126 protein-coding genes, 5 tRNA genes and 2 pseudogenes (2 of these 133 only partly in view) are annotated in these 115343 nt (G+C 35.7%); 75 read left to right on the forward strand and 58 right to left on the reverse strand.

Annotated features, from left to right (window positions below):
• The 4 genes in view from LPC15_RS05685 to LPC15_RS05700 are tightly spaced (at most 56 nt apart) and all read right to left on the reverse strand, a layout consistent with a single transcriptional unit that may run on beyond the window.
• A protein-coding gene (locus LPC15_RS05685; RefSeq protein WP_229234404.1) for an AMP-binding protein crosses the window boundary here: on the reverse strand, positions 1 to 742 show its 5' end (the start). The gene continues 1178 nt to the left of window position 1, outside the view; only the first 742 of its 1920 coding nucleotides appear in the window; the start codon lies at positions 740 to 742; its stop codon lies beyond the left edge, outside the window.
• A 56-nt stretch (positions 743 to 798) separates the two neighbouring features.
• Positions 799 to 2058: a Glu-tRNA(Gln) amidotransferase subunit GatD gene (gene gatD / locus LPC15_RS05690; protein WP_229234405.1), complete on the reverse strand. Its 1260-nt coding sequence runs from the start codon at positions 2056 to 2058 to the stop codon at positions 799 to 801.
• Position 2059: 1 nt separating this feature from the next.
• Complete coding sequence (gene argH, locus LPC15_RS05695; RefSeq protein ID WP_229234406.1) at positions 2060 to 3538, reverse strand: argininosuccinate lyase; 1479 nt, start codon at positions 3536 to 3538, stop codon at positions 2060 to 2062.
• 32 nt (positions 3539 to 3570) lie between these two features.
• The gene (locus tag LPC15_RS05700) at positions 3571 to 5061 is read right to left on the reverse strand and encodes a dihydropteroate synthase-like protein (protein ID WP_229234407.1); all 1491 of its coding nucleotides are present in this window, start codon (positions 5059 to 5061) and stop codon (positions 3571 to 3573) included.
• Positions 5062 to 5167: 106 nt separating this feature from the next.
• Between LPC15_RS05700 and LPC15_RS05705 the strand changes: the two genes are divergently transcribed.
• From LPC15_RS05705 to argB, 6 genes are all read left to right on the forward strand, one after another.
• Complete coding sequence (locus tag LPC15_RS05705; protein ID WP_229234408.1) at positions 5168 to 6112, forward strand: DHH family phosphoesterase; 945 nt, start codon at positions 5168 to 5170, stop codon at positions 6110 to 6112.
• A 47-nt stretch (positions 6113 to 6159) separates the two neighbouring features.
• Entirely contained in the window at positions 6160 to 6915 is a 756-nt protein-coding gene (locus LPC15_RS05710) for a TatD family hydrolase (RefSeq protein WP_229235334.1), read from the forward strand.
• Between the two features lie 22 nt (positions 6916 to 6937).
• The gene (locus LPC15_RS05715; RefSeq protein WP_229234409.1) at positions 6938 to 7312 is read left to right on the forward strand and encodes a hypothetical protein; all 375 of its coding nucleotides are present in this window, start codon (positions 6938 to 6940) and stop codon (positions 7310 to 7312) included.
• Positions 7313 to 7327: 15 nt separating this feature from the next.
• A complete protein-coding gene (locus tag LPC15_RS05720) occupies positions 7328 to 9082 on the forward strand; it encodes a ribosome biogenesis/translation initiation ATPase RLI (protein WP_229234410.1) in 1755 nt (584 codons plus the stop codon).
• 135 nt (positions 9083 to 9217) lie between these two features.
• Complete coding sequence (gene argJ / locus LPC15_RS05725) at positions 9218 to 10390, forward strand: bifunctional ornithine acetyltransferase/N-acetylglutamate synthase (protein ID WP_229234411.1); 1173 nt, start codon at positions 9218 to 9220, stop codon at positions 10388 to 10390.
• A gap of 59 nt (positions 10391 to 10449) precedes the next feature.
• A complete protein-coding gene (gene argB / locus LPC15_RS05730; protein ID WP_420709510.1) occupies positions 10450 to 11262 on the forward strand; it encodes an acetylglutamate kinase in 813 nt (270 codons plus the stop codon).
• A gap of 59 nt (positions 11263 to 11321) precedes the next feature.
• Here the strand turns inward: argB and LPC15_RS05735 are convergent, their stop codons facing one another.
• The 9 genes and pseudogenes from LPC15_RS05735 to LPC15_RS05770 form a co-directional block, all read right to left on the reverse strand.
• Positions 11322 to 12449, reverse strand: a complete 1128-nt coding sequence (locus LPC15_RS05735) for an amidohydrolase family protein (RefSeq protein WP_229234413.1) — start codon at positions 12447 to 12449, stop codon at positions 11322 to 11324.
• 67 nt (positions 12450 to 12516) lie between these two features.
• Positions 12517 to 12687: pseudogene (locus LPC15_RS07080) on the reverse strand (DUF1646 family protein); the annotation flags it as partial.
• The gene (locus LPC15_RS07085; RefSeq protein ID WP_420709472.1) at positions 12681 to 12911 is read right to left on the reverse strand and encodes a DUF1646 family protein; all 231 of its coding nucleotides are present in this window, start codon (positions 12909 to 12911) and stop codon (positions 12681 to 12683) included. The gene LPC15_RS07085 and the pseudogene LPC15_RS07080, both read right to left, overlap by 7 nt.
• A 129-nt stretch (positions 12912 to 13040) precedes the next feature.
• A tRNA-Arg gene (locus LPC15_RS05745) sits at positions 13041 to 13113 on the reverse strand.
• 84 nt (positions 13114 to 13197) lie between these two features.
• Positions 13198 to 14805 (reverse strand): tRNA uridine(34) 5-carboxymethylaminomethyl modification radical SAM/GNAT enzyme Elp3, encoded by a 1608-nt coding sequence (locus LPC15_RS05750; protein ID WP_229234415.1) that lies wholly within the window; start codon positions 14803 to 14805, stop codon positions 13198 to 13200.
• Positions 14806 to 14811: 6 nt separating this feature from the next.
• A complete protein-coding gene (locus tag LPC15_RS05755; RefSeq protein WP_229234416.1) occupies positions 14812 to 15312 on the reverse strand; it encodes a hypothetical protein in 501 nt (166 codons plus the stop codon).
• 1 nt (position 15313) lies between these two features.
• A complete protein-coding gene (locus tag LPC15_RS05760; protein WP_229234417.1) occupies positions 15314 to 16561 on the reverse strand; it encodes a 3-isopropylmalate dehydratase large subunit in 1248 nt (415 codons plus the stop codon).
• A 183-nt stretch (positions 16562 to 16744) separates the two neighbouring features.
• Positions 16745 to 17185, reverse strand: coding sequence for an LEA type 2 family protein (locus LPC15_RS05765; RefSeq protein WP_229234418.1), 441 nt, complete (start codon positions 17183 to 17185; stop codon positions 16745 to 16747).
• A 302-nt stretch (positions 17186 to 17487) separates the two neighbouring features.
• Positions 17488 to 17694, reverse strand: a complete 207-nt coding sequence (locus tag LPC15_RS05770) for a cold-shock protein (protein ID WP_229234419.1) — start codon at positions 17692 to 17694, stop codon at positions 17488 to 17490.
• Between the two features lie 426 nt (positions 17695 to 18120).
• Here LPC15_RS05770 and LPC15_RS05775 point away from each other — a divergent pair.
• From LPC15_RS05775 to LPC15_RS05800, 6 genes are all read left to right on the forward strand, one after another.
• Positions 18121 to 18195, forward strand: a tRNA-Pro gene (locus LPC15_RS05775).
• Between the two features lie 111 nt (positions 18196 to 18306).
• Positions 18307 to 19563, forward strand: a complete 1257-nt coding sequence (gene larA / locus LPC15_RS05780) for a nickel-dependent lactate racemase (RefSeq protein WP_229234420.1) — start codon at positions 18307 to 18309, stop codon at positions 19561 to 19563.
• Positions 19564 to 19569: 6 nt separating this feature from the next.
• Complete coding sequence (locus LPC15_RS05785) at positions 19570 to 20793, forward strand: TIGR00300 family protein (RefSeq protein ID WP_229234421.1); 1224 nt, start codon at positions 19570 to 19572, stop codon at positions 20791 to 20793.
• Between the two features lie 199 nt (positions 20794 to 20992).
• Entirely contained in the window at positions 20993 to 22933 is a 1941-nt protein-coding gene (lonB, locus tag LPC15_RS05790; protein WP_229234422.1) for an ATP-dependent protease LonB, read from the forward strand.
• Positions 22923 to 24239 carry a TldD/PmbA family protein gene (locus tag LPC15_RS05795; RefSeq protein WP_229234423.1) on the forward strand — a complete coding sequence of 439 codons (1317 nt, stop codon included), beginning with the start codon at positions 22923 to 22925 and terminating at the stop codon, positions 24237 to 24239. The genes lonB and LPC15_RS05795 overlap by 11 nt, the downstream gene beginning before the upstream one ends.
• Positions 24226 to 25572 (forward strand): TldD/PmbA family protein, encoded by a 1347-nt coding sequence (locus LPC15_RS05800; protein ID WP_229234424.1) that lies wholly within the window; start codon positions 24226 to 24228, stop codon positions 25570 to 25572. Before LPC15_RS05795 ends, LPC15_RS05800 begins: the two co-directional genes overlap by 14 nt.
• 84 nt (positions 25573 to 25656) lie before the next feature.
• On the opposite strand, the gene LPC15_RS05805 is transcribed toward LPC15_RS05800, so the two are convergent.
• Entirely contained in the window at positions 25657 to 26754 is a 1098-nt protein-coding gene (locus LPC15_RS05805) for a 4Fe-4S binding protein (RefSeq protein WP_229234425.1), read from the reverse strand.
• A gap of 165 nt (positions 26755 to 26919) precedes the next feature.
• Here LPC15_RS05805 and priS point away from each other — a divergent pair, with 165 nt between their 5' ends.
• The 29 genes from priS to LPC15_RS05950 all read left to right on the forward strand — a co-directional run bounded on the left by priS (position 26920) and on the right by LPC15_RS05950 (position 46436).
• On the forward strand, positions 26920 to 28113 hold the full coding sequence (gene priS, locus LPC15_RS05810; protein WP_229234426.1) for a DNA primase catalytic subunit PriS: 1194 nt from the start codon (positions 26920 to 26922) through the stop codon (positions 28111 to 28113).
• A 22-nt stretch (positions 28114 to 28135) separates the two neighbouring features.
• Entirely contained in the window at positions 28136 to 28774 is a 639-nt protein-coding gene (locus tag LPC15_RS05815; RefSeq protein ID WP_229234427.1) for a hypothetical protein, read from the forward strand.
• A 1-nt stretch (position 28775) separates the two neighbouring features.
• The gene (locus LPC15_RS05820) at positions 28776 to 29054 is read left to right on the forward strand and encodes a 50S ribosomal protein L44e (protein WP_420709473.1); all 279 of its coding nucleotides are present in this window, start codon (positions 28776 to 28778) and stop codon (positions 29052 to 29054) included.
• Between the two features lie 17 nt (positions 29055 to 29071).
• On the forward strand, positions 29072 to 29239 hold the full coding sequence (locus tag LPC15_RS05825) for a 30S ribosomal protein S27e (protein ID WP_229234429.1): 168 nt from the start codon (positions 29072 to 29074) through the stop codon (positions 29237 to 29239).
• On the forward strand, positions 29236 to 30024 hold the full coding sequence (locus LPC15_RS05830; RefSeq protein ID WP_229234430.1) for a translation initiation factor IF-2 subunit alpha: 789 nt from the start codon (positions 29236 to 29238) through the stop codon (positions 30022 to 30024). Before LPC15_RS05825 ends, LPC15_RS05830 begins: the two co-directional genes overlap by 4 nt.
• 52 nt (positions 30025 to 30076) lie before the next feature.
• Complete coding sequence (locus tag LPC15_RS05835; protein WP_229234431.1) at positions 30077 to 30262, forward strand: nucleolar RNA-binding Nop10p family protein; 186 nt, start codon at positions 30077 to 30079, stop codon at positions 30260 to 30262.
• A complete protein-coding gene (locus LPC15_RS05840; protein WP_229234432.1) occupies positions 30249 to 31013 on the forward strand; it encodes a proteasome assembly chaperone family protein in 765 nt (254 codons plus the stop codon). The genes LPC15_RS05835 and LPC15_RS05840 overlap by 14 nt, the downstream gene beginning before the upstream one ends.
• Before the next feature lie 79 nt (positions 31014 to 31092).
• A complete protein-coding gene (locus tag LPC15_RS05845; RefSeq protein WP_229234433.1) occupies positions 31093 to 31236 on the forward strand; it encodes a hypothetical protein in 144 nt (47 codons plus the stop codon).
• A gap of 18 nt (positions 31237 to 31254) precedes the next feature.
• Positions 31255 to 31875: a ThaI family type II restriction endonuclease gene (locus tag LPC15_RS05850; protein WP_229234434.1), complete on the forward strand. Its 621-nt coding sequence runs from the start codon at positions 31255 to 31257 to the stop codon at positions 31873 to 31875.
• Entirely contained in the window at positions 31876 to 32799 is a 924-nt protein-coding gene (locus LPC15_RS05855; RefSeq protein ID WP_229234435.1) for a DNA-methyltransferase, read from the forward strand.
• Positions 32792 to 33535: an isopentenyl phosphate kinase gene (locus LPC15_RS05860; RefSeq protein ID WP_229234436.1), complete on the forward strand. Its 744-nt coding sequence runs from the start codon at positions 32792 to 32794 to the stop codon at positions 33533 to 33535. Before LPC15_RS05855 ends, LPC15_RS05860 begins: the two co-directional genes overlap by 8 nt.
• A gap of 18 nt (positions 33536 to 33553) precedes the next feature.
• A complete protein-coding gene (gene hxlB / locus LPC15_RS05865) occupies positions 33554 to 34099 on the forward strand; it encodes a 6-phospho-3-hexuloisomerase (RefSeq protein WP_229234437.1) in 546 nt (181 codons plus the stop codon).
• Positions 34100 to 34300: 201 nt separating this feature from the next.
• Positions 34301 to 35359 (forward strand): M42 family metallopeptidase, encoded by a 1059-nt coding sequence (locus LPC15_RS05870; RefSeq protein ID WP_229234438.1) that lies wholly within the window; start codon positions 34301 to 34303, stop codon positions 35357 to 35359.
• Complete coding sequence (locus tag LPC15_RS05875; RefSeq protein ID WP_229234439.1) at positions 35359 to 36828, forward strand: 2-isopropylmalate synthase; 1470 nt, start codon at positions 35359 to 35361, stop codon at positions 36826 to 36828. Before LPC15_RS05870 ends, LPC15_RS05875 begins: the two co-directional genes overlap by 1 nt.
• An 8-nt stretch (positions 36829 to 36836) precedes the next feature.
• Positions 36837 to 38546 carry a biosynthetic-type acetolactate synthase large subunit gene (gene ilvB / locus LPC15_RS05880; RefSeq protein WP_229234440.1) on the forward strand — a complete coding sequence of 570 codons (1710 nt, stop codon included), beginning with the start codon at positions 36837 to 36839 and terminating at the stop codon, positions 38544 to 38546.
• The gene (gene ilvN, locus LPC15_RS05885; RefSeq protein ID WP_229234441.1) at positions 38543 to 39046 is read left to right on the forward strand and encodes an acetolactate synthase small subunit; all 504 of its coding nucleotides are present in this window, start codon (positions 38543 to 38545) and stop codon (positions 39044 to 39046) included. Before ilvB ends, ilvN begins: the two co-directional genes overlap by 4 nt.
• Positions 39047 to 39049: 3 nt before the next feature.
• Entirely contained in the window at positions 39050 to 40027 is a 978-nt protein-coding gene (ilvC, locus tag LPC15_RS05890; RefSeq protein ID WP_229234442.1) for a ketol-acid reductoisomerase, read from the forward strand.
• A gap of 19 nt (positions 40028 to 40046) precedes the next feature.
• On the forward strand, positions 40047 to 40637 hold the full coding sequence (locus tag LPC15_RS05895) for a 50S ribosomal protein L15e (RefSeq protein ID WP_420709511.1): 591 nt from the start codon (positions 40047 to 40049) through the stop codon (positions 40635 to 40637).
• Positions 40618 to 41334, forward strand: coding sequence for an RNase P subunit p30 family protein (locus LPC15_RS05900; protein WP_229234444.1), 717 nt, complete (start codon positions 40618 to 40620; stop codon positions 41332 to 41334). Before LPC15_RS05895 ends, LPC15_RS05900 begins: the two co-directional genes overlap by 20 nt.
• Complete coding sequence (locus LPC15_RS05905; RefSeq protein WP_229234445.1) at positions 41331 to 41663, forward strand: Rpp14/Pop5 family protein; 333 nt, start codon at positions 41331 to 41333, stop codon at positions 41661 to 41663. Before LPC15_RS05900 ends, LPC15_RS05905 begins: the two co-directional genes overlap by 4 nt.
• Positions 41664 to 41706: 43 nt before the next feature.
• Positions 41707 to 42465, forward strand: coding sequence for an archaeal proteasome endopeptidase complex subunit alpha (gene psmA, locus LPC15_RS05910; RefSeq protein WP_420709512.1), 759 nt, complete (start codon positions 41707 to 41709; stop codon positions 42463 to 42465).
• 8 nt (positions 42466 to 42473) lie between these two features.
• Entirely contained in the window at positions 42474 to 43193 is a 720-nt protein-coding gene (locus tag LPC15_RS05915; RefSeq protein ID WP_229234447.1) for a ribosome assembly factor SBDS, read from the forward strand.
• On the forward strand, positions 43190 to 43849 hold the full coding sequence (rrp4, locus tag LPC15_RS05920) for an exosome complex RNA-binding protein Rrp4 (protein WP_229234448.1): 660 nt from the start codon (positions 43190 to 43192) through the stop codon (positions 43847 to 43849). Before LPC15_RS05915 ends, rrp4 begins: the two co-directional genes overlap by 4 nt.
• Positions 43836 to 44567, forward strand: coding sequence for an exosome complex exonuclease Rrp41 (rrp41, locus tag LPC15_RS05925; protein ID WP_229234449.1), 732 nt, complete (start codon positions 43836 to 43838; stop codon positions 44565 to 44567). Before rrp4 ends, rrp41 begins: the two co-directional genes overlap by 14 nt.
• On the forward strand, positions 44568 to 45374 hold the full coding sequence (gene rrp42, locus LPC15_RS05930; protein WP_229234450.1) for an exosome complex protein Rrp42: 807 nt from the start codon (positions 44568 to 44570) through the stop codon (positions 45372 to 45374).
• Positions 45375 to 45404: 30 nt separating this feature from the next.
• Entirely contained in the window at positions 45405 to 45659 is a 255-nt protein-coding gene (locus tag LPC15_RS05935) for a 50S ribosomal protein L37ae (RefSeq protein ID WP_229234451.1), read from the forward strand.
• 14 nt (positions 45660 to 45673) lie between these two features.
• A complete protein-coding gene (rpoP, locus tag LPC15_RS05940) occupies positions 45674 to 45808 on the forward strand; it encodes a hypothetical protein (RefSeq protein ID WP_229234452.1) in 135 nt (44 codons plus the stop codon).
• 6 nt (positions 45809 to 45814) lie between these two features.
• Positions 45815 to 46081, forward strand: a complete 267-nt coding sequence (locus LPC15_RS05945) for a KEOPS complex subunit Pcc1 (RefSeq protein WP_229234453.1) — start codon at positions 45815 to 45817, stop codon at positions 46079 to 46081.
• 7 nt (positions 46082 to 46088) lie between these two features.
• Entirely contained in the window at positions 46089 to 46436 is a 348-nt protein-coding gene (locus tag LPC15_RS05950; protein WP_267496979.1) for a prefoldin subunit beta, read from the forward strand.
• Positions 46437 to 46451: 15 nt separating this feature from the next.
• On the opposite strand, the gene pdxT is transcribed toward LPC15_RS05950, so the two are convergent.
• Both pdxT and pdxS read right to left on the reverse strand, forming a co-directional pair.
• Complete coding sequence (pdxT, locus tag LPC15_RS05955) at positions 46452 to 47084, reverse strand: pyridoxal 5'-phosphate synthase glutaminase subunit PdxT (RefSeq protein WP_324255076.1); 633 nt, start codon at positions 47082 to 47084, stop codon at positions 46452 to 46454.
• Positions 47053 to 47952: a pyridoxal 5'-phosphate synthase lyase subunit PdxS gene (gene pdxS, locus LPC15_RS05960; protein WP_229234455.1), complete on the reverse strand. Its 900-nt coding sequence runs from the start codon at positions 47950 to 47952 to the stop codon at positions 47053 to 47055. Before pdxS ends, pdxT begins: the two co-directional genes overlap by 32 nt.
• A gap of 154 nt (positions 47953 to 48106) precedes the next feature.
• Here pdxS and polX point away from each other — a divergent pair, with 154 nt between their 5' ends.
• Both polX and gatC read left to right on the forward strand, forming a co-directional pair.
• Positions 48107 to 49804: a DNA polymerase/3'-5' exonuclease PolX gene (gene polX / locus LPC15_RS05965; protein ID WP_229234456.1), complete on the forward strand. Its 1698-nt coding sequence runs from the start codon at positions 48107 to 48109 to the stop codon at positions 49802 to 49804.
• A 56-nt stretch (positions 49805 to 49860) separates the two neighbouring features.
• Positions 49861 to 50142, forward strand: coding sequence for an Asp-tRNA(Asn)/Glu-tRNA(Gln) amidotransferase subunit GatC (gene gatC / locus LPC15_RS05970; RefSeq protein WP_229234457.1), 282 nt, complete (start codon positions 49861 to 49863; stop codon positions 50140 to 50142).
• Positions 50143 to 50165: 23 nt separating this feature from the next.
• On the opposite strand, the gene LPC15_RS05975 is transcribed toward gatC, so the two are convergent.
• The 10 genes from LPC15_RS05975 to rsxC all read right to left on the reverse strand — a co-directional run bounded on the left by LPC15_RS05975 (position 50166) and on the right by rsxC (position 58171).
• Positions 50166 to 50960 carry an Mrp/NBP35 family ATP-binding protein gene (locus tag LPC15_RS05975; RefSeq protein WP_267496936.1) on the reverse strand — a complete coding sequence of 265 codons (795 nt, stop codon included), beginning with the start codon at positions 50958 to 50960 and terminating at the stop codon, positions 50166 to 50168.
• 226 nt (positions 50961 to 51186) lie between these two features.
• Positions 51187 to 51462 (reverse strand): DNA-binding protein Alba, encoded by a 276-nt coding sequence (albA, locus tag LPC15_RS05980; RefSeq protein WP_229234458.1) that lies wholly within the window; start codon positions 51460 to 51462, stop codon positions 51187 to 51189.
• Between the two features lie 165 nt (positions 51463 to 51627).
• Positions 51628 to 51702, reverse strand: a tRNA-Glu gene (locus LPC15_RS05985).
• 103 nt (positions 51703 to 51805) lie between these two features.
• Entirely contained in the window at positions 51806 to 52816 is a 1011-nt protein-coding gene (locus LPC15_RS05990) for a methionine synthase (protein ID WP_229234459.1), read from the reverse strand.
• A gap of 33 nt (positions 52817 to 52849) precedes the next feature.
• The gene (locus tag LPC15_RS05995; protein ID WP_229234460.1) at positions 52850 to 54196 is read right to left on the reverse strand and encodes an RnfABCDGE type electron transport complex subunit B; all 1347 of its coding nucleotides are present in this window, start codon (positions 54194 to 54196) and stop codon (positions 52850 to 52852) included.
• Entirely contained in the window at positions 54193 to 54771 is a 579-nt protein-coding gene (locus LPC15_RS06000; protein WP_229234461.1) for an electron transport complex protein RnfA, read from the reverse strand. Before LPC15_RS06000 ends, LPC15_RS05995 begins: the two co-directional genes overlap by 4 nt.
• A 1-nt stretch (position 54772) precedes the next feature.
• Entirely contained in the window at positions 54773 to 55384 is a 612-nt protein-coding gene (rsxE, locus tag LPC15_RS06005) for an electron transport complex subunit RsxE (RefSeq protein WP_229234462.1), read from the reverse strand.
• A 2-nt stretch (positions 55385 to 55386) separates the two neighbouring features.
• The gene (locus tag LPC15_RS06010) at positions 55387 to 55902 is read right to left on the reverse strand and encodes an RnfABCDGE type electron transport complex subunit G (RefSeq protein ID WP_229234463.1); all 516 of its coding nucleotides are present in this window, start codon (positions 55900 to 55902) and stop codon (positions 55387 to 55389) included.
• The gene (locus LPC15_RS06015; protein ID WP_229234464.1) at positions 55899 to 56840 is read right to left on the reverse strand and encodes an RnfABCDGE type electron transport complex subunit D; all 942 of its coding nucleotides are present in this window, start codon (positions 56838 to 56840) and stop codon (positions 55899 to 55901) included. Before LPC15_RS06015 ends, LPC15_RS06010 begins: the two co-directional genes overlap by 4 nt.
• Positions 56837 to 58171 carry an electron transport complex subunit RsxC gene (rsxC, locus tag LPC15_RS06020; protein WP_229234465.1) on the reverse strand — a complete coding sequence of 445 codons (1335 nt, stop codon included), beginning with the start codon at positions 58169 to 58171 and terminating at the stop codon, positions 56837 to 56839. Before rsxC ends, LPC15_RS06015 begins: the two co-directional genes overlap by 4 nt.
• A 196-nt stretch (positions 58172 to 58367) precedes the next feature.
• Here rsxC and LPC15_RS06025 point away from each other — a divergent pair, with 196 nt between their 5' ends.
• On the forward strand, positions 58368 to 59528 hold the full coding sequence (locus LPC15_RS06025) for an MFS transporter (protein ID WP_229234466.1): 1161 nt from the start codon (positions 58368 to 58370) through the stop codon (positions 59526 to 59528).
• A gap of 4 nt (positions 59529 to 59532) precedes the next feature.
• Here the strand turns inward: LPC15_RS06025 and LPC15_RS06030 are convergent, their stop codons facing one another.
• From LPC15_RS06030 to LPC15_RS06050, 5 genes are all read right to left on the reverse strand, one after another.
• Positions 59533 to 59736 carry a helix-turn-helix transcriptional regulator gene (locus LPC15_RS06030; RefSeq protein WP_229234467.1) on the reverse strand — a complete coding sequence of 68 codons (204 nt, stop codon included), beginning with the start codon at positions 59734 to 59736 and terminating at the stop codon, positions 59533 to 59535.
• Between the two features lie 266 nt (positions 59737 to 60002).
• Positions 60003 to 61037 (reverse strand): transglutaminase-like domain-containing protein, encoded by a 1035-nt coding sequence (locus LPC15_RS06035; protein WP_229234468.1) that lies wholly within the window; start codon positions 61035 to 61037, stop codon positions 60003 to 60005.
• Between the two features lie 53 nt (positions 61038 to 61090).
• On the reverse strand, positions 61091 to 61324 hold the full coding sequence (locus tag LPC15_RS06040; protein ID WP_229234469.1) for a hypothetical protein: 234 nt from the start codon (positions 61322 to 61324) through the stop codon (positions 61091 to 61093).
• Positions 61325 to 61326: 2 nt separating this feature from the next.
• Positions 61327 to 61578, reverse strand: a complete 252-nt coding sequence (locus tag LPC15_RS06045) for a hypothetical protein (protein WP_229234470.1) — start codon at positions 61576 to 61578, stop codon at positions 61327 to 61329.
• Positions 61579 to 61657: 79 nt separating this feature from the next.
• Complete coding sequence (locus tag LPC15_RS06050; RefSeq protein WP_229234471.1) at positions 61658 to 62095, reverse strand: hypothetical protein; 438 nt, start codon at positions 62093 to 62095, stop codon at positions 61658 to 61660.
• Between the two features lie 400 nt (positions 62096 to 62495).
• Here LPC15_RS06050 and LPC15_RS06055 point away from each other — a divergent pair, with 400 nt between their 5' ends.
• Positions 62496 to 62960, forward strand: coding sequence for a hypothetical protein (locus tag LPC15_RS06055; protein WP_229234472.1), 465 nt, complete (start codon positions 62496 to 62498; stop codon positions 62958 to 62960).
• A complete protein-coding gene (locus LPC15_RS06060) occupies positions 62938 to 63528 on the forward strand; it encodes a hypothetical protein (RefSeq protein WP_229234473.1) in 591 nt (196 codons plus the stop codon). Before LPC15_RS06055 ends, LPC15_RS06060 begins: the two co-directional genes overlap by 23 nt.
• A 52-nt stretch (positions 63529 to 63580) precedes the next feature.
• Here LPC15_RS06060 and LPC15_RS06065 read toward each other — a convergent pair whose 3' ends face one another.
• From LPC15_RS06065 to LPC15_RS06090, 6 genes are all read right to left on the reverse strand, one after another.
• Entirely contained in the window at positions 63581 to 63739 is a 159-nt protein-coding gene (locus LPC15_RS06065; protein ID WP_229234474.1) for a hypothetical protein, read from the reverse strand.
• 5 nt (positions 63740 to 63744) lie between these two features.
• A complete protein-coding gene (locus LPC15_RS06070) occupies positions 63745 to 64068 on the reverse strand; it encodes a hypothetical protein (RefSeq protein ID WP_229234475.1) in 324 nt (107 codons plus the stop codon).
• Positions 64069 to 64405: 337 nt separating this feature from the next.
• Positions 64406 to 64690, reverse strand: a complete 285-nt coding sequence (locus tag LPC15_RS06075; RefSeq protein ID WP_229234476.1) for an FxLYD domain-containing protein — start codon at positions 64688 to 64690, stop codon at positions 64406 to 64408.
• 312 nt (positions 64691 to 65002) lie between these two features.
• The gene (locus LPC15_RS06080) at positions 65003 to 65170 is read right to left on the reverse strand and encodes a hypothetical protein (RefSeq protein ID WP_229234477.1); all 168 of its coding nucleotides are present in this window, start codon (positions 65168 to 65170) and stop codon (positions 65003 to 65005) included.
• The gene (locus tag LPC15_RS06085) at positions 65167 to 65781 is read right to left on the reverse strand and encodes a PH domain-containing protein (protein WP_229234478.1); all 615 of its coding nucleotides are present in this window, start codon (positions 65779 to 65781) and stop codon (positions 65167 to 65169) included. The genes LPC15_RS06080 and LPC15_RS06085 overlap by 4 nt, the downstream gene beginning before the upstream one ends.
• 143 nt (positions 65782 to 65924) lie before the next feature.
• Positions 65925 to 65998: transfer RNA gene (locus LPC15_RS06090), tRNA-Gln, on the reverse strand.
• Positions 65999 to 66106: 108 nt separating this feature from the next.
• Here LPC15_RS06090 and alaS point away from each other — a divergent pair.
• The 4 genes from alaS (at position 66107) to LPC15_RS06110 (ending at position 72077) form a co-directional block, all read left to right on the forward strand.
• Positions 66107 to 68710 (forward strand): alanine--tRNA ligase, encoded by a 2604-nt coding sequence (alaS, locus tag LPC15_RS06095; RefSeq protein WP_229235337.1) that lies wholly within the window; start codon positions 66107 to 66109, stop codon positions 68708 to 68710.
• Positions 68710 to 69957 (forward strand): threonine synthase, encoded by a 1248-nt coding sequence (gene thrC / locus LPC15_RS06100; protein WP_420709513.1) that lies wholly within the window; start codon positions 68710 to 68712, stop codon positions 69955 to 69957. Before alaS ends, thrC begins: the two co-directional genes overlap by 1 nt.
• Before the next feature lie 64 nt (positions 69958 to 70021).
• Positions 70022 to 70645 carry a hypothetical protein gene (locus LPC15_RS06105; protein WP_229234480.1) on the forward strand — a complete coding sequence of 208 codons (624 nt, stop codon included), beginning with the start codon at positions 70022 to 70024 and terminating at the stop codon, positions 70643 to 70645.
• 37 nt (positions 70646 to 70682) lie between these two features.
• Complete coding sequence (locus tag LPC15_RS06110) at positions 70683 to 72077, forward strand: FAD-dependent oxidoreductase (RefSeq protein WP_229234481.1); 1395 nt, start codon at positions 70683 to 70685, stop codon at positions 72075 to 72077.
• On the opposite strand, the gene LPC15_RS06115 is transcribed toward LPC15_RS06110, so the two are convergent.
• Both LPC15_RS06115 and LPC15_RS06120 read right to left on the reverse strand, forming a co-directional pair.
• On the reverse strand, positions 72074 to 72478 hold the full coding sequence (locus tag LPC15_RS06115; protein ID WP_229234482.1) for a hypothetical protein: 405 nt from the start codon (positions 72476 to 72478) through the stop codon (positions 72074 to 72076). The two genes, LPC15_RS06110 and LPC15_RS06115, sit on opposite strands and share 4 nt — an antisense overlap.
• A 34-nt stretch (positions 72479 to 72512) precedes the next feature.
• Positions 72513 to 73859 carry an FAD-dependent oxidoreductase gene (locus LPC15_RS06120; RefSeq protein WP_229234483.1) on the reverse strand — a complete coding sequence of 449 codons (1347 nt, stop codon included), beginning with the start codon at positions 73857 to 73859 and terminating at the stop codon, positions 72513 to 72515.
• A gap of 141 nt (positions 73860 to 74000) precedes the next feature.
• Between LPC15_RS06120 and LPC15_RS06125 the strand changes: the two genes are divergently transcribed.
• Positions 74001 to 75092 carry a (Fe-S)-binding protein gene (locus LPC15_RS06125; protein ID WP_229234484.1) on the forward strand — a complete coding sequence of 364 codons (1092 nt, stop codon included), beginning with the start codon at positions 74001 to 74003 and terminating at the stop codon, positions 75090 to 75092.
• A 308-nt stretch (positions 75093 to 75400) separates the two neighbouring features.
• Here LPC15_RS06125 and cobQ read toward each other — a convergent pair whose 3' ends face one another.
• Entirely contained in the window at positions 75401 to 76855 is a 1455-nt protein-coding gene (gene cobQ / locus LPC15_RS06130) for a cobyric acid synthase CobQ (RefSeq protein WP_229234485.1), read from the reverse strand.
• Between the two features lie 65 nt (positions 76856 to 76920).
• On the opposite strand from cobQ, the gene LPC15_RS06135 reads away from it, so the two are divergent.
• Together LPC15_RS06135 and LPC15_RS06140 are read left to right on the forward strand one after the other, a co-directional pair.
• The gene (locus LPC15_RS06135) at positions 76921 to 77988 is read left to right on the forward strand and encodes a pyridoxal phosphate-dependent aminotransferase (RefSeq protein ID WP_229234486.1); all 1068 of its coding nucleotides are present in this window, start codon (positions 76921 to 76923) and stop codon (positions 77986 to 77988) included.
• On the forward strand, positions 77989 to 78945 hold the full coding sequence (locus LPC15_RS06140) for a cobalamin biosynthesis protein (RefSeq protein ID WP_229234487.1): 957 nt from the start codon (positions 77989 to 77991) through the stop codon (positions 78943 to 78945).
• 6 nt (positions 78946 to 78951) lie between these two features.
• Here LPC15_RS06140 and LPC15_RS06145 read toward each other — a convergent pair whose 3' ends face one another.
• From LPC15_RS06145 to LPC15_RS06170, 6 genes are read right to left on the reverse strand one after another with little or no spacing between them, the layout of a single operon-like run.
• Entirely contained in the window at positions 78952 to 79722 is a 771-nt protein-coding gene (locus LPC15_RS06145; RefSeq protein ID WP_229234488.1) for a formylmethanofuran dehydrogenase subunit C, read from the reverse strand.
• Entirely contained in the window at positions 79719 to 81434 is a 1716-nt protein-coding gene (locus LPC15_RS06150; RefSeq protein WP_229234489.1) for a formylmethanofuran dehydrogenase subunit A, read from the reverse strand. The genes LPC15_RS06145 and LPC15_RS06150 overlap by 4 nt, the downstream gene beginning before the upstream one ends.
• On the reverse strand, positions 81427 to 82716 hold the full coding sequence (locus LPC15_RS06155; protein ID WP_229234490.1) for a formylmethanofuran dehydrogenase subunit B: 1290 nt from the start codon (positions 82714 to 82716) through the stop codon (positions 81427 to 81429). Before LPC15_RS06155 ends, LPC15_RS06150 begins: the two co-directional genes overlap by 8 nt.
• Positions 82717 to 82719: 3 nt before the next feature.
• Positions 82720 to 83097, reverse strand: a complete 378-nt coding sequence (locus LPC15_RS06160; protein WP_229234491.1) for a molybdopterin dinucleotide binding domain-containing protein — start codon at positions 83095 to 83097, stop codon at positions 82720 to 82722.
• A gap of 26 nt (positions 83098 to 83123) precedes the next feature.
• The gene (locus tag LPC15_RS06165) at positions 83124 to 83792 is read right to left on the reverse strand and encodes a 2,5-diamino-6-(ribosylamino)-4(3H)-pyrimidinone 5'-phosphate reductase (RefSeq protein ID WP_229234492.1); all 669 of its coding nucleotides are present in this window, start codon (positions 83790 to 83792) and stop codon (positions 83124 to 83126) included.
• Positions 83793 to 83799: 7 nt separating this feature from the next.
• A complete protein-coding gene (locus LPC15_RS06170) occupies positions 83800 to 85098 on the reverse strand; it encodes a LeuA family protein (RefSeq protein ID WP_229234493.1) in 1299 nt (432 codons plus the stop codon).
• 295 nt (positions 85099 to 85393) lie between these two features.
• On the opposite strand from LPC15_RS06170, the gene LPC15_RS06175 reads away from it, so the two are divergent.
• Complete coding sequence (locus LPC15_RS06175) at positions 85394 to 85918, forward strand: hypothetical protein (RefSeq protein WP_229234494.1); 525 nt, start codon at positions 85394 to 85396, stop codon at positions 85916 to 85918.
• A gap of 45 nt (positions 85919 to 85963) precedes the next feature.
• Here LPC15_RS06175 and LPC15_RS06180 read toward each other — a convergent pair.
• The 3 genes from LPC15_RS06180 to LPC15_RS06190 form a co-directional block, all read right to left on the reverse strand.
• Positions 85964 to 86036 (reverse strand) — tRNA-Thr (locus LPC15_RS06180).
• A 16-nt stretch (positions 86037 to 86052) separates the two neighbouring features.
• Positions 86053 to 87294, reverse strand: a complete 1242-nt coding sequence (locus LPC15_RS06185; RefSeq protein WP_229234495.1) for a phosphoglycerate kinase — start codon at positions 87292 to 87294, stop codon at positions 86053 to 86055.
• Between the two features lie 7 nt (positions 87295 to 87301).
• Positions 87302 to 88417, reverse strand: coding sequence for an AAA family ATPase (locus LPC15_RS06190; RefSeq protein WP_229234496.1), 1116 nt, complete (start codon positions 88415 to 88417; stop codon positions 87302 to 87304).
• 197 nt (positions 88418 to 88614) lie between these two features.
• On the opposite strand from LPC15_RS06190, the gene thpR reads away from it, so the two are divergent.
• Positions 88615 to 89160: an RNA 2',3'-cyclic phosphodiesterase gene (thpR, locus tag LPC15_RS06195; RefSeq protein ID WP_229234497.1), complete on the forward strand. Its 546-nt coding sequence runs from the start codon at positions 88615 to 88617 to the stop codon at positions 89158 to 89160.
• Positions 89129 to 90532, forward strand: coding sequence for a CCA tRNA nucleotidyltransferase (gene cca / locus LPC15_RS06200; RefSeq protein ID WP_229234498.1), 1404 nt, complete (start codon positions 89129 to 89131; stop codon positions 90530 to 90532). Before thpR ends, cca begins: the two co-directional genes overlap by 32 nt.
• A gap of 79 nt (positions 90533 to 90611) precedes the next feature.
• Here the strand turns inward: cca and LPC15_RS06205 are convergent, their stop codons facing one another.
• Both LPC15_RS06205 and LPC15_RS06210 read right to left on the reverse strand, forming a co-directional pair.
• Complete coding sequence (locus LPC15_RS06205) at positions 90612 to 90872, reverse strand: CheR family methyltransferase (protein ID WP_324255065.1); 261 nt, start codon at positions 90870 to 90872, stop codon at positions 90612 to 90614.
• Between the two features lie 36 nt (positions 90873 to 90908).
• Positions 90909 to 91604 carry a TraB family protein gene (locus LPC15_RS06210; protein WP_229234500.1) on the reverse strand — a complete coding sequence of 232 codons (696 nt, stop codon included), beginning with the start codon at positions 91602 to 91604 and terminating at the stop codon, positions 90909 to 90911.
• A 58-nt stretch (positions 91605 to 91662) separates the two neighbouring features.
• On the opposite strand from LPC15_RS06210, the gene LPC15_RS06215 reads away from it, so the two are divergent.
• The 3 genes from LPC15_RS06215 to LPC15_RS06225 all read left to right on the forward strand — a co-directional run bounded on the left by LPC15_RS06215 (position 91663) and on the right by LPC15_RS06225 (position 94451).
• Positions 91663 to 92232 (forward strand): hypothetical protein, encoded by a 570-nt coding sequence (locus tag LPC15_RS06215; RefSeq protein ID WP_229234501.1) that lies wholly within the window; start codon positions 91663 to 91665, stop codon positions 92230 to 92232.
• A gap of 204 nt (positions 92233 to 92436) precedes the next feature.
• Positions 92437 to 93723, forward strand: a complete 1287-nt coding sequence (gene hxlA / locus LPC15_RS06220) for a 3-hexulose-6-phosphate synthase (RefSeq protein WP_229234502.1) — start codon at positions 92437 to 92439, stop codon at positions 93721 to 93723.
• Positions 93724 to 93830: 107 nt separating this feature from the next.
• The gene (locus LPC15_RS06225; RefSeq protein ID WP_229234503.1) at positions 93831 to 94451 is read left to right on the forward strand and encodes a hypothetical protein; all 621 of its coding nucleotides are present in this window, start codon (positions 93831 to 93833) and stop codon (positions 94449 to 94451) included.
• Positions 94452 to 94465: 14 nt separating this feature from the next.
• Here LPC15_RS06225 and LPC15_RS06230 read toward each other — a convergent pair whose 3' ends face one another.
• The 3 genes from LPC15_RS06230 to LPC15_RS07090 all read right to left on the reverse strand — a co-directional run bounded on the left by LPC15_RS06230 (position 94466) and on the right by LPC15_RS07090 (position 95614).
• Positions 94466 to 94801, reverse strand: a complete 336-nt coding sequence (locus tag LPC15_RS06230) for an iron-sulfur cluster biosynthesis family protein (protein ID WP_229234504.1) — start codon at positions 94799 to 94801, stop codon at positions 94466 to 94468.
• 434 nt (positions 94802 to 95235) lie between these two features.
• On the reverse strand, positions 95236 to 95559 hold the full coding sequence (locus LPC15_RS06235) for an ABC transporter permease (RefSeq protein ID WP_420709514.1): 324 nt from the start codon (positions 95557 to 95559) through the stop codon (positions 95236 to 95238).
• A complete protein-coding gene (locus LPC15_RS07090) occupies positions 95519 to 95614 on the reverse strand; it encodes a MerR family transcriptional regulator (protein WP_420709476.1) in 96 nt (31 codons plus the stop codon). The genes LPC15_RS06235 and LPC15_RS07090 overlap by 41 nt, the downstream gene beginning before the upstream one ends.
• 244 nt (positions 95615 to 95858) lie before the next feature.
• Here LPC15_RS07090 and LPC15_RS07095 point away from each other — a divergent pair.
• From LPC15_RS07095 to LPC15_RS06245, 3 genes and pseudogenes are all read left to right on the forward strand, one after another.
• Positions 95859 to 96035: pseudogene (locus tag LPC15_RS07095) on the forward strand (zinc ribbon domain-containing protein); the annotation flags it as partial.
• 1303 nt (positions 96036 to 97338) lie between these two features.
• Positions 97339 to 98475, forward strand: a complete 1137-nt coding sequence (locus tag LPC15_RS06240; RefSeq protein WP_420709515.1) for an RNA-guided endonuclease InsQ/TnpB family protein — start codon at positions 97339 to 97341, stop codon at positions 98473 to 98475.
• 110 nt (positions 98476 to 98585) lie between these two features.
• Positions 98586 to 101330: a cation-translocating P-type ATPase gene (locus LPC15_RS06245; protein ID WP_229234507.1), complete on the forward strand. Its 2745-nt coding sequence runs from the start codon at positions 98586 to 98588 to the stop codon at positions 101328 to 101330.
• A 103-nt stretch (positions 101331 to 101433) separates the two neighbouring features.
• Here the strand turns inward: LPC15_RS06245 and LPC15_RS06250 are convergent, their stop codons facing one another.
• Positions 101434 to 102198 carry a hypothetical protein gene (locus LPC15_RS06250; RefSeq protein WP_229234508.1) on the reverse strand — a complete coding sequence of 255 codons (765 nt, stop codon included), beginning with the start codon at positions 102196 to 102198 and terminating at the stop codon, positions 101434 to 101436.
• A gap of 799 nt (positions 102199 to 102997) precedes the next feature.
• Between LPC15_RS06250 and LPC15_RS06255 the strand changes: the two genes are divergently transcribed.
• Entirely contained in the window at positions 102998 to 103441 is a 444-nt protein-coding gene (locus tag LPC15_RS06255; protein ID WP_229234509.1) for a hypothetical protein, read from the forward strand.
• A gap of 77 nt (positions 103442 to 103518) precedes the next feature.
• Positions 103519 to 103701: a hypothetical protein gene (locus LPC15_RS06260; protein WP_229234510.1), complete on the forward strand. Its 183-nt coding sequence runs from the start codon at positions 103519 to 103521 to the stop codon at positions 103699 to 103701.
• Positions 103702 to 103771: 70 nt separating this feature from the next.
• Here LPC15_RS06260 and LPC15_RS06265 read toward each other — a convergent pair whose 3' ends face one another.
• Positions 103772 to 104338 carry a hypothetical protein gene (locus tag LPC15_RS06265; RefSeq protein WP_229234511.1) on the reverse strand — a complete coding sequence of 189 codons (567 nt, stop codon included), beginning with the start codon at positions 104336 to 104338 and terminating at the stop codon, positions 103772 to 103774.
• Positions 104339 to 104432: 94 nt separating this feature from the next.
• Positions 104433 to 105863 carry a catalase gene (locus LPC15_RS06270; protein WP_229234512.1) on the reverse strand — a complete coding sequence of 477 codons (1431 nt, stop codon included), beginning with the start codon at positions 105861 to 105863 and terminating at the stop codon, positions 104433 to 104435.
• Positions 105864 to 106686: 823 nt separating this feature from the next.
• Between LPC15_RS06270 and LPC15_RS06275 the strand changes: the two genes are divergently transcribed.
• From LPC15_RS06275 to LPC15_RS06325, 11 genes are all read left to right on the forward strand, one after another.
• Positions 106687 to 106899: a TSUP family transporter gene (locus LPC15_RS06275; protein WP_229234513.1), complete on the forward strand. Its 213-nt coding sequence runs from the start codon at positions 106687 to 106689 to the stop codon at positions 106897 to 106899.
• A 194-nt stretch (positions 106900 to 107093) separates the two neighbouring features.
• Positions 107094 to 107471 carry a sulfite exporter TauE/SafE family protein gene (locus tag LPC15_RS06280; protein WP_267496981.1) on the forward strand — a complete coding sequence of 126 codons (378 nt, stop codon included), beginning with the start codon at positions 107094 to 107096 and terminating at the stop codon, positions 107469 to 107471.
• A 377-nt stretch (positions 107472 to 107848) separates the two neighbouring features.
• Positions 107849 to 109252 carry a coproporphyrinogen-III oxidase family protein gene (locus LPC15_RS06285; RefSeq protein ID WP_229234515.1) on the forward strand — a complete coding sequence of 468 codons (1404 nt, stop codon included), beginning with the start codon at positions 107849 to 107851 and terminating at the stop codon, positions 109250 to 109252.
• 118 nt (positions 109253 to 109370) lie between these two features.
• Positions 109371 to 109538, forward strand: a complete 168-nt coding sequence (locus tag LPC15_RS06290) for a hypothetical protein (RefSeq protein ID WP_229234516.1) — start codon at positions 109371 to 109373, stop codon at positions 109536 to 109538.
• Between the two features lie 57 nt (positions 109539 to 109595).
• Positions 109596 to 110006, forward strand: a complete 411-nt coding sequence (locus LPC15_RS06295) for a cobaltochelatase subunit CobN (RefSeq protein WP_229234517.1) — start codon at positions 109596 to 109598, stop codon at positions 110004 to 110006.
• A gap of 101 nt (positions 110007 to 110107) precedes the next feature.
• Entirely contained in the window at positions 110108 to 111361 is a 1254-nt protein-coding gene (locus LPC15_RS06300) for an ABC transporter substrate-binding protein (RefSeq protein ID WP_229234518.1), read from the forward strand.
• Positions 111358 to 112377 (forward strand): FecCD family ABC transporter permease, encoded by a 1020-nt coding sequence (locus LPC15_RS06305; protein WP_229234519.1) that lies wholly within the window; start codon positions 111358 to 111360, stop codon positions 112375 to 112377. Before LPC15_RS06300 ends, LPC15_RS06305 begins: the two co-directional genes overlap by 4 nt.
• Complete coding sequence (locus LPC15_RS06310; RefSeq protein WP_229234520.1) at positions 112374 to 113138, forward strand: ABC transporter ATP-binding protein; 765 nt, start codon at positions 112374 to 112376, stop codon at positions 113136 to 113138. Before LPC15_RS06305 ends, LPC15_RS06310 begins: the two co-directional genes overlap by 4 nt.
• A gap of 18 nt (positions 113139 to 113156) precedes the next feature.
• A complete protein-coding gene (locus tag LPC15_RS06315) occupies positions 113157 to 113318 on the forward strand; it encodes a hypothetical protein (protein ID WP_229234521.1) in 162 nt (53 codons plus the stop codon).
• 616 nt (positions 113319 to 113934) lie between these two features.
• On the forward strand, positions 113935 to 114129 hold the full coding sequence (locus tag LPC15_RS06320; RefSeq protein ID WP_229234522.1) for a hypothetical protein: 195 nt from the start codon (positions 113935 to 113937) through the stop codon (positions 114127 to 114129).
• Positions 114087 to 114416: a Holliday junction resolvase-like protein gene (locus LPC15_RS06325; RefSeq protein ID WP_229234523.1), complete on the forward strand. Its 330-nt coding sequence runs from the start codon at positions 114087 to 114089 to the stop codon at positions 114414 to 114416. Before LPC15_RS06320 ends, LPC15_RS06325 begins: the two co-directional genes overlap by 43 nt.
• A 113-nt stretch (positions 114417 to 114529) precedes the next feature.
• On the opposite strand, the gene bchH is transcribed toward LPC15_RS06325, so the two are convergent.
• Positions 114530 to 115343 carry the end of a magnesium chelatase subunit H gene (gene bchH / locus LPC15_RS06330; RefSeq protein WP_229234524.1) on the reverse strand. It continues 3014 nt past the right edge of the window, so 814 of the gene's 3828 nt are visible here — the last part of the coding sequence; its start codon lies off the right edge, out of view; it ends in the stop codon at positions 114530 to 114532.

Here is a 115343-nt window from a genome sequence, read left to right on the forward strand (position 1 = left end):
ATTTTACAAGGGACCTTGGAAAGGCTGTATTCATAACCGCCTCCGATTGTGCTACTAATCCCTTATGTGACAACATAACACCCTTTGGTATCCCTGTAGTACCACCAGTAAAGAAGAGTACAGCCGCATCGTTTTTAGGATCGATATCGACTTTGGGCGGGTTGGGAGGATACTTCTTGATCAGGTCGGTAAGCCAGATTATACCCTCCTCTTCCTCGTGTATAGGCGGGCTCATAGAATAATCTTCAGTCTTCGTCACGATTATGTTCTCTACCCCTACCTTCCCGCTTGCTTCTTTGACCTTATCCAACACGTCCCTATCTTTTACATTTGTATGACAGCATATCACCGTCTTTACTCCAGCTCTCGTCCATTTATCGACAAGACCATCTACAGAATCGATAACACTCTGTAAAGTACATATACCGCCTATTTCAGGGATAGCAAGGTCTGCTAATACCCCTTGGATAGAAGTAGGAAGAACAGTAGCTACTACGTCTCCTTTTTTAATACCTAAATCTGCTAATGCCGTGGCAAGCCTATCAACGTGGTCTTTCAACTCTTTATATTTCATCTCGTAATCGAATTGAACCAATGCTAACTGATTGGGATATCTTCTTGCTGGTCTATCTAGATGATACTCTGTATATCTCATATCTGGATAAGGCTCTAGAGTCTCTGGTGCTCCTAATAATTCATGCTCCTTTAACCAAGGTCGTTCTAAATATTTATTTTCTTCCATTTTAAACACCTTTATATTGTTATGATTTATTTATATAAAAATATTTCTATATAAAATTAAAATATATAACCTGTTGATTTAGATATCTCTCCTCTCATATTTGTTCTCATTAATCTTTTAACCTCTTCTAAGTCTTTTGTCTGTCCTAAAACCCACATGAGCTTTGTTAAAGCTGTTTCAGGAAGAATATCCTCACAATCTATAACTCCTGCCTTTATCATCATTCTACCTGTATCATACACTCTATTAGAGACCCGTCCGTTTAAACACTGGGATGTTATTACTATGGGAATATCCTGCTTTAGATGTGGTATCCATGCTGAAGAGACATGCCCTAGACCAGTGCCTTCAATCACCACTCCTTTGTATCCTTCTTCTACAAAAAAATCGATGATGCCTGGATCACAGCCAGGATAAAATTTTATGAGAGCACACTTCTCTTCTATTTTATCGTATAATCTTAAATCTTCTTCATCTCTCTTTTTATACCTATCCGAAAACAGATTTATCTCTAAATCAGGGTAGTTTATCTTTCCAATTGGTACAGAGTTAATTGATCTAAACGCATCCCTTCTAGAGGTATGCATCTTCCTTACATTCGTTCCTTTATGTATCAAACAAAAATCGTCCGAAATTGTACCGTGCATCACAACAGAAACCTCTGCTATATCTGATGTTGCCGTTTTTGTGGCACAAATCATGTTTACATAACTATCGCTGCTTGGTCTATCCGAACTTCGTTGGCTACCAACTAAAACAACAGGGATTGGTGTTCTAAGCATAAAAGATAATGCAGATGCGGTATAATTCATCGTGTCCGTTCCATGCGCAATAACCACACCATAAGATCCTTTTTTTATCTTATCATAGACAGCTCTTGCTATATCAACCCAATTTTTTGGAGAGATGTTCTCGCTCAATATGTTGAACAGCTGATCTGTATCGATAGTAGCAATATCAGAAAGTTCTGGTATTATCTTTATAATCTCGTCCGCTTTAAATTGGCTCGTAACGGCACCTGTTTTATAATCTATTCGGCTTGCTATTGTTCCACCTGTAAAAATCACTGAAACGTTGGGTAAACCCTTTTCTTTAGCGGTAAGATCCTGATTTTTATTATCAAGTATAGAAGAATCAATCTCTTTTTTACTCTTTATAATCTCTATAAACGTCTTTTCATCGATGTTAATTCCTATATTATAACCATTCTCAAGTTTTAAGACTATTGTATCGTCTATAGAAGGCATTACAGTTCCTTTATACTCTACACCATCTTTTTTTATCTTTATTAAATCTCCCTCTTCTATATCGATCATATCAAACATCCTTACATATACTTAAAAGTTCATTTATTCTTCCTTTTATTTTCTGAGCCAGATCATTTATTTCAGACTCATCCTTTTTTAAAATACTCTCTCTCTCTTCTATCATCCTTTTAACTTCAAAATGAGATGTTCCTCCGATACTCGTTCGTCTCTCTATATTCTTAGTAGAATTTAAAGCATTTTCTACGTCAATACTCTTCAATCCAAGATCACTCAATTTTTTTCCTATCTTTTTCAAAGAAATATCATTCAATCCGTCTGTTACCTTTTTTATGTCATAAAAATTTTTATGACCATTATAATTCTTGGTAAACTCTCCTACGATCGAATGTGCAACTCTGAATGGGATCTTTGTTTTAATGGTAATGATATCTGCCAACTCTGTTGCAGTCGTGAAACCTTTGTCAGATTCTTCCAACATAACACCCTTATTTATCTTCAACGTATCTATTATTCTGCTTAAAATCTTCAAAGTGATCTTTACAATATTAATGGATTGTAATAGATGTACTGAGACCTCTTGATTATCTAAATTATAGGAAAACGGAATAGCTTTGCATATAGATAAAGTAGCCGTCAAGTATCCTATCAAACTCCCAGATTTTGCTCGCATGAGTTCAAGAGAATCTGGATTTTTCTTTTGAGGCATAATGGAACTTGTAGATGCAAAAGAATCGTTTATTTCTATGAAATTAAATTCCGATGTAGACCAAAGGATGAGTTCTTCTGCCAATCTGCTTACGTCGATCATTATCAATGTAACATCAAAGATCATCTCTAAAATAAAATCTCTTGTGCTTACAGCGTCCATTGAGTGCTCTACTATATCATCGAATCCCAGCAGGTATGCCGTTCTTTCTCTATCTATTTTAAAGCCTGTACCTGCAAAAGCGGCTGATCCTAACGGTGAAAGATTTAACCTTTTATAAAAATCTTTTAACCTGTCAAGATCTCTTTTGAAAACGTCATAATGAGCTAAATAATGATGAGACAGGAGTATCGGTTGTGCATGTTGCATATGAGTATAGCCTGGCATGATAACATCTAAATTATCCTTTGAAAATTTTAGTATGGTATTGAGGAGGTCTATTATTAATTTCATAATATTTATCGTCTCTTCTCTCGATTTAAATCTTAAACAAGTGGCTACCTCATCGTTCCTTGATTTGGCGGTGTGTATTTTTCCCCCGATACTGCCCAATTTCTCAATAATCTTGCTTTCAATGGCAACATGAACATCTTCGTAGTTTTCTATCTCAATATCTTCATTTTTTACCTCTAAAAGAGCTTTTATTATCTTATCTCTCTCTTCTTTATCTATAATGCCACGTTCTCCAAGCATTATCACATGAGCAAGATCTACATAAATATCTGCATCGAATATCCATCTATCTACATCGAGGGATAACGTATATTCTTTAAAAAGCTCATCTTCCTTCTCATTCAGCCTATTTCTTAATATGTCTCTCATTGTATCCTCTTGTATACTAAATTTAATTTATTTTAAACCTCATTCAAAAACGGATAAACATATCTAAACTCTTCGTCTTGGATATAACTCCTGCACATCTTGAGGCAGATTTCTGCTTTCATCAGTTCTCTACCCAAGTATGCAACATGTTCTTTTAAACTCACCATCTTTTCTGAGATTATGGTATCAAGCACAGATTTTGCAGTCTTTCCTACTATGGTAGCATCTTTATGCGTTGCATATATTTTACCATCCTTCAATCTTATAGAAAATCCACCTAATGGATCTATATGCCAGGTTTTGTTCTCTTTCGCGATTATTATATTATCACTAATATCAGCGATAAATTCTCTTATTCTCTTCTCTTTAAATAAGATTAGATCGATTCCTAAATCTTTAGGTGGCATCTTTCTATTCTTCGCAAGAAACATCATCTCAGAGATTTTTTTAAGCTCATATATGCTTCCAAAACATTTTCTGCTGTATTCTGGTGTAAATAAAATACTTACACCTAATTCTGCGCCTATTCCAGCTAAAATTGCATTTGCACCTGTTGAATCTGTATCTATCAACTCAGATACGTTTCCTATGCCAAAAAACAATGGTATCTCTTTATATCTTAAATTTATCTCTCTGTATCTAATCAAAGATTTGAATAAACCCATGTTTATCGGATCTAATACAGGGTCTGCAATAATTTTTTTTATTCCAATACTCTTTGCAAGATCTATGTTATCATCTAATTTGTCATCATCTGGTATTATTACAACCGCTGAGTCCGTATCTGCCAATTTTTTTCCAATCCTGTCAAGAACGTCTTTATTTGCGCTGAGCAACATATCTGCTTTATTAGATCCAAGAACCAAAAATTCTGGTATGCTGGTATCTATCGAAAAAGGAACTTTAAAACCTGAGATTGTATCTAAAATTTTTTCAACATCGTCTATATCAGCGTCGAGCGATATGCCGAGATCGATCATATCTGTACCTTCTGAGAGGTAATATTTTATCTTTTGTACAAGATCGTCTGTATCGTATTTATCTGCATCTACTATCTCGGACAATACTTTCATTCTAGAAGATTTTCCCAGTTTCAACCCTTTAAGTTTAAACAAATAATCTGCATCTTTTTCTAATCTTATAACATCTTTTTTTGCATTTTCTACTTTTAGGTGAGATAACAATTCACATGCAGGTATCTTGCTGGAAAATTTTATTTTATTTGCCTCTGGAAGAATATATCTCAAATCATACGCATTTTTTGGTCCAAGCCTTATAGGTACTTTAATCTCGTCTTCTAACTTAGTAAAATCGGCTGTTATTAATCCAGGGATTAAAATTAGCCCGTATAATTTTAAATCAATATCTTGTTCTTTCAATGTCTTTTTTAAGATTGTTGGAGTTATAAATGCTGCTATATTTCTATTACAAACCAAAACATCTGCATAATCCTTTGCACACTCTTCAACAATCTCTTTTACTATCCTCTCGGATTTTTTTCCTGTTATTATGAGTATTCTCATACATCTTAAGACATGCAATTTATATATAATAAAGATATTAGGTAAAATGTAACAGTCAAAAACCATAGTAAAATATTTTATTAATTTAATTGTATAGAGTAGATAAATGAAAAAAACAACAGTTATAACACATATGGATGCCGATGGTATATTATCTCTAGCTACTTTTTTAAGATATACTCGTAGCGTTGAGGAGGTTAAAAAAGATGCTTTAAGCGTCTATTTCACATCCCCGGTTAATCTGTTAAATACTATCTTAATATCCATATTAAATAAAAGAAGGGTGAATAACTTAGAAATGCTCTATATCTTTGACCTTTCTGGTTATAGAGAGAGCATTATATCTGCATCCATATATAAAAAAGCCGTATGGATAGATCACCATCATTGGGAGATAGTAAAAAAACCTGAAAATATCGAGTTTTATATCGATCCTACCTCTAATAGTGCATGTCGACTTGTATCCGAATATCTCTCAACTCACTATTTTGAAGATGTGGCAGATGAGATAGATACTAACAATATAAAAACAGATTATGGTGAGAAGATCAGAACGATCGTATCTTATTTACGAGATGAGAACAGAGGTAAGATATTATTTGAAAAATTATATAAATTTGCAGAAGATCTTGCATGTACCGGCTTTGACATACTTTATAATGCGTATTACGAATCTATGATAGATCTTTACAAGAAAACATTAGAAGAGATCGACGAGATCATCGTCAATTACTTAAATATATATAGAGTGGATGATTTAAAGGTTGCAGTGGTCACATCAGATAAATCGTTACCCGTCTATCATGTATACAATAAATTGATGGATCATAAAGATGCTCCATTCGATCTTATTTTAACGGTATTTTATTTTGACAATATAACAAAGATTGAATTTAGAACACAGACAAATTTTAATACCCGCGATCTTGCTAAGATGTTTGGCGGTGGCGGGCATATTTATGCAAGCGGTGCAACTGTAGACGGCCATATTACCATAGATGAGATCGTACATAATATCAAGATTAGATTGATGAACGAAGAGAATATATGAGTTTATAGCAAGATAAAAGATAGGTTGGTGTTATAAAATTGAAGAATATGATAGATATTCATTCGCATTTAACTTTTGAAGATTATGATAAAGATAGGGATCTCGTTATAATTGATGCAAAGAAGGTATTAAAGGCGGTAATCACAAGTGGGGTCAATCCAGAAGATTCCAAAAAAGCTTTGGATTTGTATGAGAAAAATAAAGGATTTTTGTATCTTATGTTAGGTTTTCATCCGATATATGCTAATAAATATAGCGATAAAGATTTAGAACAATATATAGAGTTTATTAAGAAAAATAGAGATAAAATTATAGGTATTGGAGAGATCGGTCTGGATTACTATTGGATAAAGGATAAATCTGAGATTAAAAGATCGAAAGAAATATTTGTATCATTTTTAGAGCTTGCAAAAGAGATCGATATGCCCGTGCTTCTCCATACAAGAAAAGCAATCTCTGATGGACTGAACATTATAGAGAATGAGGACATACGGAGAGCAGTATTTCATTGTTTTTCTGGTGGAACAAAATTAGCAAGAGAGATATGGGAAGAGGGTTATTATATATCTCTTGCAACATCCATCGAGAGGAATAAAAATATGAAGAAGGCAGCAAAGTCTGTTCCGTTGAAATTATTATTAACAGAGACAGATTCTCCTTTCTTATCACGCATAGATGGAGAAAGAAACGTTCCACAAAATGTAAATATAGTATACCGTGAAATTTCAAAATTAAAAGGTATAGATATAGGTGAAGTAGAAAGACAGGTGTCTGAGAATATTCATACGCTATTCAATATATAAACAGAGATGGGGTGAATAATGTTTGGCGAAAAAAGGTAGAGTTAAAGGAAAAAGGGATTATAAAAGGGATGGCGAGTTAAAAAAGACCCAGAGAGAGAGAAAAAAAGGTGAAGAAGAGATTGTTGTCACAGGACGTAGAGCGTATCTTGAGAACGTATATAAAACCATGGTACCTACCGCTTTTGGAGTGATCGGCGGTGCTATTTCGATTGTATCTATCTTTAAAAATTTTGCTTTTAATGCCGTCTTGTTAGTTATATTTTTAATATTAGTAGAACGATATATCGCTCTACCTCGTCTTGTAGTCAGCAAATTTATGGTAAAAGATTGGTTTTATATCTCCGTAATGACTTTTTTAGCATGGTACATATCATTTACGATATTTTTAAACGTATAATTGGTGTTTATCATAATGAGGATTGCAGTATTAGATAGAAATCTTTGTCAGCCTAGAAAATGTTCTAAGGAGTGTTTTAAATACTGTCCTAAAGTTAGAACAGGAGATGAGACGATAATATTCGATGAAGATGACCGACCTATAATCTCAGAAATATTATGCGTCGGTTGTGGCATCTGTATTAAAAAATGTCCTGCCGAAGCGATAAAGATTGTCAATCTGCCTGAAAAATTAAAGACGCAGGAAGTTCATCGATTTGGAGAGAACGGATTCGCCCTTTTTGGTCTTCCTATCCCTCATAAAGGTAGTGTTGTAGGGATACTCGGATCGAACGGTATCGGTAAAAGTACCTCTATCAAAATTCTAACAGGTAATTTAAGACCAAACTTGGGAAAAAAGGAGGGTGTAAATAAAAAAGAATTATTAAAGTATTTTGCAGGATCGGAGCTTCAAAATTATTTTAAAAATCTGATCGAGGGCAAGATCAGATGTTCTCATAAAATACAGAATATAGATTTATTTCAAAAATTCTACGGTAAAGTATCATCCTTTTTGAAAAAAGAGAGCGAAAGAAGCGATGAAGATATTGAAAAAATAGTTGAATTACTCGATTTAAAGAGTGCTTATAATAGAAACGTTTCTGACCTAAGTGGAGGTGAACTACAGAGAGTTGCAATCGCAGTATCACTTCTCAAGGATGTTGATTTCTACTTTTTTGATGAGGTGACTCCTTTTTTGGATATATTTCAACGAATAAAGATTGCAAATATAATACAGATGCTCTCACAGAGTAATAATGTCTTGATTGTAGAGCATGATCTAGCCATACTCGATCTCTTGACGGATACCATCCAGATAATCTATGGAGAGCCAGGAGTATACGGTATAACGACAAAACCCATTGGTAGCAGATCGGCAATAAACCAGTATATAGATGGGTATCTCAAAAATGAGAATATAAGGATAAGAGATAAGAGTATAAGATTTGAGGTTCGAGCTCCAAGATCCAACGTAGAGTTAGAAATTTTGAAAAAATTTGATCAAATTTATAAAAGATACGAAGGATTTTCTCTTGAAGTAACCCCGGGTGAGTTCAGAAAAGGAGAGATAATCGGAGGAGTAGGGCCTAATGCTATAGGAAAGAGTACTTTTGCTAAATTATTTGCAGGAGTTATAAAACCTACTGAAGGAGAGCTAGATTTCGGGTTAAAGGTATCTTATAAGCCACAATACGTAAAAGGAGATTCTGATACCCTTGTATCGGATGTATTAAGCACGTATACGCTGGATAACCAATTTTATGAGATGTATCTAAAACCGCTGAGGTTAGATCTATTGATGAATAAAAAGTTGTCTGTACTCAGTGGAGGAGAGCTTCAAAGGGTTGCTATAGTCTTATGCCTAATCAGAGATGCTGATATGTATATACTCGACGAACCAAGCGCGCATTTAGATGTAGAGGAGAGAATACAGATAAGCAAGATTATAAGACGGTCTATAGAGGATAGAAAGGCAACAGCCCTGGTCATAGATCATGATATATATCTGATCGATCTTGTAAGCGATAGACTCTTAGTATTTTTGGGAAATCCTGGGATTAAAGGTAAGACATCTGGTCCATTAGAGATGAAAGATGGTATGAATTTGTTCTTAAAGATGCTGGGTATAACTTTCAGGCGAGATGAAGAGACTAAAAGACCACGGATAAACAAGTTAAACTCGAGGTTGGATAGAGAACAGAAAGAGAGAGGAGAGTATTATTATGCATGAAAACCTTCGGTTCTTCACTCTTCAAAGAAGTGCTACGAATCAAACATTCGTAACTCACAAATCTTTGATTTGTGATGCAGGAACCTTGGTTCTGCAGAGTTGAAAAACAGGTATTAGTTTGACAAGGAGTATAATATGGGTCTTATAACGTTAAAAGGTGGAATCTGTGCAGTAGAAGGGGTTAAAGCTAATGGTATTAAAGAAAAAAAGAAAGGTTTAAGTATTATTCTTGCTGAAGGATGTTCTGCAGGGGTATTTACCACGAATAAAATAAAAGCTGCTCCTGTTGTTTTAACGGAAAAAAATCTTGCACTTAAAGGCAGGCTTAGAGGAGTTATTGCCAATAGTGGATCTGCGAATGCTTTTACTGGAGAAGAAGGATACAAAGATGCTATAAAAATGGCTAAGTTGCTTGCAGATAGAATAGATTCGCCTATAGACGAGATCGGTCTGTTATCAACTGGTGTTATAGGCGAGAGGATAGACCTTTGCTGGATCGAAAAAAATTTTGATAAGGTCTTTTCAGGTTTAGACTCTTCAGAGGAGTCTTCTAAATTTGCAAACAGAGGTATAATGACCACAGACACAAAAGAAAAAGATTTTGCGGTCGAATATAACGATATGAGGGTAGGAGGTATTGCAAAAGGTTCAGGCATGATAGCCCCAAATATGGCTACGATGTTATCTCTTATCTATACCGATGCAGATTTTTCTTCTAAGGTCTTAAAAAGATGCCTGTTTAAGGCGGTGGATAAAAGTTTCAATATGTTGAGTATAGATGGCGATATGAGCACGAACGATACGGTGATCATCACATCGACTAATGCTCTATCCGCAAAAGAGGATGAGTTTCAAGATGCTCTTGATATAGTATGTATAGAACTGGCTAAAAAGATTGCAGAAGATGGAGAAGGTGCAACAAAATATATAGAGGCTCATGTTAAGGGAGCGATAGATAAAACAGATGCAAAACGAGCAGCAAAATCAATTATAGAGTCAAATTTAGTAAAGACTGCAATATTTGGTGGTGATCCAAATTGGGGGAGGATTGTCGCTGCTGTAGGGTATTCGGGCGCAAAAGTGGACGAAAATAAGATATCCCTTCTCATGCATGCGGGAGGAATAGATGAAGACATCATCATAGATGGAAGCGTACAACGATTTAATGAAGACAACCTTAAATATATAATGTCAAAAGATAGAATATTTATAGAGGTAGATTTAGGCAAAGGAAGAGAAGAAGCAACCGCTTTTGGTTGTGATCTTAGTTATGATTACGTAAAAATAAATGGAGCGTATAGAACTTGAGTACGGATAATGGGTACAAGATAGAAAATGTGTTGATAGAGGCGCTTCCATACGTACAGATGTTGAGAGACGCAAAGATACTGATAAAGATTGGCGGGCATGCAATAATCGATCGTAAGATAATGGAGAGTGTGGTACGAGATGTGGTCTTTTTAAGGTGTGTAGGAGCAAAACCGATAATAGTACACGGTGGTGGACCAGAAATAACGCATAATATGGAGAAATTTGGAAAAAAACCAGTTTTTATAGATGGATTAAGAGTAACAGACGACGAAACTCTTGAAATAGCAGAGATGGTCCTTGTTGGAAGGATTAACACAGATATTGTTAGATATATAGTGAAATATGGGGGGAAAGGAGTTGGATTATCAGGGATAGATGGTCTCTTAATATCTGCTAAAAAGATAGGAAAAGTTTTGAACGAAAAAGATAAAAAAGAGGTTGATTTAGGATTGGTTGGAGAAATAGAAAAGGTTAATACAGAAATACTGGAGATAAGCATAAATAATGGGTATATTCCTGTTGTATCACCGATCGCTACCGACTTTCATGGAAACCATTTTAATATAAATGCCGATAATATGGCAGGAGAAATAGCTGCAGAGGTAAAAGCAAAAAAGCTGATACTATTGACGAATGTTCCTGGCGTGATAAAAGATGATAAAGTGATATCTGATCTTTCCACCGAGATGGTGGAGTCTCTAATAAAAGATAAGATTGTGACGGGTGGAATGATCCCGAAACTGAATGCCTCTATAAATGCGGTTAGAAAAGGTGTAGATAAGGCACACATACTCGATGGATCGAGACCGCATTCTCTACTTCTGGAGTTGTTTACAGATGAAGGAATAGGAAGCATGGTCCATATATAACTCTGGTATCTTTATATTAATCGATCTCAAGAATAGGATTTATCTTTATTTTCTATCCTTTATTCTATATCAATGACGTTACCTTCACATACGCAGGTCTTAACTCTCGATTCTAACGAGAAAGGATCACCATCCCATAATAGCAAAGAGGCGATTTTACCTTCTTCGATGGTACCAAGATCTTTTAATCCTAAAATATCTGCAGTCTCCTTGGTTATCAAGGATATAGCCCGTTCTTTCCGCATATCAAACCTTAGAAAATGTCTTAATTGAAGAAAAAGGTCTCTTTGGAGCATAACAGGATGATCTGTCATCAAACCAAATTTTGGGCTGACTTTAATAAGGTTTTTAATGTTTCTCCAAGAACTATGTTTCAATTCTACTTTAGAGGCAAATGAATCGATAGGTCCATAAATTACGGGAATATTTGAGTTTTTTATCATCGTCCATGTCTCTTCAAGATAGACGTCTCCGCAATGGTTTGCAATAACATTAAGACCGAACTCGTCTGCAAGTTTTTTTAAAACAATGATATCGTCGCTTTTATGAACATGCACCATAAGAGGAGGTTTGTCATCAATAATTTGTATTAGATGCTCAGTAGTAGGATCGATCTCTTCTATATCCTTTTTTCCCTTTTTTAATAAATCTCTTGCCTTGATTGCTTTATAAAGTTCTCTTCTTAACAATCCGATAGCACCCATCCTTGTTGTAGGCCGTTCTCCCTTCCAATCATGTGTTGATCTAGGATTGTAACCCAACGCTGCTTTAATACCTATCTCACAAAACAAGGCATCTTCTATGTTCGTACGCCAGTTTCTTATCAAGGCTGTTCTGCCTCCTATTATGTTTCCGCTTCCTGGCATGACGTGTGAGTACAATACACCAAACTCTAAGCTCTCTTTGAATGAGAGGTCATCCATATAGATCGAGTTTATAACGTTGTTCAAAGGAGATATCGGTTGGAGTTCGTCGTTTGTCTCCCCTTCGTAGTATGGTTCTCCTGATCTTTCAAGACCTATGTGACAATGTCCATCTATGAAAGCAGGTGTCACAATCCCCTCACCTATTATCTCACAATCTGGTTTCTTATCTGTTATATCTACTATCCTTTTGTTGAAGACGATATATACATCTTTTTTGGTATTGATACCATCATAAAGAAGAGCTGCTTTTAAAGATTTCATAATACTCACTCTTGCTTTATTTTTTTGTTTATATCGATCTAACATACATCATATAAAGATTTTATGCTCAAGTAGGTAGAAATAAAATCACAAAATATATGACTAAGAATATAAAACCCATTGGTACGCCTATTTTAGCCCATTCTTTTCCGGATATATTTAATTTATTCGCACAGACTATATTTGGAATATTTTCAGGAATAAGCATACCTCCAGAGATTAATAAGCTTATTAAAATTGGGAGATTGTAAGTGAGATTATTCCCATTAAAAGAAAGAAAGGCTCCATATTCCTGCCTATCTTCTTTGATAGAATAGGTAACAAAAACATTAAGACAAGAGTTGTAAATAGACCGATCGTACAAAAAAGCGGAAAAATTACTTGATGAGATCTTAATATTATAGGTATAATAGAGGGTAGATTTACTATATCAAACAGGCTTATCTGAAGAAATCCTATCATTTTTGTTACTTCTTGATACCAATCAAGACATTAAAGATTGTGTAATAACTAGTTCTATTAAAATAAATATTTATAATTAATAGGGACTTGACCTATATAAAGACAAAATCATAATAATAAAAGGTAAAACGGGCGCGGGGGGATTCGAACCCCCGATCTACGGCTTAGGAGGCCGTCGCCTTATCCTCTGGGCCACGCGTCCTTGAATATGCAGAACTACGTTCCTGCATCACAAATCGAAGATTTGTGAGCTACGAAGCAAGGCTTCGTAACATTTGTTTTCATATTAAAGATATTTAGACATATAAATCCCATCACGACTATAACCTAACTTTCGGTAATATTCTCGTACTCCGATACCGCTACATATAACCAATTTTTTAAATCCATTATCTTTTGCTATCTCCTCTGCTTTACTTATCAGTAATCTTCCATAATTCCTGTGTTGCCATATCTTTTTATCTTCATCATCCGATCTCTCGCCTATATTTAACATCTGTCCATATATATGGAGTTCCCTTATTAAAGCCGTATCTTTGTTGATCTCTCTTCTATATGGTGATGCAGGAAATCTTAAACGTGTAAAACCTATGAGTATATCGTTGGCTATATCTTCATAGGATATAAAAAACTCTTCTCCACCAGAACAATCGTATTTTATCAGAGAAAGATCGATATTTTCAGGTTCCTTATCCACATGCCCTACCTCTCTACATCTTATGCATCTGCATCGTTTATTCTCCTTTATTAAAATCTCTTGTGCCATCTGTCTTATATTACTCTTTTTAACTCCATCCACTATATACGGAGCTGGTATATCTCGCTGGATCCTCTGAATTCTAACCCATGGAGGCGTGATCTTTTTTATTTCTGTAATCAATTTTACGGCATCTTCTGTTGAACAAGGTTTATATAACCCTTTTTTCCACCAATCGTATAGTTCTGTTCCTTTTGTAACGAGAGTAGGGTATATCTTTAAATAGTCAGGTTTAAAATCTTCGTTATTATATATCTCATAGAACATATCGTAATCTCTATCAAAATCAGAAGATGGAAGCCCTAGCATCATATGAAAGCCGACTTTCAAGCCACTATCCCTTAACAACCTATTTGCTTTTATAGAATCTTTTACAGTATGTCCTCTCTTAATTTTTTCCAAAATATAGTCATATACAGTTTGAACACCAAGTTCTACCTTTGTTCCGCCTAAATTAAGCATCGTATCTATCTCTTTTTCTCTACAATAATCAGGTCTTGTTTCAAAAGTAATACCAACGTTTCTTATTTTTGCCATCTCATTCTCTACAATTTGGTTTTTATCTTTCTGACCGTGATCTTCATAAAACTCGTTCATAGCTCTCAGACACTCTTTGATAAAATATTCTTGATATGATAGATCTCTCGATGTGAAGGTTCCTCCCATAACGATAAGTTCAACCTTTCCTATCGGGTGCCCTATAGTATAGAGCTGTTCTAATCTATGCCTGACTTGAAGGTAAGGATCATAATTACATTGAGCGCCTCTCAGTGCAGCAGGCTCGAAACCTGTGTAACTTTGAGGAGTATTGTTGGCTAATCCACCTGGACACATAATACATCTTCCATGAGGACAATCAGCAGGAGAGGTCATTACTGCAATAACTGCAACACCACTTATTGTTTTTGTAGGTTTTTTTATTAGATACTTCTTGATACGCTTATCTTTCAGATATTTTAAGATTTCAGAATTTTTTAAGAGTTTATCTACACCAGTCCTCTTCGAAATATCTTTTTTATATCTATTCATCATCTGTTCTACCCTTGTTTTTCCGATATCTCCTTCTATCTCCTCAAATGCTCTACTTGTTATTAACTCATTCACAATTTTCTCTATACTATCTGTTTTATCGACCATTTTTATTTAAAATCCATCATTATTCTTTAAAAATGGTATAAGTCCTCCTGCGTCTAAAATCTTTCTAATATATTCAGGTATAGGTTTGAATTTGTAAATATCACCTTTAGTTAAATTTTTTATCGTTCCTGACTCAAAATCAATCTCCAATTTATCACCCTTGCTTACTTTCTCAGCTATATCGTTGCATTCTATCGCAGGAAGACCGATATTAAAGCAATTCCTGTAAAAAATCCTTGCAAAACTTTCTGCAATTATACAAGAGATGCCACACGCTTTTAAAACCTGTGGTGCCTGTTCTCTACTCGAGCCACATCCAAAATTTTTTGCAGCAACTATTATAGGATCTTTCTTAGATCTTGCATCGTTATAAAAATTTTTATCTATACTTTCAAACGTATGCACAGCTAATTTATTCATATCAAGCTCGTCATATTTATATTTTCCAGATATTATCTCGTCTGTGTTTATATCTGAAGGAAAAACTCTTAATATTTCTGAGGACATCTTAATCACCTTCTGGATAAGTAATCTTACCATTTAGTGCACTTACAGCTGCAGTGGCAGGAGAACAAAGATAAATCTCAGCATTGTTGTTTCCCATTCGTCCTTTAAAATTTCTGTTCTGAGTAGATAACACCACTTCGCCGTCTCCTAATGCTATAGTTCGTCCAATACAGAAACCACAACCAGGAGGACATACGGCAGCACCTGCTTCAACAAAAATATCTATTAATCCATCCTTTATCGCCTTTAACAAGACGTCCCTGCTTGCAGGATATACTACTAACCGGCACTTTGATTTTTTTCCTTTAAGAATCTTTGCAGCAATTCTTAAATCTTCTAACCGTCCATTTGTACAACTTCCAATACAGACCTGATCTATATCCAAACCAGCAAAATCCGATACTGGGGCAACGTTATCCACTTTATGAGGATAGGCAATCATCGGCTCAACATCTTCTGAAACGATGTAAAGTTCATCCCTATATACCGCGTCTTTATCTGGAGATACTTCTTTAAACTCTTTCTCTCTTCCATATCTTCTTAAAAACTCTCTTGTTTTCTCATCTCCTTCCATAATCCCACATTTTGCGCCAACTTCTATTGCCATGTTTGTCATGGTTAATCTAGACTCTATGCTCATATCTTTAATAGTAGATCCTAAAAATTCTAGAGACATATAAGTGGCACCATCCGCACCTATTTTACCTGCTATATATAAAAACAAATCTTTTGAGAAGACATTATGTTTTAAAGCTCCGTTTACTTCTATTTTATATGCTTCCGGTATCTTGAACCAGGTTTTTCCATATATCATTGCCGCGGCTATATCTGTCGATCCCATTCCAGTAGAAAAAGCACCCAACCCGCCATGGGTGCATGTATGGCTATCTGCCCCTACAATCACTTTATACGGAGCTGAAAATTTTTCTAAGACAATCTGATGGCATATTCCGTCACCATTCTCGTATAAGTTCAATCTATTCTCTCTTGCAAATCTTCTCATCATTATATGAACGTTAGACACTTTCTCGCTTGGTGATGGAGATGCATGATCGCATATTACAAGAACTCTGTCTTTATTGAAGACTTTTGTAGTTCCCATCTCCTCCATCTTCTCTATTGCTAAAGGTAGCGTTCCATCGTGGGCAAATGCTAAATCTATCGGTGAAATAATCATATCTCCAGCATAAACGTCTTTTTTTATTTTATTAGATAAAATTTTCTCTACCATTGTCTGTGCTTTATTCATAATGACCTTTTTTAGTTACAGTATAAAGATATTATAAATCTTTTTAAGTTGGATATATGATAAGAAAACATTAGAGCTTGCAAAACATCTATATTAAAAATGATTTTAACAGTAAAAATAAGATAAAAAAATATAATTAATTTAAAAAATATAGTTAATAATTAAAATTAAAGAAGTTTATTATTATGCAGCGAATTTTATATCTACTGTTGTATTCCCAAACGATGCTGTCCCTTTCACGTTATACTTTGCCTGCCCTGTTCTTATAGCATTTGTAATAGCAGATCCAACATCTTCATACTCCAAGACAAGCTTACTATCTATCTTTTTTGTCTGATTTGCTGGAATAATGATCCTTTCTTCTACGTCTCCATCACCGATATGTACATCATTTATATATACGTCATATTCAATCTCATCAAGGTATGCAGTATTATTGCTCGGATTGTATATCTCAAATACGATGTCGAGTGTTGCACTCTTAGCTCCAATAGATCCTACCCTTACATCGACTACACTCACTTCACAGCTTTGCAACGCTTCTTTGTTAAAATACCATAATACTCCGCCTATCACAAGAAGAACTACTATTATTCCTACCACTATCCATCTACCTTTGGCCATTTTCATCACCTTATCAAATATAGATTCATACTTCTTTATCTATGTTTCTATTTTTCTTTTTATGATCAACGTATTTAAAAAAAAACGAGAGATCATCTACCAATTTTTATCTCGCTTACAATCTCTTTTATACAGATGTCTCTATCTATCGTATTTATATAATCTAAATAGGTATTAATTAAATTATAAATACAAAAAGGCAAAATAAAAACTAAAAAGCAAAAACCTTTCTCAGCCCCTCTTCTATCAACTCCTCCAAAATCTTAAAAAGTATCTTTTCTTTTAATCTTTTTATTTTTTACCTATTCTTTTTTGACGTTTTCAGCTTGTAAACCTTTTTTACCACTTACAACTTCTAAACTTACTTTATCTCCCTCATTAAGGGTCTTAAATCCTTCGCCCATAATTGCAGAGAAATGCACAAATATGTCTCCTGTTCCATCATCTAACTCTATAAAACCGTATCCCCTGCTTGGGCTAAACCATTTAACCGTTCCTGTTTTTCGCATTTTTTAACCTTCTATATCATTTGATATTTTACAACACTATAAAATATTATGAGTTTAAAAAGCTTTTGGTTTTGTTGTTGTATCAAATATACTGTAAGTTTTAAATCAAAAAGATTATACTGTTTGAAAGGAACGTGATATAAGAGATAGAGATTGGAAGAAGAATAAAATAACGAAAAATTGGTAAAGATCTCCGCATCTCTTTTATGATATGCTTACAAGGATAAACTGAGCTGAGATAAAAGTTTTAGACTATCAGTTAATAGATCTATTAAATTGTTCGACATAGCATATAATTATACCTATAAATTTAAATAGAAGAATAAATATTTTATTTAAATGCAAAATTAAAGATGTATCTCGAGCAGGATCAAAATTTAAATAAATATTAATATTGATAATAAGATCATGATATTTTATATAAACGGGGTCGTAAGGTAGCCTGGACTATCCTCCCAGCATGGGGCGCTGGAAACCTGAGTTCAAATCTCAGCGACCCCATCAAAAAAACCCGGCCGATGATGAATGATGGGCAGTCTGATTTTAATGATGAAGGTGTTGTACCTGAGGCACGGATTTTTATTATAGTTTTGATAAAGGAGAGAAGTTTTTATGGATAGAATAAAGATACCTTATGGGGATTCTTCTTTAGAGTTAGTTGTAAAAGAAAATATGCAGATTATAAAACCTGTGAAAGAGGCAGGGATGTCTGATACTAAATATTCTAAAGAAAAGATTAAAAGAGCGATAGAAAGACCTTTACAAAGTAAAACGATTGAAGAATTATGCAAAAATAAAGAAAATTGTGTGATTGTAGTAGATGATCAAACGAGGGATACGCCCACAAAATTGATGATAGATGTCTTAGTAGAGATAATAGGAAGATATATACAGGATATAAAGATATTATTCGCAACGGGAACCCATAGAAAACCTACTAATGATGAGATAGAACGGATACTGGGGAAAGATATTTTAAAAAAGGTACAGATAGATCATCATGACTGTGATAATCTAGATAATTTAGCCTTTTTTGGAAAAACATCTTATGGGACGCCAGTTTATATAAATAGAACATATTTATCATCAAATTTGAAAATTATAACTGGAGATATATCGCTTCATTATTATGCAGGGTTTGGTGGTGGAAGGAAGAGTATCATTCCAGGCTTAGCTGGTAGGAATACTATAAAAAAGAACCATAGTCTTCTGTTGGATAAAAATGCATTTATGGGAAATTTAGAAGGTAATCCGGTCCATTTGGATATGTTAGAAATCATAAATATGCGTAACGAATCGTACAAGATATATCCAGATTTTTCATTAAATGTAATAGCGGATAATAAGAAAGAGATAGTTACTGCGGCAGCAGGAGATTTAAATACCGTGTTTGACTATTTAGTGAAGATTGCTAAAAAAATGATGAGTGTTGAGATAAAAGATTGTTTTGATAGTATAATTGTAAGTTCTGGTGGTTATCCAAGAGATATAAACTTATATCAAGCCGTAAAAGCTCTAGAGATGGTTAAACATGGTGTAAAACCTGGAGGAAATATCATTCTAATAGCCGAATGCAAGGAGGGGATCGGAGATTATACGTTTGAAAGATGGATGCATGATTTTGCAAGTCTAGAAGAGACTGAAGAAAAGATTAAGAGTTGTTTTGAGTTAGGTGGGCATAAGGCATATTATTTAAAAAATATTCTAAAACGTAATAAGATATATCTGTTATCAAGGATATATAAAAAAATCATTAAAAAATGGGGCATAATCCCTATTGAGTCTTTAGATGAAGTATCAAACGTTTTAAAAGGTGGTAATGTAGGGATAATACCATCAGCAGATTTTATGATCGTAAAGAAGGAGTGAAATAAGTTGGAAATAGCTGAAATAGAATTAAAAGGCCATATAATAGACTCAGATATATTAAACAAAGTATTTGATACTATAATAGACCTAAACGGCGATTTTGAAGTTAAAGAGTTTAAGATCGGCAAACATAAAAAGGATCCAAGTTATGCAAGAATTTTGATAATATCAGAGATGAGAGAAGTATTAGAAGATATTTTGACTGCTGTTCATAATTTAGGTGCAATAGTCCCAGATATAAATGATGCTATCTGGGAAGAAGCTATAGGGGACAAGATCGTTCCAAGCGGATTTTATACAACCACAAATCATCCTACTTTTGTCAGGATAAATAATAAATGGGTTGAGGTCGAGAATATAGGAATGGATTGTTTAATTACGATAGAAGGATATAGGGCGATATGTAAGCCGATAGACGAGATAAAGAGGGGAGATAAAGTTTTAGTTGGAAGAACAGGAATAAAAGTTGTTCCTCCACCAAGACCTAGAGAGAAAAATCCATTTTTTGGATTTATGACAAATCAAGTATCTTCAGAGAGACCAAATATCTCTTTCGCCAAGAAGATTGCCCAACAGATAGTAAGAATAAAAGAGGATGAGGGTAAGATAACAGTCGTTGGAGGGCCTGCAATCGTCCATACCGGAGCATCAGAGTCTCTCGAATGGATGATACGAAATGGTTTTGTAGATTTGTTATTGGCAGGCAATGCTCTTGCTGTTCATGATATCGAGAAAAGTTTGTATGGAACCTCTTTAGGAATGGATATTGAGAAGGGCGAACCTACTGTAGGCGGAAATAAGAATCATATCTATACGATAAGCGAGATAATAAAGGCAGGATCCATTAAAAATGCCGTAGAGAGAGGCATCCTTAAAAAAGGTATATTTTATGAATGTATAGTTAAAGATATACCATTTGTTCTTGCTGGATCTATAAGAGACGACGGACCTCTTCCTGATACGATAACAGATACTATGGTTGCAAAAAAGATGATGAGAGAAAAGCTTAAATATAGTAACATGGTAATGATGATGGCAACGATGCTTCATTCGATTGCTGTCGGAAATATGTTACCATCATTTGTAGAGACCATCGTAATAGATGTAAACCCATTAGTAATCACCAAGTTGGTAGATAGAGGGTCTATACAGGCGGTGGGTATAGTTGCGGATATAGGATCTTTTTTACCTTTAATGGTATCCGAATTAAGAAAATTGGTCGAGTACTAGATATCAAAGGGATAACAATATAGCAATATTTATTAAAGATGATACTACATTGTAACATATAGAGAGAGATTTTTGAGAAGATTATTATAACCTTTAGATTTAGTGAAGAATAAGGATCAAAGAGATGATCGTTTTTATATAATTTTAAAATTTTGTATTTATAATTTTCATATAGTGATATTTAAAGGATAGGGTATAAATGGAAGATAACAAAATAGAGGAAAAAGGAGATAAAGATGATCTTCTAGGCGGATTGGATATTCAATCTACCAAAGAGATAGATATTCCTAAAAAATTGATCGATCAAGTCATCGGTCAAGAACATGCATCTGAGATAGTAAAAAAAGCAGTTAAGCAGAAGAGACATGTAATGATGATAGGTGATCCTGGAACTGGGAAATCTATGCTGGCAAAGGCTATGGCTGAACTTCTACCTAAAGAAGATCTGGAAGATGTCTTGGTATATAATAATCCAGAGGATTCGAATAATCCAAAAATAAGGATGGTTCCAGCTGGAAAAGGGAAAGATATTGTCAATGCTTATAAAAATGAGGAAAGAAAGGCCTCACAGAGTAGAAATAATCTATCCGTATTAATAATATTGAGTATTGTTGTTTTTGGTATGATATTATCACTACAGGGAAATATAATGGCGTTTTTTTACTCGTTAATTGCTGCAGCATTTATATACATGGCACTGAGATACAATCCATCTAATAGGAAAGATGTAAACATTCCCAAGCTTCTTATATCAAACGCTGATAAAGATACCGCTCCATTTGTAGATGCAACGGGATCTCATGCTGGTGCGCTCTTTGGTGATGTGAGACATGATCCATATCAGTCAGGAGGGTTAGAAACTCCTGCACATATGCGTGTAGAGGCGGGAGCAATACACAAAGCCCATAAAGGTGTATTGTACATAGACGAGATAAATACGCTTGGATTGGAATCACAACAAAATCTTCTTACTGCTTTACAGGAAGGAAAATATCCGATAACAGGACAATCAGAAAGAAGCTCTGGAGCTATGGTAAAGACAGATCCTGTACCATGTGATTTTATAATGGTCTGTGCAGGTAACATGGATGCCGTAAAAGGTATGCATCCTGCTTTAAGATCGAGGATCAAGGGGGATGGATACGAGATATATATGAGAAATACGATAGATGATACACCAGAAAATAGAAGAAAGCTGGTCAGGTATATTGCGCAAGAGATAAAGAATGATGGTAAAATACCTCCTTTCGATAGAAGTGCTATCAGTGAGATAATATTAGAGGCACAGAGAAGATCAGGAAGAAAAAATAACTTGACTTTGATGTTAAGAGATTTAGGCGGGTTGATACGTGCATCAGGAGATATTGCACTGGAAGAGAAGGCAGATATGGTATCTGCAAGACATGTAATCAAGGCAAAAAAGATAGCACAGTCGGTAGAACAGCAGGTAGTCAAACAATATGTAGAGATGAGAAAAGATTATAAATTATTCAACAAAGAAGGAGTAGAAGTTGGACGGGTCAACGGTCTCGCTGTGGTTGGAAACGATGCAGGTATCGTATTACCAATAGTAGCGGAGGTAACACCTGCCCAATCTAAAGAAGAGGGTAAGATAATCGCTACTGGTAAGCTCAGACAAATAGCAAGAGAGGCCGTACAAAACGTCTCTGCCATAATAAAAATTATGGATGGCGAATATATATCGAATAAAGATATACATATACAGTTTATTGGTACCTATGAAGGAGTAGAAGGAGACTCAGCAAGCATTTCAGTGGCTACAGCAGTGATATCAGCATTAAGAAATATTCCTGTAGATCAATCTTTAGCAATGACGGGGTCTTTATCTGTTCGGGGAGATGTTCTGCCTATTGGTGGGATTACATATAAAATAGAGGCTGCTATCGCTGCCAATTTAAAAAAAGTTATAGTTCCTAAATCTAATTTAGGAGATATAATGATAACAGAAGAAGATAAGAAAAAGATAGAGATAATACCGGTTAGTACTATGTCAGAGGTATTAAAACATAGCCTGGTTTATCCGTCTAAGACAAAAGTATTCAACAAAATAAAAAAGATCGCCGATGATAGATTGGATGGAGTAATCTCATCATCAATAAGAGATTTACATGCAGGCTGATTTTTGGGATGTTAGGAAGAGTAATACGGAAGATAAGGCATATCTTATCGAGAATGGAGATGTTGAATATATCTCAACCTCTATAGGTTTTTCTGTAGTTGTAAGAGCTTTTTATGACGGAGGATGGGGAGTCGTTTCATCAAATTATGATAGAAAGACGGAAGATTTATTGAAAGATGCAATAAGACTAGCTAAGATCTCATCTAAAAAGGCTAATAAAACGTTTTTAAAGAGATATGAGACTTATACCACTCCAAAAAATTGCTTGATTGGTAAGATGTCAGAAGAGGAGGAGGAAATATCGCTCTTAAAGGAGATAGAACGTAGTTCCAGAGTGGACAAGAGGGTGGCAAGTACTAGGATCGATTATAAATCTACTAAGTTAGATATGGTATATTATAGTGACGATCTTAACGAGGAGTTTTATGAGATGGAAAGGACGAGATATTCGATAGTTGTTCTCTCTAAAGATGGTAATGAACACCAATTTGGATCTGAACGGGATTATATTATAGGGGGGTCAGAGATCTTGGACGGAGAGAAACCATATCTTCTTGCTAAAAAAGCGGCACTTACTTCTTTAGATTTATTGAATGCGTCGTCACCGCCTTCAGGGATGAAGGATGTTATACTTGATCAGAATTTAGGTGGTGTATTCATACACGAGGCGGTTGGTCATGCTACCGAAGCTGATCTTATCTTGGCAGGCAACTCTATATTAAAAGACAAAATTGGTGAAAAGATAGGATCTTTGCTGGTTAATGTATATGACGATCCGTCTATGAAGGAATATGGACACTATCCATTTGATGATGAGGGAATAAGACCTGAGAGGCGTCTTTTAATAAAAGATGGTATCTTGGTGGGGAATATACATAATAGAGAGACGGCATCTTTGATGCATGGAAAGCCAGGCAACGGCAGGGCAGAAGTTGGTGACGTACCGATTCCACGCATGAGTAATACATACATAAAGAATGGAGATATGAATATGGACGAATTATTAGAGATGATAGGTAACGGTGTATATTTATGCGGCTCAAGAGGAGGTGAAGTTAACACAGGAGAAGGGATATTTCATTTTAATGCCGAAAAAGGGTATATAATAAAAGATGGTGAGATCGGAAATATGATAAAAGATGTCTCACTCTCTGGAGATACGCTTACGATATTAAAAAATATAATAGGTGTAGGAAACGATTTGAAAATCAACGGTGGTTATTGTGGCAAAGACGGACAGATCGTTCCTGTTGGTAGTGGCTCTCCACATATCGCGATAAAATCTGTCATAGTTGGAGGCGAGTAAGATAGACCTATTATCATCAGAGGGGCTTAGGCAGTATGCCAAAAAGATCGGTACGGAAGGGATTGAGATATATATATATAAAGAGGAGAGCCTAAGCATAAAAACAAGATGCGAGGCGTTAGAGAGATTCGTTCGAGATTATACCAAAGGTTATGGAATTCGAGTTAGTTTTAATAATAGTTTCGGATTTTCAACTACATCTATCGAGAAAGAGATAGAGGCTCAGATCCTGTCGGCTAAAAAAAATGCAAAGATAAAAGGAAGAGATGAATGGTGGAAAGGTTTCATCAAAGATTACGATCAGAAAGATAAATATAGTTTAGATCTAGGTATATACGATAAAAAAGTAGAAGAATTAGACGAAGAAGATATGATGGAGTTTGTAGACGAGATAAACAACGGGATTGGATCTATAAAAGGAGTAAATCCTGTAAGTAATAGTATCTTCAAGTCTAATAGTAAGATTAGGATAATAAATTCAGAGGGCATAGATAAAGAGTCAGAAACGACGATGATATACGGTTTTTCTGATGTAATAATATCTAACGACAAAAATAATTCATCTTCAGCATATGAATTTGATGTATCACATAACAACAACATAGATTTTTTTAAGATTGGAGAAAATGCTGCTAAGATGGCAAAAGAGTCTATGAACGGAAAAAAAATAGATTCTAAAGAATATGATATCATATTATGCCCTTTTGCCGTTTCAGATTTGTTTGATAATATATTTGTAAATAACATAAAAGGCGACGAGGTGTTAAAGGGCAGGTCTCATTTTACCAACGATATCGGTTCGTCTGTAAGTAATGCAGGATTAAACATAGTAGATAATGGGTTATATTATGGAGGGATAGGAAGTTCTCTTTTCGATGATGAGGGAGTAAATAGTCTTGAAAATATTATAATAGATGACGGTATATTGAAAGGATTCATTTATGATAATTATACTGCAGGAAAGATAGGCAAGAAGAGTACTGGTAACGCTATAAGGGATAGTTACGCTTCTATTCCAAGGATAGATATAAGAAACTTGATAATTAATCATAAGGAAAAAGGCAACTTGATAGACGAGACGAGAGACGGTATATTGATAAATTCTTTTATTGGTGCGCATACTGCAAACGAGATAACAGGCGACTTTTCTTTAGAGGGAAAAAACTCGTTCAAGATAGAAGATGGCGAGTTGAAATATCCTATAAGATCTTTGATGGTTTACGGAAATTTCTTTGATCTTTTGAATAAAACAGTAATGTGCGGAAAAGATCAAAGAAAGATCTTTAATATAATCACACCATCTTTACTTGTTAAAGATGTAAAAGTTATATAATTACATTCATGTCGATAAAACTAAGCAACTAAAACCATAGAAAGATCCCAAAAAAACATTTATAAAAAGTAAAAAAGGTAGGTCTTATACGATCTCCAATAATTCAGGAACCTCTTTTATTATCGTTTTTTTCCGTATTTCTGGTCCATACAACTTCATTGCATTACCTGGACAATAATTCACACAGAGACCACACCCAGAACAAGCATCTTCATCCAATATATAGACCATCCCATTGACTATCTTTAAGACCTTGCCTCGTACAGGACACGCAACGACACAATCACCACATGCATGGCATTTTTCTACATCTATTTTTCTCTGTTTAAGCGGAGGGCGTTTATTTTTATTTTTTCTTCTCTCTAATGCCTCGCTCCACGGACCGACAATCCCTTTATCAAAATATTCAATATCTACTTTAATTGCATTTACTGGACAGACTAGTTCACATTTTCCACAGTAGATACAATAATCGTTGAATTTTGCCTCGCCTACCTCTCGATGATAGTTTACTAAAAGATTGATACCTGCTACATTCTCTCCTATTAGAATGGGATCCACAGCATCCCACAACTGCGTCTTAACAGCAAAAGAGATATTATTGGTAGGACAAGCATCGATACATGTTCCACATCCGTCACATAGTTCTTGGTCGATTTTGATACTTCCACGCGCAGGTTTTCTGACTGATATAACCTTAGCATCGCAACAAGCTGCCTCGCATCTAGCACAATATATACATAAATCTTCATCTCGTCTTACCAATCCCTCTTTGGTTTTAGTAATCCGTCCTTCAGGTATTTCAAAGATTAAAGAGTCTCTTGGACAAGCATCCAAGCATTTTAGACAACGTTCGCATTTATCGATAAAATCTGCTGAAAAATCTCCTGATACGATGGATTTATATTTTATCCCATTTATATCCAGTTCCAATGCATTGAAAGGGCAGATAGTAGTACATGTCTTACAAAACACACATCTATCCATATCAATAACAATATCGTTCTTCTTTTCTGCACCGACTGCTACCATAGATATGGCATCCTGTGGGCATGAGATGGCACAACTTCCACAGCCGCTGCATTTTGCATAATCTAGTGTCAGTCTTCTCGTCTCTTCAGAAGATCTTCTCTCCCATATAGCTTTATCCTCGAAAGGTAATACAGAAATAACTATTTGCATATCATTTCACCAAATTTATACTATAGTATCACTTACGTATTATTAAAAATTTGTGTTTAAATAGTTTTATTATTTATTCTTTGTAAAATTTTCATGAATTTGATATATATTTATTTATCGATTTGTAATAATTAAGAAAAAGAAAGATAGGATAAAGAGATGGATATGAACGAGGTATCAACTATATACTTAATAAGAAAATTTAATGAATATTATACGAACCTTTTTAAAAATAAAAACTTCCTATCATGTATTCCTCCATCTTTTAACGAGAGAGAATGGGGTTTTATACCTATAAGATATAAAAGAATGTGGAGGCATCTCTCATTTCAAAATTTAGGTGAGATGGAAAAATTTTTTTTAAAAAATACTCCTCTTCATCTTTATTATTCATCCGCCTATTATGAACATCCAGATATTAAAAAAATGAGTGAAAAAGGATGGAAGGGGGCAGATTTGATATTTGATATAGATATGGATATAGAAAACGATTTAAAATATGAAAAAATGCTTTTATTGGCAAAGGATGAAGTTATAAAATTATACGATATTTTAAAGAGTGATTTTGGATTAAATGACATCCAGATTGTCTTTTCAGGAGGAAGAGGATACCATATACACGTAAGAGATAGATCTGTATTAAAGTTAAAAAGTGAAGAAAGAAGAGAAATGATAGATTCTCTCTCTGCAAACTCGTTGAACATAGATAATGTTCTGAAGAAGAGAGAAGTTGTTGGAGACTACGGCATAGAGAGGGGATACTATTATGAGATGGTAGATTCATCATGGGGAGAACGGGTATGGAGTAGTGTTGTAACTTTTCTGGATGAAATAAGAAATATGAGTGAGAATGATGCAATAAAAAAGATCAAAGAGTTAAAAATTGGAAAAAGAGATAAATTTGTGAAGGATTTAAGCAAAAAAGACGCATTAGAGATGTATCAAATGTTAAAAAAATCAAATATTGTTGAATTAATGAAAAAAGATAGAAAAATAACGACGGATAAATTTTTTAAAAACTTAATGGAGCGAATCGTTGAGAACGAATTAAATATGCTTCCTATTAAAATAAATACAGATAATCCTGTAACAACTGATATAAAGAGATTAATAAGGTTGCCTGGGTCTCTACATGGTGGGACTGGATTTCAGGCTAAATTGGTAGATAATATTGATAATTTTGATCCTTTAAACGATGCAATTGTTTTTTCAGATGAGAATAAGAAGATTATATCTATAGTAGATACAGATATATCGATGAAAGACAATAAATATAAGATCAGAAAAGGTGAGAATAAACTCCCTGAATTTGTATGTTTGTTCTTAATATGTAGAGGACTTGCCTATTTAGAAGATTAACAGATAAAAAAGATTGAATAAAATGGATATAATTTTGTTGAAAAACCTGCTTGATAAAGAAAGATCAAAACAGGCACTTCAACCTGTAGATAAAGAGATATATAAAGAGGTAAAAGAATACTTCAGCAGGTTGAAGAGACAGATCAACGAGACTAACAGTACGAGTAAAAAGAGATTTTATCTTATAGATGAGCTCAACAGTGCAGAAAAAATTTTTAATTTTTTTTTTGAGAAAAGATTAGGCAAGATAATAAATATCGCTGCGAGAATGGCAAAAGGAACGGATAGCAAGATCAAAGATTCTGAGTATATCTATAATTTATCTACCGATGAAGAAAAGATATTGGATTTATTAATAAAGAGCATCAAATCTGCAAGAGAAATTATATTAGATACTATATACAAAGAGGGGAATCCTATCTCGATTGAAGATATAAGCAAGAAGAGTGAAAAAATAAATACAGATAAAGCGGTTGATAATATAAAAAATAAAAACACGATCGTACGTGCGATTGAAGATATTCCAGAATTTGTAGATATCGATAGAAAAAAATATATAATACAAAAAGAAGATATCGTAGTCTTATCTGATAAAGTGACAGATATGTTAATAAAAAAAAATATGGTTGTTAAGATAAATGTAATAATAGAGGACGATTAAATTGAAGATGCCTAAGAAGATATATACAAACTGCCCATACTGTAAAAAAAAGACGGAACATACGATAGAAAGAGTTAAAAAGGGCCCTCAATCTGGTTTAAAATGGATTAATAGACAAAAAAGCAGACGGGGCGGTATAGGAAATATGGGGAAATTTTCTAAGGTTCCTGGTGGGGACAAACCTACCAAACGAGTCAATATAAGGTATATATGCAACGAGTGTAAAAAAGCGCATCTCCGTAAAGGCTTCAGGGTATCTAAATTTGAGTTGGAAGAATAATTTATGGAGAATTGACAATGAAAAGTAGATTTTTGAGGGTGAAATGTGTAGATTGCGAGAATGAACAAATTGTGTTTGATAGGGCTACTACAATTGTTAAATGTGCTATCTGTGGAAGAACACTGGCAAAGCCAACAGGAGGAAAAGCACAAATAAATGCAGAGATAAAAGAGGTTTTGGAGTGATTTTAAAAGATAAATGGCCTGAGGTAGGAGAGCTAGTAGTAGGTGTCGTCTCGAGAGTGGAGGATTTTGGGGCTTTTGTCGAATTAGATGATTTTGGAAAGAAGAAAGGATTGATACATATATCCGAGATAGCACCTGGTTGGATTAGACATATAAGAGATCATGTAAAAGAGGGGGAACGAGTAGTCTGTAAAGTTTTAGAGGTAGATCCTAACAGAGGAAGAATTGAACTATCTTTAAAAGATGTCAATGAACATCAGGCAAGAGAAAGGATGCATATATGGAAGAACGAGCAAAAAGCTATAAAATGGCTTGGATTAATTGCCAAAAAATTAGGGAAAGATAAAGATAGTTTTGTTGAGGAGATAGGACAAAAACTTTACGATCACTTTTCAGGAATATATTATGCTTTTGATGAGGCTTTTGAAAAAGGAAGAAAGGCTTTTGATAAATTAGATATAGATGAGGAGATAATTGATGAGATTTTAGCAACGGCACAGACAAATATCAAAACTCCTTTGATGAAAATTTCTACACAGGTAATGCTAAGCACAATTCATCCCGAGGGGATAGAAATAATTAAAAAAGCGTTGAAGAGTGCAAAGAGAGTAACACGACGGAAAGATTTAACGCTTGATATTAGATACATCGGTGCGCCAAGATATTTAATCGTGGTAGAGAGTGCAGATTATAAAAACGCTGAAAAAATTTTAAAAAAAGCTGCCGATAAGGCAATAGAGATTATCAAGATGAACGAAGGAGAAGGGTATATCATAAAGGCTTGATATACTAAATTTTTATTAATACGTAAAAACAAACAATTAATGATTAAAAAAAATGCGATCCAAATTTCGTAAATGTCTTGAATGTAACAGATATACTCTAAAAGAGTATTGTTCGATCTGCAAGAGAAGAACTTTCGATCCAACTCCGGCAAAGTTTTCTCTTGAAGACCGGTATGGAATATATAGAAGAAGATTGAAATACAAAGAGTATTATGGTGGTAAAAATGGATGTAATTAGAAGAGAGATAGAAAAAGTTGATTTAAAAAGCCCTATTTATATAGAGGGTCTTCCAGGAGTGGGATACGTTGGAAAATTGGTAGTAGATCACTTGATTAAAGAATTGCATGCTAAAAAGATTATAGAAATTTATTCGAAGTACTTTCCTCCACAAGTTTTAATCGATAATAACTCAGTAGCACACTTGGTAAAGAATGAGGTTTATGCATGGAAAAACGATAAAGGAGATGATCTTTTATTTCTCGCTGGAGATTTTCAAAGTATCTCCTCAGAAGGACATTATGAATTAACCAATACTTATTTGGATATAGCAGAAGAATATAACGTAAAACGGATATATACGATTGGAGGGTATGGTGTTGGTTATATCCTCGAAAAACCATCCATCATATGTGCAGTAAATAACGAAAGCCTGTTAGATGAGCTAAAAGGTTATAATATCGAATTTAAAAAGGAGGAGCCAGGTGGAGGAATTGTTGGTGCAGCTGGATTGATGCTTGGTTTAGGAGCATTACGCGGTATCGAAGGAATATGTATTATGGGTGTCACATCAGGTTATCTTGTAGATCCGAAGAGTGCACAAGAGGTTATAAAAACACTTTGCCAGATTCTAGATATTGAAATAAGTTTAGAAGATCTAGAAAAACGAGCAGAAGATATGGAAGAGATAATAAAAAAATTGAAAGAGGCAGAATATACTGCAAAAGGTGCTGTAAAGGAGAAAGACGAATCTTTTGGGTATTACATCTAATACTAAACTTATAAAAATATCCTAAAAAAGCTACCCGAAAAGCTCCTTACAGAATTTATTCAGCCAAAAATAGAAAAACATGAATAAGGAACAAAAATTCTATAATGCATTAAAAGTCAGAATAAAATTGCTACTAAGACCAGAGGATGTTTCAAAAGCTCTTCCTGAGTATAAACAATATTGGTTTGATAAGATTGAAAAGATGTTAGAGATGATAGCATGATTAAAAATGCCTAGTCGCTTGATAGAAATATTTGAAGACACAAAACTTGTAGAGAAGATAAGAAGGCGTTTACCCTACCTCTTCCAACTTGCAGAATTAGAAAGTTCAAGAGCAGGTAAGATAGGAATGGAGGTTGGCTCGGTCCGTGAACGAATAATCGTTGCTTTGCTCATCTATAAATTTGGTAAAGCAGATGTAGAGACTGAAATTCCTATTACTGAGCCAGAAGTGGATATAAAGTTGTTTAAAGAGCCAGTATCTATAAAAACAATTACAGGTAAAAATTTCGGAGGAGTTAAGCTTATATGGACTGTAGATGCTCAGAAAGCAAAAGAATTTCGTGAGAGCTATTATCCGCATTGCGATATTCTACTTGTCCAAATCAGCTGGAATGACACAGGAGGATTTTATTATATTCCATTGGCAACTCAAAAACGGCTTTTTGATAAAATAGGCAGAGAAAATTATATTAAACTTCCAAAACCCGGAACAAATCCAAGAGGTGTTGAAATTACTAAAGAAGCATTATCGGGTTTAGTTGAGGATAGTATGTCCAAAAGAATCGTAATAAATTGGCAAAAAACAAAGATTGAGTTTAATCCTTATAAAAGATGGGTTGATCTCTGGAGGGAGGATTAAATGGGAAACTATAAGAGAAAAGATGGGACGAGAACAAGTGTATTCGGCTCTCCGGGAAGAATTAATCATGATTCTACTCCATTTTACACAAGCAGGTTATACGAAGGACTGCCCAAGGAGGAGAGAATCAAGTATGTGGAGAATCCAATACCCTCTGAATTTCTTGATAAAGTCTTTTGCAAAACAAGTGAAGAAATGAAGGAATTGCCAGATAATAGTGTTCATCTAATGGTTACTTCTCCACCTTACAATGTGGGAAAAGAGTACGATGAGAATCTTACCCTGAGTGAGTACAGAGCATTCTTGAAAAGAGTATGGAGCGAAGTTAAAAGAGTTCTTGTCCCCGGTGGAAGAGTGTGTATTAATATCGCCAATCTTGGAAGAAAACCATACATTCCTCTCCATGCATTTATCGTTGATGATATGCTTGATTTAGGATTTTTGATGCGAGGTGAAATTATCTGGAATAAAGCTTCAAGTGGTAGTCATTCAACCGCATGGGGTAGTTGGCTTTCAGCTAAAAATCCTACACTTAGGGATATTCATGAGTATATTTTGGTCTTTTCCAAAGGGATGTTCTCAAGGGAATGTCTTGGAAGAGAAAGTACAATTTCTAAAGAGGAGTTTCTTGAATCTACAAAGAGCGTGTGGACATTTGCTGCAGAGCCAGCAACAAAAGTTGGGCATCCTGCACCATTTCCAGTAGAACTGCCTTACAGGCTGATCCAACTTTACACTTTTGAGGATGATGTTGTTTTGGATCCGTTTATAGGTAGCGGACAAACTGCAATCGCATCGATAAAAGCAAAGCGCCATTATGTCGGATACGAAATAAATGAAGAATACGTAAAGTTGGCAGAAAAACGAATCAAAGAATTCTTCTTAGAGTTTAATTCTCCCAAGTTGATTGAATTTGATGAATAAAACATTATTGAAGATCGGCGGTAGTATACTGACAAACAAGACAGGGGCTGACATATCATCGATCAAGCGGATTGCCAAAGAGATTACAAATAAGAACAAACTTGTTTTAGTACATGGTGCGGGTTACTGTGGGCATCCAGAGGCGGATCGCCTTTTAGGTAAATCAGAGATTTGTGATATCTATAACACGCATCGGGCGGTATCAAAGCTTAACAGCATATTTTTGGATTTTTTATCCGATGAGATTCCAGTAGTTCCTATTCATCCGTTGAACGTGGTGATCGCAAACGATGGACGAATAACTGCTTTTGATATTAATTGTATAAAAAACGCGTTAGAAAACGATATTCTGCCCGTAATTCACGGTGATATAGTCTTTGATCGTGTGCGGAAATTCTGTATAGTTTCAGGTGATCAGATAATAAGCTATCTGGCAAGGAGGTTGGATGTAGATAAGGTGGGTTTAGCCACGGACGTGGATGGTGTCTATCTGGACGGCAAGGTTTTAGAAGAGATAACCGAAAAGAACATATCAAAAGTCCTGAACCAAGATTATCATCTAGGGAAGACACACGATGTCACTGGAGGAATGCTGGGCAAGATTAAAGAGTTGTGGGGGTTGTCTGTGGAAAGCGTAATATTTAACGGATCAACCGTTGGAAACATAAACCGCTTTTTAAGCGGGGAACCCGTAGGCGGGACGATTATAAAACCATCACGAATCGAAGATTTGTGATAACAATGTCGTGTAAAAATGAGTGAAATATATAAAGAGTCCGTAAAGGTTATTATTAGAGTTATAAACGATACGGTCGAACAGATAGATAAAAATGACGTAGAAAACTTAGAAAATGCCATATTAACTGCATCTAAGGTTTTTTTGATAGGATTAGGTAGATCTGGATTGGTTGCTAAAGGTTTTGCTATGAGGCTTATGCATATAGGTATTGATACATATGTGGTGATGGAAACGATTACACCCGCTGCATCTAACAAAGATCTTTTAATCGTTATATCCAGTTCGGGTAATAAAGGATCATTGATAGAGATTACAAAGCTAGCAAAAAAAGTAGGTATGACAGTTGTATCTATAACTTCAAATCCAGACTCACTTATAGGGAACTTGTCTGATAAGGTAGTATTTATTCCAAAGGTAGCAAATTCATGCTCATTGGCACCGCTTAACACTTTTTTTGAAGATACAGTAATGGTCTTTACAGATGGTGTTATTGCAGAATTAATGAATAAGATGGGTAAAACAGAATCAGACATGAAGAAAAGACATTCAATATTAGAATGAACGAATTTAAATACGATTATTTTATAGTTAAGAACCAAATATATTAACCTTTTAAGATCGTGGCGAATGATCTACGATGATCGATTTGATTAATAGAGGGATAACGCTTTCTTCTGGATAACTTCTATCTTTGACATAGATAAAAAAGTATAAAAAAGTTAATATTTGGCTATAAATAATAAACCATAAAGAGGGGGATAAATGGAAAGAGTAAGAGAGACTCTAGAAAAACTATCGAATGCCTGTGGTATTTCTGGTAGAGAATGCAATATAAGAGAGATTTTGGAAGACGAGATGAAAGATTGTGTTGATGAGATAAAGGAGGATGCACTAGGCAATCTTATTGCCATTAAATATGGTAAAAAACCAAAAGAAACAAGAAAAAAAGTAATGTTGGCCGCACATATGGATGAAATCGGTTTAATGGTAAAGTATATCGATGATGATGGATTTATAAGGTTTATAGGGATTGGTGGCTGGTTTTATCCTTCTTTGTTAAATACTCAAGTTATATTACATGGATCAAATGGGCCCATAAAAGGAGTGATTGGATCTAAACCTCCACATATACTCTCCGAAGAAGAGAGAAAAAAGCAAATAAGATTAGAAGATTTGTTTATAGATATCGGTGCAAAGAATAGAGAGGAAGTACGAAATGCAGGAATACGGGAAGGAACACCTGTAACGATAGATGTATCATTAAAAGATCTGTTGAACGATAGAGTAACTGGTAAATCTTTAGATAATAGGGCAGGTCTGACTGTATTAATAGAGTTTATGAGAAGAATAGACCATCTTGACTGTGATATATATGCAGTAGGAACAGTTCAGGAAGAAGTAGGATTAAAAGGAGCGAAAACATCATCTTTTGAGATTAATCCTGATTTTGCACTTGTTATAGATACAACCATACCTCAAGACCATCCTGGTATCGATCCGAAAAGATCCATGATAGAGATAGATAAAGGACCGGTAATAACTATAGCAGATGCTTCAGGAAGAGGATTAATCGCACCTGAAAAGATAATCGATTGGCTTATAAACGTTGCCAAAGATAAAGATATACCATATCAACTGGAAGTATCAGAAGGTGGAACGACTGATGCCACATCTATCCATTTATCAAGGGCAGGAATACCAACAGGTGTGATAAGCATTCCTACAAGATATATTCACTCTCCAGTAGAAGTACTCAGTATAAAGGATATAGATAATACAGTTGAATTAATTGTTCAGGCACTAAAAGATGTGGATCTTTGATGAATAAAATACTTTTTTTAGATACAACATTAAGAGACGGGGAACAGACTCCCGGAATTTCTCTAACAAAGGATGAAAAACTGTTGATTGCAAAAGAAGTGGATACTCTGGGTGTGGACATAATAGAGGCAGGTGCTGTGGCTGTTTCAGATGGCGAGAGATCTGCAATAAAAGATATTGTAAAAGAAGGATTAAATGCGGAGATATGCACATATTCAAGGGCTATCAGGTCTGATATAGATTACGCACTGGATTGTAATGTCGATTCGATACATCTGGTCGTTCCTACATCAGAACTCCATATGAGAAAGATAGGAAAAAATAGTGAAGAAGTAGAAGATATGGTTATCGAGTCCATAAAATATGCGAAAGACCATGGTTTGATAGTAGAATTAAGCGGGGAAGATGCTTCAAGAGCCAATTTGGATAATTTAATAAGATTATATAAAAAAGGAGAAGAATACAAGGCGGATAGAATATGTCTATGCGATACTGTAGGAATTTTGATTCCTGAAAGAACAGAAGAAATATTTTCAAAGATCAAAAAAGAGATATCTATACCGATAGCGATACATGCACATGACGATTTCGGATTGGCTACTGCAAATTCGATAATTGCGTTAAGGAATGGAGCATCTGAGGTGCATGTTGCAATAAACGGGCTTGGAGAGAGAGCAGGAAATACATGTTTAGAAGAGGTCTCATCTGCATTAAAATTTTTATACAAAGAAGATATAGATATCAAGATGGAGAAGATATACAAGGTATCTAGAACAGTCTCAAAAATAACAGGGATCAATGTTCAGCCCAATAAAGCAATAGTTGGTAATAATGCCTTTACTCATGAGGCAGGTATCCATGTTCATGGTATTGCCAAGGATCCGTCCACATATGAGCCTATAAAACCAGAGTTAGTCGGGCGGGAAAGAAGGATTGTTCTTGGAAAACATACCGGAAGAAAGTCTGTAGAGATTGCACTTAAAGGATTTGGACTGGAATTTAGCAAAGAAGATCTAGAAGAGATATTTAAACGGGTTAAAGAGATAGGAGATAGAGGCAGGAGGATAACAGATGGCGATCTCCTAGCAATCGCTGAAAATGTTCTTGCGTTATCATATAGACAGAGAGTTAGGCTTATAGAATACAACGTAGTTACTGGAAATAAGATAAAATCTACGGCATCGATGATTCTAGATATAGACGATAAAGAGCATATAGAGGCAGATGTTGGTGTTGGACCGGTAGATGCCGCGATAAATGCGTTAAGAAAGACTATATCAGAGATAACCGATATCTCATTAGACGAGTATCATGTTGATGCGATAAGTGGTGGAACCGATGCCTTGGTAGATGTATCTGTAAAATTATCACGAAACGGAAAGAGTATCACTACAAGTGGCGTGGATGTCGATATAATAAAAGCATCTATAGATGCCGTAATATCGGGTATAAATAGACTGTTGAAGTGATTTTTGTTATGTCTAAAAATAAAAAAGTAAAAGGAACAAAGATAATCGTCGACTCTTTGAAGGATGAGAAGGTAGAATATATATTCGGTATTCCAGGTGGTTCGATTATACCACTATATGACGAATATTATGATTCGGATATAAAGCATATCTTAATGAGACACGAACAGGCGGCCGCTCATGCTGCAGATGGATACGCTCGTGCTACCGGTAAAACAGGTGTATGTACAACTACATCTGGTCCTGGTGCTACAAATCTTGTTACCGGAATTGCAACAGCATATATGGATTCTGTACCATTGGTTGCCTTAACAGGACAGGTAGAGACTATATCTATTGGTAACGATGCATTTCAAGAGGCAGATATTACTGGAATAACCCTATCAATTACCAAACATAATTATCTTGTCAAGGATGTAGATGAGTTACAAAGGATTATAAAAGAAGCGTTTTATATCGCTTCTACTGGAAGGCCTGGGCCTGTACTGATAGATTTACCTAAAGACGTTCAAACTGGAGAGACGGAGTATGATCCTAATATTACTGTAAACCTAAGAGGATATAAACCAACTTACAAAGGACATCCTGTTCAGATAAAAAAAGCTGCAGATATGATTTTAAACGCAGAAAGGGCTATTATAATAGCTGGTGGTGGAGTAACAATATCTGGAGCAAATAAAGAGCTTATAAATTTGTCGGAGTTATTAAACATCCCGGTTGCTACAACAATAATGGGTAAAGGTACTTTTCCTGAAGATCACCCATTATCGTTGGGCATACTAGGAATGCATGGTACCACATATGCAAACTATTCCGTATCGGATTCAGATCTTATACTCGCTATAGGTACGCGATTTAGTGATAGAGTAACGGGGGATGCAAGCCGATTTGCACCAGATGCAAAGATAATCCATATAGATATAGATCCAGCCGAGATAGGAAAGAATGTAAGAGTAGATCTGCCTATCGTGGGGGATTCCAAAAATATCCTTAATTCATTGTTAAGTATTTTAAAAACAAAGATTAGTAATGAGAATAAAGGTAGATATAAAAAATGGATTGAAAAGGTATCTACATGGAAGATGGAACATCCATTACATTTTAATGAAAAAACAGACACATTAAAGCCACAATACGTTATAAAAAGGCTTTATGAGATTACGAAAGGGAATGCAATCATAGTTACAGAAGTGGGACAACATCAAATGTGGACTGCTCAGTATTATCTATGTAAAAACCCCAGGCAGTTTATATCGTCTGGTGGGCTCGGCACTATGGGATACGGCTTTCCTGCATCTATTGGGGTAAAAATAGCCTTACCTAACAGTTTAGTATTTGATGTGGCAGGAGATGGAAGTTTTCAAATGAACTGCCAAGAACTTGCCACAGCAGTTCAAAACAATATTGATGTAAAAGTTGCAATAATAAACAATGGTTATTTAGGAATGGTAAGACAATGGCAGGAGTTGTTTTATAATAGAAGATATTCAAATACAAGACTTGGATACTTACCTGATTTTGTAAAATTTGCAGAATCGTACAATGCAAAAGGCATAAGGGTCACAAAGAAGAGTGAGGTTGATGATGCAATACAAGAGGCAATTAGGTATGATGGTCCTGTCTTGATAGATTTTAGAGTTGAGGAAGAGGAGAACGTCTTTCCTATGGTACCTGCAGGAAAAACTCTGACAAACATAATCGAGGTTGATAAAAGATGAGACATGTTTTGGCGGCATTGGTAGAGAATAAGCCTGGTACCCTTGCAAGGATACTTAATCTATTCAGAAGAAGAGGGTTTAATATAGAAAGTGCCGCTGTTGGAGAGACAGATGATCCAGGTATATCAAGATTGACTATTGTAGTAAACGGAGATAACAATGTGGTTGAACAGGTCATAAAACAGTTAAATAAGCTGATTGAGGTAATAAAGATTAGCAATTTATCTCAAGATAGGATGGTAGGTAGAGAGTTAGCAATGATAAAAGTAGCCGTAGATAAAGAGTCTTTGAGTGAGATAATCGGATTATCTGAGATATTTAGAACAAAAATAATAGATGTTTCTACGAGATCTTTGATTATAGAGATAACTGGTGATGAAGATAAGGTGAATGCGTTCGTAGATATTATGCGACGGTTTGGTATTAAGGAGATGGCAAGAACAGGACTAGTGGCTCTTGCAAGAGGACAAAAAGCAACAGAAATAGAGAGGGAGGATTAAAAAATGGCAAAAATATTTTATGACAAAGATATAAGATTAGAAGTTTTAAAAGAGAAGAAGATAGCTGTGATAGGCTATGGAAGTCAAGGAAGACATCAAGCGTTGAACATAAGAGATTCTGGATTTGATGTAATTATTGGCCAAAGAGAGGGAAAATCTGCAGAAGAGGCTAGAAAAGATGGTTTTGAGGTAATATCCGCTTCAGATGCAGCAAAAAAGGGAGATTTAATAATACTTACTGTACCAGATGAATTACACGAATCGGTTTATAAAGAGATGATGAACAATATCACGGAAGGAAAGACGCTTGGTGTATGTCATGGATTCAGCATACTTTATGGACTGATAAAACCACCAGAAGATATAGATGTGGTAATGATAGCGCCGAAAGCACCTGGACCGACGGTTAGGAGTACTTATATTGGTGGATCAGGTGTCCCATCTGCCGTTGCCGTATATCAAGATTATACCGGCGAGGCTCTACAAAAAGCTTTGGCATGGGGTTCTGCGATAGGATCGGGACGTGTAGGGATAATTGAGACAACATTTACAGAAGAGGTTGAGACTGATCTGTTTGGAGAGATTACAGTCTTATGCGGTGGTGTAGCAGAATTGATCAAAGCAGGATTCAATACACTTGTAGATGCAGGATATCAACCAGAGATCGCTTATTTTGAATGTTGTAATGAGCTTAAGTTGATTGTGGATTTGATATATAGCGGTGGGCTTGAAAATATGTGGTATTCGGTCAGTAATACTGCCGAGTATGGTGGTAGAGTATATGGAAAAGCGATTATTGATGATTCGGTAAAGGAGAATATGAAGGATATGCTCGATTTTATCAGAAGCGGACGGTATGGAAGGGATATGATATTAGAACAGAGAACAGATATGAATCAACTAAAGAGGTATAGAGAGTTAGAAAAAGATGAGTTGATAGAAGTAGTAGGCAAAAAATTAAGAGATATGATGAAAATATGAAGAAAGGCAAGGAATGACGATGTCAAGATCGATGTATAGTTATATAAGCAAAGCATGGGATAGACCAAGAGACACTTATGTTAAGGATATCCAATGGACAAGGCTTCAAAGATGGAGAAAAGAGCCAGCCGTTGTGGTGATAGACCATCCAACACGGATTGATAGGGCAAGATCTCTTGGATATAAGGCAAAACAGGGTATCATCACGGCAAGGGTCAGAGTTAGACGTGGTGGTCTCAGAAAATCAAGGTTTTATCGTCGTAGAAGAACAAAAAGGATGGGTATCAATAAGAAGACGATGGGTAAGAGTATTCAAAGAATTGCCGAAGAAAGGGCAGCACGAAAGTTCCCTAATTTGGAGGTCTTGAATAGTTACTGGGTTGGAGAGGATGGGATATCCAAATGGTACGAGATCATTCTGATAGATCCAAATCATCCTGTAATAAAATCGGATAAAAATTTGAACTGGATCTGTACACCCAGTAATAATAGGCGAGTATATCGAGGAAAAACGAGCGCTGGTAAGAAAGGAAGAGGATTATCAAAAAGAGGGATAGGTACAGAAAAAATGCGACCAAGTATAAGATCTAATGATAGAAAAGGAAAGTAAACACAAGATAAGAATCTACGATTGCATCTTTTACAATAGCATTAGCAGTACTTACGAGATGCTCAGGTTGTTAAAGAGATATGGTTTCAGTGGTGCGGTAGTCTTTTTTGACGAAGAGAACTTTGATAAGGATATTATCAGAGAATTAACGTTTATAACGCCCAAAAATTTTGATGTATTTCATGGTTTAGAGATAAGAGTAGAGTCTTTATCAAACCTGAAGAGAAAGATATCGGATTATAGAGATAAGATAGATATCATCGCGGTTAATGGTGGTGATGATAAGATTAATAGAATGGCATCCAAAGAAAGATATATAGATATTATTAGGAATACGGATCAAGGTAAAGGGATAGATCATATTACTGCGAGATTTGCTGCAGAAAACGATGTCATGATAGACTTCTGTATTGGTAATCTAATCTATAATAAACGATCGCTACCGGCGATGCTTGGAAAAATGAGGAAAAATTTAATGCTTGTCAAGAAATATGGAGGTATGACCATCCTCTCCAGTGGCGGGAGAGATAAGTTTGGAGTGAGACCATATAGGCAGATATTGGCTTTATCCAGATTCTTTGGAATGGAGAGAGATGATGGCTTGAGATCTTTGAGAGCTATATGTAACATAATAAAAAAGAACAAGAAGTATAGAGACGGAAGACTGGTATCCGAAGGTATTGAGATAATATCATGAAGATTCTACCATCTTCCCTCCGATTTAAAAGACGGTATATCGCGTTTGAGCTTGTTTGTGATGAAAAGATAGATGAGAAGGATTTAATAGATACAATATGGTCCACAGGCATTTTTTTAGTGGGTGCGTACAAGATGAGCCTATGCAACATACGTATGATAGATTATAAGGGTAAAAGAGGTATCATAAGTTGCGCTCGTGAAGAGGTGGATACATTAAGAGCTATATTAACTATCATAGACAAAATAAACGATAAAAAAGTTGCAGTAAACATATTAGGTGTTGGAGGAAGTATTAAAAAAGTTAATAAAAAGTATATAAGGACATAAAATAATAAAATATAGATAAGAACAAAAGGAGTAATTTAAAATGATGGGACCACAAATGGGATATGATCGGGCTATTACAGTATTTAGCCCAGATGGAAGACTATTTCAAGTAGAATATGCACGAGAGGCAGTTAAAAGAGGTACTACCGCAATAGGCATAAAATCAAGTGAAGGTGTGGTGTTGTTGGTAGATAAAAGGATAACCAGTAATCTATTAATACCAGAATCCATCGAGAAGATATTCAAAATAGATGACCATATCGCTATAGCAACGTCTGGTTTAGTAGCAGATTCTCGTGTTTTAGTAGATAGAGCAAGACTAGAATGTCAGATTAATAAACTGACTTATGATGAACCTATAAGAGTAGAGGGGTTGGCAAAAAGGATAAGCGATCATAAACAACAATATACACAATACGGCGGAGTCAGACCATATGGTGCAGCACTGTTAATTGCAGGCGTGGATAATAATGGAGCAAGACTATTTGAGACGGATCCAAGCGGAGCCTTGGTGGAGTACTTGGCCACGGCCATTGGAGAAGGGCGGGATACTGTTTTGAAACTTTTAGAAGAGGAGATTGATCCTGAAAAAAGAATTTCATTCGAGGATTCTATATTTTTAGGGTTAAAATGCCTATATAATATTGCAAAAGATAAATTGAATGCAGAAACTATAGAGATAGGATACATCCTGATCAAAGATGCAATAGTTAGAAAGATGGACCCGAAAGATGTACGAGAATATGTTGAAAAAGTAAAATATTTGTATAAAGATGAGATAAACAAAGAAGACAAAGAGTGATCTATTCTGTGGTAACTTTAGATGATTCAATAATTGTTAGGTATAAGGGTTACGGTAAGAAGTTTGAGATTTTTGCAGACCCAGACCTTGCTTTTGCATTACGTACTAGAGAGATAGAGGATGTAGACCTGGATAAATTGTTAGCAGTGGAAGAGATATTTGAAAACGCTCAAGAGGGAAAAAGAGCCTCAAGAGAGGATTTACTCGAGGTTTTCAAGACAGACGATATATACGATGTGGCAAAGAAGATTATAGAGAAGGGAGAATTAGGATTAACTGCTAAACAAAGAAAAGATATGCAAGATAGAAAGAAGATGCAAATTATTTCATTGATCGCTAAAGATGCAATAAATCCTCAAACAAATACACCTCATCCACCTGCACGAATAGAAAGAGCTATAGAGGAGGCAAAAGTAAATATAGATCCTTTTAAAAATACAGAAGAGTTGTTGAAAGAGGTAATTAAGGCAATAAGACCAATAATTCCTATAAAATTTGAAAAATTAAAAATTGCAGTCAAAATTCCTCCAGAATATGCTGGAAGATCATACGGAGCGATCGCAAATTTTGCAAATATAAAACGAGAAGAGTGGGGTGCAGATGGATCATGGATGGCATTAGTGGAGGTCTCAGCATCGTTACAATCAGAATTTTACGGATTGGTTAACAAGTTAACGAGAGGTGAGGGTGAAGTAAAGTTAATTAAAGATTTGAGTGGTAAAAAATGAGTAAAGATATTGTTATACCGGGATATCTGCTTGGTGAGGATATAAATGGTGGAGATGGTACTTTTAAGGAGGGTAATAGAGTTTACTCGGCAGTTTATGGGATAGCAAAAAGAGTGAACAATAAGATAGAGGTTATCTCTTTAAAAGGTAAATATAATCCTAAAAAAGGAGACTTACTGATAGGAATAGTGACAGATATAACGTTTTCTATGTGGATACTTGATATAAATTCACCATATTACGGATTTTTACATCTATCTGATTATACCAAAAAGATAGAGAAAGAAGATATGTCTAAAGAGATTGGGATCGGAGAGACGGTTATTGCAAAGGTAAAAGAGATAGAGATGCCCATAAGGATAAATTTGACCATGAATGATAATAGATGTAAAATAATCCGCACTGGTGTTGTAATTGATGTCTCTTATGCCAAAATTCCAGATATAATTGGAAAAGGAGGATCTACAATAAATTTAATAAAGAAAAAAACAAACTGCGATATTTATGTAGCACAAAATGGAAGAGTCTGGATAAATGGCAGTGATGAGATGATTAAATTAGCAATAAATATTATAAAAATGGTTGAAAAGGATGGGTGTTTTGATAACATTTCAGAAAAAATAACCAGAGAGATAGATAAAGATGGAGATAGATGAAAAACCTGAGAGATTTATAGTAGATGGTCTTAGGCTTGATGGAAGAAAAAAAGATGAAATTAGGCCAATAAAGATGGAAGCGGGTGTGATGAATAGGGCCGATGGATCCTGTTATATTGAGTGGGGTAATAATAAGATCATTGCCGCTGTTTATGGTCCGAGAGAGGTACATCCACGCCATCTACAGGAAACATACCGGGCTATCTTAAGGTATCGCTATAATATGGCATCTTTTGCAGTAGATGAAAGAAGGAGGCCTGGTCCTGATAGAAGGAGTATAGAGATATCTAAGGTTAGCAGAGAGGCTATAGAGCCAGTTTTAATGCTTGAACAATATCCAAGATCCTCGATAGATGTTTTTGTAGAGGTTTTGCAGGCAGATGCAGGAACGAGAGCTGCAGGAATTACCGCTGCATCTGTTGCATTGGCTGATGCAGGAATACCAATGAGAAATCTTGTATCTGCTATATCCGTAGGTAAAGTGGACGGTGAAGTAGTACTGGATCTTAATAAGATAGAAGATAATTTTGGAGATGCAGATATGCCGGTTGCTATGATTGTTGAAAGTGGTGAGGTAACTTTACTACAGATGGACGGGATTTTTACCAAAAATGAGTTTATAGAGGCGATGGAGTTAGCAAAGAGGGGATGTAGTCAGATTTATGATATACAGAGAGATTGTTTAATCTCAAAATATAAAAAATTAGATAGTGATTAGATGAGTAGCGAAGATATATTATCAGAAATCCGCCGAGATTATATCTATAGGTTGGTAAGAAACGGCGAGAGGATAGACGGAAGAAAATTTGATGAGTACAGGGAGATAAATATAGAAATTGGTCCTATTGAAAGAGCGGAGGGATCTGCACGCGTAAAATTAGGAACTACTGATGTTTTGGCGGGTGTTAAGATGCAGATAGGTGAGCCATTTCCAGATACACCAGATCAAGGTGTGATAATAACAAATGCAGAATTGATACCGCTTGCATCACCAACATTTGAGCCAGGACCACCTGATGAGAATGCAATAGAACTTGCAAGGATCGTAGATAGGGGCATAAGAAGTTCTAACGCTATAGATCTCGATAAATTATGCATAGATCCTGGTAAAGAGGTCTGGATGGTATTTATAGATCTACATATACTCGATCATAATGGAAACCTTGTCGATGCGTCATCACTTGCTGCCATAGCTGCTTTGTTCAATACTAAAATTCCTAACACCAAATTTGGTATAGATAAAGATGATGAAAGATTGGCTATAAACGATATTCCTATAGCAACCACCTCAACAGAGATAGATAATAATTTTATCTTTGATCCATGCTTAGATGAAGAAAATGCTGCAAATGTTGCATTAACGGTTATAATTACTAGTAAAGGAGAATTATGTGGAATGCAGAAGAGCGGTATAGGTAGAATTCCTGTTGAAACTCTTCCTAATATTATAGATTCTTCTATAAATATGGGAGAAAAAATAAGAAAGATATTATTAAAAGCATTAGAGAATAATATAACAGTATAATCAATTTTTATTTATTAAAGGAGAGTGTATATGGCAAAAAAAAGTAAAAAAATAAGATCTGCTGGAAAGTATGGACCTCGATACGGCAGAAAAATTCGTAAATTGGCTGCAGATATAGAAGATAAGATGCGTGTTAGGTATAAATGCTCACATTGTGGGCATTATGCAGTAAAAAGAGTTGGTACAGCCATTTGGAAATGTTCTAAATGTGGTTATACCTTCTCCGGAGGAGCTTACGTGCCTAAAACGCCTGTTTACTTATCTTTAGAAAATAAGTCCAAATAAGGGGGTAAGGATACTTGTACCGGTGCATAAAATGCAATAAAGTTGTCGAGATAAGTGATCATAGAGAGATAAGATGTCCTTTTTGTGGAAATCGTATCTTTTTGAAAGAAAGACCGGTAGCGTTTATAAAAGAGGTTAAAGCAGAATAAGTAGAGATGATGCAACAAAAATATGAGTTTAATCTATCGATAGATGGAGATACCAGATTAATAGAGTTGCTATATAACAATCTGATCATCGAGACGGAAAAGTCTTATGCAAGCAGATGTGGGATAGAGATACGGAGAGAAAAAGGATCTTTCAAGCTTAATATAGTATCTAATGATATAGTATCATTAAGAGCCAATATAAATACGTGGCTTAGATTTATAAAAGTGGTAGAAGATATTTACAAAATAGTAAAAGGGGGTGATTTAAATTAGTGGACAGATACCACCACAACTACAAAATCAAATAATGCAGTTACAGCAAATACAAGTACAGTTACAGGCATTGCAAGAACAAAAAACGCAGATAGAAGCTATCTTGAGAGATAGTGATGATGCTTTGGAAGAGTTAAATAAAGCAAAGGATGACGAGATAGTTTATAAAAGCGTCGGAGAGATATTAGTAAAGAGCACTAAAGATGATGCAATAAAAGAGTTAACCGAGAAGAAAGAGATGATGAATATTAGAAAACAAACGCTAGATAGACAGGAAGAGAGATTGAAAAATAGGTTAAATCAACTCCAAGAACAGCTACAAAATATTCTTGGTGGAATGAAAGGAGAGGCATGAAAAACCTCTTCTGTATTATATTTTATTCGTTTTTAATTTTCTAAGATTAGATCTTACCAATTCCAAAAATAGATCTTGAAAGATAAGATCTCTTGATAATTCTGGATGAAAACAAAATCCCATAATATTGCCCTCTAATACAGCAATGGGGCTATTATTATACTCTGCTAACACCTTTACATTATTTCCCACTCTTTTGATTACAGGCGCTCTTATAAAGACTGCATTAAATAATCTGTTCTGAAAACGAACTTCTATCTCGAAAGACTCTCTCTGTCTTCCGTATGAGTTTCTTTCTACATAGACATCGAGTAGTTCGATAAGATCGTCTCTCTCTTCCCCATAGACCCCTTTGGATAGCAAGATTAAACCTGCACAGGTTCCCAAGATAGGTTTTCCATTCATACCAAAATCTTTTATCTCATCAAACATTCCTTTCTTCTTCAATCCTTTCCCGATAGTAGTACTCTCCCCGCCAGGTATGACAATCCCATCACAGTATGGTAATATGCCTGCGTTTTTTATCCTGATCAAATCGAGACTATCGTCTAACGATTTAAACGCATCTAAATGTTCTCTAACATCACCTTGAATATCTATAATTCCTATTTTAATATTAGAATCCCCTGGTTTGTAACATCTCTTTATCGCTCAAACTTTCTATGTCAATCCCTTTCATAGGTTCACCAAGTCTTTTAGATACCTCTAAAAGTCTTTTTGGGTCATCATATGACTCAACAGCTTCTACTATCGCTTCAGCCATTTTTTGTGGATTTTCTGACTTGAATATACCAGACCCTACGAAAACTCCGTCTGCACCGAGTTTCATCATTAAAGCTGCATCTGCCGGGGTCGCTATACCGCCCGCAGCAAAATTGACGACAGGTAGTCTCTGCAATATTGCAGTCTCTTTGACAATCTCAAAAGGTGCATTTATCTTGTATGCAACATCTTTAAGCTCTTCATTAGTTTTTCCTTTTAACGATCTTATTTCACCCATAATTGCTTTAAAATGCCGAACAGCCTCTTTAACATCTCCTGTTCCAGCCTCTCCTTTAGTTCTTATCATTGCTGCCCCTTCATCTATCCTACGCAATGCCTCCCCCAGATTCCTTGCACCACATACAAATGGAACTTTAAACCTTTTCTTATCGATATGGCTCTCATCTGCAGGAGTCAAGACTTCAGATTCATCTATCATATCTACGCCCAAAGCTTCCAAAATTTCAGCCTCTGCAAAATGACCTATCCTAACTTTTGCCATTACAGGAATAGTAACAGCGTTCATAATCTCCTCAATTATTGCAGGATCTGCCATTCGTGCAACACCGCCTGCTTTTCTAATATCTGCAGGAACTGCATGTAGTGCCATAACCGCAATAGCTCCCGCATTTTCCGCAATAATTGCCTGTTTTTCATTGACTACATCCATTATGACACCACCTTTCTGCATTTTTGCAAAACCAAGTTTTATTAGGTCTGTTCCGTATCTTAAAGATTCTAATTTTTTATCCATTTAAATCTCCTTTTCCTTTTTTAAAATCTTAATAAATATTTTTATGTTATATTATATCTATATTGACGTTCTCGTGATATATTAAATTTTTTAAAAAGAAAATTTATATAACCTTTATGATATTATCAATAAAATAAAGATATTAACAGTTCAAATGACAAAAAATAAAGAGTTAGCGGAAATTTTAGAAAAAATGGCTAAAATTCTTGAATTTAATGGCGAGAATCCTTTCAAAATTTCTGCATATCTAAAAGCTGCCGGAGCCATACGTAATTTATCTCAAGATATAGAGAAGATAGCAAAAGATGAGAGATTAGAAGAGATACCAGGAATAGGAAAATCCATCGCTAATAAGATAAAAGAATATTTGAATACAGGTGAGATCAAAGCTTACAAAAAGGCGATTTCAGATGTACCGGAAGGTATTCTTGAATTGATGGATATACAAGGAATTGGTCCAAAAACGCTCCGTTTGATCTATGAAAAACTGCATATTAGATCTTTAGACGATCTTAGAAGGGTTATAAACGATGGTAGCCTTGCAACTCTTCCCTTAATGGGAGAAAAACGTGTTGAGAACATAAAAAAAAGTATCGAGTTTTTAGATAAGACAAAAGGAAGATTGCTTATCAACGATGCTTTAATACTTGCAGAAGAAGTGGTACGTTATTTAAATAAAGATGGGCTAATTATAGAGATAGCAGGATCATTAAGGAGAAGAAAAGAGACCATCGGAGATATAGATCTACTTGCATCTTCTGATAATAAAGATAGACTTATTGAGACCTTTATTAAAATGCCAGATATAGAAAGAGTAATTGCTTCAGGCGCTACAAAAGGGTCTATCATCCTAAAAGGAACACAAGTAGATTTGAGGATAGTAGATAAAAACTCTTACGGGTCTGCACTTCAATATTTTACCGGATCAAAGATGCATAACATAAAGCTAAGAAAGATTTCAAGAGAGAAAGGGTTTAAATTGAACGAGTACGGTGTTTTCGATGGTGATAAAAAAATTGCAGGAGAGACTGAAGAAGATGTTTATAATGCTTTAGGCTTACCATGGATACCACCAGAGTTAAGAGAAGATACTGGAGAGATAGAGGCGGCTAAATCTGGAAAATTGCCTAATCTTGTAAAGATGGAAGATATAAAAGGGGATCTTCATGTCCATTCAAATTATTCGGATGGCACATTAACATTGGAAGATATTGTTAAAGAGGCGAGTGTTTATGGATATGAGTATGTTTCCGTGTCAGATCATTCTCAATCTGTCAAATATGCTAAAGGATTGAGTATAGATAGATTAAAAAGGAGGAATGAAGAGATAGATAGGATTAATAAAGATAACAACAAAAAGAATATAGTCCTTTTGAAAGGCACAGAGGTAGATATATTGAGAGACGGTTCTTTAGATTATCCTGACGATATACTAGAAGAGTTAGATATAGTCATCGCGGCTATCCATCAGGGATTCAAAAATAATATAAATGAAAGGATGCTCTCAGCTATGAAGAATCCTAACGTCGATATAATCGCACATCCAACAGGTAGAGTCATCTATTCTAGAGAAGGATACAAGATGGATATAGAAAGATTGATAAATGATGCAAAAAGTACAGATACCATTCTTGAGATTAATTCGTATCCTAACAGGATGGATTTTAACGATATAAATTGTAAAAAAGCAAAAGAGAATGGAATAAAGATGTCTTTAGGCACAGATACGCATAGTAAAGGAATGATGAAATATATGGAATTGGGTTTAAGTATCGCTCGACGAGGCTGGTTGGAAAAAGAAGACCTGATAAACACGTATCCGCTGGAAGAATTGAAAGATAAGCTATATTAAAAATATGGTATAATTTATTATTATCAGTAAAAATATAAAATAAAGAGGTTGATAGATTGATCGATAAGAAGACTCTGGAACATATAGGCAAGCTTGCAAAGATTGAACTTGATGATAAGGATATAGATGAATTCTTACCGCAGTTGCAGTCTATATTAGACCTGTTCGATGAGATAAACAGCGTAGAGACAGAGACTGTCGAACCAACTTTTCATGTTTTCGGATTAAAAAACGTATTTAGAGAAGATGATGTTAAACCGTCCTTAGATAGAGAGGATGTACTAAAAAATGTACCAAAAAAAGAGAAAGATTACGTAAAAAGTCCAAAGATTTTATAAACGATGTTTTATAAATAATGTATTTATAGATCTTTATAAAATTTTAATACTTGATCGGCTATCTCTTTAAAAACTTCGCCCTCTTCTAACAGATTACCATTCTCACCACTCTGATATATTTTAAGATCTAGGGGTATCTTTCCTAAAAATTTTAAACCAAACTCTTTAGCAGCTTTTAGCCCTCCATTCTCTCCAAAGATATTGATATTAAAACCACAGTTAGGACATATAAAACCGCTCATGTTCTCTATTATACCGATTATCGGGATATCTAGCTTTTGTGCAAATCCTATAGCTTTTCTAGAGTTCAGTAAAGCCACGTTCTGAGGGGTAGTAACTATTATAGAACCATCTGCTTTGGTTAATTGGGCTATACTTATTGCCTCGTCTCCTGTCCCAGGTGGAAGATCGACAACAAGATAATCTAAGTTGTTCCAATCCACGTCTTGTAAAAATTGTCGTATAGCGTTGTATTTCATAGGACCTCGCCATATGACCGGCGAATCACTATTGGGCAACAAAAATCCCATGGAAACTATTCTTAGATTAGGGGTGATATCTATCGGTTTAATCTTTCCATCTTCTGTTGCTTCAAGTTTTCTATCGGATACTCCTAACAATTTTGGTACAGTAGGACCATGAATATCCGCATCCAATAATCCTACCTGTTTATCTTTTTTAGCCAACGTATAAGCCAAGTTCACAGAAACAGTAGATTTTCCAACACCACCTTTTCCAGATATTATCATGATAATATGCTTTATGTTTCCTAAATCAAGTGCTTCTATAGCTTTTTTATCCTTAGTTTTTTCGCTCATTTTATATCTCCTTTATCGCTAAATAGATCTATAAGAGTAAATTATCCTTATTTAAAATATCTATGAATATATATTAATAATATAAAAACTTTTGTATTCCCAAATTATTCGGTATCAGATTATCAAAAATAGTCTTATATAGATCCATAACTATAAAACAAATGTTTCATATAGCCCCCTTTACTGCATATATGTATAAAAATAAAAAAAAGATTGATGCTGATTATTAATTAGCCGATAGGTAGATCTCTATCCACGATATGTTTGAACTCTTTCCATCCTCTCTGCTTATCTCCTCTGTACCGATCTTTATATCCTTTACTTTTAAATTTGGCAAAAACCTGGTCCTTATAACTTCCGCTGTGTCTACCGCTCGGGATATCGCTTTACCCCTCGCTTTTATTACTGCTTCATTCGATCCTTCATTAAAGACGGTGATCGTTGCTAATACATAGTTCATCACCGGCTTCTTTCCTATATATACTACGTTATCTTCTGCCATTCCTTCTTACCTCCTTTTTATTTATGCATCATCTTTTGTCTCAATTTCTGAGTTATTCATTATATTTAAAACTTTTGACTATTCTAAAAGATACTATCCTTAAAGATAAACAATAACCATATAGAGAAGATAAAATTTTATAAGAATAAAAATTTTAACGTTAGATGCTCCGGACGGGATTTGAACCCGTGTCTTCGGCTCGAAAGGCCGGAATGATTGGCCGAGCTACACTACCGGAGCGTTTTAAAATTATTGCGAATCAAAGTTGCAAGATTTATCATAATTGGAGGCAATAGATAAATTATTCTTTATATTATCACTACATACTCTTATTAATATTTTTCTATTTTTTATTAAACAGATCTATAGCATGTCTAACATTGCTTAAAAGCTGATAAGCCATTTCCTGAGATGGCCATGAACCAAGCCCACAATCTGGCCCGGTATATTTAACAAGGTTTCCTAAAATACTATGAGCATATCTTAATCGCTCAGCAATACGATTTACACTCTCTTTCTTAAATATTTTAGATAGGTACCTCTCATCAATCCAAGCATTTACATTATATTCCTCATTGATCTCTGCAACAAGAGAAGATATATCCGTTCTTGCAATACCAACTCTCAAGTATTTTTCATGATTTCTAAGATATTCTTTCTCTATAGTCTTCAATATACTGATATCTCTTGCACATTCTATGCCAATCACGTCAATATTTTCCACAAGACAGATGGTTCTATACTCTATAGATGAATGAAGATGTATCTCGGTATTATTTACTTTTATCCCCTCAGTAGCTATCTCTAACGCCTTTACAATCTCATCGTTGTTAAAATTTAATTCAGGGTTTATACCTATGCTTGGTTCGTCTATACAGATTGTATCAGTATAACAAAATTTGTTAGAGATTATCGAGTTCTTTATAAACCGTTGTACGCTTCTGGCTATATTTTTGAGTATATCAAAATACCCTTTACCACCAAAATTTTTCAAATAGATCTCAATCGGACCGGTGATACATACCCGCAGCGGTATTTTCTTCTCTGTCTTCTTAGATATTTCTTCAGATATTTCTTTTATAATCTCGACTTCTTCTAATATAGCATCTTCTTCTTTGATAATAAAAGGTTTTTCCTCATTTTTTTTAATTTTTTTAAAGAAAGGATCTACCATATCCCTGAATTGAGGGTATGTAGGTATATCCACCCCAGCATATATCTTATCAAGGAAAGCGTTTTTAATTATATCTAGAAGTTCTTCTTTATTCGTTCCCTCTTTTATAGATTCTTCAATCCATTCTTTTTTAACTCCTCTCGGTAGAGGATAACTACCTATATCATCGAATAATAACAATGGATAAAACTCCTTAATGTGCAAGATTAGATATCATCTGCCTACTATAATTGATACAGGTACTTTTTCCTCTTCTCTGTCAACCATCTTGATTATATGGAGCGGACAGCTATCTATACACGCATAAGATAGGCAATCTTTACAAAGATCATAATCGATCTTTGGTAAATTCTGTTTTTCATCCCACCGTATAGCATTCTTATCACAAGCATCTATACATAACTTGCATTTTTTACAGATATTAGAGCAATAATTTTGTATTTTTTTTATCGGCCTATCTTCCTCATTTACTTCAACAGTTATGGCAGAAGTCGGACAAACAGCCTCGCATAGCCCACAATATATACAAAAATTATCAAAAAGAATATTCTTACCTTCTGTAAAAGAGAGATTATCAGCAGGACAGAGGTTTATACAATTCTCGCATTCTACACATTTGTTTTGATCTATATTGAAAGATCCATTTAATGGTTTTTCTACAGATATTACATTCTCTGGGCAGATCTTTTCACATCGTTTACAATATATACAAAATCTGTCAGACCAGTTGATCCGTCCTTGATCCGTCTTTGTTATTTTATAGGTATCTGCATTAGAGAGATTTTTTTCTAATACAGTAAATTCGAGTGCACCTCTTGGACAGATATCTATACACTTTAAACAACGAGTACATCCTACAGTTTGAAATATTTTATCTTTATATACTTCAATCTTATCAAACATAGCAGTAAATTTACCTTTATCATGGATAGATGAGAAAAAAACGTCAAGATCATCCTCCCATAATGTTGGATTGTTACATGCAACAAAAACTGGAACCTCTTCAGGTACGATCTTTATAATTTTTCTAGGACAGACTTCGACGCATGCTCCACATCCAGTACATTTATCCAGATTTATTAACGGAATGCCTTCATCATTCATCTTTATTGCAAGAGTCGGGCATACTTTAACACAATCTCCAAACCCAAGACAACCATACTCACATGATTTGTTTCCTTGGAAGAGATTGGCGGCTATACTACACGATTTTTCTCCATCATACTCAAACTTATCCGTACATTTTGTTCCACCATTACAAAGAACAACGGCTTTCTGTTTTTTCCCTGCTTCACCCCCAAACAGATCAGAAAGCGCTTTAACCTTTTCTTTGTCCATATATGTCTGAGCACATTTATTAGCTAAAGATGGGTCCTTTACCAATGCTTCAGCAAATGCCGAACATCCAGAAAAACCACATGCTCCGCAGTTCGATCCAGGAAGTATCTCGATCGTCTTTTCAACCTTTTCATCCATTACGACCTTAAACCTATCTGCAGCAATACTGAGAATTAATGCAAAGGCAAAACCTACCGCTACAATGGTAAAAATTTCTATCATATTCTCAACCCTCCAAATGTTAAAAACGAGAGACTCAATATAGATGCGGTGATAAACGCTATCGGAAGACCTTTAAGAGACCCTGGTACTTCGGATAGTTCCAACCGTTCTCGTAATCCAGACATTATGGTAAGTGCCAATATAAACCCAACTCCTGCACCAGAAGAGCTAGCAATGCTACCTAAAAACGAGAAACCTTCTAAAAAATTTATCTCCGCTATACCCAAGACCGCACAATTGGTAGTGATAAGAGGAAGATAGATCCCAAGAGCTCGGTATAGACCAATGCTGGTCTTTCTTATTACCATCTCTAATAACTGCACAAAAGACGCTATGACCAAGATGAAGACAACGGTCTCCATAAATTCTATATTAAATGGTATTAAAATGAAATTAGCGATCAACCATGTTATAATAGAGGATGCGATCATGACAAAAGTTACTGCAAGACCCATCCTGATTGCATCGCTAAGTTTCTTCGAGACACCAAAAAAAGGGCAGAGACCTAGGAACATTACTAGTATAAAATTGTTTACCAGAGCGTATCTCAAAAATAACGATAAAAGTTCGTTCATTTTATATCACATCCATCCTCTTAAACAATCCAAGTAACAAACCGATTATTAAAAAAGCTCCAGGAGGCATTATAAAGAATAATGCAGGCATATCACTGAATAAAGGTATTATAAAGCTACCAAACTCGTAACCAAGTATGGCAAAATTAATCCCACCAGTACCTAAAAGCTCTCTAAAGAAGGATATAAGAAGTATGGCTAGTAAAAATCCTGTACCTTCACCCAATCCGTCAAGAACGGATCTTAAGGGTGGATTCTTCGATGCAAACGCCTCCGCTCTTCCCAAAATAATACAATTTACCACGATCAATGGTATGTATATACCCAAAGATTCGCTCAAAGATGGTAGATATGCCTTAAATGTTAAATTTACTATTGTTACAAAAGTAGCGATTATCACGATAAAAGATGGGATCCTAACATCTTTAGGTATCACGTTTCTTAATAAAGAGATTATCAAATTAGATAAGGTCAGTACGAAGATTACTGCAATTCCCATTCCGAAAGCATTCTCTATACTTATGCTTACTGCAAGTGCAGGACATAATCCTAATGCCAATACAAATATAGGGTTTATCTTTATCAACCCTTTAGAGAAATCATTAAAAGGCATTTTTATTCACTCCTTATGGATTGTATCTTATTCTTATATTCAGAGTATACTGCATTAACAACCGCTTTAGAACTTATCGTAGCCCCAGTTATGGCATCTATCCCTTCTAATTTTATAGCATCTATAGGCTTGTTATCAAATTGAGATACGAATTCATCTTCTGTTATCCTTGCTCCAAGTCCTGGAGTCTCAGAGTGGGAAAGAACGGATACTTTTTTGATGGTCAGATCCTCATCGTTGTTGATCCCGACCAGAATGGTTATATCCCCTCCATATCCTTTTCCAATAGCTTCAAAGGCATAACCTATAATCTCATCATCCGAATAGACATAATAGATATCATCCTTTTGTATAAATCTTTCTGCATCAGGAAATATCATATTTATATGCTCGGTTAATTCTGCCATCTCTTGTTCTTTTAATACATCCTCTACCGTATTATTATATACGTATATAGATAAAGAGGATGCTAGGATGATTATTGTAAGTACAACAACCCGTTTGATATTCTCTTTCATCTTTCATCCACCTTTGTTTTTTTAATTCCGAGCGGAAGCGGTCTTATGTATCTATCGATCAACGGTGTAAAACCATTCATTATCAGTATCGAATAACAGACTCCTTCAGGCATACCGCTCCATAATCTAAATACTACAATCAACAGACCAACACCAATTCCGAAGATTACTCTCCCCCAACCTGTAATAGGTGTCGTTACATAATCTGTTGCCATAAAAAAAGCACCAAGCATCAAGCCTCCCGCCAAGATATGAAATATCGGATCCTGTCCTAGTAGTAACATCAATACAAAGACAGTACAGATAATAGATAACGGAGTCCTCCAATCTATTACCTTTAAAGCAATAAGTATGATACCTCCAATCAAAATAGCCAAAGCCGATGTCTCCCCAATACATCCTCCAATGCCGCCAAAAAACAGGTCTATATTGGATGCAATAACCAAATTTTGCATTTTAAGGGCTGCAAGCGGTGTAGCAGTCGTAACCGCATCGAAAGGAGTTACCCATCTAGTCATCAAGACAGGCCAGCATATCATCAGAAATGCTCTACCTACCAATGCAGGATTGAATAAATTCTGCCCAAGCTCACCAAAAGCGTGTTTGGCGATAGCAATAGCAAAAAAAGATCCAACAACAGGAACCCAGAATGGTACCGTTGGAGGTAGAACCAAAGCTAAAAGAAGACCTGTAATTATAGCACTACCATCCATTACAAATTTTTTTTTCTGAATCTTTAAAGATAAAAATTCAGCAATCTCGGCAGATAAGATGCTTAAAATGATGACCAAAAGTGCGTGATATCCAAAAAAATAAATTCCTGCAATAGTAGTAGGCATCAACGCCAAAATTACCAGAAACATTATCCGTTTTACAGAAATGTCCTTCTTAAGATGAGGGCTAGGCGTCATCTTGATATTCTTTTTATCCAAGATCATTTTATATTCCTCGTCTCGTTCTTTGCCCAAGCTATCAGTTGAGCCAATTCTATCTTTGATGGACATACGAATGAGCAAGATCCGCAACCCATGCATGCATCTATATTGTTCGCTTTACACAGATCAAACTTTCTTACACGGGCATACTTTGCAAGATCTGTGGGCACAAGGTTGACAGGGCATACCTTCACACAGTTTCCGCATCGTATACATGGTGACAGATTTTTATCTTTATATTTATCTCCAAAAACGAGAAGACAGTTGGTAGCTTTTACCGTCGAGATATCCAGATCATTCTGGCATATACCCATCATAGGACCGCCCATCACTACCTTTTCAACCTTTCCATTAAAACCACCACAAAAATCTATCAATTCAGAAAATTTAGTTCCTATCCTCACTAAAAGGTTTTTTTGCTCTTTTACATCACCAGTAACCGTTACTACACGATCTATAAGTGGTTTACCTTCATAAACAGCATCATACGCAGCTTTTGCAGTACCAACGTTTTGAACGACAACTCCAACATCGGCAGGTAATCCTGCTCTATTCTCAATGAACAAAGGCACTTCTCTACCTGTAGCGAGGAATATCAACGTCTTTTCGAATCCATGAGGATATTTTGTCTTCATTTTTAGGATTTTAAAATTATTAAGATTATAGTCTTTTATAATACTATCAATAATAGATATCGCGTCAGGTTTATTATCCTCTATTGCAATCAAAACATTCTCCGCATCGAGAATCTTAGCAAAGATCTCTGCACCTTTTACTATTTTGTCCCCCTCTTCTACCATCAACCTATGATCGGATGTTATATACGGCTCGCATTCACATCCATTCAATATCAAGGTATCAATCTTAGTCTTAGGGGATAATTTAACATGCGTTGGAAACGCTGCTCCCCCTAATCCAACCAGTCCGGATTCGCGAATAATATGTAGGAGATCTTCTTTTTTTAGCTCTGAAATATCGTTAAGTTTTTCCCTATCTATCCATTTTTCTTTATTATCTGATTCTATTAAGATTGCCTCTTTTTTTAAACCAGAAGATGGATGGTTTTTTTTCTCTATAGATAGAACAATACCCGATACGCTGGAGTGGATTGGAGCGGATATAAAACTTTTTGAATCGCCTATCTTCTCTCCGATAGATACATAATCATCAACCTCTACCAATGGTTCACACGGAGCGCCGATATGTTGTTGTAAATAAATTGTCGCGATTTCAGGTATTTTAGCCTTTTCAACCCGATTATTTCGGGATAATTTACTATCAGGTACCTGTACTCCTTTGTATGAAAGTGGCCAAATAAATCTTCTAATATTCATAATTTTAATCCACCAATTTGTATTGTAAGTTTAATTTTTGTAATTTTAATATTTATATGGTCTTATTATTAAGTTTTTAAATATTAAATTTTTAAAAATCGAAGATATTTATAATTTTCCAATGTATTGATATGATACACAAGTATAAATTCCCTATGATAAACAGATAAAAAAGTCATTTAGAGAAAAAGAGATTATGAAAAATAAAAAGATCATCTTCGTTTTTGCAAGTATGTTTGCCACCTCCGTAGGTATGGGTTTATTGACACCATTTATATCGTTATATTCTAAATTATCCTTTAATGCAACAGGAATATGGTTGGGAATAATTTTTTCAGGTTTTTCAATATCTAAGATAATAACTACTCCTTTTATTGGTTTTGCATCCGATAAAAAAAGTAAAAAAAAGGTTTTACAGATAGGAGCAATACTTTATTCCTTCATTCCGTTTGCATATATGTATGCAGATACAATCTATACTCTTCTTATAGTAAGGTTGTTGCACGGATTCTCCTCTGCATTTATGACACCAATTATTATTGCATATCTGGGAGATATTTCTCCAAAAGGAGAAGAGGGACGATATATGGCTCTTTTAAACCTTCCTCTCTTTTTAGGAGCAGGAATAGGACCATTTTTAGGCGGAATTCTGATTGATAGAGAGATAAGGTATTTATTCTATCTAATGGAGATTTTTTTCCTGACGATTCTATTAATGACCTCCTTATTTCCGGATATAAAAAAGAGTGGTATCTCATCTGTTCAAAATTATTCTATAACACAATCTTTAAAGGATCACAAAACATTAATCTTGATAGTATTTGGTTTTTTAAACTCATTAAGTAGATGCCTGATAATCTTTTTCGTGCCTATATTCGCCTATATTTCTTTAAACTTGGATGGTTATCAAATAGGTGCAATATTCTCGCTAGCTACTATAACATCCTTCTTACTACAATACCCTTTTGGTATGGCATCAGATCGATTACCAAAGTTAGGCCTGATACTATTAGGCTCTTTCATATATACATTCACTCTTTTTTTGATGCCTTTCTCCAGATACTTCTGGGATCTGTTATTCCTAACTTTGATTTTTAATATAGGTAACGCATTGACAGCCCCTGCAAGCATGGGAGCAGCTACTATAATTGGCAAGGATTTAGGAGTAGGAACAACGGTTGGGTTGGTAGATACATCGATGAGTATAGGTATGATCGTAGGACCGATATTAGCAGGTGTTATCATGGATTTGTCCTCTATAGAGAGGACTTTCTATCTTATAGGAATGATGAATATCATAGGTCTGATCGTTATATATCTGTTAAAGGCTAAACTTTCTGAAAATAGAAACTTCTGAATATTTATTCGTTCTCGATTTCATAGAATATATCTTCTATTTCGACATTAAATATTTTTTTAAGCTTAAAAGCGAGTTTTAAGGATGGCAAGTATCTTCCTTGTTCCACTGCATTGATCGTCTGTCTTGTCACTCCTGCCTTTTCTGCGAGCTGTTCCTGTGTTAAGTCGTGCATAGCTCTGTAAACCTTCAAACGATTTTTTATCATTTTTCTCACTCATCTATACATCCTCTCATAATGGTGATAAGCTATAAGATGAAATATCGTTATAAAAGCGAAATATGGCCCTAATACCGCTGAAACCGGAATAGAAAATTCCATAGTGTATTCCAAACCTGTAAAAATAACAAATCTTTCTATTTTATAATAATTAAGTTAAAAACTTGAGATAATTATTAGTAATTAAAAAGAGAATAAAGAATAATAGATTAAGTAATGAGAAAAATAAGCGGAAAGTATGATAATAATTAATATTATCTTTTTAAAAGGTTTTTTATACCCTTCCATAGAATCTCTAAAATGGGGAGATAATAACTTCCATCATCTTTATTTATTATCTTCACGTGACCTATTCCATCATCTCCCCTTTTACATGTAAATTCCAACTCAGGATTGACTCCGTGTGCTATTCCATTATCGAGAGAAGAAAAATATTGCCCCATATATGAAAATACTTCGTTTGAGACGCAACAATGGCATAAATATTCAACTTCTTTTTTATCATACCGAATTACTTCCACATTTAAGCCAAGCGGTTTTGAAAAAAGCCTCTTCATCATCCAAACCACGACTCTTGCATCCCCCTTATATTTTGTCATCATAGCCTTTTCTGCAAGGTTATGAACTTCCTCTATCATCCGAGCCGAATCTTCCTTGCTAAAAGATCTGATACCAGAATTATTGTATCTCTCTTCATCTATGAACGCATTCATGATTATATTTATAGCATCAATCAAATTTTTGAACTTCGTAGGTCTCGTATACCTCTCATAACCTTGTAGATCTGGAGCATATTCCAGATCCTTTACAAAATAGGGATGTTGTTCAGTATCACCCCTACCATCCCACTCGTTAGCTCTATCCGGGCTCAAATATTTATCTCTGGTGCAATCTATCCTCAACCACCTTTCTTCAATCATAGCATTTGTTATACAATGCGTAATTTTAAACTTTTTTGCCTCCTCCACCTTTACTCTTAATTGCATTACATCTAACATTGATTCTCCCGTTAAAGATTGAAATTGAAACCGTGCAGGGATGTCTTTTGCTCTTAGTAGTGCAACAAGCAGATTTGACTTTGTTAAACAGTTTCCTCTCCTTTTTTCCAACGTTTCAGATGCCTTAGATAAAGGTTCGATAAAGTAATAAATATTATCTCTCACCCAATAGAATGCATTTACTGCATATTCTCTTTTGTCTGCACTTCTATCATTTAGTTCGTCCACCAATCTCAATATCTTCTCATTCTTCCAATCGCATAATTCCGTTTCAATAAGATAATCGTCCATATCTGATTCAGGAAGTTTATAATATTTATGCTTTTGCAGATGTAGTTGAGAGATCAATCATTTTTATCATATCCAACTAATAATTTCACAAAAATCCATCCGATCACGCACCGATAGATACTTAGGTATCTGCCCCGTGGAGCTTCTCGATCACGTATTGCTATCAAGAACTCAGGATCTGTGGGTAACATCTCTGTCATATTATCTTCACTCCAATACCCTGCATCTGCCAACTCAGTACTCAACCCCTTCAGTTCTTCCTGTGCCTTCTCTGTTATTCGGTGCACAGTCAGGATCTGTCACATTCACCTCCTCCTGGGCTACTTGGGCAATTTCCCTCTTCTACCTGGCGTTTCTCAATCCTTTCAGACTGCGCTTGCAGCTTTTCTTCCTTTTCTCGTGCCAATCGCTCCTGGCATTCTTTCAGCCGTGCCAGCTGATTTCTTCGACCTTTGAGTTCTTTAGACATTTCATCTCCACGAGAGCCCTTCCCAAACAGTCGATCTTCTTCCTCATCTTTCTTCCTGGCTTCAGCCAGCATCTTTCTGATATGTTCCTGAGTTCGGTTGGCTGAAAGTGATGCATTAGCCTTGACCTTTGTTCCATCCAGCGCCACTACCCTAACCATCTGCTCTGTATTTGAGGTAAAACTTGGATAAATCCATAATGTCTACTGCATCCAGGATAAACCATGGGCAGCTCATGCCTCCAGACTTACAGGCATCAGGTACATCTGCGTCATGTTTTACACCCTGCCGCCACTCGAAAGATGAGTATCCATCTATGTATTTGTACTTTTCATATAACCCTATATCTGAAACAAATTTATTATGAAACCAACCATATTCCCTAAGCTTTACATTTGGTTCATATAACGAGGAAACTAAACAGAACTTCTCTCCATGTGTATTAAAATCTGCGACAAATAGTGCCGCATTCGCATTTATATTAAATTCTTTTTTTGCATCAATAAGCATTTCCCGAACATTGGATATTTTTAATTTAAGTCTGGGAATATCCCTAACAATATTTCTAATAACAGAAGTCTTACATAACATAGCAATTTTTCCTTCTTTATCATGAAATTGCTGAATTACTCGCAAAATAATATTCTCAGCAATGTCAAAATTACCCTTACCAGTTATAGCTTCTATACCTTTATGATTTTTTATATTACTCTTATAGGGTAAATTATCTGAATTTAAAACAGAAAGTCCACTGCAAGTTATTCACGGTGGATTACCTAGGATTAGAAGATTTTGTCGGTGTTTGTTATTTAAAAACTTTCTAAACCTATCGGTCATCCGACGTGTAAAGATGTTATTACGACAAAATTCTATCTTTGTAGGTATAGTCTGGTCAAAGGATAGTTTTAGTTATATTCAATTTAAAAAGCCATTCATACTTGCTTTGTGTATCAATACAATAATATATACCGGGAGTTCTATATTATACTTTATGAAAACCGTATATGCAATAATCTTGGGAGCCCTTTTGGGTGGAGTGATATGCCTTGCCTTGCTTGGATTTGTGGGACCCGACAACCCAGAAACGGATGCCTCTGGAAATGGAGCATCCTCGTGGATGATTGTGGATGCTGCGCCTGCGACAGCGCACGAAGAGATCAACGTAAAGGCTGGAGAGAGATTCAAGATTCCTGACAAAATTGGAGGAGGGGGAAGTGACGATCTTATAACTTTCAATGGTCCTATCAAACTAATCGGAGGAGGTAGTGTAGGGATATGGCCCCTCAAAGATTACTACTATGTTTTAGAAGCTGTAGAGCCCGGCGAAGCGCAGGTGGTGATATTTGAAGTTCATGTAGATGCATGGGAACGTTCTTGGTCTAACACTCCTGCTGATATTACTACTTCTGTCTCTATTACTATATCTACGATATATGATATCCACATCACCGGATAAGGCACAACAGCAGATCAGGAAGATCTTTGTTGCAGCGATAGTCTGCATGGTGCTCTTTATTTCTGTCGCTGCAGCACAGAGTCCGCTGAGAGATCTCATAGACCGCATATTCGGAAGGGAGAAAGAAACACAGATAACGGAGATAAAGGACATACTTGAGGATCCCGAGAAATATTATAACAAAACCATAACTGTAGAGGGTATTTTTGGGGATGTAAGGAGCGGAGGAGGGGGCTGGGCAGGAGGAACTCGTGAGGGCTATGAATGGATGGAGGGAGGCATGTATGGGATATATGATGAAGAAGGAAATAGCATAGCTATGTGGGTATACCCAAATCGTGATGAATTAGAAAAGAAGGCGATAGAGATGAATAATGGCACTTATGAGACGTATAGTTTTGCAAAGACCTATGATATGCTACTAAATGAAAGCTGGAATCGGCTAGTCTCTTTTGATGGTAAGAAAATCAGGGCTACAGGATATATTGATACCGATATTATGGGAGCCTCTGGATATCTTGAACCGGTGATCACGGTCTTAGATACGGATATAGAGGTGGTAAAATGAAGAGTTTACCTGTGTTGCTTGATTTTTAAAATAAGATAATAGAAACTCAAAATCATTCCAACACTGTATCCCTATCTGAATAAGGAGGGGTACAAATACATAAAAACCTGAGATCACAATCTCCTATGCTCTTTATTCTATGTCTTTGCATCGGAGAAATAAGAATCGCCTGGTCTTTTAATACCTCTCTTTTCTCTTCTTCTATTTCCATTATTCCTATTCCTTCCAAGATAAAATAAATTTCATTTGATATTTTGTTTTCCTTCCCGGGTAAAACCATGAACATGGATTTAATATCTCTTCTATTAATCTATTTTCGTCAATCTCTTGATTTAAATTTATCAAAGTTAGAAAATCTATTTTTTCATATTGTCTATTTAGTCTCATGTCTTTTATTAAATTAGAGATCTTTTTATAATATGTTCCGCTTGGAGAACCATTCCCTTTTTTAAGTTTAAATGAATAAGTTGTTCTATCTGTTTTTAGACAAAAGCAAAAATTATTTTTGGAACTATCCAAATCTGGAATAATCCTCTTCAATTCTTTTTCAATCTTTTCTTTATCTTCTATTATATGGATATTAAAAGGGAGTAACTTCTAATGCAAAATTCTTAATTAGATCCTCTCTTTTTAACTCCTTACAAATTTTATTAAATATATCCGATGTAAATTCATATATAGGATCCAATCCTTTAACTTCAGTTTTAAATTCCTTCCCGTTTAAAACAACTTTAAAATCTGGAGTAGGTTCGTTTCCTTCTAAGATTTTTTTCCAATTTTATTGTTTTTGAAAAAACAGAATAAAACCATCTTTCGTAATCATCTCTAAGTTTTTTATCATTTTTGCTTCTACACTTATATCACGCCTTATTATCTCTTATTCGTATTCAAACTTATATTCAATACGAAGATCATTTTCACAACGTGCATCATTAATCCGTACTTTAAAACTCGCTTTTGATCCCGGTGGTATTATGGATGGGTTTAAATAATTCTGACCCATACCTAAAAAGTTACCATCGGCATCATACGCAGAGATACGTATCTTAACATTTTCTAAGGTTTTTGTGCCATTATTCTTTACCATTCCTTTTATTTTTATATAGTTTGGTTCTCCAATGTCTCCGAAAATATTTTCCCAATTCCAATCTACTACTTCCAATCCACTGTCTTTAAGGGTTTTGGAGTAAAGGGTATTGGAATACAATCTACTATTTCCGACCTACTAACTGCAAGGGTTGTTGGAACAGATACTACAACCAATGCCAGACATAATCCAAGCACTATTGCTTTTTTCATTTTTTCTCAATATGAGTATGTATGACTCAATATATAAAATTTTATAGGGTTTTTACCCAATAAAAGACCCAAAAAAATTCAGAGGGAGGGCAAGACCCACTACAGATGATAAAACCGATCAAAGAGACCATCGGCAAGAGAGTAAGTAAGGTATTTATTAAAAAATCTCTATCATTTATATTAACTCTCTTCCAAACAAAGACAAAACTACACCTAACCCAGCCATTATTGTACCTCTCCAATACCATGGTAAAGGTAAAGTAAGTGCTATAGATAACTCTAAGAAAAACGAGAAGATCCCATATATCACAAGTATCATAATGGGTACGTATTTTGTTCTCATTTTAATCTACCTCCACAATAAGGACAAAATTTTGAAATCTCCTCCAACTTATGGCCACAATAAGGACAAAAGATTGCTTCTTCTTTCTTACTTGGTTCTAATATAACAGAAACACCTTTTGGTTTTACTAAATAATCTTGTTTTGCTTTTATGATCGTAGACCTCACACGTTCTGGGTTAGCTACCCCATCAAAGACAATACTACCACCAGCAGTATTTATAATCACGTTCCCCATCCCCAATATCCTTGTACTAAAAGTCTGACTTAATGTAACTGTTGTTACCAAATCATATGTAGAATCTTCGGTTTTTCTTCTCAAAAATGTAAAATCCCTTATAACTCTCTGGTTTGTAACATAGAATTTGAAACCTCTCCTATAAAGTTCTGTGAAAAGAATTGTAAGCACACCAAAGATTATACCAATCCCGTAAAAAGCCCCCAAAAAAATAAAAAATAAAACTGCTATAATGTAGAGATACCAGAAAACTAAAGGGGACTTGTAAAAAGTGCCTATAATATTTTCTCCTTCATTAAAACCCATTTTCTCATATTTATCCTTTTTAATCCCAAGAGTTTCTTTTAATTTTCCCTCTTTTATCTCTTCTGCCATTTTGAGAATCATCTCTCCTTCCTTCTTACTTTCCTACTAATCTTATATTCTCTTTTATAAAAGATATTACCTCATAGCCACCAAGACATGCCAATCCTAGAATCAACCATTCCATCTTTTTTTATCTCTTTTTCAAGTAGGTATAGCCCGGGGCGGATTCGAACCGCCGTCGCCGGGTCCAAAGCCCGAAATGATTGACCAGCTACACTACCGGGCTATCTTATTATCATTAATGCAATTATGATAATAGTTTATAATCGATATTTTTATTAATAAACTTTATGATACGTCTAATCTATCAATATTTTTGATAACGGTGAAAAAGATGCTAGAAGAGTATGATATAGAATATTTCAAGATCAACAATTTTGAAAGGAAAAGATGCCAAAAATGTGGCGCCTATTTCTGGACGAGGGATAAAGATAAGATAACTTGTGGTGATGCTCCTTGTGATTCTTATTCTTTCATAGGCAACCCTTTATTTAAAAATAATTATTCTTTAGACGAGATGAGAGAGAAGTTTCTATCTTTCTTCGAAAAAAATGGTCACACTCGAATTGAGAGGTATCCGGTAGTGGCAAGATGGCGGGATGATATCTATCTAACAATTGCTTCTATAGCCAATTTTCAACCTTTTGTAACCTCTGGTAAGGTAAGACCGCCTGCGAACCCTCTTACGATATCTCAACCATGCATCCGATTGGAAGATATAGATTCTGTTGGGAAGACAGGAAGACATCTTACCACCTTCGAGATGATGGCACATCATGCGTTCAATTATCCGTCCAAAGAGATCTATTGGAAGAATGAGACAGTAGGATATTGTGAAAAGTTTTTAGAGAGTTTAGGTACCGATCTAAATAAAGTTACATACAAAGAGGAGCCTTGGGCTGGAGGAGGTAATGCTGGTCCATGTTTAGAGGTGTTGTTAGGTGGTTTAGAGCTTGCAACCTTGGTGTTTATGAGTTTTGTGAGGGACGATGATGGAGATATTCTCATAAATGGAGAAAGATATCGAAAGATGGAAAATTATATAGTGGATACAGGGTATGGGTTGGAAAGATTTGTCTGGATGTCCCAAGGGAGATCAACAATATATGATGCGTTGTTTCCAGAGATTATTGAAAAGATAGCAAAGTTGTCTAATTTAGAAAATCATCGTGAAAGGATATATGCCATTTCTGATTATTCCCGGTGTATTGCATATATGTTGGGAGATGGTATAGTTCCCTCTAATGTTAAATCAGGATATCTTGCTCGATTAATAATCAGAAGGGCTTTTAGATTGATGGACGAGATAGGTCTTGAGATCGATCTATATGACATAGTCTTTGAACATGCAAAAAAGATTAAAGAATTTTCCGATAGGCTACATGTGATACGAGAGATACTCGATATAGAGAGGGAAAAGTATGATGATACTATAAAAAAGGGAAAGAGATTGGCTTTAAAAAAAGCAGGAGAATACAAAAAAAAGGGTAAGTTGCCTTTAAACGTTCTCATAGATCTGTATGATACATATGGTACCCCACCAGAGATAGTTAAAGAGGTATTGAGAGAGGAAAAAGATATAGTCTTGGAGATACCAGACAATTTTTACTCTTTAGTAGCTCAGATACATGCCAAAGAAGAGAAAAAGAATAGTAATAAAGAGGATAATAAACTTAGAGATAAATTGTCTAACCTCCCAAAGACCGAAAGATTATATTACGTTCATGATAAAGATGATTTATCGTTCGATGCAGAAATCTTAGAGGTTATAAACAATCATATCGTCTTAAATAAAACTTTGTTTTATCCTGAAGGTGGCGGACAACCGGCAGATAGTGGAATATTGGTTTTTAATGATCGTTCTGTTGATGTATTAGATGTTAAATCGATAGAGGGAGTAATTATTCATAAAGTATCCGATACAAGTTTTTTCAAGAAAGGGATGGTTGTAAAAGGTATCGTAGATTTTGAGACCCGATTGGCATATACTAAGCATCATACAGCGACTCATATCGTATTGGAGGCAGCAAAACATATCCTTGGTGGGCATGTATGGCAGGCGGGAGCGCAGAAAGAGAAGGATAGAGCAAGATTAGATATCTCGCATTATAAAAAAATTGGTGAAGACGAGATCAAAAATATAGAACTCGTTGCGAATAAAATAGTGATGTCTAACGTAAAGGTAGAATGCTATTGGATGGATCGGGTCGAGGCAGAGAAGAAATATGGTTTCTCTCTTTACCAGGGCGGTGTTCCGGCGGATGATACTATACGTATCGTAAAGATAGGTGATAATGTACAGGCATGTGCAGGTACTCATTCTAATTTTACAGGAGAGGTGGGATTTATAAAAATAACAAAGGTGGAAAGGATTCAGGATGGCGTGGAACGATTAGAGTTTTCTGCTGGAGAAGCCGCTGTGAAATCGGTACAAAATTTAGAAGATACATTAAAAGAGGCATCATCAATATTAAAAATACCGCCAGAGATACTACCAAAGACTGTTAAAAGGTTTTTTGACGAATGGAAGGATCTTAAAAAAGATAACGAGAGACTTAGGGAATATATTGCCAGATTAAACGCAAAAAAATTGTTGAAAAATGTTATTAAGATTAAAGATTACTGTCTGATAACAGGAAAGATCGATCTGCCTTTAAACGAGTTGATGAAGATATCACAAGTTATGGTTATAGATGATCAGGGTAACGATAAAGTTATACTTATCCTTGGTAATAACAACGGAGATCTTATCATCTCTCTAAGCAGAAATATAAAGGATAGAAAGATCGATGCGTCTGACATACTGAAGAAGATATGTCCCTTTATAAACGGGGTAGGTGGGGGTAAAAGATACTTGGCTCAAGGCAGAGGTAACCCTGAAAAGATTGAAGAAGGTTTAAATTTAGGTAAAAAAATTATAATGGAGTTGATTGGATGATATACTCTTTAAAATGTATCAAATGTGGAAAAGAATACGATAAAAGAAGTGTTATATATAATTGTGATTGTGGTGGGTTGTTAGAGGTGAAGATAGACTTTTCGTCTATCGATATCGATAAAGATGATTATGAAAATATCCCTCTATCTGTCTGGAAATATAAAGAATTTCTTCCTGTAGAGCGTGAGCCGATATCTATAAAGGAAGGAGGGACGCCTTTATATGATTGTAAAAGATTTAGCAAGTTAATAGGATTAAAAGAGCCTTTCTACGTAAAACATGAAGGATTAAATCCGACTGGATCTTTTAAAGATAGAGGAATGACGGTTGGTGTGACCAAGGCTATAGAATTAGGGATGAAGATCGTGGCATGTGCATCTACTGGGAACACCTCTGCATCTTTATCTGTCTATGGAGCAAAAGCGGGAATACCTGTCGTTGTTCTGTTGCCTGGGGGCAAGGTTGCACTGGGTAAAGTTGCACAAGCGCTGATACATGGTGCAAAAGTTATCGAGATCAAAGGGAATTTTGATGATGCTCTGGAAATCGTTATGAAATTATGCAACGAAGAAGGCATATATCTATTGAATTCGGTGAATCCTTACAGATTAGAAGGACAGAAAACTATAGGATACGAGATTGCTGATGAATTAAATTGGACTGCGCCTGATAGAATTATATTACCTGTAGGTAACGCTGGTAATATTTCTGCGATATATAAAGGGTTCAAAGAGTTGAAGAGTATAGGTTGGATAGATAGAATACCAAAAATGACAGGAATCCAAGCTGAAGGATCTGCACCGATCGTAAAAGCGTTTAAAGATCATAAAGAGGATATAATGCCAGAAAAAAATCCTGAGACAATCGCTACCGCTATCAGGATAGGCAACCCAATAAATGCTATCAAGGCACTTCAGGCGATATACGAGTCTAAAGGATTGGCAGAGATGGTAACAGATGAAGAAATAGTAGAAGCACAGAAAGAGTTAGCTAAATTGGAAGGCATAGGTATAGAGCCGGCATCTGCTTCTTCTATAGCAGGCCTGAAAAAATTGTTAAAAAACGGTTTAATTGATAAAGATGAAAGGGTTGTATGTATTACAACAGGAAATCTGTTAAAAGATCCTGAAGAGGTGGTAAATGTATGCAATAAGCCTATTGTTGTAGAAACTAAACTTGATAAGGTAAAAAAGGTGCTGAATCTAATTAAGCAATATAACGTTACTCAAATCTTGCAGATATATTAGAAACATTATTATAGAGTATTGGTTTCAATATATATGGTTCAGGTAAGGGAATGGGATATATCAGATGATTGAGATTATATTAGGTTTGATCTTGGCTGTTTCAATATGCTCTCTCTTTATATTTTATGAATTAAAAAAATTATCTGATACAAATAAAGCGTTTTATGATAGTTTAAATAATCTATCTATACAGGAACATTATCTGAAGAAGGAGAACGAGAGATTACTGAAAGAGATAGAAAAGCTTAATGTTCAATTAAAGAGCTCTGTTGAGCGATATAAACTAGTTGAGAAAGATAGAGATTTATTAAAAAACGAGTTGGATCTTATAAAAAAAGATGTTAACGAATTTAACCGGCTTTTCATAAAGATTAAAACGGATATGGATAACATGCTTAAAGATAGAGATAAGATATATAAAGAGTTAAAAAATGTTATTAAAAATAAGAAAAACTTAGAGAACGAATTAAATAAATTTCGTGATAAGATGCAAAAGGAGCTTATCCAACTCTATACTAAGGTCGACTCTATCTTGGACAAAGTAGAAAATGAATTAATGAGGCTTGTTACAGAAAACAAGTCTTTAAAGATAAGTATTAATAAAGAGGAGAAAACTGGATCTGTTTATAATATAGATCCATTCTTGATAGGAGAATTATCTAAATCAATTAGAGAAAAAAATAAGTGAGAAGTTCGAGATTTTAATTAAAAGATGTGAGAGTAAAATGGTAAAAAAAATTGTCATCATTGGTGGTGGTATTAGCGGAATTTATGTATTGAGGAACTTACTTGCAAAGAAGGACGAAGTTAAAGAAGTAATGGATTTAACACTTGTAAAGCGAGAGAAAAGCGGTTGGGTATCTGTTTGTGGATTACCTTATGCATTACAAGGATTATATGATATAGATAGGACGGAAATAAACAAGCCGCAGTTCTTTCTTGACCAAGGTGTTGATTTTAGGACAGAGACCGAAGTAGTAGAGATAAATTTGAAGGATAATAAGATAACGCTAAAAAAAGGTGAAGTGCTAAGATACGATTATCTTATCATTGCCACTGGCAGAACACCTTCAGTACCAGCAGTAGTAGAGGAGACAAAGCTTAGAAATATTTATACTTTCAACAATGAGGATGATGCACGAAGGATAGAATCAGCGATGAATGCTGATGATGTAAAAAATGCTTTTGTACGTGGTCGGGGAATAAACGGGTTGCAAGTTGCGGTTGCTTTTGCAACAAAAGGGTTGAAGACAACTCTCTTTGGTGGGCCCCCCTCCTTGCTTCCTTCTATCTTAGATCCGGATATGGGAGATATATTAAAGGAATGGCTGGAAAAGAAAGGCATAAGGTTCATTTTAGAAAAAAGATCGCTAACTTTGAAAGGAGATGGAGATAGATTAAAATACGTAGTAGTTGGGGAAGAGGAGATTCCTGCAGATATTGCAGTAATCGCAACAGGTGCAAGACCAAACACAAAACTTGCAAGTAATGCAGGTATCGATATCGGTAGGCATGGTGGGATAGTTACAGATAAGGTGATGCGTGTTCAAATGAATGGACTTCCTATAAAAAATGTATATGCTCTTGGCGATTGCGTTGAGGTGATCGATGGTATAACCCATCGTTCTCGACTGAGCCAATTCGCATCGACCGCGGTAGTCCAAGCAAAGGTTGTTACAGATAATATACTGGCTGAAATGACAGGGAGACCTGAGTTATATTCCTCCTACGAGCAATCTTTAAATCCGAGCGTCTCTAATATAGATGGTCTGCTTGTCGGGTCTGTAGGTATAACAACCAAAGAAGCAAGGATGGCAGGAATAAAGACGGTAAGTGGAAAAGCAACAAAGCTGATAAAGGCGCGTTATTTTCCTAATGCCTCCTCACTTACCCTTAAATTGATATTCGATGCTTACACCACAAGATTGATAGGAGCACAGATGCTAGGCAGATCAACAGTTGCTGAAAGGGTCAATGAGCTTGCTATGGCAATATATGCAGGTATAACTGCCAAAGAGCTGAGAAATATGGAAAGATCCTATGATCCTTCTCTATCCTTGTTGATCGATGTAACAATAGATGCTGCAGAGCTAGCTCTGGGTATTGCACCGGTCTATTAAAGTGTGATAACTTTCTCAGCCTTGATTAATTCTTCCAACAATTCGGCTAATTCAATCTTCTGAACTCCTTCAGGAATCTCAAATTTTGGAGATCTTCCACCTAGGAGTTTCATCCATGCATAGCATGCAAATAGTGGCACTTTTGCATTATTTGCCATTTTAATCAGGTCGTAGGGATCTGTAGAGATACCCATCTCTGCTGCGTTCTTCTTTATCTCTTCTGCGTAGTCTTCTAATCCTGGAGCATATTTAAACTTATTATCTATGAGTGATGCCAATCCTTCCTGTAAGAATACTACTGCAACATCTTTTCCTAATCTCTTTCCATTTATGGCAATGATAAGAGTACTCAAATAGGAATTTATTGTGCCCTCCTTGCAAAGTATTATGATTTCAGACATTTTATAAAGTTTTTACATCTATTTTAAGATTTTATCATAACTTGGAGATAGCATCTTCTGCTGCATTCAATATGTGGCAGTTAGCAGGAGAGCAGGTCATCAATGGATGTGTTCCCATCTGGAAGGTGGGTATCTCATCTATTATCATTCTATTTTGTACCATCGTTGCAACAGTATTTATCATGCAACCTGCAGCGCTTCCACTACCGTATATTTCTCCACCTATCAACTGTGCAGTCGTCTTTTCAAAGATCAGTCTTACCTTTATCATATGCATTCCTGGTAGAGTTGCTGGGTGTCTATCAGGAGCTTCGGCATCACCTACCACGATCTCGTATCCAAAATCCTTCGCATCCTTTTGTGTCAGTCCTGTTTTTGCAAATCCATAATTCCCTGCCATTGTCGAGAACGTGCCGATTGTACCTTCGTTGATACGTCTCAACTTGAACGCGTTGGCGCCCGCGATTCTCCCTTCGTTTGACGCGATCGACGCAAGCCTCAGGGGGACGGGATCCTTCGTAAAGAACGAATACGATTCTGCGCAGTCCCCAATCGCAAAGATGTCCTTATCCTCCGTTCTCATGTATTTATCGACCCAAATTCCTCCTTTTTCAGAAATTTTTAAACCTGAATTTTTAGCGAGCTCAACGTTCGGTTTAACGCCTATACCCAAGATCACCATGTCTGCTTTTATCTCATCTTTATTACTCAACTTTACATATTCGACCTTCTCCTCTCCTATGATCGCTTCGGCGGTACAATTGGTGTATATATTCACTCCTTCCTTTTTAAGCTCATCCTCTGCTTTGGCGCAGAAATCCTCATCAAATGCTGCCATCAGACAACGGGGAAGCATCTCCACAATACTAACATTTGCATCTCCTTTTGATATATCGTCTGCAAATTCTACCCCGATGAACCCTCCACCAATTATGACGATATCCTCCGAATATGGCATGGCGCTAAACAACTCCTCAAGATATCTCGCGTCCTTCTTAACGGAGAAGACATTTTTTACATTCACACCTGGTATGGGCGGCACGATTGGTTCTGAGCCGGTAGCAAGGATCAACTTATCATAGTTTATCTGATCTCCCTTAGATGTGGTAACAGACTTTGATTCTCTCTCTATTGACCTAACTTCATCTATGATAATCTCAATCCTCTTTCCTGTGAGCATCGTATCAGGTATGACATCCTTCTCGATTTCTCCATTTAGGGTCGTAGAGATATATGGAATCCCACAGGGTACAACAGCTTTTGGCTCTTTTCTTATCATTGTCACTTTTTTATCAGGGTAAAAACTCTTTGCTGTCAAAGCAGCAGGAATACCAGCTGCACCTCCTCCTATTATCAATAAATCCGTCTTCATATCTATCATCTGCGATTAAATACGGATATTTTTAGTTATTTATACTATAAATAATTAACTATTGCACTATAAAAGATTCTTATATTGATATTATTACTATGGCATTTCGAAATGTTTTTATATTATTGAGATCGATAAAAAAGAGAAAAAATGGAATTATCAGACTACGCTATAACATTACAATCCTGTATTGAATGTGGTGCATGTGATGATGTCTGTCCTGTAACAGAGATTATAGATAAATATTATCCAAGCAAAAAGATAAAAGATGCACAAGAGATATTGGATGGAAGAGAACTTAAAGAAGAGCAGATAGATAATATATATGCATGTATGCGATGTAGAGCATGTGAATCTGTATGCAAAGAAGATATTCAAATATCTGAGATCGTCCGTTTGGCAAGGAAGGAGATTGTAAAATTAGGGAGAGAACCCAGCTTACATAGGAAGATTTCCGAAAATATCCTAAATCATGGGGTATCGATCCATAAAGATCCTTCTGAGAGGCTTAAATGGACAGAGAGATCATTTTTCAAGCAGAACGCAGAATATGTCTATATGACAGGTTGTTTTGCATCGATGATCAATACCAACATAGCCAGATCTACTGTAAAGATATTGAGAGAAGCAGGAGTAGATTTTACGATACTCGGTGATAGAGAGGTTTGTTGTAGCTCTTTTGCATGGGATAACGGTAAAAATGAGATCGTCTTAGAGAATGCAAAGAAAAATAAAAGTTCGATCGAATCTGTCGGTTCAAATAAGATCATCTCCGCCTGTGCGGGATGTCATATAATCTATTCACGTGTATACCCCTATATCATCGACTGGAACATTCAAGAGATGAATATCATCGAATTTATATATAATTTAATAAAGGATGATAAGATAAAGTTCAAAAACGAAATTAAGAAGACGATTGTAATACACAAGGCATGTAACATTGAAGAAGATATATTTTCAATGGCGAGCGAGATAGTTGGAGAGATACCAGGAATAAAACTTGTTGAGTTAGGGATGAATAGATGCTGTGGTGCTCCGTCAGGCGTAAAGCCAAAGTTTCCAGAGATATCAATAGAGATCGGTTCTAAGACAATAAAAGATGCAAAAGAGAAGGGGGCAGAGATCATAGTAACCACATGTCCATTCTGTAATTTTCAATTTTCGGATGTAAAACGGAATAAAGGATACAATATTGAGATACTGGACCTGCCAGAACTTGTAACAAACGCGATTGGATGAAATTCCGACTAAATACATGACACTAATAAAAAGAGATTTTTTTGAGTAATAACAGATAAAATAGAGATCAAAGATATTCCAAAATTGCCTTCGGCAACCGGTCTTCCGGTCTTATATCTACAAAACCTGTAGCCAATATTTATAAAAAACTATTTAATACATTTTATCTTTATGAATAATTAGCCCAAATGGAACAAATCATGCTTTAAACTATGCAAATAGTATCATGACTTTGCAAAAAAGAAAATAAAGATCATTTGAAAATTTCAGCGAGGAGAATTTTTATCCGAATTACGATTATTATCAGATTAAATCTGTATCAAATCTTTTATCTTGTTAATATCTATATATTTAAGCAATTCTGATGTAAGTATTTTAAATTGATCAAATTTTTCGGTTTTAATCCTTTTTATACCTTTTTTCTCGTATAGATAATCTAAAAATGCATCTTTGAAGTTCTCGTTATGAAATAATCCGTGTAGATAGGTACCAATCGTTAATCCTTCTCTATCTATAGCCCCGTCATCTCCAAAAATAGGGTGCTCTGATATTGTTCTCCCCATATGTATCTCGTATCCTTCTATCTCATCCCCGTTAATTCTGCTAAGGATTGGACCTATCTTATTAACAATCTTTTTGACACGTCTCGTAGTCTTTTCATACTCATCGAATATGGTATAAACATCTAGTAATCCCAACCCTTCAACCTCTACCTCTCCTCTGTTCTCTATCCCTTTATCTATGATAGACCTCCCTAAAATTTGGTATCCACCGCATATTCCTATTATCGGTATTTTCCCTTGTTTTGAGATTATTTCTTTATATAACCCGCTTTTTTTAAATTCTATCGTATCTTCTACCGTGTTTTTTGTTCCAGGTATTATTATAGCATCAGGATCGCCAAGTTTTTCTGTTAAAGATACGTATCTAATATCTGCCTCATCTTCCAGCGGCTCAAAATCTGTAAAATTTGAAATTCTTGGCAGTTTTATGATCGCTATCTCTATACCATACCCGCTTATCTTATTATCTATCGAAACAGAATCTTCGCTCGGTATTTTAAAATCCAAATAAGGAACAATGCCAAGGACGGGTATACCAAGCAATTCTTCTATTTTTTTTATACCAGGCTCTAATATCTTTTTATCTCCGCGAAACTTGTTTATTATAATTCCTTTAACCTGTCCCTGTATATCATCAGGAAGGAGTTTTACAGTTCCATAAATACTTGCAAAGACCCCACCTTTTTCTATATCTGCTATAAGGATTATTGGTGCTCTTGTTATTCTCGATACAAAGGTATTCGGTAGATCTCTATCGTAAAGATTTATCTCGGCAGGACTCCCTGCACCCTCTATTATGATCAGATCGTTAGCTCTGCTCAATCTTATCAGCGCGTCTTTTGCTATCTCTCTAAAGTAGTCTATATTGGAGTAGTAATTATTTATATCCGTATCTTTAAACGGTCTGCCCATAACTACTATCTGAGACACATTCTCTCTGCTTGGTTTGAGTAAGATCGGATTCATCTCTACTGATGGCTCCGATCGAGCGGCTATCGCCTGTATCGCTTGAGCTATACTTATCTCCTTATCATCGATAGTAACGTAAGAATTAAGGCTCATATTCTGCGCTTTGAACGGGGCGACTTTTAATCCTTCGTTTGAGAAAATTCTGCATAATGCAGTGACAAAGACGCTTTTTCCGGCATGAGAAGATGTTCCTTGTATTATTAGCATCTTCGTAAGATCAAGATTAGTCATTTTTCCTCCATTAATTAACCGACTAAACCTTTATTAATATATTGTAATTATATTTGTGGTATTTTATGAGACCTGACCATGGTGGAAAAGCACTAGGCATCATCGATAAAGAGAATGAAAAGTTAGAGAACATCATAGAATTCAGTGCCAATATAAACCCGTTGAGCATGGATTTCAAAAAAATTATTATAAAGTCTATAGATAGGATAAAATATTATCCTGATGATAATTATACCAAACTTAAATCCTCTATATCTTTATTCCATGATTCAGTCATCCCGTCTGAGAATATTACTATAGGTACAGGATCCATCGAGATAATAAAGAATTTTTCCCATGCTGTTTTAGAAAAAGGAGATAAAATTTTAATATTTCAGCCAACGTTTATGGAATACGAGTATTTTGGAAAAATTTTTGGAGCGAATCCAATCTTTGTCGAATATAACAAACTTATTCGGGAATCAAACCTAATCGATATTAAAAAGAATAATATAAAGGTCATATTTCTCTGTAATCCTAATAATCCTACAGGCACTCTTATTAAAAAAGATAAGGTAAATTTAATACTGGATTTTTGTAATAAAGAAGGATCTTACTTATTCATAGATGAGGCGTTCATAGAATTATCTCAACCGGAAGAGAGCCTCGTCAAGGATGCCGTAAAAGATGAGAGACTTTTCGTGCTCCGGTCGCTCACAAAATGTTTCTCTATACCTGGTTTAAGAGTAGGATACGGTATCGGTAGCAGATCGCTGATAGATAAGATAGATGCTGTAAGAATACCATGGAACGTTGGCTGTATCGAATCAGAGGTAGCATCTTATCTATTGAAAAATGGTAAGACGTTTTTAGAAGAGTCTAGACGATTTATAAAGAGCGAAAGGGAATGGTTAGAGAAAGAATTATCAAATTTGGGTCTTAAAACAATAAAGAGTGATTCTAATTTTTTAATGATTAATATCGAGCCATTAAATGTAAAATCGTCTGAATTAACTGCAAAATTAGCAAAAAAAGGAATTATCGTACGAGATTGCAGCACTTTTCGTTTTACAGGAGATTCTTATATAAGGGTGGCTATCCGCAATAGGAAAGATAACAAACGATTGATATATAGCATTAAGGAGATAAGATAGGTGGATATAATATTAACAGCATTCATCACAGCATTTTTTTTAGATTTAATATTTGGAGAACCTAATAGAATATTTCACCCTGTTGTCTGGTTAGGAAAGATTATAGATAAATTAGCCAATTCTGGATTGACTATAGATAAAAAAATTGCTAAAAAAACGTATGGTTTTTCTATCCTTATCTTTTTATCCTTTATCTCTATCTTATCAGGATATCTTATACAGAATATCCTCGTCGATTACATAGATCCATTTTTCTCTATCATCTTCTTAGCTTACCTTATTAAAAGTTGTTTCTCTTTTAATCTCCTCGTAAATTCTGCTTGTTCTGTATATATAGCATTAAAAGAGGATAACATCGAAAAGGGGCGCGTTTTGGTAGGTAATATCGTCAGCAGAGATGTAAGCAATCTAAATAAAGAGGAGATAATATCTGCAACGATAGAATCAACATCTGAAAACTTTGTCGATGGGTTTTTATCCCCTCTCTTTTATTTTATCCTCTTCGGTCTTCCTGGAATCTTCTGTTTCAGAGTGGTGAATACTTTAGATTCGATGATAGGTTATAAGAATGAAAAATGGTTGGATATAGGTTTTGCATCTGCTAAATTTGACGATATACTAAATTTCATACCTAGCAGGATATCTATGATCTTGCTCTTAATCTCTTATATACCATGGTTTGTTAGAGATAGAAGATATCCGAGTATTAATATGCTTAAAAATATATTAAAAGAGAGAAAGATGGTTGAAAGTCCTAATTCCGGATATCCTATGGCTACGATAAGCGAAATCTTAAAGGTTCGGCTGGTAAAACGTTCTTACTATACAATAGGAAAAAGATACAATCACCCTCTATTACAGGATATAATTAAGACAATCCGTACAATCTCGTTTTCTTCTCTAATAACAGCTACCGTATCTATCTTAGCGTTGTTCTGTACCAACCTCCCTATTTAAATAATATTAAGGCGCTTTTATATATAGAGATCCTTTTGCCCTCCTCATAGCCAAATCTCCGACATATTTTTCAAAGTTTGCATTATCTATAATCTCTTTACCGAGATACTTGAAAGTAGGCAACCTATCTATCACTGTCCCCATCACTATTATATCACCTCCGGTCATCTCACCGCCAGGCATTATAGCATTCCCTTTTATAGTTATCTTTCCGCCGCTCATTTCCAGCCCTGCAAGCATATCAGCATCTTTCTCTACTACGATCTCTCCCCCATTCATCTTTTCTCCTAAATATAATCCTGCATTTCCTTTTATAGTTATCTTTCCTCCGCTCATTCCATTCAACGCTCCTCTGTATCCACTACCGATATAATTACCCGCATCTCCTTCTATTATTATCTCTCCCCCAACCATCTCTTGCCCCGTCCATGAGTCAGCATTCCCTTTTATAGTTATCTTCCCACCTCGCATCATACTACCACAACGCATATCTACGTTACCTTCTACCAAAATCTCTCCTCCTGTCATTCCTTCACCTATTCTTTTTATCCTGTATGCGTTACCTTTTATTATGATCTTAACATCATCTATTCCAGTATTACTTCCTTCTACAGATACGTCGAAGATCTCTCTCAATTTTACGACTTTGTTACCTAAATAAAGACTCAACTCTTCTATTTCTTCTTTACTCTTATCAGAGAAGCTATCTGGGGTTATTGTCTCTGCCTCTACCGGAATGCTCCCATCATACTTTAAATTTAAAGTTATCACTCTCATGCAAGCCTCACCCTACTACCTATCGTGGGATTCGTCCTTATCATACACGGATTGGTAAGATATACATCGTTGACACCATAATTGTCAAGATTGACCGTGTAATAATTTGCAAACCAGTCTTTAAGATCGTCCTCTATTAGTTCGTAATATTCATCAAACTCTGCGTTAGTCCAATAAGTCTTACCTGAGACTACCTTTACTATCTGTCCATCTTTAACAACTATCTCTCCACCTTTTATCGTATATTTTGCAGCAGAGAACGCTTTTTCCACTTTATCATAATCTTTTGATGGATCTATCTCGTTAGGTTTTATATCGAATATAGTAACATCCGCATCCGCTCCTATACCTAAATGTCCCTTATCTCTCAATTGATACGAATTTGCTTGTGCAGCTCTGGTAATTATAGCTATCTCATTCCATTCGTATTCTCTATCTAAAGATGGAAGTATCGCTCGTTTATTGACTGCATTGTTTACCTGGAGTATCTCCTTCTCTCTTTTCTCTTTACTCATCAAGAGGGATATTATTTCAGGATATCTCGTAAGAGGTGCGCCGTTTGGATGATCCGTCGTCAGCCAAACCTGATACGGATCATTTATCAATAAGGCTGCCTCCAGTCCTATAGCCCATTGTATAACGTTAACCGGTACTGTTGGAGAGTATATCACGGGTGTAACGCCGCCGCCAGTTTCAAGTTCCGTATCTGAGTTACTCCATTTAAAACCGGTTAATTTCTGTAAATTAAACTCTAAATAACCATCTGCAGTCATAGTCGTAGTATCACCAAACATTAACTGTCCCACATCTACGGTTATGAACTTGTTAGAATTGACTTCTCTTGCAATCTCATCTGCTTTACTATCAAAAGTCTTCCAATTTTCTCCTCCGTATGAACTAAACATAACATGTGTTATATGAAGAGGTTCTCTACCCCGCTGAGTCTCGAACCCGCTGGCAAGTTTCATCGTATCTACGGTTATATTATAATTTCCTGGTTGTCCTAATTTATTAGTATGAACGTGTATAGGATGAGGGAGATCCAGAATCTCGTTTACTTTCATCAGATCGTTAAGAATTTCTCTCGGTGTAACTCCAAAATGAATAACCTGATCATCCAATGAATCCACGTTCTTACCCCATTTCCAGTTCTCTCCACCACCAGGATTAACAATCTTTATACCATATCCTCTCGTTCTTTTTAACATCCAAGCAACATACGCGGCAAGTTTATCTATCTCGCCTCTGCTTACATATCCCATTACAAACCAGTTGAAACCAAAAAGGGTCAGAGATAATTTATCAAGCATTGGTATATCTCTCAGTTCTTCATGGGTATGTATAGCAGACAATGGTGGCATCGCAGGTTCTACAACAGTAGTATATCCCATTATACTATAATCATAACCTTCTGAAAAGACGTTTTTTACAGAATAACCTGATGATGGCATAGTAATAGACGTTTTGGGTTTTAATGATCGTCGTCCATCTTCTGGACGGATTAATCTACCAGAATTAACTTTTGCACCTGCTATATGAGAATGGCCATCAACACCACCAGGAAAGACCAATAAACCATTTACATCAAGTATTTTTGGATTTTTCACATCATCGACGATCTTTCCATCTCTTATACAGATGTCTTTCTTTTCATCTTTTATATTATTCAAAGGATCAAAAACTATCCCATTTTTTATTATAAGTTCATTCATAACGATCTATCCTATTAATTATATCGGTCAATATCTCTAAATCGCTCTTAAATTTAGAATCTATAAACTTTTTTACCCTTATAGGAATCTCATCCATCCTATAGGCAGTACCATCTGCCTCTATGCCAGAAATTGCTACTGGTATTATAAGATCTGCAAGTTCCGTAGTCGCACTGGTATATGGTTCTATAGCTATCAAAGGTATCTCTGCCAATCTTCTTATAGAAGGATTGACAAAATGAGCAACAGGATCCGATGCGACGACTAAGATTGCATCCACCTCTTTTCTTGCCAATACATCGTTTGCTGTAGTTTCTCCTGGATTGTAATAAGCATAACCTCTCGAGAGATCTATAGCATAAGGAAAGCCTGTCAACCATGTAAATACATTACCGGCACCAGATACGTTATAATGCCCACGCATAGGCATCAGGGAAAACTTTGTATTTCTGTTTAACTCTTTAACTAATCTGGAGAGAGATCCGATATTTTTATCTTTTACGCCTGTCATCGTAACTCCTAGTCCAAAGAAGACTATCCCAAAGTTTGCATTAACCATCTCTCCTGCAATATATTCCAAACGATCTTTGGATATGCCACCTATCTCTTCAGGCAAGATATCTCCGTTACCTATGATGATAGATGTCAATGCGTTTATGATCTTATAATCCGATCCAGGCTCTATTTTTAGAAAAATATCTGCAACTTTTGAGGTATCACTCTCTCTGACATCTACAACGATTATTTTTCTATCTTTCCTTCCTTTATTCGTAAAGTATCCTTTCGTAAATGTAGAATATCTCCCCATATGCCTAGGATGTGCATGAAATGGATTACAACCCCAGTATATAACCAGATCTGCCCTGTTTTTTACCTCTCCCAGAGTACATGATGGTTTACCCTCTTCTTGAATCCCTAATGTTGTTGGTCCATGGCATACTGTAGCAGTCTGATCTATCAATGATCCTATCTTTATTGCCAGTTCTATGCCTTTCTCTATCGCCTCACAAGTTGTAGAACTCCAACCATACATGAGTGGTCTTCTTGCATTACACAAGATCTTGGCAGCCTCATCTATTGCCTTATCATAGCTTATCTCTTTTAGCCCCTCTTTATCTCTTATTAAAGGTGCCTCTATTCTACCATGAGAGTATCCTACTATCTTGTTATAACCTAATTTGCATGTATTATCGACATTCTTTATCTCATTCCCTTCTACCTCAACTGTAAGATCATCACATAAAGATCCACAGAAAGGACATACGACATTTTTTATTATCATGATCTATCCCTTATACAATCCTATCAAATCTTTCAACTCGAGTGGTCTATCATCCGTCGGCTCTATGGTTGCATCTACTCCTTTAAAAGAAGGCATTCCAGATAATCCTATATCTATATTCAGAATAAAATTTGCCCATGGACCCATAGGTATAAAAATCAGATCTTTAGGGATACCTTTCTCTCTCTCAGCTCTCAGAACGATGCTTGCAATATCCGTATTAACCTTCACATAGTCTTCTATATCTAATTCTTTGATCAATCTTTCATTCATAAAACAGGTTGCCGTAGCATCAAAATACTCTTTTGAAGTTTTATGCTCTATAAACATTCCCTGCTCTATTGTTCTTCCAGTTATTAATTTAACTCTCTTTTTCTTCATCATTCCCTCCTTTATAAAATCCCTCTTTATAAAACTTTCCAATGCATCAATAATCCGCTATCTATCTTAACAAACTCAATCAGTTCCAATTTAGGAAATTCTGATACAAAACCATCGCCATCTACAGGTGTTGGAGAGTCTCTTCCACCGATAATTATAGGACTTATGTAGTAGTATAACTCATCGACTAATCTAGCATTGATCAATCCCCATGCCAATTCTCCCCCACCCTCGACCATTATCCGCTTTATACCTTTATCATATAAAAGTTTCATCATTTTTACCAGATCTATATTGTCTGCACCTACTCTTATTATCTTTGTATACTTGCTCAACATATCTACCTTATCTTTATCAGCAGAGTAACTTGTTATGATTATTCGCTCTCCCTTCCCTTTATTTAGCACATCCGAATCTAATGGGATTCTGCATTTACTGTCCACTATAATTCTTATAGGATTCTCCATTATTCCTCTTTCTTCTCTTCTTCTCTTTATTTCATCCGATTTTATCGTCAAGCTTGGATTATCCGATAGAATCGTGCCGATACCTACCATTACCGCATCTACTGAATTTTTGAGACGATCTACACGATCAAGATCTTCTTTGCCGGATAATTTAATCTGTTCTTTCAATCTGTTAGATATCTTTCCATCCGCGCTCATCGCCATATTTATAAATACGAAAGGTCTCATTTAGATTCTAATCCGTTTCCTCATTTTCCATCCTATCATCTATCAATGGCCGATCCATCTCTTCTTCTGCAATCTTATCTAAAATAAAGTATTTCTCTACATAAGCTCTTAATTCTTTATCAGAGATACATGAAACTCGTTCTCCCTCGTCGTACAATTTTTTTATCTCCTTAGCAATTATTCTTACTCTAGGGTCATCTTTTTTTATAGTTACGTCGGCATCCAACAAATCTTTTAATGTCTCTTCTATCTTTGCTCGTACAACTTCTCTCCCTGATGTGCTTCCTATTAAAATCCTCCTCTCTCCTCCAACCAACTCAGGCGGGTAGGGCTCGTATGTAATAGGGTTTTTTAATACACCAGCAGTATGAATACCACTCTCATGCGCAAAAACGTTCCGTCCAATGATTGCCTTATTTGGAGGGACTTTAATACCAATCTCCTTTTGTATATATCTGGAAAATTCTACCAATTTTGAAAGATTATATTTGTTTTCGTATCCTTCAATCCTTGTCGAGAGGAATAATATAATTTTTTCCATCTCTGCGTTTCCTGCCCTCTCTCCTATACCCAAGAATGTTAGATTACTCCATTGTGCATTGTAAAAATATCCAACGATACTGTTTATTACTGCCATTCCAAAATCATCATGCATATGCGTCTCTATCTCTTTAACACCAATCTCCTTTAAATTTTTTATGATTTTAGGAATGCTAACCGGTAGAGGGCTCTCTTCGTAAGGTAATCCAACACCAACCGTATCACATATTCTTATTATCGTATCTGGTGCTATATCAAGTATATCCTTTACAAGCGGAAATACAAAACCATCTAGGTCTGAACGTGTCATATCTTCAAGATGACATCTTGTTTTTAATCCGTGATCGACCGCATATTGTAACGCATCCAAGTATTTCTCTCTCGCATCTTCCCGAGACATCTTTAGTTTATAATCTAAATGAATATCTGATACGGACATTAGTATACCTACCTCTTTTATCTGGTCAAAATTTAATACCAGATCTATATCTTCAGGATTTGCTCTTGCCCATCCAGTTATCTCGGTTATTCCTTTGTTTCTATTAATCATCGTCTTGGCAGCTATCCTATCCTTATTAGAATAAAGGAAGATTTCGGTCTTTTCTATACCCAATTGCTCGAGATATTCGAATATCTTTATAGATTGAGAGAGCTTCATTACGACACCTGGCATTTGAGAACCGTCCCTTAACGTAGTATCGCTGATTTTTGCAATAAAATTCTCAGGTTTTTGTATTTTTGGTATCTTTAAATCTATTTCTGCCATTTTAGATCACATCTTTGTCTTTTATAAATTATTTTATTAAAAATAAAAACTCATTCAAAGAAACGCCTGTATATCTCTCATTTTATAATCGATGATCGTATCGTTTTTACATTCAATCAAAATTTTTTTATGAAGTATTAACGATCTTTTTAAGAACTCTTCTTTTGTCTACACATAAAACTTTTATCGTATTTATATTTTTTTAAGAAGTGTCAAATAAACACTATTATTCGTTTTATATTTTAAAATACAATCTACGTTAACTTTATTAGTAAGTTAGGAGCAAGATAAACAGATGAAAAGATTTGAAGATTTGCTCAATGAGTTATCCATTCTTTATAGGAAGAATCCTTTTGGATGGAGAGTATCTATAAAAAAAGAGTCAAGATTTGCCAATATATTTATAACAGACTCCAAAAACATATGGCAGATCAAATTAGATAGTATATACAAGGCAAACCCTATTGGAATAGGGAGTAATATAGGAGCTTATTCTGAAAATAAAAATTTATTCGATACAAAAACCCCATATTATGGATTGAGATCTATAAAAAACGAAGATATCCAGAATATGCTTATAAACAATGATATAACCTATGCCAAACTATTGATCAATGAAATATTAAATAGGCCGATTGTTACTATCGATGATATACAAGAGAACGACGAAAATTATGGTTTTTTAAGCGGTCCGATACATTTTAGCCAAGAATCAGATAAGAGTTTTCTCTCTAATAATCAAAAAAAACTTGATAAAAAATTAGACGATAGTCTTGATAAACTATTATTCAGAAAAGGGCATGAAATAGAGTACCTTTGATGATGGTCGGATATGTATAGGAGACGGCTGTCACAACGATCGATAAGCCTCGGAGGGGATTTGAACCCCCGACCTGCTGATTACGAGTCAGCCGCTCTGCCAACTGAGCCACCGAGGCTTTATATCATCCTTTTTTATAATTCTATATCTGGTATTTTAAATCTTGTTTTAGATTTTTCTAATGCCTCTATCCCAGGAAGCTTTTCTCCCGATAGAAACTCGATACTTGCCCCTCCGCCTGTACTTATATGACTCACTTTTTTTTCTAGATTTAACATATGTGCAACAGATGCAGTATGACCGCCACCTATTATCGAATGTTTTGCCTCTCCAGCTGCACGCAAAATCTCATATGTGCCGTATGAAAACTCTTTCTCCTCAAATATACCCGCAGGCCCATTTATGATAACTATCTCTGACTCTTTAATTAATTTGGAAAACTTTACAAATGTCTCTATACCAATATCGCATATAGGGTATTTGGTAGGAAGGGATACAATATCTATATCTTCTCTCTTTCCATCTTTTTTTACTGCCAGATCCACAGGCAGTATTATTTTATCTGGGTTCTCTTTCAAGATCTTTTTTGCCTCATCTTTATATTCTAAAACCCCCTCTCGTTTTAAATTTTCAATATTTTGTTCTCCTATATCTATCCCTTTGGAGAACAAAAAAAAATTTGCGACCAATCCAACCAACAATATCTTATCCACTTTTTTTCCATTTAATATATTCTTTATAACTTTTAATGTATCCGACACTTTGTTGCCACCAAAAACGAATGTTGCGGGAGAAGAATTGTTATTCAATGCCAGACTCAATTCATTGATCTCTTTTTCCATCAATAATCCTGCAGAAGATGGCATAACCAATGGAAAACCTACTATGCTCGGCTGAGCACGATGAGATGCCGCAAAAGCATCGTTTATATATAAATCTGCCAAATTAGATAACGTCTTTACAAAAATAGTCTGAGTCATCATCTCTGGTGACATATCTATAACCTCTTCAGATAAAAACCGAACATTTTCTAAAAGGATGATATCACCATTTTCCATCTTTTTTATCTTCTCTCGAGCGTACTTCCCGATTATATCCTCCACGTATCCTATCGGTCTATTTAAAACCTCTTCTAATTTATTTTTATGTGATTTTAACGTAGTGAAATCCTTTTTGGCTGGTCTACTTTGATGTGCAAGCAATACCACTTTAGAGTCATCTAAAGCGTATATAGTTTTTTTATGGCTTTTAAACCTTGTATCATCCAAAATTTCTCCTGTTTCAGGATTCAATGGGGAATTTATATCGATCCTGAGAAGAACAACCTTATTATCCGTGTTAAGATCATCGAGAGTATAGTAAGGCCTCGAATTCAACTGTATATCACCTATAAAGATTATTTGCAGGTAAGTTTCTTTTTTTCTTCATTATTATCTCGCTATCATTAAAAGCAGAGATCAAGTGTTCTTCTTTTACTTCCTTTTCATCATTTATTAATGCTCTATGTAATGCAACCTTTAATACTTTCTCTACTATATCCCTTCCTGAATAACCTTCTAAATATCTTGCAAACTTTTTTAGATTTATTTTGTCGGAAAAAGGGATCGGATACGTCTTCATATATCTTTTCAAAATCTCTAATCTATCTGAAAAATTAGGTAAGGTAAACTCAATCTCCTCTTCAAATCTGTTTTTTATCGCGTTATCTAGGACGTTTGGTAAGTTTGTTGCTGCTATAAGGCATACACCTCTTCTATCTTTGATACCATCCATCTCTGTAATCAATGCGTTTACTATCTCTGAGACATCTCCACGTAATTCCTGATATCTCCTATCAAGGGCTATAGCATCGATCTCGTCTATGAATATTATACAAGGCGCGTTCTTCTCAGCATAATCGTATAATCGATGAATGTTACTCGATCCTTCCCCTACAAATCCGCCTATTAAACTAGTCGCGTTTATACATACCATCTCTGCATTGGTCTCAGAAACAAGAGCTTTTGCCAGCATAGTCTTGCCTGTTCCAGAGGGACCATAAAAGAGTATGTTTTTGGGAGCCCAATCTCCAAATTTATCTGGATCTTGTAAAAACATTTTTATAACGCTGCATTTAGATTTTGCAGATTTTTGTCCTATCACATCGCTAAATTTTATACGATATTCTTTTTTAAAATCTTCTTCGATCTCTTCATCAATCTCATCTACTATCTCTTCTTCCAAAAGTATTACTGTAGATTCATCTATAATAGAATTTTCTGGTTCTACAATAACGGCTTTAAAAGCAAAACCTGGGCTGATATATTTATCAAATAGATAATCACCCTTTTTTACACACATTCCAATCCATTGTTCCTTCACATATTTTTCAAACAACTCTTTATTTTTAATGATCGGTTTTTCCTCGCATCCAGTAATCATAGGAAAACCCGCATTTTTCAGCATAAGATATTTTGTATTCATCTTTGTTTCATCTTTTTTAATATCTATTGGTTGCAATTTTTTTACACCTTCTATAACATTTTATCTTTTAAACTTATTCTTTATCAATATGTATATAGCCAAATATTAACTTTTTTATACTTTTTTATCTACGTCGAAGATAGAAGCTATCCAGAATATCTTTTGTTCTTAATTATGATAAGTAATACATTTTATTAAATACTATCTATTTAATTTTTTTATAGGCGATAAAGATGGTCAGAACATTCATATCGATAGATCTTCCAGATAATATTAAAGATAATTTATACGAGATCGAAGAGAATATAAATATAGATGGCATTAAACTCGTAAAGCGCGATAATCTTCATATTACATTAAAATTTATCGGAGAAGTCTCTCAGATCAAAATAGATGAGATTATACAAAATCTCTTCAATATATGTTTTAAACCATTCAAATTGAAAATAGAAAGTTTAGGAGCTTTTCCTACAAAAAAAAATGCACGGATAGTCTGGATTGGTGCCAAAGGAGATGATATTTTTCCTCTTGTTGATTCTATTGAGACAGAACTAAAAAGATTAAAATTTAAAACAGACGAACGGTTTCATCCACACATTACTATTGCAAGAGTCAAAAAGCAGAACAAAGATATAAAAGACAGAATAAAAAAATTTTTAGATGATAATCATAATATAGAGATTGGATCTGTGTTGGTAGATAACTTCAGATTAAAAAAAAGCACATTAACCGGCAAAGGACCGATATATGAGACAATCAAAGAGTTCAAAATGGAATAACCTTACATCCAAAAAGAGTTTGATAGATAATATAAAAGAGAATGTCTTATCGAAGATAAAGCCAAGAGAGAAGGATATAAATCTGGTAAAAAGAGTAGCCAAGGATGTTAAAGAGAGAATATTAAAAGAGGCGAAAAATCTTGATATAGATATTTCCGTCCAACTTGTAGGTTCTGCAGCAAGAGATACTTGGATTTTAAATGGAAAAAGGATGGATATAGATCTATTTGTCTTATTTCCTACCAATGTCGATGAAAAATTTCTTGAAGAAACGGGAATATATCTAATAGAGCGTGCAATGGAGGGATGGACACTTAAACAGAGATATGCTGAACACCCTTATGTGAGAGCATCCATCGATAAAGATATAGATGGAGAAAAGATGCATTTTGATATAGATATAGTACCTTGTTTTGATGTACAAGACCCTTCTCATATAATATCTGCTGTAGATAGGACACCGCATCATAACAGATACGTAATGGAGCGAATAAAAGGTAGAGAGGGTGAAGTAATACTTTTAAAAAAATTTTTAGAAGTTTTAGGCATATATGGTTCGGATAATAAGACAAAAGGTTTCTCTGGATATCTCTGTGAACTCTTGATTATAAAATATGGTAGTTTTGAAGATCTGCTGCTCGATGCGTCCAATTGGAGACCTCCCATCTATGAAGGTATCGGTTGTTATGATAAAAAGGACCCTTTGATATTTATAGATCCAGTTGATCCAAAAAGAAATGTTGCAGCCGCTCTCTCATATAATAACTTGTGCATATTCATAGATGCATCAAGAAATTTTTTAGAAAATCCATCAGAATCCTATTTTAGAAAAAGAGAGATCGTGATAAAAACATACGATGAATTAAAAAACTTTTTTACAGAGAGACGGACCTATATCTTGGCTATATCTCTGCACCTTCCAGATCTTGCAGAGGATATAATATATCCCCAACTGGAGAGATCCAAAGATGGGATCAAAAAGGGATTGGAAGAGAATTCTTTCAAAATATTAAACTCATATATCTACTATAATCAAGATGAGGCGATGATCATATTTGAGTTTGAAGTATGGAGATTGCCAAAAATTACAAAGCATATTGGTCCAAAGGTTTTTGACAAAAAGTCGGCTGATAGATTTAAAGAGGTTAATAAAGATTATAAAGTATTTATAGAAGAATGTAGGTATATCGTAGAGAAAGAGAGAAATTTTTCGTCTCCAGATGAGTTTTTAGAAAATAATATCTTAAAATGTGCTTTAGGTAAGGATATCCGTCGTTTAATCGAGAATAAAGAATATAATCTATCAAGCATGGAAGAACTTTTAATTAAAAAAGATGTTAGACAGTTCTTATCCGAGATATACTTTAGATGAACCAAAAGTTCGTGATATGATCCATATTGTAAAAAGGTCAGTCTATTCTCTGGTAAACCTTTTTTAATACACTTATCTCTTAAAACCTGCTATAAAAATCGGTTGGTATATATTCTGTCTTTCCCAGCACCAAAAACCCGTTTTTTGCTAACACTTCATTCTTCTTTATCGGAGAAAAATAAATAATCACGTTTCTACAGAATATGAGATCAAAAAATCTTGAAAAAGGCATGTTCGTTAAATTGTGATACTTAAACTTTACCATCTTAGCAATGCTCTCTTTAACCCTGTATTTATCTGTTATCCTGATTAGATAATTGGAAAGAATATGCATAGTCATCTCTGGACAGAGTATCAAACTAGTATTAAAGAGATATTAGATAAGACCATCTGCAATGAGATGCTGAATATACTCTTTTACTCCTTTTTCATGACCTGCACCAATTATTGCAACAATTTTTTTATCTTTATTGTCTTTAACTAGTTCTACAAGCTTTTTTGCCATATACAGATCTCTTTCATCTATAAGTATTTTAGCAACATTAGGAAATTTTTTCTCAACTTCTTTAATGAGATCATCCACCGTATCTTCCTCAATAATAGAATCTATCTTTTCTAAATCTTTTTTTCTAATAAATAAAGACCCTAAAATAGAAAAAAAAGCTTTTATTTTTTCTTTTATAGTTAAACTATCAAGCAATAAATTAAGTGTTGTCCGTATATCTCTATCGATCAATACAATGCTTGCACCGATCTTATTCGCTTCATCAATAGCAGCAACCATCTCTTCGCCAGGGTTTATCTCTACTTTCTTTCCTAGTCTTTTCTGAATACCGGCTAGGATCGTATTCGTTAAATTAAAACGAAGATCTTTGGATTTTATGTTATTTTTAATAGGTACTTCTTCTTTGCGAATTAAACCATTGAATCGTTCTTTATCCAATTCTAACGCAATAATATCCGGTTTTTCGTTTCGTATAATCTCTCTTACCTTTTCTACACTCTTTGATGAGATATGAGCAACACCAATTATCTTGATGTTCTCTAAATCATCGTTGTATATATCATTCATATAATCCACATATTGACAAAAATTATATCTTCTATTAATGTATTAAAAATAATTTTGTATGTCTGAAAGGAAGATAACTTATGCTATATTAATTATAGTAATCTTAGTAGTTAGTATCTTATCTATTTATATATCACCATTGACATCATTATCATTAAAGGATTTCCATCTCAACCAACCAGCAAACGCCTCCATCAAGATAGTCGGTGTTACAGAAGAGGGAGAAGGTGTAGTCTCTACGTTAACCGTTGAGATAAAACCAGGAAATGGCCGTATTTTGATGGATACTAACGTTTTAACTGGATTTTATACACAATATTCCTTGAAAAAGGCTGTGCAGGTAGCAGAAAATATCACAAAATTTAGTGTAGATTCAGAAAACACCGAGGCAATAGACGGAGAGTCGGCTGGCGCTGCAATAGATGGATACGAGATTCCAGAGGATATTACGATAACTGGTATAATAAACGAGGATGGAACGATTGGGCATGTAGGTAGCTTATTCGAAAAGGCAGAAGCAGCTGTAAAATCCGGTATAAACCTGTTTTTGTTGCCTGATGGTCAGTCAAACGTGGTTATATACAGACCGCTTTATAAAATAGATTTTTTGGTAGATTCATCGTTATAACTAGACCAATCAAGATCGATTTAGTAAAATATATGGATGAAAACTATAATATGAAAGTTATAGAGGTCGCAACGATAGAAGACGCTATTAAATATGTATTTTGAAGAATTTTATTATTACTTGTCGGGTAATCGTAATAAAGATAAAAGATAGTTTTTTAAATGAAACAAACGCAATCTTAAAAAGGAGTGCCTGATTGTAAAAATGAGTAAACCTATACTTCAAGTAGCGCTGGATTTAATAGAGTTGGATAGAGCAGTCCAGATAGCTAAAGAGGCCGTAGAAGGAGGGGGCGATTGGATTGAAGCTGGAACTCCGCTTATAAAAAGCGAAGGAATGAATGCCGTAAGAACTTTAAAAAAAATCTTTCCCACAAAAAAGATCGTGGCTGATATGAAAGTTGCAGATACTGGTACGTTGGAGGTAGAAATCGCAGCAAAATCTGGAGCAAGTATTATAAATGTGTTAGGTAACGTGGATAATTCAACAATAGAAGAATCTGTCCGTGCTGCGAATTTATACGGAGTAGAGATAATGGTAGATTTTTTAGCAATCAAAGACGTAGTTTCAAGAGCCAAGTATCTCGAGGAGATGGGCGTGCATTATATCAATCTTCATGTCGGAATAGATGAACAGATGATAGGAAAAACATCTATTGAGATGCTAAAAGATGTTCTTAACGCAGTATCGATCCCAATAGCAGTTGCAGGAGGATTAAACGCAGAAACAGCCGCACAAGCAGTAAAATTTGGTGCTAATATAGTGATTGTAGGGGGAAACATAATTCATTCGAGTGACGTTAAAGAGGCCACCCTTAAAATACGAAGAGCAATTGATAATCCTATTATCTTGTATGAGAAGAGACGAAGTCTTGATGAGGAGATAAGAGATATCTTTAACGATGTGTCATCATCAAATATAAGCGATGCAATGCATAGAAAAGGAGCAATGAGTGGTATCTTTCCAATAAATAAAGGTGTTAAGATGGTCGGAAAAGCGGTTACAGTACAGACATTTGGAGGAGATTGGGCAAAACCTGTTGAAGCTATTGATATAGCGGGAAAGGGAGATGTTATCGTCATAAACAATAATGGTCGGAAGGATATCGCTCCGTGGGGCGAGTTGGCAACTAGAAGTTGTATAAATAAAGAGATCGCCGGTGTGGTAATAGATGGCGCTGTAAGAGATGTAGAAGATATCATGCAGTTAAATTATCCATTATTTACAACCGCAATTGTACCCAATGCAGGTGAACCTAAAGGTTTTGGTGAGATAAATTCAGAGATAGTATGCTGTGGTCAGGTGGTTAGATCAGGAGATTGGATTATAGGAGATGATAGCGGAGTTGTCGTAGTTCCTAAAGAGAGAGCTTATGAGATAGCAAGAAGAGCAATGGAAGTAAAAAAGAGTGAGGAAAGAGTAAGAGAAGAGATAAGACGGGGAAGTACGTTATCGCAAGTTATGGATCTATACAAATGGGAGAAGAAGTAGATATAAATAACAGCATAGAATATAGTATGATCTAAGAAATTATTTGGTGTAGAAGAGAACAAATTTTAATAAATATTTATCTCCATTTTGTTTGTTCTTATGTTTTTATGGCTGTTATAAAAATAGGCGGAAGTTTGATCGAATATAGGAAGAAAATAGTAAGAGATATAGTAGATTTTTCTAACCAAAATAATAGTGTAACTATAATAGTTCCTGGCGGAGGGCCTTTCGTCGACTTTATAAGAAGATTTAAAATAAATGACGACCAGGCACATTGGATGGCTGTTCTAGGAATGAATCAATACGGTTATCTGCTTGCTGAATCAATATCTATTCCACTGATCGAATCGTTCGAAGAGTTGAAGTTGAGTTTATCAAAAGAAAAAGCTGTTATATTCTTGCCGTACAAAGAGTTGCGAAGATACGACGATCTACCTCATAGTTGGAGCATTACCTCGGATACTATCGCTGCATGGATTGCATCTAAAATAGATCTATCTGATTTGATAATAGCAACAGATGTTGAGGGATTATACAAAGATGGGGCTTTAATAGATTGTATTAATGCAAAGGACATGCTCTCTCTGGGTGAGACCTGTGTCGATGCATTTTTACCCATATTCTTAAGAAAGAAGAAGATGTCATGTCGAGTAATCTATGGAAAAGATTCTGCTAATATTATAAAAGTTCTAAAGGGATTCGATATCGGAACAAAAATTGTACCATAATTCATATACTTAATTTATCTATTACAACCGGAACAATTTAAGCCGCAACCACCGTTTATGCCGACATCTTTTATGGTAAATCCACTGCAGCATTGATCGTCTATATAGTCTATTTGAAGATTCCCTATTTCAAGCTTTAAAGAGTTCTCAAATATCAAAGGTATACCTTTTTCTATAATCTTTATGTCTTTATCAGATAAATTATCCTCTAGTTTTAAGGAAAAGCAAGGGCCATACTCGTTTACTCCGTTTAGAAAAATTCGTACCATCAATTTTCTTCCTTTTTTACTCTCATCCTCCAAAATACTTCTTAACTCTTTTGCTGCACGATCAGTAATAAGTCCCATCATTGTTATCACTATAACGATAAAAATAATTAATGATAAATCTTTCGATTATAAAATAAAAATAACTTTTCCACTTGCAATTATACTTCTCCACTGGAAACCATTTAGTAAAACATTTGTTGTTTATTTCTTTAAAAGTAAAGTTATTTTGGTTTAAACAAGAGAATCTAATATATAAAAGTAACCCCTAAGAGAGAGAGGGTTATATTTCTACTGGAACTCCAAAAAAAGGTACTTCACCATTCAAAAAATGCTTAATCGTTTTATTCTTTCTGATATTTTAAATTATTTATATTATTATATTATATTTTTTATAAAGAACATATATGAAATATAGTATCTTTTATAATAAAGTAGTTTTTATGCTTTTGTTGTATATATTTTAGTATAAGATATATAACTTTAGTATAAGATATATAACGAATTATCTCCTATTATTATTGATATCTTATAGCATCCACCGGATTCAATCTAGATGCACGCAATGCTGGATAAATTCCAGAAAAAATTCCTATACAAACGGAAACTGCGAATGCAATGATGACAATTATAGGTGACATCGATAGCATCCCAGATAACGGTATCCCTAGAACACCTGGCTGGGATAGAATTATCGAAAATACATGAATTCCGATAAAACCAACAATTATACCAATTACATCACCTAAAATACCGATGATAACTGCCTCTATTAAAAACTGTTGTAAAATATCTAAATTTTTAGCACCGACAGCCTTTCTTATCCCACCGCTGGATTGTATTTGTTTGAACTCCAAGCATCTGCTTTGCTTCTTTTAAAGTGTAAAGTTTCTCCATTAATTGTTTTGTTATAACTACTTAACACTATATAAAATAAAAGTATCTATTTTTTAACTGTTACAAAGGCATATCTCAATTCTGCAAAGAAGGGGATTTGCAGAAAGGGAGTCCTCAAAAATCGGAGATTTTTGGGATGAGCAAATCGAAGATTTGCTACCACACTGATACCCCTAAAGAAGCTCTGCTCGAGAATCCAAAGCAACTTCAGAACCCTCGCCCTTTAGGATGGAGAGTATGTCAAAATGAAAAACTTCAGCTAAAAGAAAGAGAGTGGATTTGTCCTGACTGCAAAACAAAGCATGATAGAGACATAAACGCGGCTATCAACATTAAGAAATTTGCTCTGATAGACCAGAATATGATTGGATTAGATCACCTACGGAACGTGGGGAAGAGCCTGTGGACTCGTCCTCAATAGAGGGGAATGAAGCAGGAAGCCTCTTTCAGGGGTAGTTCACATCCTTTTCGTTGAAGCCATCCTCGATCGAAAAAAAATATATATGATGAATTATAAACAATTCAATGTTTATCAAAATGTTTTTTTGAGAGGCATAAAATATAAACGAAAAAGGAGGTGAAAAAAAGATGGGTGTTTTGGGTTGCATTTGCAGCTGTTGTCTATCCTGCTGTAGTCGGTGTATAGACTTTTGCAACATAATCGCTGAGATGCTTTAGCTTGATCTTTTTTCGTTGAAGCTATCCTCGATCGAAAAATATATGGATTATAACTAGCCTTTCAAAATGCTTTTTGGGAGGATAAAAAAGGAGGTGAAAAAAAGATGAGTTGGATTTCGTGCATTTTCAGCGTTTGTATGAGCGGTATAGCCGCGATCTGTAACATCATTGGATATTAAAATCTTTCATCCTTTCTCAGGTGGAAATAGTCGTATAAATATTTGGATCAGAACCTATGAAATATAAACGAAAAAGGAGGTGAAAAAAAGATGGCTTTAGCTTCGAGCATTTTTAACTGTATATCGAGCGGTCTTGCCATGTGCTGTAACATCATTGGATGGTAAAATCCTTCTATCCTTTCTCAGGTGGAAATAGTCGTATAAATATTTGGATCAGAACCTATGAAATATAAACGAAAAAGGAGGAATAGAAGATGGATCTATTTATTGATACAATCATTCTCTGTATAGATTGCTGGAATTATGGTCCGCTGATAGATTGCCTTAATATGCTTTTAGATATAGGGAGGAAAATAATATGAATATATTACCCTCTCTTTGCGGTCTGATCTGCTGCAGATGCCCCGACCTTATCATCGATTTTATAGATCTGCTCCTGAAGTTCTTTTAACTTCTCGCAGTTTTTAACATTTAACTGTCTGTGCTTTTATATCCGGTGAAATTAACTATTTTCTTCCAGTCTGTATATCTTAATTCTCTATTCCATTTCTTTCCCCCTTTTTATACATTCCTCTCTTATTCAAATCCTCAAATCCATGCTTACATCCTAAATTAGAAATCGCATTTGTTAAGTGATGAATAAAAAGAGAAACCCTGTTTCGTTCTCGTTTTGAATATTTTCGCTTTAACTCCTTCCCTGTATGCAGTCTCTTTGCCGCTATCCTATTAATTCGTCTTCTCTTGTTATAACAATATGGATAGTAAAGAGCTTCTTTAACTTCATCGGCGGGAAGTCCCTTTCCGAAAGGGAGGGGATGAGAGCCGAAAAGTATCTATATACAAAATAATATATTGAAGAGAGAACAAATGCTTAGTTACAGGTTTAGAATCTACCCTTCAAAGAAAATTGAGCAAAAGCTGAAGGAACATCTTGAGTTATGCAGATGGCTATACAATAGGCTATTAGAAGAACTGAATAAGGCTAAATCCGAAGATAGAAAAATAACAAAGAAAGAAACTCAAGCCCTTATCGTTAAGCTGAAAGATGAGAAACCTGAATTAAAGGAAGTCTATTCAAAAGTTCTTCAAATGGTCAATCACCAATTATGGAACAATATTTTTGCTTTAGCTAAGTTGAAGAAGAACGGTAAGAAAGTAGGAAAACTTCGATTCAAGGGCAAGAATTGGTTCAAAACCATAAACTATAACCAGTTAGGCTTCAGGTTGGAAGGAAAGAAGCTCATAGTTTCTAAAATCGGAGAGATTCCTATAAAGATACACCGTCAGATTGAAGGAAAGATAAAAGGAGTATTCATAAAGAGGGAAAAGTCTGAGAAATGGTTCGCTATCTTCCAAGTTGAACAACCATTAAAACCACTTCCTAAAACCCACAAATCCATTGGAATTGATTTAGGAATAAAACACTTCCTAACCGATACTGACGGAAGACAGATTGAGAATCCAAAATTTTACGAGAAATCTTTGAAGCGTATAAAGATAGAGCAGAGAAAGCTTTCAAAGAAGAAGTCTGGCTCGAAGAATAGAGAAAAGCAAAGAGTAAAGCTTGTGAAGGCATACGAGAGATTAGTAGATCAAAGAGACGATTTCCTTCATAAGCTCTCAAGGTTCTACGTAAATAGTTATGACTTGATAGCTGTTGAAAATTTGAATATTCGCAACATGATCAAAAATCATCACTTAGCTTCTAAGATTCTTGATGCCTCTTGGAGCAAATTCCTTTATATGCTATCCTATAAAGCTGAGAAAGCTGATAAGATAGTGGTAAAGGTAAATCCAAAGGGCACTTCAAAAATTTATAAACATGGAGATTTAGATAGAGATTATAATGCTTCGCTTAATATATTAGAAAGAGCTTTATCGGGGCTGGGACAGTCCTTTGAGCCTGTGGAGATAAAACCTCTACTCAGTATTCCAGCTTCAGCTGTAATTACTGGGCAAGTTTCATCGCTGAAGCAGGAAGCTCCATCTGTAAAGGTGGGGTAGTTCATCTTATCCATTCTCATTAATTTTATATAGAATAATGAGACCGTATGCAAAATATGTCTTTATATCACTTTATCGTATCAGAATATGAATAGGCGGAGAAAAATTTTATGCCTGAAAAATATAAATGGCACTTGTTAGATATAGAAGAGATCTTTAATATATTAAATACGTCTCGTAACGGTCTCAAAAAAGAAGATGTAATCGTTCTACAAAAAAAATACGGCCTTAACGAGATAGCAGATAAAAAACAGATCTCTCCATTAAAACTTTTTCTATCCCAGTTTAAAAACGTGCTCATACTAATTCTTATAGCAGCCACCGGAATATCTCTAATTCTTGGTAATATAATAGATGCAATAATCATATTTATAGTTGTCATTTTATGCACAACAATAGGTTTTCTTTTAGAATATAGGTCGGAAAAAGCAATAAAAGCGTTAATAGAGATATCGGCACCGAACGCCACAGTTTTAAGAGATGGAACGGAGGTAAAAATCCCTGTCAAAGAGGTTGTGCCAGGAGATATATTGATATTGCATGCAGGGGATAAGGTTGCAGCCGATGCAAGAGTGATTGAGTCTTACGATCTAACTATCGATGAATCTATATTAACTGGCGAGTCTGAACCTGTGAAAAAAGATACTATAACGCTTAAAGAGGATGTATTGATAGCAGAGAGAACAAACATGGTCTATGCTGGAACGATCGTTCTGCATGGAAGAGGCGTAGGAGTAGTTACAGATACGAGTATATGGACGGAATTCGGAAAAATCGCTGATATGTTATCAACGGATGATGTAGAAGATACACCTTTGAAGAAGAGAATCAATCAGATTGGAAAGAAGTTAAGTATAGCATATATCTTTATTATCACCGTTCTTTTCGTAATCGGCGTAATAAGCAGACCATCGGTCAATCAAATCGTAGCGCTTATCATCTGGAGTGTCAGTCTTGCAGTAGCGATAGTACCCGAGACACTCCCGCTTATTATAACAGGAACACTTGCACTCGGCGCACAAAAAATGTCTAAAAATAAAGCGATAGTCAGAAGATTATACGCTGTCGAGACGCTCGGATGTATTACTGCTATCTGTTCTGATAAAACCGGCACATTAACAAAGAACGAGATGACCGTGCGTAAAATATACGTAGATAATCAAAAGATAAATGTAACTGGTACAGGATACGAACCAAAAGGTGAGTTTATCGACGAAACCGGAGAAAAAATTGATATTTCTCAGAATAATAGTCTTAATATGGCGTTAACTATCGCTACATTATGCAACGATTCAAAGATATTGTATGAAGATGGCAATTATAGAATAACAGGAAATCCAACAGACGGAGCGTTGGTCGTTCTTGCAGAGAAGGCATCATTGAGTAAAGATATCCTGGAGGGACGATACAAAAGGGTGGGTGAGATACCTTTTGAGAGAGAGAGAAAAAGAATGACTACCATATATCATGATACCTCTAGTGATAAAAAATTTGTATTTGTAAAGGGAGCACCTGAGATGTTGCTTAGTCTTACATCCTTTATTTATACTGATAAAGATGGAAAAGACTTTATTAAAGAGATGGCCCCTGAAGATAAGGATAAAATATTATTTATATCAGATCAGATGGCTACTGAAGCGTTACGAGTTATTGCAGTAGCTTATCGTTATATAGATAATGATAATAATAAAGATGAGACGTTTATAGCGGAAGATATCGAGAAAGATCTTATATTTGTAGGATTATTCGGGATGATAGATCCACCGCGGGATGAGGTAAAAGATGCTATAATACAATGTAAAAAAGCAGGAATAAGACCAATAATGATAACCGGGGATCATAAACTGACTGCGATGGCTATTGCAAAAGAGCTTGGAATGATGGAGGAAAATGATGAAAATAAAGTATTAACAGGTGTAGATTTAGAAAAAATGGACGAAAAAGATCTAGAATATCTCGCCAATGACATAGTTGTATATTCTCGTGTGTTACCTATTCACAAACTGAAGATAATAGATGCTCTCAAAAAGAGAGGTAACATCGTAGCCATGACGGGTGACGGAATAAACGATGCACCTGCATTAAAAAAAAGTGATATTGGAATAGCAATGAATTCAGGTACGGATGTTGCAAAAGAGGGCTCAGACATGGTTTTAACCGATAATAATTTTGCAACTATTGTGTCCGCCATAAAAGAGGGGCGGACTATCTATGACAACATTAGGAAATATTTAGTGTATATTTTTTCTTACGGGTTTTCCGAAGTAGTTATTTTGGCAGCTTCTTTTTTCATCGGTTTATTCTTGTTCAAAGAGCCATTATACCCGCTTATGGCGATCCAGATATTATTGGCTAACATAGTGATTGAAGATCTACCTGCCCTTGGATTGGGTGTAGATCCAGCTCGGCCAGATATCATGAGACAAAGACCGAGAAATCCTAACGAACCGATACTTACAAAGACGGCTATCGGGTTATTGGTAGTGATGATTGCGACGATATCTATAGGATGTACCGTTATATTTTTCAAATACCTGCAAAACCTGACAAAAGCACAGACAATGGTGTTTGCAACCTTCATACTATACGAAATGATCAATGCATTTATCTGCCGATCTGATAAATATTCTCTGGCAAAAATCGAGTTTTTTTCCAATAAATGGTTAATACTTGGAGTAATCGGATCTATTCTGCTTATGTTACTCGTAATACAGATACATTTTATCGGGCAATTCTTCTATATGGTACCGTTGAGTCTGATGGATTGGTGTACAGCATTGTTAATTGCACTTACTATAATTATTACGACAGAAATATTCAAAGCATTCTCTGTTAGAGTTAGAAATACATCTTAATAATTACTATATTTACACTTTATAATTATTCATAATTATGATCTATATTTACAATTTATTATTATAATACTACATTATTTTATTATAATATTATAATTTCTAACTATAAATTGGAACTAAACTTGTAATACAAACCAATATCAATCTCTATACAGGTTCTATAGACTCTTGGAGAATAAGACCCACATTTTTTAACGTTTAAAACCCATGGTATTTTTCTTAATCTATCTATCTCATCCTTTAGGGAGAAATCGTATAAATAAATCTTTTTTCCTGTCTCTTTTTTAATCGAATCTATGTATAATGATGAAAAATCTTTATCGATCTTAGGTGCGGGTGCTATAACCCTATCAAACGAATTTTTATTCACATATTTGAATAAATTCTCCACATCATCATTTATCGCTTTTATCGATCCTCTCAATCTGTTAATCTCTATATTTTTTAATAGATAATAAAATGCATCACAATTCTTCTCGATAGCAACTATATCTACCTTTTTCTGTCTTGCTAAAATAATAGGAAAAGGCCCAACTCCTGCAAACAAACATAATATATTCTCCCCATTTTTTATCTCGTTGGCTATCCGCCTTCTTTCTCCTGAAAGCGAGAATGAAAAATAGGTTTTATTTATATCGAATATAAAATTGCATCCTCCCTCTTTATATTCTATCTCGGTAGATCGATCGCCAAATATAACATCGAATCTGGATATTCTCTCTTCTCCAGTAGAATGAGTAGCTTTCTTTAAAATTTTTCTTATCTTTGGTTTCTCATACAATATTTTTGCAACAATCATCCGTGTATCCGTATCATCGTAACCACTCTCTGAAATCATTGCAATATCCTGTATATATCTTATTTTCATGATATTTTATAATTATAGCTATTTTTTATGCTGGCTTATGCTTACACTATCCTATTACTTCTTATTGGGCTTATACGTAACCTTAAAAAGCTATTTATCCTTTTAAAATCCTTCTATCATCATATAATTGTTTCAAACTATTTGTTATCCAAATTACTTTAATTATTATAAAAGATTATATTCTTCTTAATATAAACAGGCATCCATTATTATCCTTTATATCTTTATTAACCACGTATTCTGCTCCGCGCTATATCTTAGTCCTATCTCAAAACTAAAACCAAATCTTATTTATAGTTGTATGATTTAAAGTTAAACTTCTCTTTAAATATTATCCTGTATTTAGAATGAATATTATTAGTGTGCTTCTAAAAATGATATCATCCCGCATACTAAAATGCTGTGCTTCCGGATAGGAACCGAGATAAAGTTGTCTGATGGACTGCTCCTTGATTTCTCATGATCCGTTGTCTCAAGATCTGCTTCTGTAGAATTTGCCAGGACTCCATAAATTACCTTGGACTTTTTTCTGAAAAGCTCATATTGAACCACCTTTCAGCAAACGGAAAGCCTCAGAAACGCTTATAGTTGGAGGTATTCCAACTACCAGATGGATCAGGCATAACAAAGATCTCCAGGATCTGTCCAACTCGATGACTACCTCTATCAAGATTTATATTCGTAAAAAAATGAGCCCGCGAAGCGGGTACGCTCGGATATGAGCAATTTCTTTTCTTAGATATAAATCTATCTTAGGGGCGATTCATCCCACGACCTAAAGGTCGGAGATTTCTCGCTCATGCTGGTTAATATTGCAGTCCCTTATGCTAGTACCTTTTTTAGCTTGATTCTTCTCCCGATTTTGTTCGCCATCATCTCTGTTATACCTCCTCTCTTTCCCTCTTTTATGACCCCTGAAGGAATGAAAATTGCAAGAGAGAGCGCAAAGTTTTTTCCACAATATTATTCCATTTCCTATGAAAGAAAAGAAAATTTTATGAGCGATAAAATAGCGCAGATATGCAAAGATCACGATAGAGTGGTCGTGATCACAGGGCTTGTCCACATAGATGGGCTGGAAGAAGAGATCAGGGAAAAAGTTCCGCAAGCTCGGATAAAGAAGATACCTTTTTTGAGCTTGTATGAACCTGAACATGAACCCGGGAGAGGGCAAAGAGCGCTGAGCAGAAAAAAGAAAAGGAAAAGGAAGGTCCTGGTGGGGAGAGACCACCATCAACGGTAACTCCGCCAGAAAAAGGCCCAGAAGTTGGGGTTAAAAAACCCGTTAAAGAAAGGAAAAAGCTGGCCATAAGGGCAAAAGTGCCGTGGGATCACTATACGGACATATATCTGGGAGTGATCCAGCCGCTTCAGAGAGTGAGCGATCAATTGAGCATCACAATAGAGATCGAGGCGGAGGGAGAAATCGATGAGAATACTGTTAATTTAAAGATCAGAGAGACGCTCAATCAGATCGGTGCAGAGATAGAGCGCTTTGAATGAAGATAATTTTGGCACTGTTTTCTGTGATCTGTCAAAGACGGGTCAATCTGAAGATATCAAAAAGTCTCTGTCATCTGGAGGCAAAAGTTATCTTAACGAAGTATGGTACATACAGCTCAGGAGATGAGAGAGTCTCTTCTTCTGAATAGGATCTCACAACATAGGAGACGACAATGCTCATTTTATCCTCTGATAGATGTGGATAGTGCGCCTTGATCGCGTAAGCCCACAAGTTCTCATTCTCCACAACCTCTGGTGGTGTGTAGAGAAGCTGCGGCTCGCTCCAGGGTTCCAGAGGGCTATCACTCCATCTGCACAGCACAGATGACTTCAGTATCCTCTCTTTCGCCTGATCGTTGTGATATACCATCATATATTTTTTGTACGGGGAAAAATAGTCTACAGAAAACTCTGTGCTAAGATCACTCGGCCCCCCTTCAACTATGCATGGCTCTGCACCCCAGACTTTGCCGTCATAGAACTCCCATCTGCCCCTTAAATCTTCAGTTCTGGCGATGACGAGATGCCTGAGCAGACCCCCATCCACACTATCCTGCCTCAAACCATAGATGTAGCATGTATCATCTTCAACGTATACATCAGCTGCAACCCACAGGTATGAACTACCATATTTCACCGGAAAATCCAAGGGTATGTACTCAACTCTCCATATGCACGTATGCACATAATTGCATATACCCTTTTCGGTATTCTTATTTGAAGGTTAGCTTTCAGCTTTTTAATTCTTTTATCCTCTCAGCAACCCGTGCTCCATAATCCTTATCGGCGTTAGTAAAGTAGGAGATCATTATCTTTCTCACTTTTTCATCAACATCTTTCAGCTCCACAGCTATGTTGTCTATCAAATGGATTTTGTCCTTCTCAGAGAAGCTGCGGTAGAGCGCTCCAGCCTGAGAGAAGTCATCTCCCTTATTTACAGAGTATCTACCAACATAGCCACTTACAGGTGTCTTTGCAGTTGGATACTCTGGAGATTCCTTCAGAGCATCTTTATTGTTACTCGGATAGTAGTTTGTTCTTTTTTCATTGATATCAAAGGTCATGCTCCCATCCCTCTGGTTGTTGTAAACCTCCGCCATAGGCCTGTTTATTGGCAGGTTCAGATAATTGGGTCCCAGCCTGTATCTCTGGGCATCATTGTATGCAAAGAGCCTTCCCTGCAGCATCTTATCTGCTGAAGGCTCTATTCCCGGCACCAGGGCTGAAGGAGCAAATGCGGCCTGTTCCACCTCTGCAAAGAAGTTTTTTGGATTACGATTAAGAACCATCCTGCCTATTGGTATAAGTGGCTCAGACCAGATCTTTGTATCATCAAGAGGATCAAAATCAACCTCCTTCTCCGGGTCCATAAGCTGCACACACAGCTCCCATTCCGGATACTCCCCCCTTTCAATCGCTTCATACAGGTCTCTTGTTGCATGGTTGAAGTCACTTATCTTTGCAGCCTCTTCCCTGCTTAAAGATTCAACGCCCTGTTTTGAGACCCAGTGGTACTTCACATACCTTCTCTCTCCCTTTGCATTGACCCACACAAAGGTGTTAACCCCGAAGCCATTCATGTGCCTGTAATCCTTGGGTATACCAAGGTCTGACCATAAATAGGTTATCATATTGGTTGCTTCAGGCGTTTTTGAAAAGAAGTCCCAGTATCTCTTAGGATCCTGTATGTTTGTGGCTGGATCTGGCGTCAGGGCATGTATCACGTCAGGAAATTTTATGGCATCCCTTATAAAGAAGACTGGCAGGTTGTTACCGACAATGTCATAGTTTCCTTCCTCTGTGTAGAATTTCACAGCGAAACCCCTGGGATCCCTTGCGGTTTCTGGAGAGTGCTTTGAATGTATAACTGTTGAAAATCTTACAAATACCTTAGTTATTTTGCCCTTATCCTGAAGGAATTTTGCTATTGTATAATCCTTGGCTGTTCCATAGGATTCAAAGTATCCATGCGCTCCCGCTCCCCTTGCATGCACCACCCTTTCAGGTATCCTTTCTCTGACAAAGTGAGCAAGCTTCTCTATGAGCTCATAGTCCTGAAGCAGGACTGGTCCAGCTTCTCCAGCGGTCTGCGAACTCTGGTCATTGCTCACTGGAGCACCCTGATTTGTCGTCATATCTTTCTTTTCTTCATCTTTTTCCATACTAGTTATAGAGCTTGTCATATTATTTATATATTTACCTACTATGTTGCATTTACATGCTTTGTTGCGTTAATTTAAATATAGATGTGCTAAGGGTCTGGGGCTGGAATGGGTGATATCCTCCCAGCACTAAAATGCTGTGCTTCCTGAGAGGAACCGAGATAAAGTTGTCTGATGGACTGCTCCTTGATTTCTCATGATCCGTTGTCTCAAGATCTGCTTCTGTAGAATTTCTCAGAACTCCATAAATTACCTTGGACTTCTTTCTGAAAAGCTCATACTGAACCACCTTTCAGAAGACAAAAAGCTTCATATCTTAGTTGGGGGTATTCTAACTACCAAGCGGGCATGATCAGGCATTGGGTGTTAATATATATAAAAAAAACAAGATGGTTAATTATAACTTGCGTTACAGTAATCGTTGCATTATCTGTATCTATGAGCTGTATAATAGGATATGTTCTACAAACTCATAATTATGGCAGTATATATAATAGAAGAAAAAAAATACGAAGATTGTATCAGTTCCGTACGGCAAAGATTATTTGAAAGGCATTATTCCCCTAATCAACATCAATAAACGTTAAATTTCATTACAATAATAAAAATTACCGAAGCAAACTACATGAAAAAGATAAAAAAAGGCGTGAAGAGAAATTTATAGAATAAGCTACCGACATGATCTTATTCAAACGCAAGATTATAGATATCTTGCTGATTTGTAAATTAGGTGGGTTAAATATTTTGGAATATAATAATGTTTATTTTTCCAAAGGTCACAGATTGAGAAGTTATTTATTAAAATAGGGGATATACAGAAAAGATGGTTGTAAATATAATAGAATTAATCTTGATAGGAATTTTTACCGGTATAATCACTGGGTTAACCGGTGCAAGTGGTGTAGTTATAGTAGTACCATTAGCCAACCTATTACTCAATTTTACAATTCATGAAGCGATTGAAACGAGTCTTATTATAGATACAATTGCACCTTTGGCAATATCTGCTACTTTTACTATAAATATGGTAATATAGATATAAGGTCGAGTATATAGATCGCAGTAAGATCGATAACAGGTGCACAAATTGGAGCTTTTCTGGTTACTGGAGTGTCAGGAACAAGTTTAGGCGCTTTTTTGGAATATTTATGGTTATAATAGGTGTCATAATGTTTAAAAAGGGGAATCAATCGTGAGGCTATTACAAACAGATTAAATTCTGCTTTTAAAATTGAAAAAACATCTCAAAAAATATTGGTAAGTGTACTAATCGGGTTGATTTTGAGTATCGTAACAGGGATAATAGGCGCAGGCGGTGGTGTTATGATCCTCATCGTATTAATATTTATTTTAGGTTTTCCATTACAGAAAGCAATAGGCACATCTGCTCTGATAATGGCAATAACTACTTTTTCAGGATTCATAGGTTATGCAATTCATGGCAATATAGACGTATTAAGTGGTATAATAATAGGGATAGGTGCAGTCGTTGCTGGCATAGGTAGTGCAAGGTTTGCCAATAAGATTGATGAAAAAAGTTTAGGAAGAGTGGTAGCATCTATATTTATAATTCTTGGATTATTCTTAACCTTTTTAACGATAATATAAAGATCAGATCTTTTTTAAAATCATGATTATTTTATTAACGTTTTGGTAAAATCCAAGAGGATATTTTATTATTTGTTATTTATTTGTAATATTTATTTTAAAAATCATAGGAGTTATGAAACATTTTTATTTTTAAATTTAGAATTATTAAATAGATTTTAATATAAATATGGACTCCTAAAAACAAGATTTTGTCCTTTAGCTTAGCCATATATAATTTTATAGTGTTTATCTTGACAATACTTCAAAATAAATGATTTTCCCCTAAATTAGGTTTGCCTAACATAAAAGTTTATGTACAGAGTATTTAAAGTAAATTTGAAAATAATTAAAAAATGTATAAGTAATAGGTACAAGATACCAAAAAGGGGTTAAAAATGAATAAGAAATTGTTAGAGGCAGAACAATTGATTCAAACGATAGGAAAATTGGTTCAACCGGTAATTATGGGAGTAATAGAAGCGAACAGGGCGATATGTCGCATTCCGATAGCCAAGGATCTGATGGAAGGAGTAATGAAGGCGGGAAATGTTGTCAATCCTTTTGATCCACATATCCCAGCGAACTCGAATGGAGTGATGGTTTACATAAACATCCCATTCTGCAAGGGTAGATGTGCCTATTGTCCCTTCTACACCTTTCCCTATGCAGAGGAGCGGGTGAAGCCGTACATCGAAGCCGTGAAGAAGGAGATCTTGCTTTATAAAGGAAAATTGGAAGATATCGAGATAGGGGACGTCTATTTCGGGGGCGGTACTCCAAGTCTCCTCTGGAAGGGCGTGGTTGAGATAATAGATCACCTGAGGTCCAACTTCAAGATCTCGGGTGAGATAGGAGTTGAAGTGCATCCCCGGGACGTGAACGAGGAGATGTGCGATGCACTATCGGACGCGGGGATAAGTAAGGTCAGTATGGGCGTAGAGTCCTTCGACGACGAAGAACTAAAAACGATGAACAGGAGGGGGTATGATGGCGATTCTGCGATCAAGGCGATAAAACTTTTGATGGATAGGGGGTTCTATACCGGGATTGACCTTATGATCGGCTGTCCGGGTCAGACGGTCTCATCTGTTCTGAGCGATCTTGAGATGGCGGCAAAGACGGAGGTGCATCAGATATATACTTCTCCCCTGTTACTCCTTCCGGATACGATGTGGGCAATCCAGCTCAAGAAGGGGAAGGTAGAGTTCCCTCCGGCGAGAGAGGTGGTTAAGATGTTCTCTTCTATCTTTGATTTTCTCCCTTCTAATGGATATGAGGCGAGGGCGGGACTATACTTCAAACATAAGCGGGCGTCTGGTATGAAGAAGGAGTATATCACGATGGGGCATGCGTTCAACATCGGAATGGGGGTGAAGGCATTCTCAATCGTGCCGCCGACATTGACCGGATACGTCAATACGTTCTCATTTGAGGAATACATCAAGGCGGTGGAAGAAGGTCGTTTCCCCGTTACGATGGGGGCGAGCATCCTCAATCAGAGGCAGTTGGATAAGATATATCACAGCATAGGACTCCTTCTTGGAATCGATCGAAATGATGTTGAGAGACGCCTAAACGTTCTGATGGACATCGGCATCTATGCCGATCTCAACATAGATAAAGGAGAGTTTGAGGAACGCACCGGGGCGAATGTGGGAGATGTTCTTGGAAATCTTTCGTTCTTGATACCTCTCTTTCTATTTCCCCTCAAAAGGTTGGGGATCATCAAGGAGGATTCAAAGGAGATCAAGATCAATGATGATCTTATAAGTGGGATCATCGCACGGATATTGAGTTAAGTGTATGGTCAAATAAGAGAGGTACGCAGATGGAATTGCTAATAGAACTGATGAAAATGATGGAGGGATTGGTGCCGAAGTTGGTGGACTATTATGTGGTTTTCTCAATTCCAGGGGGATGATGAGCCTGATCGAGACGATGATCAGCATGATAATCGGAATGATAGCCCCTTTTATGACATGGGGAGGAATGAGGGGGGTTGTGCGAGTGGTTGATGCCTGGCGGAATAGTTGCCTTTATTCTCAAATTATCTCCGTTACGGTCTCTCCGTCTGAGGGCAGTTGATAACGGAGGTGATCTGTTGCAAGTGATGAGGGACAATAAAACTCAGAGGCAGAAAAGATGATAGGTTCATGGGGCGATCCACCGGGCGAGATAATGACGCATGAACAAAATATACTCATACCGGGCGTCGATCTTGGAAATGTGTTCATCGGGATGCAGCCAACGCTTGGTATCCATGAAAACCCGGAGGAAGCACTAAAAGCGTACCATGACAAGAGCACTGCTCCTATCCATCAATATCTCGCATTTTACAAATGGATAGAGGAGGAATTCGATGCGGTCATACATTTTGGAACGCACGGCACACTCGAATTCAGAGAAGGAAAAGAAGTTGGCATGTCAAAGGACTGTTTTCCAGATGTACTCATCGGAGAGATGCCCAATATATACGTTTACATGGTGGACAATACTTCAGAGGCCACGATCGCAAAGAGGAGAAGCTATGCACTGATGATAAGTCACGCGTAAATTTTATATATGAGTAATCAAATAAATTTGAAAATAATCCGAAAAGCTTAACAATATAGATAGGAAACAAAAAAATACAATTTTAAGAGGTAAAGAGGAAGATGAATAAAAAAAATTTTGCAGGGGCAATGCTCGCCTGTCTGATCGTCTGCGTCGCATTTCCAACATTTCCAGTTTCGCAGGCAGAGGATCAGAAGACCGTTACCGTCACAGATTCGGTGGGCAATATGATTGAGGTGCCTTATCCCGTTGAACGGATAGCAAGCCTCAATCCAGCGGCTCTGGAAGTTATCCGTGCATTGGGTGCAGGAGATAAGATCGTTGGTATCGATCAGTTTACAAAATGGAATCCTGATTTCAATCCAGATATAAAGGATAAACCTTCGATCGGTGTGCCGATGGGTATGCCACCGAATTACGAAAAGATTATTGAACTTAACCCACAAGTGGTGATATCTTACGCCGATCCAATGTGGTATTATCCTGATCTTGAGAACAAGCTTAAACCCGCAGGCATCAAGGTGATGCGGTTGGATTGTTACAAGCCGCAGACCTTCGAGCAGGACGTAGAGGCATTGGGAAGGATGATGGGTAAGGATAAAGAGGCAAAGGAGTTCCTCGATTTTATCGGTTCTTATGTCAATAAGATCGAGGGGAGAATAAAAGATATACCTCCGGATGAGAGGGTGAGAGTATATTTTGAATTCTTCGCGCCTTCTGTCGCTTATGGCACAGGCTCATGTCCAGATCGTCTGATAGAGATGGCAGGAGGAGTGAACGTCTTTTCGGAGGAAAGAGGACAATTGCTGCTCAAGATGCCTGGATATCTCCCGGAGAAATCGGGTGTGTACCTTATGGTGAGTCCGGAAGCGATCGTGGAAAAAAATCCTCAGGTGATAATAAAGGACTCCTCAGGCATAGAAGGCTATATAGAGGAATTCATGGGCCCTATCGACTTTAGTAATATCATAAGTGACGTGTTGAGTGGTAGAAGACCAATACCAATCGATATCATAAGTGAAGTGTTGGACGTGTTGAGGGGTAAAAGACCACCTCCAATATCAAAGACCATCGGCTATACCGACAAACCCGACACGAGTGGGATGAAGCAGGCAAGAGATGAGATAATGAACCGTCCCGGCTTTGAAGGGATAGATGCAGTAAAGAACGGAGACGTTTACGTATTCGCCTTCGCCGAGCTTGCTACATCGCCCCGCTGGCCCGTTGCTCTCGGATATATGGCGAAGTGGTTATATCCCGACAAATTTGAAGATTTAGATCCACAAGCCTTTCACAAAGAGTGGCTGAAGAAGTGGTATGGACTGGAGTATAAGGGGGTGTATGTCTATCCATGAACATACATGAGATAAAAGGGGAGATAGAGGAGAAATACGCAAGATACACCGCAAGAAAGTTTAGTGTCATCTTTATTCTCCTCGCATCTTTAATCGCATTGGCGATCTTGGTCACCCCATTGGGCACGGCATCCTTGAGCGTCGGAGACGTATTCAACAGCATCTTCTCAAGGGGATCGGGTCACGCGGATATGATCATCTGGGGATTGAGATTACCGAGGATACTTATGGCAATCATCTGCGGTATGGGACTCGCTTTATCCGGTGCGGTCGTACAGGGCGTTCTGCATAACCCACTTGCGAGCCCATTCACGCTTGGGGTCTCATCAGCCGCATTCTTCGGTGGGATGATCGCGACAGCATTCGGTGTTGGTATGGGACTTAACGTCGGATTTGCATTTCTCTTCGGCATGCTCGCCTTATTCTTGATATACAGGATCTCAAAACAGAGAGGGATGACATCTGAGACGATGATACTCTGTGGGATCTGTTTGATGTATCTCTTCCTCGTGATGGCATCTTTGATATCAGGGTTTGGAGCGATGGGTGGAATTCCCCTCCTAACTGGAAATCTCGTCTCGAGCAGCTGGGATAGTGTATCTATAACATCCATCTTCCTTGCAGTCACGTTTCCACTGTTGATGAAGTACGCATGGGACCTTAACGCGATGGTACTTGGGGATGATACAGCGACGAGCGCGGGGGTCAACGTGAATAGGACGAGGTTAATAGTCCTGGCACTTGCTATATTGATCGTCTCTGCAATCGTCTGCTTCACGGGCGTCATCGGATTCGTCTGTCTGATCTCACCTTTTATAGCAAGATCGGTGATGGGAAATGATCATAGATTTATATTTCCTTGTTCAGCGCTTATAGGTGCTCTCTTACTTCTTGGAACCGATACCTTAGCGAGAACTGCAATTCAACCGATAGAGATACCCGTTGGGATGATCATGACGATCATAGGCATCCCGTTCATCCTTTATCTCGCAGTAAAGAGGAGTGGATTCTATTGAATCTTGAGATAAGAGATCTCTCTTTTAAATATGGTTCAAGATTCGCCCTCAAAGACGTGAAGATCGAGGTTAGAGAGGGTGAGATCGTAAGCCTTCTTGGACCGAACGGTTCTGGAAAGACGACTCTTCTCAAGTGTATAGGTGGGATGCTGAGACCAAAAGGGACCGTTTTAGTAGACGAAAAAAATGTAAGAGAGATGAAACAGAATGAGATCGCAAAGTTGCTCGGTTATGTTCCACAAAGGGCTGTAAACGTCCTTCCCTGTAGCGTATTCGATGCGGTTATGGTCGGAAGAAGACCTTATGTCGGTTGGAGATCTGGAAAGAAGGATAAAGAGGTCGTATTTAAGATTCTTAAATTGATGGGTCTGGAGGATATGGCACTGAGATCCTTTGACGGAATCAGCGGAGGGGAGATGCAGAAAGTCTTGATCGCAAAGGCGCTCGCGCAGGAACCTGAAATACTTTTGCTCGACGAACCTACATCAAATCTGGATTTAAGACATCAGCTGGAGGTCTTAAAGATCATCGAAGAGATCGTGAAAGGAGGAAAGGTGTCCGCTCTGATGGCAATGCACGATCTGAATCTGGCTTCCAGATTTTCTGACAGAATAGTCCTTCTTAAGAAAGGAGAGGTCTACGATGCTGGAGATCCTAAATCGGTGATTACACCAGAGAACATAAAATCCGTTTATGGTGTCGAGGCAACTGTAGATGATAATAATAGTAGACCTTATGTTATACCGTTAAAGGCAATTTAATAAAAAAGAGGTGGTTAGATGGATATTATACAACCGATGCTCAGTTATGCTGGTTTGAAGAGCATGCTTGGCATGATATCTGGTTTTCTTCCCCAGATTCCAGGTATGATCAAATGGATTTGTACGCCTGGTGTGCTACCCGAACTTCTGGGTTGGATGTGTAGTATGATGCAAAAGTAATAAAAATATTCAGGTCGATTAAACTCTTATTATTGATACTGGTGGTATTTATAATTCGGCGGTTGTAATATGTAGCTTTCATTAAAGGATGGTGGTATAATAGTACTTTATAATAGGATACAAAAATTGAAATTTAAAGACTAATAAAATTATTTTATATTCTTCTTTAGTAATTGTTTTGTATTATACTTTGTTGGTATTTTAAAAATTTGAGATTGCAGATTATATTATTTGAAATCATTTTAAATTTTCTGAATATTGATTTTCTGTTGATATCTTTTTAATGGTTTTATTTAATACCAAAAAGTTTTATATAACAAATTAATCATAATAGTATAAAAATAGAGTTGCTCAATACAAATCATAAAGAAGATACAAGGAGTTCTGATTATATGTGTCCTGTCAATAATAGTAGCATCTTTTTAAGAAATATTTTAATAATATTGATCCTTGCTATAATCATCCTTATAGCACTCTGGATATTTATACATTTTATGCCTTATATCATCATAATATTAGGTATTGTACTTGTTATCCTGTTTATTTTTTATATTATATCAAGATATAGCTAAAATATTATTATAATTTAGAAATAAATAATAAAGATGGTAAAAGTATGCCTTATTTAGAAATGATCGGATGGATTTTGTTTGTCTTGGTATTGGTAATTTTAATTTTTATCCTTATTTATTTTAGGAGAGAGATCGAGTACACAGAAGGAAGAATTAATCATGAATGGGAAGCTAAATTTGACCAAAGAATTAATGAGTGGAAAGAAAAAGAAGAAAAAAAATCAGAGGTGATGCAATAAGAAGAAGTGTTTCAGTCAGAATAGGTAAGTATATTGATAGACTTGCCTCTATCCTAACTAACTTTAAACATGATCCAAGAGATATCCGTTGGTTAGGTAATCCAGTTGATTTAGTTATTTTTGAAGGTTATGGAGACTCAAAGGATTCTAAAAACATAGAAGATTTTAATAAGATTGTCTTATGTGATGTAAAGACTGGAAAAGCAATCCTTACAAAAGAGCAAAAGAGAATTAAAGAGTTAATAGAGATGAAAGAAATAGAATGGGACGAATTTAGGGTTGAATAAGGTTTATATTGGAAGAGGCTAATTTAATAGGATAGTTAAAGATTTTTTACTCGAATAAAAATTAAGATATAAATTTTTCAATACAAAAATCTATGCTACGAAAATCTATCTTCTCATTCCAATCTTTCTTCTATCCATCCTTCTATATCTAAATAGATCTCTCTCAATCTTTCCAGATTTTCTTCATCTGTATTCCAGTATCCTCTCTTATTTGCCTCGAATAGTGTATCTATCATATTACTTAATGCTCTGGGGTTTATCTCTTCCAACTTTTTTCTTACCTTTTCATCTAAGACATAACGATCATTGATCTCCTCCCAGATCCAATTATCGACCTTATTTGTCGTGGCAGCAAGCCCTAGGATGTTCTTTATCCTGTCTTGAATATGCTGAGTGCCGTTGTACCCTTCATCCAACATTCCTTTAATCCATTTAGGATTTAGACACCTTGTTCTTACCCCACGTTGGATCGCTTTTTCGATATTTTCGGTCTTTATTATTTCTTTTGTGGTATCTATGATTATCATCTCCGGTTTTTCTCCTCTAACTGACTCAACAGCTTTAGAAAGACCTCCTGAGAACTCATAATAATGATCAAGATCAGTTACATCATAATCATGGCTATCCCTGATTTGTGAGGTGAGATTCACTCGGTGCAACATCTCTTTAAACATCTTACCAGATTTATAACCATGAAGATCGGCAGTATAGATATACTGCATATCTAAGATGTAAGAACGAGCCAAATCCTCCTCAGAACTCCATAATTGGGTATTAATCAAGTCACGCAAAGATGTGCCGTACTTGGTTGGAGACGGACCGAATATACGGGCATTAGATAATTTCATAGCAAGTTCTACACTATCAGTCTCGTCTTTTATATGATCAAATATCTCCAGGGTATTTTTTTTAACCAGGTTTTTTTCT

Source organism: Candidatus Methanoliparum sp. LAM-1 (assembly GCF_020885915.1).
GTDB lineage: Archaea > Halobacteriota > Methanoliparia > Methanoliparales > Methanoliparaceae > Methanoliparum > Methanoliparum thermophilum.

Coding starts and splice junctions, on each gene's coding strand:
- gatD (WP_229234405.1), bottom strand. CDS start 2,058: ATGATCGATATAGAAGAGGGAGATTTAATAAAGATAAAAAAAGATGGT.
- argH (WP_229234406.1), bottom strand. CDS start 3,538: ATGAGAGACATATTAAGAAATAGGCTGAATGAGAAGGAAGATGAGCTT.
- LPC15_RS05700 (WP_229234407.1), bottom strand. CDS start 5,061: ATGAGAATACTCATAATAACAGGAAAAAAATCCGAGAGGATAGTAAAA.
- LPC15_RS05705 (WP_229234408.1), top strand. CDS start 5,168: ATGAAAAAAACAACAGTTATAACACATATGGATGCCGATGGTATATTA.
- LPC15_RS05710 (WP_229235334.1), top strand. CDS start 6,160: ATGATAGATATTCATTCGCATTTAACTTTTGAAGATTATGATAAAGAT.
- LPC15_RS05720 (WP_229234410.1), top strand. CDS start 7,328: ATGAGGATTGCAGTATTAGATAGAAATCTTTGTCAGCCTAGAAAATGT.
- argJ (WP_229234411.1), top strand. CDS start 9,218: ATGGGTCTTATAACGTTAAAAGGTGGAATCTGTGCAGTAGAAGGGGTT.
- argB (WP_420709510.1), top strand. CDS start 10,450: ATGTTGAGAGACGCAAAGATACTGATAAAGATTGGCGGGCATGCAATA.
- LPC15_RS05735 (WP_229234413.1), bottom strand. CDS start 12,449: ATGAAATCTTTAAAAGCAGCTCTTCTTTATGATGGTATCAATACCAAA.
- LPC15_RS07085 (WP_420709472.1), bottom strand. CDS start 12,911: ATGATAGGATTTCTTCAGATAAGCCTGTTTGATATAGTAAATCTACCC.
- LPC15_RS05750 (WP_229234415.1), bottom strand. CDS start 14,805: ATGGTCGATAAAACAGATAGTATAGAGAAAATTGTGAATGAGTTAATA.
- LPC15_RS05755 (WP_229234416.1), bottom strand. CDS start 15,312: ATGTCCTCAGAAATATTAAGAGTTTTTCCTTCAGATATAAACACAGAC.
- LPC15_RS05760 (WP_229234417.1), bottom strand. CDS start 16,561: ATGAATAAAGCACAGACAATGGTAGAGAAAATTTTATCTAATAAAATA.
- LPC15_RS05765 (WP_229234418.1), bottom strand. CDS start 17,185: ATGGCCAAAGGTAGATGGATAGTGGTAGGAATAATAGTAGTTCTTCTT.
- LPC15_RS05770 (WP_229234419.1), bottom strand. CDS start 17,694: ATGCGAAAAACAGGAACGGTTAAATGGTTTAGCCCAAGCAGGGGATAC.
- larA (WP_229234420.1), top strand. CDS start 18,307: ATGGATAGAATAAAGATACCTTATGGGGATTCTTCTTTAGAGTTAGTT.
- lonB (WP_229234422.1), top strand. CDS start 20,993: ATGGAAGATAACAAAATAGAGGAAAAAGGAGATAAAGATGATCTTCTA.
- LPC15_RS05795 (WP_229234423.1), top strand. CDS start 22,923: ATGCAGGCTGATTTTTGGGATGTTAGGAAGAGTAATACGGAAGATAAG.
- LPC15_RS05805 (WP_229234425.1), bottom strand. CDS start 26,754: ATGCAAATAGTTATTTCTGTATTACCTTTCGAGGATAAAGCTATATGG.
- priS (WP_229234426.1), top strand. CDS start 26,920: ATGAACGAGGTATCAACTATATACTTAATAAGAAAATTTAATGAATAT.
- LPC15_RS05815 (WP_229234427.1), top strand. CDS start 28,136: ATGGATATAATTTTGTTGAAAAACCTGCTTGATAAAGAAAGATCAAAA.
- LPC15_RS05825 (WP_229234429.1), top strand. CDS start 29,072: ATGAAAAGTAGATTTTTGAGGGTGAAATGTGTAGATTGCGAGAATGAA.
- LPC15_RS05835 (WP_229234431.1), top strand. CDS start 30,077: ATGCGATCCAAATTTCGTAAATGTCTTGAATGTAACAGATATACTCTA.
- LPC15_RS05840 (WP_229234432.1), top strand. CDS start 30,249: ATGGATGTAATTAGAAGAGAGATAGAAAAAGTTGATTTAAAAAGCCCT.
- LPC15_RS05845 (WP_229234433.1), top strand. CDS start 31,093: ATGAATAAGGAACAAAAATTCTATAATGCATTAAAAGTCAGAATAAAA.
- LPC15_RS05855 (WP_229234435.1), top strand. CDS start 31,876: ATGGGAAACTATAAGAGAAAAGATGGGACGAGAACAAGTGTATTCGGC.
- LPC15_RS05860 (WP_229234436.1), top strand. CDS start 32,792: ATGAATAAAACATTATTGAAGATCGGCGGTAGTATACTGACAAACAAG.
- hxlB (WP_229234437.1), top strand. CDS start 33,554: ATGAGTGAAATATATAAAGAGTCCGTAAAGGTTATTATTAGAGTTATA.
- LPC15_RS05870 (WP_229234438.1), top strand. CDS start 34,301: ATGGAAAGAGTAAGAGAGACTCTAGAAAAACTATCGAATGCCTGTGGT.
- LPC15_RS05875 (WP_229234439.1), top strand. CDS start 35,359: ATGAATAAAATACTTTTTTTAGATACAACATTAAGAGACGGGGAACAG.
- ilvB (WP_229234440.1), top strand. CDS start 36,837: ATGTCTAAAAATAAAAAAGTAAAAGGAACAAAGATAATCGTCGACTCT.
- ilvN (WP_229234441.1), top strand. CDS start 38,543: ATGAGACATGTTTTGGCGGCATTGGTAGAGAATAAGCCTGGTACCCTT.
- ilvC (WP_229234442.1), top strand. CDS start 39,050: ATGGCAAAAATATTTTATGACAAAGATATAAGATTAGAAGTTTTAAAA.
- LPC15_RS05895 (WP_420709511.1), top strand. CDS start 40,047: ATGTCAAGATCGATGTATAGTTATATAAGCAAAGCATGGGATAGACCA.
- LPC15_RS05900 (WP_229234444.1), top strand. CDS start 40,618: ATGATAGAAAAGGAAAGTAAACACAAGATAAGAATCTACGATTGCATC.
- LPC15_RS05905 (WP_229234445.1), top strand. CDS start 41,331: ATGAAGATTCTACCATCTTCCCTCCGATTTAAAAGACGGTATATCGCG.
- psmA (WP_420709512.1), top strand. CDS start 41,707: ATGGGACCACAAATGGGATATGATCGGGCTATTACAGTATTTAGCCCA.
- rrp4 (WP_229234448.1), top strand. CDS start 43,190: ATGAGTAAAGATATTGTTATACCGGGATATCTGCTTGGTGAGGATATA.
- rrp41 (WP_229234449.1), top strand. CDS start 43,836: ATGGAGATAGATGAAAAACCTGAGAGATTTATAGTAGATGGTCTTAGG.
- rrp42 (WP_229234450.1), top strand. CDS start 44,568: ATGAGTAGCGAAGATATATTATCAGAAATCCGCCGAGATTATATCTAT.
- LPC15_RS05935 (WP_229234451.1), top strand. CDS start 45,405: ATGGCAAAAAAAAGTAAAAAAATAAGATCTGCTGGAAAGTATGGACCT.
- LPC15_RS05945 (WP_229234453.1), top strand. CDS start 45,815: ATGATGCAACAAAAATATGAGTTTAATCTATCGATAGATGGAGATACC.
- pdxS (WP_229234455.1), bottom strand. CDS start 47,952: ATGGATAAAAAATTAGAATCTTTAAGATACGGAACAGACCTAATAAAA.
- polX (WP_229234456.1), top strand. CDS start 48,107: ATGACAAAAAATAAAGAGTTAGCGGAAATTTTAGAAAAAATGGCTAAA.
- LPC15_RS05975 (WP_267496936.1), bottom strand. CDS start 50,960: ATGAGCGAAAAAACTAAGGATAAAAAAGCTATAGAAGCACTTGATTTA.
- albA (WP_229234458.1), bottom strand. CDS start 51,462: ATGGCAGAAGATAACGTAGTATATATAGGAAAGAAGCCGGTGATGAAC.
- LPC15_RS05995 (WP_229234460.1), bottom strand. CDS start 54,196: ATGATAGAAATTTTTACCATTGTAGCGGTAGGTTTTGCCTTTGCATTA.
- LPC15_RS06000 (WP_229234461.1), bottom strand. CDS start 54,771: ATGAACGAACTTTTATCGTTATTTTTGAGATACGCTCTGGTAAACAAT.
- rsxE (WP_229234462.1), bottom strand. CDS start 55,384: ATGCCTTTTAATGATTTCTCTAAAGGGTTGATAAAGATAAACCCTATA.
- LPC15_RS06010 (WP_229234463.1), bottom strand. CDS start 55,902: ATGAAAGAGAATATCAAACGGGTTGTTGTACTTACAATAATCATCCTA.
- LPC15_RS06015 (WP_229234464.1), bottom strand. CDS start 56,840: ATGATCTTGGATAAAAAGAATATCAAGATGACGCCTAGCCCTCATCTT.
- rsxC (WP_229234465.1), bottom strand. CDS start 58,171: ATGAATATTAGAAGATTTATTTGGCCACTTTCATACAAAGGAGTACAG.
- LPC15_RS06025 (WP_229234466.1), top strand. CDS start 58,368: ATGAAAAATAAAAAGATCATCTTCGTTTTTGCAAGTATGTTTGCCACC.
- LPC15_RS06030 (WP_229234467.1), bottom strand. CDS start 59,736: ATGATAAAAAATCGTTTGAAGGTTTACAGAGCTATGCACGACTTAACA.
- LPC15_RS06035 (WP_229234468.1), bottom strand. CDS start 61,037: ATGGACGATTATCTTATTGAAACGGAATTATGCGATTGGAAGAATGAG.
- LPC15_RS06045 (WP_229234470.1), bottom strand. CDS start 61,578: ATGCTGGCTGAAGCCAGGAAGAAAGATGAGGAAGAAGATCGACTGTTT.
- LPC15_RS06050 (WP_229234471.1), bottom strand. CDS start 62,095: ATGTTATGTAAGACTTCTGTTATTAGAAATATTGTTAGGGATATTCCC.
- LPC15_RS06055 (WP_229234472.1), top strand. CDS start 62,496: ATGAAAACCGTATATGCAATAATCTTGGGAGCCCTTTTGGGTGGAGTG.
- LPC15_RS06060 (WP_229234473.1), top strand. CDS start 62,938: ATGATATCCACATCACCGGATAAGGCACAACAGCAGATCAGGAAGATC.
- LPC15_RS06065 (WP_229234474.1), bottom strand. CDS start 63,739: ATGGAAATAGAAGAAGAGAAAAGAGAGGTATTAAAAGACCAGGCGATT.
- LPC15_RS06080 (WP_229234477.1), bottom strand. CDS start 65,170: ATGAGAACAAAATACGTACCCATTATGATACTTGTGATATATGGGATC.
- LPC15_RS06085 (WP_229234478.1), bottom strand. CDS start 65,781: ATGGCAGAAGAGATAAAAGAGGGAAAATTAAAAGAAACTCTTGGGATT.
- alaS (WP_229235337.1), top strand. CDS start 66,107: ATGCTAGAAGAGTATGATATAGAATATTTCAAGATCAACAATTTTGAA.
- LPC15_RS06105 (WP_229234480.1), top strand. CDS start 70,022: ATGATTGAGATTATATTAGGTTTGATCTTGGCTGTTTCAATATGCTCT.
- LPC15_RS06110 (WP_229234481.1), top strand. CDS start 70,683: ATGGTAAAAAAAATTGTCATCATTGGTGGTGGTATTAGCGGAATTTAT.
- LPC15_RS06115 (WP_229234482.1), bottom strand. CDS start 72,478: ATGTCTGAAATCATAATACTTTGCAAGGAGGGCACAATAAATTCCTAT.
- LPC15_RS06120 (WP_229234483.1), bottom strand. CDS start 73,859: ATGATAGATATGAAGACGGATTTATTGATAATAGGAGGAGGTGCAGCT.
- LPC15_RS06125 (WP_229234484.1), top strand. CDS start 74,001: ATGGAATTATCAGACTACGCTATAACATTACAATCCTGTATTGAATGT.
- cobQ (WP_229234485.1), bottom strand. CDS start 76,855: ATGACTAATCTTGATCTTACGAAGATGCTAATAATACAAGGAACATCT.
- LPC15_RS06135 (WP_229234486.1), top strand. CDS start 76,921: ATGAGACCTGACCATGGTGGAAAAGCACTAGGCATCATCGATAAAGAG.
- LPC15_RS06145 (WP_229234488.1), bottom strand. CDS start 79,722: ATGAGAGTGATAACTTTAAATTTAAAGTATGATGGGAGCATTCCGGTA.
- LPC15_RS06150 (WP_229234489.1), bottom strand. CDS start 81,434: ATGAATGAACTTATAATAAAAAATGGGATAGTTTTTGATCCTTTGAAT.
- LPC15_RS06155 (WP_229234490.1), bottom strand. CDS start 82,716: ATGATAATAAAAAATGTCGTATGTCCTTTCTGTGGATCTTTATGTGAT.
- LPC15_RS06160 (WP_229234491.1), bottom strand. CDS start 83,097: ATGAAGAAAAAGAGAGTTAAATTAATAACTGGAAGAACAATAGAGCAG.
- LPC15_RS06165 (WP_229234492.1), bottom strand. CDS start 83,792: ATGAGACCTTTCGTATTTATAAATATGGCGATGAGCGCGGATGGAAAG.
- LPC15_RS06170 (WP_229234493.1), bottom strand. CDS start 85,098: ATGGCAGAAATAGATTTAAAGATACCAAAAATACAAAAACCTGAGAAT.
- LPC15_RS06175 (WP_229234494.1), top strand. CDS start 85,394: ATGAAAAGATTTGAAGATTTGCTCAATGAGTTATCCATTCTTTATAGG.
- thpR (WP_229234497.1), top strand. CDS start 88,615: ATGGTCAGAACATTCATATCGATAGATCTTCCAGATAATATTAAAGAT.
- cca (WP_229234498.1), top strand. CDS start 89,129: ATGAGACAATCAAAGAGTTCAAAATGGAATAACCTTACATCCAAAAAG.
- LPC15_RS06205 (WP_324255065.1), bottom strand. CDS start 90,872: ATGACTATGCATATTCTTTCCAATTATCTAATCAGGATAACAGATAAA.
- LPC15_RS06210 (WP_229234500.1), bottom strand. CDS start 91,604: ATGAATGATATATACAACGATGATTTAGAGAACATCAAGATAATTGGT.
- LPC15_RS06215 (WP_229234501.1), top strand. CDS start 91,663: ATGTCTGAAAGGAAGATAACTTATGCTATATTAATTATAGTAATCTTA.
- hxlA (WP_229234502.1), top strand. CDS start 92,437: ATGAGTAAACCTATACTTCAAGTAGCGCTGGATTTAATAGAGTTGGAT.
- LPC15_RS06225 (WP_229234503.1), top strand. CDS start 93,831: ATGGCTGTTATAAAAATAGGCGGAAGTTTGATCGAATATAGGAAGAAA.
- LPC15_RS06230 (WP_229234504.1), bottom strand. CDS start 94,801: ATGATGGGACTTATTACTGATCGTGCAGCAAAAGAGTTAAGAAGTATT.
- LPC15_RS07090 (WP_420709476.1), bottom strand. CDS start 95,614: ATGGAGAAACTTTACACTTTAAAAGAAGCAAAGCAGATGCTTGGAGTT.
- LPC15_RS06240 (WP_420709515.1), top strand. CDS start 97,339: ATGCTTAGTTACAGGTTTAGAATCTACCCTTCAAAGAAAATTGAGCAA.
- LPC15_RS06245 (WP_229234507.1), top strand. CDS start 98,586: ATGCCTGAAAAATATAAATGGCACTTGTTAGATATAGAAGAGATCTTT.
- LPC15_RS06250 (WP_229234508.1), bottom strand. CDS start 102,198: ATGAAAATAAGATATATACAGGATATTGCAATGATTTCAGAGAGTGGT.
- LPC15_RS06255 (WP_229234509.1), top strand. CDS start 102,998: ATGCTGGTTAATATTGCAGTCCCTTATGCTAGTACCTTTTTTAGCTTG.
- LPC15_RS06270 (WP_229234512.1), bottom strand. CDS start 105,863: ATGGAAAAAGATGAAGAAAAGAAAGATATGACGACAAATCAGGGTGCT.
- LPC15_RS06275 (WP_229234513.1), top strand. CDS start 106,687: ATGGTTGTAAATATAATAGAATTAATCTTGATAGGAATTTTTACCGGT.
- LPC15_RS06285 (WP_229234515.1), top strand. CDS start 107,849: ATGAATAAGAAATTGTTAGAGGCAGAACAATTGATTCAAACGATAGGA.
- LPC15_RS06290 (WP_229234516.1), top strand. CDS start 109,371: ATGATGAGCCTGATCGAGACGATGATCAGCATGATAATCGGAATGATA.
- LPC15_RS06295 (WP_229234517.1), top strand. CDS start 109,596: ATGATAGGTTCATGGGGCGATCCACCGGGCGAGATAATGACGCATGAA.
- LPC15_RS06300 (WP_229234518.1), top strand. CDS start 110,108: ATGAATAAAAAAAATTTTGCAGGGGCAATGCTCGCCTGTCTGATCGTC.
- LPC15_RS06305 (WP_229234519.1), top strand. CDS start 111,358: ATGAACATACATGAGATAAAAGGGGAGATAGAGGAGAAATACGCAAGA.
- LPC15_RS06315 (WP_229234521.1), top strand. CDS start 113,157: ATGGATATTATACAACCGATGCTCAGTTATGCTGGTTTGAAGAGCATG.
- LPC15_RS06320 (WP_229234522.1), top strand. CDS start 113,935: ATGCCTTATTTAGAAATGATCGGATGGATTTTGTTTGTCTTGGTATTG.